The following is a 95,177-nucleotide window of genomic DNA, read 5'->3' on the forward strand; positions in this document are numbered from 1 at the left end:
GGCACCTCCAACGTGCCGAGCGGAGCCGGGCTTTCGCGTTCCCGTGCGCGGGGTGGAGGAGGGCGAGCCGGGAGCGGCAGCGGGAGCGGGAGCCGGGGCCGGGCCGGGAGCGGGAGGGCCGCACCGCCGGATCGCGAAACTCGCGATACATCGCACTTGTCGGATGCTGACAGTCGCGATATATTCGTACCCGGATATACGGCGACGAGTGAGGAGGTGGGTACCGGTGGCGCGGCGCCGCAAGCTGACGAATCCGCTGGCCCTCGCGGTGATGGTGACCCTCGCCGAGCGCCCGATGCACCCGTACGAGATCGCGCGGCTGCTGCGTCAACGCGGCAAGGAAAACAGCATCAAGATCAACTTCGGTTCGCTCTACACCGTGGTGCAGAACCTCGAAAAGCACGGCTTGGTCGAGGTCGCGGGCGTGCAGCGGGACGGCAACCGCCCCGAGCGGACCGTCTACGGGCTCACCGACGACGGCCGGATCGAGATGCACGACTGGCTCGCCGACCTGGTCGCCGTGCCCGCGCAGGAGTACCCGCTCTTCGAGACCGCGCTCTCGCTGATGGGCGCCCTGCACCCGGACGAGGCGACCGACCTGCTCAGGGACCGGCTGCGCGCGCTGGAGGTCCAGGCGGCCGGGCTGCGCGGGGTGCTGGACGCGCTGGACGGCGAACTCCCGCGGATGTTCCTCATCGAGACCGACTACCAACTCCACATGGTGCGGGCGCAGATCGCCTGGCTGCGCGCGACATACCAGGAGTTCGCCGACGGCACCCTCGACGGGATCGGACAGTGGCGCAGCTGGCACGAGACCGGCGAAGTGCCGGACGAGTGGTCCCGTCTGGAGGAACGGATGGAGGGCTTCGACCCCGCCGAGGCGGCCGGGGCGGCCCAGGCGGCCGACCCGCCCGGGGAGCACGAGGAGAGCGGGTGACCCCGAACCCGACCTGACCTGACTCGACTTGGCTCTCTGACCCGACGCTCTGATCCGACCCACCCCCTGGCCCGCGGCGCTGTCCGCGGGTCGGAGCCGGCCACCCCGTCCGTACGGCACGACGGCACCGGGGGAGAGGACCCGCCGGCCACCCCTCGCGCACGATGGTGCGGGGCCCGGGGACAGGCCGGCCCGGGAGCAAGACCGGCGCCCGCTGCTGCAACAGCGGACGCCGGAACACCAACCACGACCGTCCCCAGAGCCTTCTGGGGGCACTCCGCGCATGAGCGGGTGCCAGGTGATCGAGGTGCGGCACACCCACGATAGCCCGGCTCCTCCCTCGGGAGCCGCTCATGCCTCCGCCGACCGGCGGCGCCCTCGCGCGCCCCGGGCACCCTTCCCACGGAGGAACCCTCATGAGCACGCATCCGCCCGCCGTGGCGGCCACCGACCTGGTCAAGACCTACCCGGGTGACGTCCGGGCCCTGGACGGCATGTCCGTCACCGTCGCGCCCGGCACCGTCTTCGGCCTGCTCGGCCCGAACGGCGCCGGAAAGTCCACCACCGTCCGGGTCCTGACCACCCTCGCCCGCCCCGACTCCGGCGCCGTCCTGGTCGCCGGGCACGACGCGCTGCGCCACCCGGAGCGGGTACGGCGCGCCATCGGCGTCGTCGCCCAGCGCTCCGGCGCCGACCCGGTCGCCACCGGCCGGGAGAACCTGCTGCTGCAAGGCCGGCTGTACGGGCTGCGCGGCGCCGCGCTGGCGCGGCGAGCCGACGAACTGCTGGACCGGTTCGACCTGGCCGGCGCCGGGCGCCGCAAGGTCAACACCTACTCCGGCGGTATGCAGCGCCGGCTCGATGTCGCGCTCGGCCTGGTGCACCGCCCCGAGGTGCTCTTCCTGGACGAGCCCACCACCGGGCTCGACCCGGAGGCGCGCACCGCGATGTGGGCCGAGATCGCCCGGCTGGCCGGCGACGACGGCCTGACCATCCTGCTCACCACCCACTACCTCGACGAGGCAGACCGGCTCGCCGAGCGGATCGCCATCGTGGACCGCGGCCGGGTCGTCGCCGAGGGCACCCCGGACGCCCTCAAGGGCGAACTGCGCGGCGACGCGGTCCATGTGGAGCTGCGCGACGCGCCCGGCCCGGTCGACGCCGGGCTGCTGCGGACCGCGCTCGACACCTTCGCCGGGGTGCGGGAGGTGGACGTCGACGGCCGCCGGATCAGTGCCCGCGCCGACGACGGGCCCGCCGCCGTACCGCACGTGCTGGCCGCGCTGGAGCGGCAGGGCGCGGCGGTCGCGGCCGTCACGGTCGCCCGGCCGTCGCTGGACGACGTGTATCTGCGGTACGCCGGGCGGCGGTTCGCCGAGGCCGGCGCCGACGCGGGCGCGGGCCCCGGCGGTACCGGAGCCCTCCCCGACGCCCGTACCACCGCCACGACTTCCGGAGACGCCCGATGAGCACCGCGACCCCGCACACCTCGGCGCCCGGCGGGTCTGCCGCCTCATCCGCCGCCTCCGCCGCGACCGACGCAGGAAGGGTCCGGCGCGGAGGTGAAGTCCTCGCCCAGACCTGGTACATGACGCAGCGTCAGATCGTCGCGATCGTGCGCCAGCCGGTCGTGGTCGTCATCACGCTGGTCCAACCCGTCATCTGGCTCTTCCTGTTCGGCTCGCTCTTCCGCAAGGTCGTCGAACTGCCGGGCTTCGGCGCCGGTTCCTACCTGGACTACCTCGTGCCCGGGGTGGTGGTGATGAGCGCGGTGTCCTCCAACATGTGGGCGGGCATGGGCATGTTGGAGGAGATCGAGCGCGGCACCCTCAACCGCTTCCTGATCACCCCGGTCAGCCGGGCCGCCCTGATGAACGCCGGCGTGGTCCAGCAGGGTCTGATCACCGCGCTCCAGTCGGTGGTGATCATCCTGCTCGGCAAGGCGGGCGGGGCGCACTACCCGGGCGGCGTCGGCGGGTTGGCGCTGCTCGTCGTGGCGTCCGTCCTGCTCGGCACGGTCTTCGGCGCGTTCTCCAACGCGCTGGGCATGCTGGTCAGGCAGCGCGAGAGCATCATCGGCATCAACACCTTCCTGCTGCTGCCGCTGACCTTCCTCTCCTCGGCCTTCATGGCCCCCGGTCTGATGCCCGCCTGGATGCGGCACGTCGCTGCCGTCAACCCCGTCAACTGGGCGCTGGTCGCCGGGCGTTCGGCCATGGCCGCGCACCCGGACGGTTCGCTGGTGCTCACCCGCGGCGGCGCCCTGGTCGCGCTCGCCCTGGCCGCGGTCTGGCTCTCCACCCGCACCCTGCGGTCGTACCAGAAGGCCGTCTGATCCTCCGGGGCCTCCGGGGCCTCCGGGGCATCCGGGGCATCCGGGACCGGGCGGGACCGGGTGGGACCGGGCGGGAGGCGGCACCCTTCGGCGGGTGCCGCCTCCCGTACGCCCTGCCGCTACGAGGCGGCCGGTGCGCCCTCCTGCTCGCGCTCGACCTCCGCGTTCCACTCCCGCTTGGAGGACTGCCAGCCGTCCTCGTCCTTGCCGCGGCGCCAGTAACCCGAGATGGACAGGTCCTCGCGCGGGATGCCGCGGTCCAGGCGCAGGTGGCGGCGCAGGTCGCGGACGAACGTGGCCTCGCCGTGCACGAAGACGTGCACGCGCCCGGCCGGGAAGTCGAGCGCGGTGACCGCTTCGACGAGCGCGGCGCCGACCTGGCCGGTGCCGCGGTGCAGCCACACCACCTCGGTGCCCGGGCCGACGTCGAACTTCTGCTCCTCCTCGGGCCCGGAGACCTCGATGAAGACCTTCGCGGTCGCGTCGGCCGGCAGCCGGTCGAGCGCGGCGCCGATCGCGGGCAGCGCGCTCTCGTCGCCGGCGAGCAGATGCCAGTCGGCGGCCGGGTCGGGGGTGTACCCGCCGCCCGGACCACTGAAGTACAGCACCTCGCCGGCCTGCGCCCGGGCCGCCCAGGGACCGGCGACGCCCTCGTCGCCGTGGACCACGAAGTCCACCGCCATCTCGCGGGTGCCCGGGTCGTAGGACCGGACGGTGTAGGTGCGGGTCCGGGGCCAGCGCTCCCGGGGCTGGTCGCGGCGGATCGCCTCGATGTCCAGCGGCTCGGGGAAGGTCTCGCCCTCGGCGGGGAAGAGCAGTTTGACGTAGTGGTCGGTGTACTCCCCGATGTCCAGGGTGGCGGCCGGGTCCACGGCCAGCACCACCCGGACCATGTGCGGGGTGATCCTCTCGCCGCGCAGTACGGTCGCGCGCTTCGGGGTGGGGGTCCTGCGTTGCGGTCGTTCCGCCATCGATGCGCCCGCTTCCTCGCGCTGTCTCGCGCGCTCGGCTGTCCGTGTGCCTCGTGCATGCCGTGCGCACGCTCCGGGCGGCCTCCGCGTTGCACGCCCGGGCCGCCAGGCACTTAGGTAAGCCTAACCGACGACCCTGTGCGGTCGGGTGGCGAACGGTGCCGGGGCGGCCCGGATTTCGTGCGGGGCGGGATTCACCTTCTCCTTGCTCACGCCGGCCCGGATCGATCCGGTTCCGACCCGCCGTCCGGTGCGCCGTCCGGTTGCCGGGCCGTGGCTGTGCGCCGTGGCTGCGCGGGGGTCAGCAGCGCGGCGAGCCGGTGGGTGTCGGCGAGGTAGCGCTCGTAGGGGAAGCCGGCCTGGATGAGGGCGGTGCGGAGTTCCTCCTCCAGGGGCTTGCCCTCGGCCAGGAAGGTGTCCTGGCCGTTCGGGGTGAGGGCGACCAGGCGCCGGCGCCGGTGGGCTGGGTCGACGGTGATGGTCACGTACCCCCGCTCCTCCAGCGGGCGCAGGGCGCGGCTGATGGCGGGGTCGGACAGGGCCAGGGCCTCGGCGAGCTGGTGCTGGGTGGCGGGTTGGATCTCCTCAAGGGTGCCCAGCAGCCGCAGTTGGCTGTGGGAGAGGTGCTGGTTCGGGCCGGAGCGGCGCCGGGCCGCCTCGCCCATCAGCATGACCACGCGGTACAGGAGCTCTGCCAGTCCTTCGTCCATGCGTCCACTCTACCTGACTGTTGCGTCGTTAATATTAACCATGCAACACTCAAGTCATGGACAACCTCCCGTACGCCGTTCAGACCACGTTTCCGCTCCTCTTCATGCTGGTGCCCGCGCTCGGGGCGCTGCTGAGCTGCCGTCGCCGCGGCCCGGACCGGCCGGCGGCGGAGATCTGGCAGCGCTGGTGGGCCGTCGGCGCACTCGGCATCGGCAGCGTGTGGATCACGATCTCGTTCCTGGCGGTCCCGAAGGGCATGGCCGACACCATCGGCTTCGCCCACTCGCCGTTCCAGTTCGAGATCGCCTTCGCCAACCTCGGCCTCGCCGTACTGGGCTTCCGCGCCGCCTCCGCGTCGCCCCGCGAGCGCCTCACCAGCGGGCTGGCGGCCGCGGCGTTTCTCTGGGGAGCCACGATCGGCCACGTCTACCAGTGGTTCGCCAACGGCGACCACGCCGCCGGAAACACGGGCGGCATCCTCGCCAACGACATCCTCATTCCCGCCGTCATGATCGCCCTGGCCGCCCGGGACGTCCGCCGAGCCGGCTCGGGCCGCGGCCGCACCGCCCGCCCGGCCGCCTGACCACGGCGCCGGCAGCCGGGTCGCCGGACCGGCCATGGTCGTCAAGCCGATCGAGTCCGCCCGGGCCCGACGGCGGGCCGTGGTCGCACCCCGTCCCGTCGCGCTGGTTCGCGCCGGAGCCCGCTTCGAACGAGGCCGCCTCGTCGAACGCCCCGAAGAACCCGCGGCATGACAGCCCCGCCGACCGCGGGTCTCCTGCCCGCAGGCTACCGATCCGGATTCACGCGTATCGGTCGAAAAGCGCCTGGAGGTATCCCTCCAGCCGCCTGGTCAGCACGGTGGGGGTCAGATCGGTACGCCCCACCTCGCGCCAGGGGACGGCGACCTTCTCGGCGTCCGGAGCGAAGGCCAACGCGTCCAGCAGACGCCAGTAGAGATGAGCGGCGCGGTCTTCGGCCGGCGTCCCGCCCGCCGCAAGGTAATGGTCGGCGAAGCGCATGCCCGCGGGAACCCCGTGCAGCAGGGCCAGGGCCGTCGAGCAGTGGGCCACGTCCAGGTCGGCCGGCCCCCAGGAGGTCTCCACCCAGTCGACGACGCCGCTGATCCGCAGACCGTCGCCGCCGCCGCCGACGCCGTCGCCCGTGAAGAGGACATTGCCGGGGTGGAAGTCCCGGTGCAGGAAGCAGGCCCGGTACTCCGGGGGCTCGCGGCGGATCACGTCCACGGCCCGTCGCCACAGCTCAGGCCGCTCGGTGTCTTCGGGTGGGCTCACCCGCTCGGGAGAGGTCCACGCCTGATAGGTGCGAGGCCGGGCCTCCGCGGTCACCGGCAGCCGGTGGACGCGCAGCAATTGACGGGCCAGCAGTTCGGCACGCCGATAGGCCCCTTCATCGCCCAGGCGCACGGTCCCGGGCAGCAGGGACATCAGCAAGGAGGGGTGGTCGCAGTACTGCGCCGTCGCGTCCACCGCCACGAGCGAGGCCGCGGGCACGTCCGAGTCGCCGAGCAGGCGCAGCACGGCTGCCTCCCGGGTCAGCAGGCCCTCCGCGTGCCGAACGAAGAAGGGCTTGGCAAAGGACCGCAGGACCAGCGAGCGTCGACCGCCCGGCCCGCGGATGTCCAGACGGCGTATCTCCGACGTCCAGCCGCCACGCAACCGCACGACTTCCTCGATGCGCTCCGCCTCGCCCAGCCCCTTCTCCACCCAGGCGCGCGTCGCACCCCAGCCCTGACCCTCAAGATTGGTACCGATGTGTTCGGCCCCCTCGCCCGCAACCATGAAGGCAGGCTACCTACCTCACCAACGGACGCACCCGACAAGCACTTGTCTCGGCTCCAGTGCGCGGAGTTGTGTGGGCCCCGCTTCGGGCCTGAAGGGCCTGAAGGGCCTCAAGAGCATCAAGGGCCTCAAGTGCCTGAGGACGTTGGTGGATTGCTCGGGTTGAAGATGTGCTCGTCTCGGGCTTGCGGCCAGTCGTCGACGCCGCCAGGATCGGCTGCATGATCAAGGGCGTGATGTTCGACTTCTCCGGGACCCTCTTCCGGATCGAATCTGCCGCGCAGTGGCTGCGCGCGGTGACAACGAAGGCCGGTCTGGACGTGTCCGAGGGTGAACTCGACGCGTGCGTCGGCCGGTTGGAAGAGTTCGGGGCTCAACCCGGAGGGGTTCCTCCGCGCACGGTGCCGCCCCGTCTGGAGGCACTGTGGCGGGAGCGCGATCTGACCGCCGAACGACACCGGGCTGCCTTCACGGCCCTTGCCCGGGAATCGGATCTGCCCGCCGCCGACCTGGCCGAGGCCCTGTACGAACGTTCCCAAGTGTCCGGGGCGTGGCTGCCTTACCCCGACACCGAGGAAACCCTCCGCGCCCTGCGCGGGCGAGGCATCCCGGTCGCTGTCGTCAGCAACATCGGCTGGGACATGCGCCCTGTCTTCCGCGACCACGGTGTCGATGACCTCGTGGACGCCTACTTCCTCTCCTTCGAGTGCGGGGTGAAGAAGCCCGATCCCCGGATCTTCCAGATGGCGTGTGACAAGCTCGGCGTGGCGCCCGGCGATGCGCTCATGGTGGGAGACGAGCCTGTCGCGGACACCGGCGCTGCCACGCTGGGGTGCCGGGTCCACCTGGTCGATCCGTTGCCCGTCGACCAGCGTCCCGGTGCGCTGGCCGAGGTGCTCCAGCTGCTCTGACGTGCCCGATCGTGGCTCTCGGCGGGATGTTGCGGGCCCGGCGACCGAACACCGTCCAGTCCTCGGGCTCGATACCGCGCAAACGTGCCCGCTTACCGGTCCGGAACGAAGTCATCCGATGTCCGATCACGCCACAAGCGGCGATGCGCAGGCCCTCCTGACCCGGGCGTGGACTGTCGCGGCGTACCGGTGGAGCCGGATCGGCTTGGTACGGCAGTGGAGCCCCGAAACGCCGGCGTGCTGGCGCCCAAAGGAAGTGCTGACAAACACTCGTGTCGCTGCCCTGCGGCACGCTGATCGGCGTGAACACCGAGGTGCTGACAGACGACTGGCAGCGGTTCTCGCCGTCGGCGCCGCACCCTCAGTGGGGCCTGCTTGGCGGAAGGTCGGTGTCGTCCAAGGCGGTGCGAGCAGCCGACGTGAAGCTGCTGAGGCGCTCGGAGACCATGGTCACCTCGACGGCGTGACGCTCGACGAAGTTGACGTTGCGATCCGGGGCGCCCGAGGAGTCGCGCCAGGCGAGAAGAGTCGTATGCATCGAGTGGAGGCCCAGGTGGACGCTGTGGGCCGCCTGCTCCACCGACTCGGGCCCCTCGACCGCGAGGCCGGCCCAAGTCGCCTGCACCAGAGTCAACTGATCTTGCCCGATCCTGAGTTGCCGATCGGCTTCCGCCATATCCGGGGCATCGCCGACCAGCGCTCGTGCGGCCATCTTCAGAGCAGTGCGCGCCTCGTTGGCCGGGGCCAGGAAGGCGCTGTACGCCTCTCGCCGCAGTTGCCTGCGCCAGTGCGAGTGCTCGACCTTGGCTTGCCCCTCCAGCTGCCGCCGCGTCGCCCCACTGGAGATCGCCGACGCCGCGACCGTCCCGACGACACCTACCGTCGCACCCAGTAACGCAGCAAGTCCCTGGTCCATGCGGGGCATTATTCACCCCGGCGAACACGCACGGTCACAGGTAGGGGGCGGTGGCGCGGAGACGGACGCGGGTGCGGCCGGTCGCACCCGCGCAGCCGGGCCCACGCGTTCGCCCCACCCACTCGGCCCGGCCCGGGTATTCGCCAACTCCCCTCTCCGCTTCACCTCTTGAACCCTGCGCGGCCCCTTGACGGCCGAAGCCCAACCTCGCTTCCATACAGGGTGGCGCGGCTTGGGAGCGCTCCCACAGCTCACCGCTCCTCCGTCGCGCCCTCCCCCCACCGAGAGGAATCACCACCGTGGTCCCCTACCCGGGCTCCCCGAGCCCCGAGACCTCCCCGAGCCCCACGAGAACGCGCGTGACGCCCGCCCGGCTGCGAGCCGTGCTCGCCGGCCTCGTCGCGGCCGCGCTGATGGCGCTGTTCGCGGTGGCCGGCCAGCCGTCCGCGACGGCCGCCGCCGACCCCGCCGCGGCCGGCGGGCGCGCCACGACCGCCGACGCCGGCACCGGCTACTGGCACACCAGCGGCCGGCAGATCCTCGACGCGAACGACCAGCCGGTCCGGATCGCGGGCGTCAACTGGTTCGGCTTCGAGACCGACAACCATGTGGCGCACGGCCTTTGGGCGCGCGACTACAAGAGCATGATCGACCAGATGAAGTCGCTCGGCTACAACACCATCCGGCTGCCGTACAGCGATGACATCTTCAAGCCGGGCACGATGCCGGACAGCATCAACTTCTACAACATGAACGCCGACCTCCAGGGCCTGGACTCGCTCCAGGTGATGGACAAGATCATCGACTACGCCGGGTCGATCGGCCTGCGGGTGATCCTGGACCGGCACCGTCCGGACGCGAGCGGGCAGTCCGCGCTCTGGTACACCGCGTCGGTCCCGGAGAGCACCTGGATCACCGACCTCAAGGCGCTCGCCACCCGCTACCAGGGCAACCCGGCGGTGATCGGCATCGACCTCCACAACGAGCCGCACGATCCGGCCTGTTGGGGCTGCGGTGACACCAGTATCGACTGGCGGCTGGCCGCCGAGCGCGCGGGCGACGCGGTCCTCGGCGTCAACCCGGACCTGCTGATCTTCGTCGAGGGCATCCAGACCTACAACGGCACCTCGGGGTGGTGGGGCGGCAACCTGATGGGCGCCGGCCAGTACCCGGTCGAACTCGACGTGCCGAACCGGGTGGTGTACTCCGCGCACGACTACGCCACCAGCGTCGCGCAGCAGAGCTGGTTCGACGACCCGACCTTCCCGGCCAACATGCCCGGGATCTGGTCGAAGTACTGGGGCTACCTCTTCGAGCAGAACATCGCCCCGGTGTGGGTCGGCGAGTTCGGCACCACGCTCCAGTCGACCACCGACCAGCAGTGGCTCAAGGCGCTGGTGACGTACCTGCGTCCGACGTCCACGTACGGCGGGGACAGCTTCAACTGGACCTTCTGGTCGTGGAATCCGGACTCCGGTGACACCGGCGGCATCCTGGAGGGCGACTGGCAGACCGTGGACACGGTCAAGGACGGGTATCTCGCGAGCATCAAGGCACCCGCATTCGACGGCGGCGGTACGTCCGGCGGCGGGTCGTCGGGCACGTCGTCGGGTACCTCCTCGGGCACGTCTTCGGGTACGTCGAGCGGCACCAGCGCGGGGACGTCGTCGGGCACCTCCTCGGGCACCTCGTCCGGCACGTCCGCGGGCTCGACCGGCGGGGCCGGGAGCGGCGGGTGTACCGCCGCCCTGCACGTGGACAACCAGTGGGACGCCGGCTTCACCGCGACCGTGACCGTCACCGCGGGTGCGGCGGCGGTGAACGGGTGGACGGTGAAGTGGAGTTGGCCCGGTGGCCAGCAGGAGACCAGCGGCTGGGGCGCGGACCTCGCGCAGTCCGGCAGCGCCGTGACGGCGACGAACCTGTCGTACAACGGCGCGTTGCCGGCGGCGGGTTCGACCACGTTCGGCCTGCAGGGCAGCGCCACCGGCGCGTTCACGGTGCCCGCGCTCAGCTGCACCGCCTCGTGACGGGCGCGGGCAGCCGCTGAGCTTGATCCGTACGGTGGTTCACACGGCGCCGAGCGTCGGGAGCCGGCGGACGGGCCGGCCGGTCCTCGGATCGGCCGGCCCGGGTGTGTGCCGTCAGGGGCCGCGGGTCAGGCGGACGCTGGGGGAGAGGACCACCGGCCGAACCACTGTGCGGCGCCCCACTCCTCGAACCGTTGCACTTCGACGAACCCCAGCTTCACCGCGAGGCGCATCGAGCGGTCGTTGGCGGTCTGGGTGACGAGCGTCACCGGTTCGCCGGGAAGCGCGGATGAGAACCAGTCGAGTGCCGCCGCGCACGCTTCGGCGGCGTACCCGTGCCCCCACGCCCGCGGCAGGAAGAGGTAGCCGAGTTCGGCCTCGCCGTCATCCGGGCGGACCTGGCTGCGATGGTCCGCGTCACGGTGGTTGAGTTCGATGATGCCGATCATCGCTCCATCGAGGTCGACCACGAAGAGCCCGGGGCGCCGCCTCGGCACCTCGGGCACCGCGCGCTCGAGTTCCTCGCGAGGCCGGGCGCCACCGGTGTAGGTGCCCACCTCCGGTGAGGAGAACAACTCCACGATCGCCGGACGGTCCCGGGCCTCGGGTTCGCGGAGCACGAGCCGCTCGGTCCTGATCGGGGCGGGCGGCCAGACATCTGGTCCTAGCTCGGTCATGGCGGGGAACATAGCGCAGGCGCCGTGACGAGGCCGATTCGAGGTAGCGGCTCGCGGAGTCCGAGCCGGTGCCGGGCACGGCTCGGGGGCGTTTCATCGGGGGCGTTTCAACAGTCTCCCGCGGCTTGGTGCAGCGGCCGCTTGTAGTAGCGCCAGGGGAACCAGCCCGCGCCGACCGGCACCCACCCCTCGGCCTCCATGCGCCGGCGCCGGGCGGCGGCCGCGATCGTGACCCGACAGTGCTCCCAGCGGCGGTCGGATGCCTCGACCTCGTGGTACAGGGCTCCGTAGCCGACCAACTGCCAACCGTCCGCGCCGGCTTGGGCGAGCGCCGCCATTTCGTTGAACGCGGTCAGCGGGGTCAGCACGCGTCGCTCCGGACCGTCGGGGCCCTGGGCGCCGGGGCCCTGGGTGCCGGGGCCGGCGGAGACGGCGTCGGCTGCCTTGCCGGCGAACCTCTGCTGGGCGGCCTGCCGGCTCACGCCCAGCACCCGGCCCACGGTGTCCCAACTGTGGCCCGCGGCCCGGGCGCCCTGGACCGCCTCGCGCAGCAGCCGGTTCGTCTCCTCGGCGCCGATCCGGGTGGCGTCCACCAGGCGCAGGAAGCCCGTCGCGTCGTCTTCCAGGGACTCGGCCAGCCCTTCGGGGGCCCGCAGGACGGCCTCCGCGACTCCCTCACGGACCCGAGCGGCCTCCTGGGCGTCGAGCAGTTCCTCGCTGTTCATCGCTGTCCGCCTTCGTGGGTGTCGTGCCGCGGCGGTCCGCGGCGGTCCGAGGCCGCCCGGCGCCCGTCGGCGGGAAGCGGCAGGGCCGGCGCCGTGTCAAGGAGACCTTGACGCGCCCACGTTGTCAAGGTTTCCTTGACATCTGGTGGGGCGGGGCCTCTTGGGGGCTTCGCGGAGCTGTGCGGGGATCAGCGCCCTGGGATCGCTGCCGGGTCAGCCCTTGCCGGCGTAGCTCCAGAGCTGCGAGGAGGACGAGGCGTTACAGGCGGTCACCTTCGCCTCGGTGTCCAGATTCATGCACTGCCAGGAGCTGGTGTTCTCCAGGGTGCTGCCGGCGGACTTCGCGCTGCCGATCCGCCAGTACTGGCCGGTCGAACCGCACGGCGCCGCGCTCACCCAGTTGTCCGACAGGAAGCCGGTGAGGCAGTAGCCGTTGCCCTTGTTGATCACCTCGAACGTGCCGCTCGAAGCGGGCTTGAAGGTCCACTCGTAGTAAGGGCTGTTCTCCGGGGAGCAGGTACCGGTCTGCGCGAACATGCTTCCGTTGCCGGTGCTGGTGTCCAGCTCCAGGCAGCGGCCGTTGGACGCGTTCTTGATGCGGTAGGTCCCGGCGGAGCCGATCTTCGTCGTGCCCCCGCCCCCTCCGCTTCCCCCGCTCGACCCGCCGGAGGACGATCCCCCCGACGAGGACGACCCGCCCCCGGACGTGCCCCCGCTTCCCCCGCTGGTGCCGCTGCCGCCGCTGTGCGAGCCGCCGGTTCCGCCCGCCGACCCCGTTCCCGACTTCTTCGCGCCCGCGCCCGACGTCGCGCCCGACTTCGCGCCCGCGCCGGAGGAGTGCCCCGAGGCCGACGCGGACGCCGACGTCGAGTGGCCGGGGCGCGCCGAGGACGACGGCCCGCCGCGGTCGGCGGACGACGACACGGACGGCCCCGACGAGGGAGCGGCGGACGGCTTCCCGTCGGTGTGCGAGAACGCGTACGGCAGGAGGGTGACGGCGGAGACCCCGCCCGCCGCCAGGACGACCGGGATGATCAGGACGAGCTTGCGGGAGCGCCGCTTGGGCGTTTCGGGCGGGCGTACGCGCTTCTCGGGGTCGCCGCCGGCTTCCGGAGGGCCGGCGGGTGGCTGCTCCGCCGACGTGCCTTCCTGCCCGGTCGCCGCGGCCCCCGCGATCGCCGCGGCCGGCGCGGCAGGAGGCGCCGGTTTCAAGTCCACCGTGGCGGAGGTGAGTTCATCAAGTGCCGGCACGGCGGCGGCGAACGCGGCGCGGCGCTCCAGTTGTTCGGCGACCGCGGCCGGCCAGTCGGCGGCGGCGGGAGCGGCGCCTTCCGCGACGCGGTCGAGCAGGTCCGCCGCGGTGGGCCGGGCGGCGGGGGACTTGTCGAGGCACGCGGCGACCAGGTCGGCGAGTTCGCGGTCCAGGCCGCGCAGCGCGGACAGGTCCGGCTCGGTGTGCACGATGCGGTAGAGCACTTCGAGGCCGGAGCCCGGGCCGAAGGGCGAGGCGCCGGTCGCCGCGAAGAAGAGCAGGCTGCCGAGCGCGAACACGTCGGCGGCCGCGGTCAACGGGCGTACGGCTTGGGCCTGTTCGGGTGCCATGTACTCGGGAGTGCCGAGCACCATCCCGGTCTTGGTCAGCCGGCTCTGGTCGGCGGCCCGCGCGATGCCGAAGTCGATGAGGGCGAGCCCGTCGAGCGTCAGCATCACGTTGGACGGCTTGACGTCCCGGTGCAGCATGTCCAGGGCGTGCAACGCCTTGAGCCGGGCGGCCAGTTCGCGCAGCAGGTACCACAGCGCCGCCCGGGGCAGCGGTCCGCCGTGCAGGTGTACCGCCTCGGTGAGGGTGACCCCGGGGATGTACTCGGTGGCGAACCACGGCGGGTTCGCGGTGCGGTCGGTGGCCAGCAGCGGGACGCTGACGCCCGCGGGAAGCCTGGCCAGGTTGTCGAGTTCGTGCTTGAAGTGGCGCAGGAAGTCCGGGTCCTGGGCCAGCACCGGATGGACCCGCTTGACCGCGGTGTAGCGGTCCTCCGTGACCGCGAGGTACACCCGGCCCATCCCGCCGACGCCGAGCAGCCCGACCACCGGGAACGGTCCGATCCGGCGCGGGTCCTCCGAGGTCAGCGGTGTCGCGCCGCTCCCGTCGAGGTCGAAGCTCCGGCCCTCGTCCTGCCCCCCGTGCGCAACCATGCCGGCACCGTATCCGAGATCTGTCGGCGCCGGCCATCGTGAACCAGCAGTCCCACAGGGCTTGTTACGACCCTTCCACAAAGTCCGTAGGCGGTCACGGGCGCGCGGTCCGGAGCGGCGCGCTTTCCCCCCGTTCCGGATGCGCGCACCCCCTAGGCATACCGACTGGTCGGTACTACCCTCACCGCAACCTCGGCCGTGGTCCCGCGGCACGTGTGCCCGGGGTCCAGCACTCCAGGAGGAGCCGTATGTCCGCCACCCCGACCTCGTTCGAAGCCGACAGACCCGGCCCCGGCGCACCCGGCGCCGGACCCCGCGGCGCACTCACCCGGCTCTACCGGCGCGACCTGGTCGGCTACCCGCCCACCGCGCGCCGGATCGGCTGCCTGGCGATCGTGGTGCTCACCACGATCGTGCTCTACTACATGCTCTACGTGCAGTACGCCGTGGCGACGTCGATCATCACGCACTTCGGGATGACGTACCGCTACTTCGTGTGGGTGTCGGTGATCGGCAACGCGGTCGGCGCGTTCGCGTCGCTGCTGGCCGGGCTCGCCGACCGGTGGGGCCGGGCGAACATGGTGGTCTACGGGCTGCTGGTCGCGTCGGGGCTGGTCTTCTTCGGGCTGCCGCACGCGGGCGGCAAGGCCACCTACCTGGTGCTCTTCGCGCTGGTCAGCTTTGTCGAGGGCATCGTGCTGGTGGCCACGCCCGCGCTGATCAGGGACTTCTCGCCGCAGCTCGGGCGGGCCACGGCGATGGGGTACTGGACGATGGGGCCGGTGATCGGCAGCCTCGTGGTCACCATGGTCACCAGCCACACGCTGGACAGCGCGAGCTGGCAGGACGAGCTGCGCTACTCGGGGATCGCGGGCTTCGCGGTGTTCGTGGTCGCGCTCGTGGCGCTGCGCGAGCTGGCGCCGGCGGTCCGCGACCAGATCATGGTCAGCCTGCGGGACCGGGCGCTGGTCGAGGCGCGCGCCAAGGGCATCGAGCCCGCCGCGTCCCGGCGCGGCGAGTGGCGCGGGATGCTGCGGCTGGACGTGGCGGGCTCGGCACTGGCCATCGCGCTGTTCCTGCTGCTGTACTACGCGGCCGTCGGCAACTTCGTGGTCTACTTCGCGACCACCTTCGGCTACAGCGAGCAGCGCGCCAACGCCCTCGCCAACTGGTACTGGGCGGCGAACGCGATCGCCCTGGTCGCGGTCGGGCTGCTCTCGGACCGGCTGAAGGTCCGCAAGCCGTTCATGGTGGTCGGCGCGGTCGGATCGATCGCGGTCACCGCGGTGTTCGCCTCCCGGGCCACCCATCAGAGCACCGGCTACTACACCTTCGCCTGGCTCTTCATCGGCATCGGGGTCTTCAGCGGCATCGCCTACGGGCCGTGGATGGCGGGCTTCACCGAGACCGTGGAGAAGCGCAACCCGGCGGCGACCGCGACCGGACTGGCGGTGTGGGGCTGGACGGTACGGATCGTGGTCGCCGTGTCGGCCGCGTTCATCCCGGTGCTGGTCACCTCGGTCACGCCGCTGGTCGACCACGGCGCGCAGGTCACCGCGGCCTCGCAGGCGGCAGGGCCCGCGCTGGCGATCGTCAAGCAGCACCCGCAACTGTTCGCGGAACTCGGCAAGTACCCGCCCGGCAAGGCCCCGGCGGCCCTGACCGCGCAGGCCGTTCAGCAGGTCGGGCCGGACGGCCTGGCCGTGGTGGCGAAGGCGCAGCCGCAGCTCGCGGTGCTCGACTCCTATGGTGCGAAGGTGCAGAAGGCGTCCGCGGACGGGCCCGGGCAGTGGCGTGACTGGTGGTGGATCTGCGTCGGTGGCCAGGTGCTGTTCGTGCCGTTCGTGTTCGTGATGGCCGGGCGGTGGAGCCCGAAGCGGGCCCGCGAGGACGCCGAGGCGCACGAGCGGGCGGTGGAACGGGAGCTGGCGGCACTGTCGGCCGAGCGCGATTGAGCCGAGCGCGATTGAGCCGAGCGGGATTGAGCCGAGCGGGAGTGAACGTCCCGGCCGCGGCGGGCCCTTGGGTCCGCCGCGGCCGGGCGGACACGGTCGGTGACCCGTCGGTCACGTATCGGTCGTGTATGGGCTCCCTTGCGTAGCTGACCCCTTGTGCGCGGATCGCCCGCGTACGGTCGGGGGTGCGACGGGATCGGCAAAGTCCGACATTCGGCCGGGGGCCGGGGACTACAGTTCACGATCATGACCGAACGCCCGTTTGAAGCACTCGGGTTGAGTGCCCACGCGGACCGGGCCTATCCGCTGCTGGTGGCGACCAGGGGAGTGGCGGTCGCCGAACTGGCCCGGCAGGCGGGGCTGTCCGAGGAGGCCGCGCGGGCCGCATGCGTGGAACTGGCCGCACGCGGCCTGGCCCGGCTGGGCCTGGACGACCGCTGGTACCCGCTGCCGCCGCATGAGGGGCTGCTCCCGCTGCTGTCCCGCGTACAGGAGCAACTGGTGCGCGGCCGGGCGCTGTTCGACCGGCTCGCGGTGGAGTACCAGCGGGTGCACGAGGGCCACCGGGCCGAGGAGGTGGTCCAGGCCGTAGCGGGCGCCGAGGCGGTACGGGTCCGGCTGGACGCCGTACTGCGGCAGGCCCGGGGGGAGTTGCTGGTCTTCGCACCCGGGGGCACGGAGGTGGTGGAGCCGGAGTTGCCCGGGGGGCGGGGCGATCCGGGTGATCCCGGTGATCCGGATGAGCTGGGCACGTCGGGTGGGCCGGGTGAGCTGGGCGCTGCGGGTGGCCCTGGCGCGTCGGGCGGCCCGGACCGGGCGGACGGGCAGGCGGGCTCGGCGGATTTCGCCACAGCGGGCGGGCCGGCCGGGTTCCTCCAGGCCATCGGATCGGGGGTGTCCACGGTCCGCCGCCGGGTTGTCGTCGAGCGCGCCGCGGTGCAGAAGGAGCCCGACGGCGTGGACAGCGCCCTCGACGTCCTGCCACCGGGCGCGGACGTCCGCGTGGTCGACCGGCTGCCGATCCGGATGTGCGTCGCGGACCGCTCGGTGGCCCTCGTCCTGCTCGGCGCCGACACCCTGCCGCCCGAACCGGTCATGCTGGTGATCGGTGCGAGCGGCCTGCTCGACGCCCTGGTGATGCTCTTCGAGAGCGTCTGGTCCGGCGGGGTGCCGCTGGCCCGCCCCGGCACGGGCGACAGCACCCTCCAGCAGCGCATCCTCGCGATGCTCGTGATGGGCAGCACCGACGCCGCCATGGCCCGCTCGCTCGGCGTCGCGATCCGCACCGTCCAGCGCCGGATCGCGGCGATGCAGCGTACGGCGGGTGTCGACAACCGCATCCAGCTCGTCTGGCACGCGGCCCGCAACGGCTGGCTGGACTGACCGGAACGGCCGCCGGGTCCGGGTCGGGGGGCCGGGTCCGGGCGTACGCGACCTCGCGGCCGGAACTCGACTGCGACGTCCTGGCCGCCCACCGGGGCGACGCGCGGATCGTGGCCCGCACGACCGCGCCCGGCGGCGAGGCGGAGAGCGGGCTCGCCCTGCTCGCGGGGGTGGACACGCGGGAACCGGGCTGATCCGAGGGCGGGTGCACCGCCGGTCGGCGGCCTGCGTCAAGAGGCGTGTGGTGTGGGTGCGGTGGCGATCCGCTGCGGGTGTGGTGAGGGTGCCGTGTGGGCGCGGTGAGCCGGGTGGCGTAAACGTGACGGTCCGATGCGTGGCAACGATGTCAGGTATCCGTCAATGCGTAAAGGATTCCCATGGGGTCGGTGATGCACAGGTATACGCCAGCGGTTCGATCGGGCCGCAGCCGGCGAACACCCGGCATCAGGTCACGCCCAAGGGAGACCCACCTTGCGCATACCCTTCCTCAGACGCGGCGTGGTCGCCGCGCTCACGACTGCCGCGCTCGCCGCGCTGGGGCTGCAAGTGCCCCTGGCGGCAACGGCATCGGCCGCGCCCGCGGCCACCAAGTCCCATACCAGCGCGGTGCGTGCGTGCGGCACCCCCAAGCCCGGCCAGTTCTCCTGCTTCGCGCTGCGGCGTACCGACGTGCCCGCCAAGAAGGGGGTCCAGCCGCACGCCGCCACCCCGGCCGGCTTCGGCGCCGGCGACCTGCAGAGCGCGTACGCGCTTCCCGCGGACGGCGGTGCGGGCCAGACCGTCGCCATCGTCGACGCGTACGACGACCCGAACGCGGCGGCCGACCTGGCCGTCTACCGCGACCAGTTCGGGCTGCCCGCGTGCACCGTGGACAGCGGCTGCTTCACCAAGGTGAGCCAGCGCGGCGGCACCGACGACCTGCCCTCGCCCGACCCCGACTGGTCCGGCGAGATCTCCCTCGACATCGACATGGTCTCCGCGGCCGCCCCGAACGCCCACATCCTGCTGGTCGAGGCGGACACGGCGAACTTCGAGGACCTCGGCGCCGCGGTGGACGAGGCGGTCGCGCTCGGCGCGAAGTACGTCTCCAACTCCTACGGCACCGGCTACGACTCCACCCCCGGCAGCGGCGAGGACCCCTCCGAGGCGACCTCGATGGACCCGTACTACAACCACCCGGGCGTGGCGGTCGTGGCCTCCTCCGGTGACGGCGCCTACGGGGTGAGCTACCCGGCCGCCTCGCAGTACGTCACCTCCGTCGGCGGCACCGCGCTCACCAAGGACGCCGGCACCAGCCGCGGTTGGTCCGAGTCGGTGTGGAACAACGCCTACGGCGGCCCCGGTTCCGGCTGCTCGCTCTACGAGCCCAAGCCGGCCTTCCAGACCGACACCGCCTGCGACAACCGCACGGTCGCCGACGTCTCCGCGGTCGCCGACCCCGAGACCGGCGTCTCGGTCTACCAGACCTACGGTGGCGGCGGCTGGTCGGTGTACGGCGGCACCAGCGCGTCGTCCCCGATCATCGCGGGCGTCTACGCGTCGGCCGGCACCCCCGGCGACGGCACGTACCCGAACGCGTACCCCTACGCCCAGGCCGGCGCGCTCAACGACGTGACCACCGGCAACAACGGCAGCTGCACCCCGGCCGCCCTGTGCACCGCCGGTCCCGGCTACGACGGCCCGACCGGGCTCGGCACGCCCAACGGCCTGGCCGCGTTCCGCAGCGGCCCGCACGGCGTGATCACCGGCAAGGTCACCGACCACGCCACCGGCGACCCGATCTCCGGCGCGACCGTCAAGGCCGGTGACCACAGCGCCACTTCGGGCGCCGACGGCAGCTACAAGCTGGACATCCCGCCGGGCGCCTACGACCTGACCGCCTCCGCGTACGGCTACGCGGACGGCTCGGCCACCGGCGTGCAGCTCGACGACGGGGCCACCGTCACCGAGTCGTTCGCGCTGGACTCGGTGCCGCAGCAGACCGTCTCCGGCAAGGTCACCGACGGCTCCGGCCACGGCTGGCCGCTGTACGCGAAGATCACCGCGGCCGGCGTGCCCGGCGGTCCGGTCTTCACCGACCCGACCACCGGCGACTTCTCCCTGAAGCTGCCCCAGGGCAGCTCGTACACGCTGCACGTGACCGCGGACTACCCCGGCTACCAGGCCGTGGACAAGACGGTCACCGTGGGCACCGCCGACCAGACCGCCAACGTCTCGGTGCCGGTCGACCCGGCCTCCACCGACGCTCCCGGCTACTCGGTCTCGCTGAGCGGACCGACCGAGCCGTTCACCTCCACCACCGGCCCGCCGGACGGCTGGACCGTCTCCAACGCCGATGGCAGCAACGGCGGTTGGACCTTCGACGACCCGGGCTCCCGCGGCAACCTCACCGGCGGCGACGGCGGCTTCGCCATCGTCGACAGCGACCACATCGGGCAGGGCGCGAGCCAGGACACCTCGCTGGTGTCGCCGTCCTTCGACCTCAGTTCCGCCACCGGCCCGCTGCTGAGCTTCGACACCGACTACAAGTCGTACACCGGCTCCGTCGCCGACGTCGACGTCTCCACCGACGGCGGCAGCACCTGGTCCACGGTGTGGAACAAGACCACCACGGCCGTGAACGGCCACGTCGAGGTGCCGCTGACCGACTACGCGGGCAAGAGCGACGTCAAGGTGCGCTTCCACTACACCGGCGACTGGGCCTACTGGTGGGAGCTGGACAACGTCTTCGTCGGCCAGCGCAGTTACAACCCGGTGGCCGGCGGCATCGTGGTCGGCAACGTCACCGACGCCAACACCGGTGACGGCGTCAACGGCGCCACCGTCACCAGCGGCGACGCGCCCGACGACCACACCACCACCGTGGCCACGCCGGACGACCCCAACGTGGGCGACGGCTTCTACTGGCTCTTCTCGCACAAGACCGGCAAGCACCCGCTGACGGCGGCGGCCTCGCACTACACCTCCGCCACCGCCACCTCCAACGTGCCGTCCGACGGCGTCGTGGACACCGATCTCACCCTCAAGGCCGGGCAGTTGAGCGTGACGCCGGCCTCGATCGACAAGACCGTCGCCTGGGGCAAGAGCGCCACGCAGAAGGTCACCGTGAAGAACACCGGCACCGCGCCGGCCACCGTCACGGTGGGCGAGAACCCCGGCGGGGTCACGGTGCAGGCCAAGGGCGCGCCGCTCAACCTCGTCAAGGGCGACTACTCGCCGCTGGCCCTCGCCAAGCACGGCAGTGCCGGCGCCAAGCCCGGTGCGGGCAAGGCGGGTTCGGGCAAGGCCGGTGCCACGCCCCAGGCCGCGACCGCGGCGCAGGGCGCGGCCGGTGACGCCTGGCAGACCGTCCCCGACCTGCCGGTCGCGACCGGTGACAACACGGTCGACACCTGGCAGGGCACCGTCTACTCGGCGTTCGGCTTCACCGGCGCCACCGACACCAGCGACCTGTACGCGTACAGCGCGGACACCGGCGCGTGGACGAAGCTGGCCTCGGCCGCCGACACCCGCGAGTCGCCCGCGCACGGGATCATCGACGGCAAGCTCTACGCCGCCGGTGGCTGGGGCCCCGACGGCTCGCCCGACGCCAAGCTGGAGATCTACGACATCGCCGGCAACACCTGGTCGACGGGTGCGAACTCGCCCAAGCCGTACGCCGGTTCGGGCACGGCCGTACTCGACGGCAAGCTGTACTCGGTCGGTGGCTGCACCGCCACCGCCTGCGGCACCACCGACGTGACCGTGTACGACCCGGCCAGCGACTCCTGGTCGACGGCCGCGGCCTACCCGGAGTCGGTGGCGTGGGAGTCCTGCGGCGCGGTCGCGGGCAAGCTCTACTGCGCGGGCGGCACCACCGACGCCGGCAGCATCACCCACGGCTACGTCTACGACCCCGCCGCGGACTCCTGGTCGCCGATCGCCGACCAGCCCACCGACGCGTGGGGTTCCGCGTACACCGCCGCGAACGGCCTGCTGCTGGTCGAGGGCGGCGCCGTCAACAACGCCGCCGCGCTGACCAACCAGACCTGGGCGTACGACCCGACCGCCAACTCCTGGAGCGCGCTGCCCAACGCGAACTCCTCGCTCTACCGGGGCGGCGGCTCGGCCGGCTTCTACGCCGTCGGCGGTCTGGTCGGCAGCACGCCGGACGGCAGCGCCGAGGTGCTGCCCGGCTACGACCAGGTCGGCTCCACCGACGTCACGTGGCTGTCGGAGAGCACGGACACGGTGACGGTGCAGCCCGGCAAGAGCGCGAGCTTCACGGTCACGCTCGCCGCGTCGGTGCCCGAGATCACCCAACCCGGCACCTACACCGCGTCGTTGAACCTCGCCAGCGACACGCCGTACCGGGTCGCCCCGGTCGGCGTCTCGTTCACCGTCAAGCCCCCGGCCACCTGGGGGAAGATCACCGGAGTCGTCTCCGCCTCCGGGGGCGCGCCGCTCGCCGGGGCGACGGTCCAGATCGACACCTGGGCCACGCACTACACCCTGAAGACGGCCACCGACGGGAGTTACGCGCTCTGGCTCGACACGCGTAACAACCCGCTCCAGCTCATCGTGGCGAAGGACGGCTACCAGCCGACCGTGGCCACGGTGAAGATCAAGAAGGGGGCCACCACGACGACGAACTTCGCGCTGCTGAAGGACTAGCCGCTGAAGGACTTGCGGCCTCCCGCGGCCCCCGTCGCCCGCCTTGCTGGTGGGCGACGGGGGCTCGCGCCGTTCCCCGGGGCAGCTGGGTCACCCGGGGAGACCGGTGACCCGCAGTGTCAGGTTCAATCGTCCTGAGGCGAGACCCGTTGCCGGATCTCCGGTGTGGGGGCGGACCTTGGGGACGCCGTGGTAGGCGTAGCGCGAGGCGCCGCCGAAGACGAAGAGGTCCCCGGACTCCAACTCGACGTCGGTGTAGGGCTTCGTGCGGGTGCGGGTGTTGCCGAAGCGGAAGACGCAGGTGTCGCCGATGCTGAGGGAGACCACGGGGGCGTCGGAGCGCTCGTCCTTGTCCTGGTGCATCCCCATCGTGGCGGCGCCGTCGTAGAAGTTGACCAGCGCCGTGTCGGGTGCGTACCCGGCGCCCGCCGCCGGGTCCTGGTAGGCGTCGGCCACCGCCGCACGTCCCAACTCCGCCAGCCAGGAGGGGAATGCGGCCACCCGGGCACCGTTCACGTCGGGCGCGGTGCGGGAGTAGGCATAAGGGCGCCAGTGCCAGCCGACGCAGACGGTCTGTACGGACATCACCCCGCCGCGCGGCAGGCGGGTGTGCCGCATCGGTACCGGCCCGCTCGCCCATTCCCGGCAGGCGGCGACCAGTTCGCGCTGACGGTCCGGGGCGAGCCAGCCGGGCACGTGGACCGCGCCCGGCGCCGGGCTGCTGCGTGGCCGTGGCAGCAACGCGGTCACGACGGGTCGTCCTCGCCGTGCGGGTGACGGTCCCTCAGGTGGGCCTGGGTGGTGGAGAGTTCGTCACGCAGCACGCGCGCCGCGAGATCGGGTTCGCCCGCGGCGATCGCCTCCACCAGCGCCGCGTGTGCGGCCTCTCCGTGCTCCTCGTCGTGGGTGCGCACGTCCATCAGGTCGAGCAGCGCCAGCATGTTCTCCCGCAGCACGGGCGCGAACTCGGCGAACAGGTCGGTGAGCACGGGGTTGTACGCGGCGGCGACCACGGCGGTGTGCAGCGCGATGTCCGCGTCGATGAAGGCCGCGCCCGGCCCACCGGCCGCCCCGCCGCCGCTTCCGTTTCCGCTGCCGTCCCCGTCCCCGCCGTCGCCGTCGCCGTCGCCGTCGTCCGTACGGTCCGTACGGTCCGTGCCGTCCGAGCCGTAGACGTCGTCGGCCGCCGCCGTCCGCACCGCGAGGGCCGTCCGCAGCGCCGCCACGTCCTCCGGTCTGCGCCGGACCGCCGCCAGCCGCGCGGCCTGGACCTCCAGCATCGCGCGCACCTCGTAGACGTCGGCCAGGGCGGCGCGCCGCAGCCGGGCCGGCCAGTCCTGGACCGGGCGGTCGGCGATGACGAAGACCCCCGCGCCCTGCCGGGTCCGCACCATCCCCGCGCCCGCCAGCGCCCGCAGCGCCTCGCGCACGGTGGAGCGGCCCACCCCCAGCAGGGTGGCGAGCGTGGTCTCACCGGGCAGCTTCGTGCCGACCGGCCACTGCCCGCCGGTGATCTGCTCCCGCAGCCGCTCCGCCGCCTGCTCGACCAGCGGGCTGGGCCGCAGCGAACCGAGCGCCATTGCCGTCTCCACCTCTCCGTCCACCCCTCGGGGCCCCGACTCTATCGGCTGGGATGACCACTCAGCTTGTCTGAGGACCTGAGATGTGGCTAAGGTATCCGCCATGACGCAGCGGAGCCTTCTTCTCGGCCGCCGCGGCGGGGCCTGAGGAGACCGGCACCCCGCCGCGGGGTTTCGTGCTGCCGGTCGACCAACCGGCGACCACGAACGGATCGGCCCCACCATGACCACGCACCCCGCACACCACCCGGCCGGCGGCGCCCGCCCGGGCGACCCGCACCCCGCCCAGCCACCGGCCGGCGCCGTACCCGCCGCCCGCCCCGACGCCTCCACCGGCAGCGCCCCCGGCGACGCCGCGGCGCCCGCGCTGCGCACCCCGGCCGGCCCGGTGCCCGCCGGAGCCCCCTGGTGGAACCCGCAGCGCGGCAGCGCGATGCCGTACCACCGCTACCGCCCCGCGCGGGAGCGCGTCGAGGTGCGGACCACCGGCGGACGGTACTGGCCCTCCCAGCGGATCGAGCACGCGCCGCTGTGGGTCCCGGTGGACCTGCGGGACGGCAACCAGGCGCTCGCCGAGCCGATGGACCCGGCCCGCAAGCGCCGGATGTTCGACGTCCAGGTCGCGATGGGCTTCAAGGAGATCGAGGTCGGCTACCCCTCGGCGAGCCGCGCCGACTTCGAATTCGTCCGCCACCTCGCCACCTCAGGCGCGGTACCCGACGACGTGACCGTGGTCGTGTTCACCGCGGCCCGGGCCGACCTGATCGAGCGGACCTTCGCCTCGATCGCCGGCCTGCCGCGCGCGGTGGTGCACCTGTACACCGCGACCGCGCCGGTCTGGCGCGAGGTCGTCATCGGCCGGGAACGGGCCGAACTGCGCGCGCTCATCGAGGAGTCGGCCACCTTGATGGCCCGGCTCGGGGACGGGCGGCCCGGCGTGCGCTTCCAGTTCTCGCCCGAGGTCTTCAACCTCACCGAGCCCGACTACGTCCTGGAGGTCTGCAACGGCCTGACCGCGCTGTGGGACGCCGCCCCGGACCGCCCGGTGATCCACAACCTCCCGGCCACCGTGGAGATCGCCACACCCAACATCTACGCAGACCAGATCGAGTACATGCACCGCCACCTCGACCGCAGGGACGCGGTGATCCTGTCGGTGCACCCGCACAACGACCGCGGCACCGGCGTGGCCTGCGCCGAACTCGCCCTGCTCGCCGGGGCGCAGCGCGTCGAGGGCTGCCTGTTCGGCAACGGCGAGCGCACCGGCAACGTGGACCTGGTCACCCTCGCGCTGAACCTGCACACCCAAGGCGTCGACCCCATGCTGGACTTCTCCGACATCGACGCGATCCGCGCCACCGTCGAGTACTGCAACCGCCTGCCGGTGCCCGGCCGCCACCCCTACGTCGGGGACCTGGTGCACACCGCCTTCTCCGGCACCCACCAGGACGCCATCAAGAAGGGCTTCGAGCACCACGCCCGCCGCGCCGCCGAGTTGGGCCTGCCGCCGGCCCAGGCGCCCTGGGACGTGCCCTACCTGCCGATCGACCCCGCCGACCTCGGGCGCGACTACGAAGCGGTGATCCGCGTCAACAGCCAGTCCGGCAAGGGCGGTATCGCCTACCTGCTCAAGGACCGGTACGGCCTGGACCTGCCGCCGGCCCTGCGCGCCGACTTCTCCCGGATCGTGCAGGCCGCCGCCGACGACAGCGGTGAGGAGGTCACCGCGAAGGCCCTGTGGGACCTCTTCCAGAGCGCCTACCTCATGCCCGCCGACCGCGGCCCGCTCACCCTGACCGGCTGGCACGCCGCCGAAGTCGCCCCGGGACGCCACGAGTTCACCGGCACCCTGGACGACGCCACTGCCGAGGACACGGCGGACCCGGCGAACCAGGCGGCCCCGGACCGCGGCCGTACGGTCACGGGCGCCGGCAACGGGCCGCTGTCCGCGCTCGCCGACGCGCTGGCGACCGCGGGCGTCCCCGTGCACATCGAGCACTACGCCGAACACGCCACCGGCCCCGGCCCCGACAGCGCGGCGGTCGCGTACGTCCGGATCAGGTCGGGCGAGGACACCTGGTGGGGCGCGGGACAGGACACCTCGGTGCTCACCGCCTCGGTCCGCTCGGTGCTCGCCGCCGTCAACCGGTCGCGCGGGAAAGCGTCCTGACCGTCGTCGACTCGACCTCCGACAAGGAGAAGTGACGCTGCGTCACGTCGTTCGGCCCCGCCGCGCACACCGCGTGGCGGGGCCGAACGTGCTGCCGGGAACGCGGACTTCGGGGTTCCTGGTGACGCGGATCGCGGTCGGCGGGAGCATGGCGCCATGCAGTACGTGGGATCGTCGAGCCGGCTGATGAGAATCGACACGCCTGTCGGCCTCCTGATGGGGTTGTACCTCCGTGACGCCGCCGGTCTGGAGCCGGTCGTGGCGGTCGAGGTGCCGGCCGTGGTGCCTGCCGTCGAGATCCGGGCGGACCTCGCTCCGCTCGCCGTACCGGCGGCGTCGGTGCAGTGGGCGCGCTGGTGGGACCAGGAGTTGGCGAGGCAGGACGGACCCGGGCGAGGTTTCCACCGGCCGGACCGTGGGTTCAAGGGCGCGGAACTCGGCGCGCTGGTGGACGCGTGCCATGACGACGCCGCACGGTGGAGCGCCGACCGGCACCACGAAGCCTCGCCGCTCAGGACACCCGGCAGCGAGAACGGCCTTGTGGCCGCGGTGGAGGCGGAGATCGGCCGCAGGGCCCGCCCGTTCGAGCTGACGATCACCGTGCTGCCGGTCGCGGGATCGGCCGGCTGGAGGGTGTCCGCCGGCCATGTCGTGGTCAGCCGCGCCTTCCGCGCGGACAAGGCGGCCTACCGCCAGTGGCTCAGACAGGTCATCCGCGAGTCGGCCTGAGCGCCGGGGCGCGCGCTGCTGCGCCCCTCGGGTGAGCGCCGGGGCGGTGACCCGGCGGCTCAGGTCGTGCCGCTCCCGGTGGGGCCGACCGGCGGCTCAGCCCAGTGCCGCGAGCAGGCGGGAGAGCGGGTTGGCCAGTCCCCAGCGCTCGGTGAGGGCCGCGAGAGCGGCCGGGTCCGCGGGCCGGGACGGAAGCGTGGCGTCGAACGCGGGAAGCGGAACGTCGGTGGCGACGCGCACCACCTTGGGGGCCACGTCGAGATACCCGGAGGCCGCGAGGATGTTCCGGCGGCGGGCCGGGGTGAGCTTGGAGAACGGCTCGTCGGCGGCGGAGCGGACACCGGCCAGGTCGCCGTAGAGGGTGACCAGTTCGGCCGCGGTCTTCTCGCCGATGCCCTTGACCCCCGGCAGTCCGTCGCTCGGGTCACCGCGCAGCGCGGCGAAGTCGGCGTACTGGTCCGCCCGGACCCCGTAGCGGGTCGCGATGGCCTCCGCGTCGATCACGTCGCAGTCGCCGACGCCCTTGCGCGGGTAGAGCACGCGCACCCCGCGGTCGTCGTCGACGAGCTGGAAGAGGTCGCGGTCGCCGGTGACGATGGCCACGGGCCCGGTGGAGGCGGTGGCGAGGGTGCCGATCACGTCGTCCGCCTCGTAGTCCGGCACGCCGACCCGGGCGATGCCGACCGCGTCGAGCACCGCCTCGATCACCGGGACCTGCGGGGAGAGCGTGTCGGGCACCTCCTCGCTGCCCGCCTCGGGGTCGGCGACGCGGTGCGCCTTGTAGGAGGGGATGAGGTCGACCCGCCACTGGGGCCGCCAGTCCGCGTCCATGCACGCCACCAGCGCGGTGGGGGAGTGGTCGGTGACGAGCCGCGCGATGAAGTCGATCAGGCCGCGCACCGCGTTGACCGGGGTGCCGTCGGGCGCCCGCACCGACTCCGGCACCCCGAAGTACGCGCGGAAGTAGAGGCTGGCGGTGTCGAGCAGCAGCAGCTCCCCGCCGGTGCGGTCGCCGCCGCCTGGCTTCTCGTTCGTCACGCGGCCAGCATCGCACGCCCCACCGACAGGCCGCCGTACCGTGGGGTGATGACCGAACAGGAGCCCGTCCGGCCGGCGGTACGGCGGGTGGTGTCCCTGGTGCCGTCGCTGACCGAGGCGGTCGCCGCGACCGCGCCCGGTCTGCTCGTCGGCGCCACCGACTGGTGCACCCATCCGGCCGACCTGGACGTGGTGCGGATCGGCGGCACCAAGAACCCCGACACGGCCGCGGTCGCCGCCCTCGCCCCCGACCTGGTGATCGCCAACGAGGAGGAGAACCGCGCGCCGGACCTGGCCGACCTGCGGGCGGCCGGGCTGCGGGTGCTGGTCACCGAGGTCCGCTCGCTGCCGCAGGCGTTCGCCGAGCTCCACCGGGTGCTGGTCGACGGCTGCGGTCTGCGCCGGCCCGGCTGGCTGGACGCCGCCGAGTCCGCGTGGCGCGACCTGCCGCCCGTGCGGACGGACGAGCAGGACGGCCCGCGGCCGGACGGGCACGACAACGTACGCGCGCCCGCGTCCCGCGACGTACCGGACGACGTGCCCGCCGACGGGCCGCAGCACGTACACCCCGGCGGGTCCGCTCCGGCGGCGGGGCTGCGGCTGCGCGCGGTCGTCCCGATCTGGCGGCGCCCCTGGATGGCGCTCGGCCGCGAGACCTTCGCCGGCGACCTGCTCGCCCGCCTCGGTATCGACCACGTCCTCGCCGGCCACGACGAGCGCTACCCGCGCTTCGACCCGGCCGGCCTGCCCGCCCCCGACCTCGTCGTGCTGCCCGACGAGCCCTACCGCTTCACCGCGGACGACGGCCCCGAGTCGTTCCCGGGGCTGCCCGCCGCGCTGGTCAGCGGACGGCACCTGACCTGGTACGGACCCTCGCTGGTGGAGGCGCCCGCGGTCCTCGGGGCGGCGCTGCGCGGCGCTCGGACGTACCCCGCGCCACCGGCCGGCGGCAGGCGCCCGCGGCGCACGCGCGGCCCCGGCGGCACCGGACCCGGGGCGTGACCGGGATGTGACCCCCGTCCTTACAGGATTCTCATGCTGGGGCCATAAGGTGACGCCGTGACGACGACGACCCCGCCCGGCTGGTACCCAGAGCCCGGGCACACAGGCAACGGCCCGGCCATGGAACGCTGGTGGGACGGGACCACGTGGACGGAGTACACCAGGACGGCGCCCGTGCCGACCGGTGCCCCCGCGAACGGGCAGCAGCCCTACGGCGGCCAGCCCTCGTACGCGCCGTACCCCTCGGGTGACGTCATAGGCTCGCCGGGCGGCGGCAACCGGCGCCCGCGCACCGTGGCGATCGCCATCGTGGTCGCGCTCGTCGTCATCGGCGGCATCGTCGCCGCGGTCGTCGCGGTGGGCAACAACGGCAGCGACAGCGCCGACAAGAAGAGCAGCCCGACGCCGAGCGCCACCCTGCCGCAGCGCACCGGCGGGCCGCAGGACCCGCAGTCGCAGAACCCGGACGACCCGAGCAACCCCGACGACCCCGGCGCCCCCTCCGACGGCGGCCCGGCCGTGGACCTCCTCGACGGCATCAGCCTGCCCGTCCTCGACGGCTGGACCGGCGGCACCTCCCAGGACGGCAGCGCCAGCGTCTCCACCGGCAGCTACGACTGCCCCAACGACACCACCGGCCAGCAGTCCTGCTCGCTCGGCGGCGCCTACTCGGAACCCGCGAAGTCGCTGAAGATCACCGCGACCACGGCCGAGGCCGCCGCCAAGCAGGACATCGCGGGCAACGCGTCCTCGTCCTACAACTCCGACACCTACGGCGCGACGACCTCGCACCAGCAGCTCCAGTCCAAGGCGGTCACCGTCGCCGGGCAGCAGGGCTACCTGGTCCGCTGGAAGATCAGCACCAAGTCGGGCACCGGCGGCTACGTCGAGTCGCTCGCGTTCCCGTCACCGAGCCACAGCAGCCAGATCGTCATCGTCCGCTTCGGCTTCGACATCACCGCCAAGGCGCCCGGTCAGGACGTCATCGACCAGATCACCCAGGGCATCAAGGCCGACAGCAGCGCCGGCTCCGGCGGGAGCACGGGCGGCACCGGCGTCTGACGGGCGGCACCGGCGTCTGACCGGCGGCCCGGGCGCCTGACAGCCCCGGCCGCCGCCGATCCGGCAACGAGGTGGCGGCTCCCCGACCGTTCGGGAGCCGCCACTCGCCGCTCACAGGAACGTTTTGCCCTCGCCCCGGTACGTCGGCACCTCCGCCACCACCCGGTCGCCCTCGATCAGCCGCAACCGGTCGAAGCGCTCGCACAGTTCGCCCGCCTTCGCGTGCCGGAACCACACCTTGTCGCCGATCAGCAGGTCGTCGGCGGCCGAGCCGAGCAGCGGGGTCTGCACCTCGCCCGGACCCTCCTGCGCGTCGTAGCGCAGCCCCTCCGGCAGGAACGGCACCGGCAGCCGGTCCGGGCCGGCCGCGCCCGAGGCCGGATAGCCGCCGCCGAGCACCGTGACCACGCCGACGCCGGGGCGGCGCACCACGGGCAGGCCGAACAGCGCGGCCGGGCGGCCCCGGAAGGACGTGTAGTTGTCGAACAGCCGCGGCACGTAGAGGCCGGAGCCGGCCGCGATCTCGGTGACCGCGTTCTCGGCCGCGGTGGACTGCACGCTGCCGGTGCCGCCGCCGTTGACGAACTCCAGGTCCGGCACGACCGCGCGGACCGCCCGCACCGCCTCCGCGCGCCGCGCCGCCAGTTCCCGGCGTGCCGCGGACTGCATCAGCCGGATCGCCAACGACCGTGCGGGGCGGCCCTTCAGCGTGTCACCGACCCCCGCGATGTGCCCTTCGTAGGCCATGATGCCGACCACCCGGAACCCCGGCCGGGCACCGATCGCGCGGGCCGTGTCGGCTATGCGCTCCGGCGAGTGCAGCGGCGAGCGCAGCGCGCCGATCCGCAACCGGCCGCCCAACTTCCGCAGACTGGTGTCGAGTTCGAGACAAACGCGGACCGTCTCGGTGCCGCCCGCACCGCGCGCCGCGTCGATCAGGTCGAGCTGCGCGAGGTCGTCGACCATCACCGTGACCGTACGGGCCAGCTTCGGGTCGGCGGTCAGCTCGGCGAAGCCGTCCCGGTCGGCGGACGGGTAGGCCAGCAGCACGTCGGTGAAACCGGTGCGGGCCAGCCACAGCGACTCGGCGAGGGTGAAGGACATGATGCCCTCGAAACCCTCACGGGCCAGGGCGCGTTCGAGCAGCGCGCGGCAGCGCACCGACTTCGAGGCGATCCTGATCGGCTTCCCGCCCGCCCGCCGGACCAGGTCCGCGGCGTTCGCGTCGAAGGCATCGAGATCGACGATCGCCAGCGGCGCGTCGAGGTGCGCGGTGGCCCGGTCGTACCGGACCCGGTCGGCAGTGCGGTGGGCCATGGACGCAGCCTGCCAGACACACCTACCGAGCGGTAGACCCCTCGGCTCCGCCCAGTGGCAACCGCACCCCGCGGCAACCCCGTAGAGTGACGCGCACATCGACGGGAACGGTCACGAGGGAGCGCCGGGTGAGCACCGGAGTGGACAACGGAAGCACCCCGCCTGCTTCCTTCCCCACCCTCCATCCCACCGCCGGCCGACCGCCGGCCGGGCCGCCCCCGCCGCCACCCGGCCCACCTGGCTCACCTGGCCCACCCGGCCCACCGGAACGGGAGCGCTCAACTCCCGTGCCCCCGCCGCCTTCCGTGCCGCCCCGGCCCGCCGCGCAACCGCTGCCGGCGGAGCAGCCGCACCAGGCGCCGCCGTCCGCGGTCCCGCCCTCGGCGTTTCCGCCCCCGCCGGCCGGACCACCGGCCACGGCGACCCCGCGCACCTCTCCCACGACGCCCCCGGCGCCGCCGTCCCGCCCCCCGGCGACCGCGGCGGCCCCCGTCATACCGCCGCCCCCGGCATCCCCGCCGCCCGCACCGGCCGTTCCCCCGGCGCCCGTTGAGCCGCCTGCCGCAGCCGCAGCCGCAGCCGAGTCCGTGCCGCCGCCGGCGCAGCCCGCGCCTGCGTACACGCACCCGGCCGTCCCCGCGCCGCCGGCCAGGGCCGCGTCCACCCGGAGCCGGCGGGTGCTCGCCGCCGCGTGCCTGGTGGTCGGGCTCGGCCTGGTCGGCGGGGCCGTCGCGGGCGCCGTGATCACGCACAGTCCGCACCCGCCCGCGCCGGTCGCGGACGGCAGCCCGCAGGCGTTCGCGCAGGCCCGCGACGTGTGGCGCAACACCCCGGTGGACAAGCTGTTCCCGCCCTCCGTCGACGGCAAGGACGGCGGGCCCGGCGGCGCCGACCGCTCCTGGACCCGGATCGGCGTGGCCGCGCCCGCGAGTTGCACCGGTGCCTTCGACCCGCTGCTCCAGCAGGTGCTGGCACCGGCCGGCTGCACACGCCTGCTGCGCGCCACGTACGTCGACAGCACCTCGACCACCGTCACCACGGTCGGCCTGCTCGTCGGCTCCGGCCAGGCCCCGGCGATGAACGCGCTCGCCAAGCGGTGGACCGACCAGCACCTCGGCGAGCGGATCGACCTGCTGCCGAAGCCCGTCGCGTTCCCCGGCACCCCCGCCGCCCGCTTCGGGGACCGCCAGCGCGGGAGTTGGGACGTCCAGGTCTCCGCCGACCTGCCGTTCGTCGTCTACGCCGTCAGCGGTTTCGCCGACGGCCGCACCGTCCCCCAGCCGCAGCCCGCGGACAAGGCCGACGCGCAAGGCGCCACCACCCCGCCCGCGCAGGCCGGACTCGGCTTCGACGCCACCGGGCTCGCCTCCGCCGTCGACGACCACCTGCAGACGGCCGTCGCCGCGCTGCGCCACCCGCCGACCACCGGCCCGGAGCACCACGGATGACCCCCGCCCAGCGCGCACGCGGCGCCGCGACTCCGGCCGCCACGACTCCGGTCGCCACCACGGCCGCCGCCACTCCCGCTCGTCGCCCGGCGCGCGCCACCAGCGCCGCCGTCCGCGCCCTCGCCGCGCTGGTGGCGGCCGGTGCGACGGTCGCGCTCGCCGCCGCTCCCGCCGCCGCCGACAGCGCACGCGCCTCCGACTGGGCGCTGTCCGCGCTGCACGCGCAAGCCGCGTGGCGGACCACCAAGGGCGCCGGCGTCACCGTGGCGGTGCTGGACACCGGAGTCGACCCGACCCACCCCGACCTCACCGGCCAGGTGCTCCAGGGCAAGGACGAGGTCGGGTTCGGCGCGAAACCCGGTGACAAGGCGTGGGCCAAGCACGGCACCGGGATGGCGGCGATCATCGCCGGACACGGCCACGGCCCGGGGAACGGCGACGGCGTGCTCGGCATCGCCCCGCAGGCCCGCATCCTGCCGGTCCGGGTGATCCTGGAGGACAAGGACCCGCAGCGGCAGAAGGCCAGGACCGACCGCGGCGACGCCCTGCCCGCCGGCATCCGCTGGGCCGTCGACCACGGCGCCGACGTCATCAACCTCTCGCTCGGCGACGACAGCGCCACCGCGGCGCCGGTCGCCGCCGAGGACGACGCGATCCGCTACGCGCTGGGCAAGGGCGTCGTGGTCGTCGCGTCCGCGGGCAACGGCGGCGACGCCGCCGACCGCTCGTCCTACCCCGCCGCCTATCCCGGGGTGATCGCCGTGGCGGCGGTCGACCGGCACGGCGAGCACGCCTCCTTCTCCACCCACCGGTGGTACGCGTCCGTCTCCGCGCCCGGCGTCGAGGTCGTCATCGCCGACCCCGACCGGACCTACTACAACGGATGGGGCACCAGCGCGGCCTCCGCGTACGCCTCGGGGGCCGCCGCGCTGATCCGCTCCGCGAACCCGAAGCTCAGCCCGGCGCAGGTCAAGCAGGTGCTGGAGGACACCACGCGGGACAAGCCCGCGGGCGGGCGGAACGACGAGGTCGGCACCGGGCTGATCGACCCCGCGGCCGCGCTCGCCGCGGCGAAGAAGCTCAAGCCGGCCCCGGTGCTGCCCACGCCCGCGGCCTACCCGCACGCGTACTTCGCGCCCGGCCCGACCGCCCCGCCCGCGGCGGCCTCCTCGTCCCAGCTCCTCGCCAACGGCGCGGCCACCGCCTTCGCCGCGGTCGGCGCCGCCCTCATCGCCGTGGCGGGCCTGCTCTACTTCCGGGTCCGCCGGCGGACCTGAGAGCGGGTTCGCACCGCGCGGCACGGCGGAAGGCGCGGGGCGTCGGTGGGCGGCCAGGGCCGTGGTGTGGCGGTGCCGGCGGCACCGCGCCGGGGCGCGCCCGGCCCGGCGGATAGGGTGCCTTCGTGGCGTTGAAGAATATTCCGGACTCCGGGTTCGCGGAGGACGACGGGTCGGCGGACGTGGCGCTGGCCGAAGCACTCGCGGCCTACGCGGCGGGGCGGGCCTCGGACGCGGACGTGGTGGCGGCGCTGCACGGGGCACGGCTGCTCGTCCCGGTCGTGGCGGTGCTCGGCGAGGCGGAGACCGGACCCGACGGGCTGACCCGGGAGAAGAGCAGTGACATGGCGGTGCCGACCATCCAGGCGCCGGACGGGCGGCGCGCGCTGCCCGCCTTCACCTCGACCCGGTCGCTGGCGAGCTGGCGCGCGGACGCCCGCCCGGTGGCCGTGCCGCTGCACCAGGCCCTCCAGGCGCTCGCCCACGAGCACGCGGACACGCTGCTGATCGACCTGGCCGGACCGGTGACGTACGAACTGACCGGTGCCGCGCTGCGCGCCGCCGCGGCCGGACCGGCCCGTACCGACCCGCTGACCGACCCCGAGGTGCGGTCCGCGCTGCGCGCCGCCGTCGCCGCGGAGCCGGGCATCGCCCGCGCCCACCTCACCCCCGGCGGCCCGGGCACCGACGGCACCTTGACCCTGGTGCTCGCCGACGGCGCCGACGTGACCGCCGCCGCGAACCGGCTGGCCGGGGCGCTGGCCGGCGACGAGACGCTGCGCGCCGCACTGGTCCAGGGCCTGGACCTGGCCCTCCTCCCGCCGACGGCGAGCCTCCCGGGAGAGCCGCTCTTCACCCGCTGAGCGCCTGCGGGCGCCGCCGCTCCGCCGCGCCCGCGTTCCCAGTCGGACCCGTCCGCAGCCCCGCGCCCACCGCCCTCGCGCCGGGGCCCGGCGCCGGTCAGCCGCGCACCGGCCCCGAACCGGGGCCCCGCGCCGATCACGCGTCCGTTGCCCACGCCGGACAGGCGCCGCATATGCCCCGAGATGTGTGATTCACCCGTTGTGCCGACAATGCAGAGGCAGGGACTGATCATTTCGAGGAGGCGCGATGGATCGGCCAACCTTCACCGCCGCGGACGTGATGAACTACCGCCCCACCGACACCCGCGCTGTCATCTGCGAATTCGTGGGCACGCTCGCGCTCGTCTTCTTCGCGGTCGGCGCCGCGGTGCTGTCCGGCTCGTACATCGGCACCCTCGGCATCGCGCTGGCCTTCGGTTTCGTGCTGCTGGCCATCGCCTACGCGATCGGGCCCATCTCCGGCAGCCACGTCAACCCGGCGGTCACGCTCGGCATGCTGCTGGCCGGTCGGATCGAGCTGCGCCGGGCGGTCGAGTACTGGGTCGCCCAGTTCGTCGGCGCGATCGTGGGCGCCGCGCTCCTGCTGCTGGTCGCCGAGCAGGTGCCCGGCTTCAGGCGGTACGGCGCGTTCGGCACCAACGGCTACGGCACGCGCTCGGCGGTCGGCATCAACATCTTCGGCGCGTTCGTCGCCGAGGTGATCCTGACCTTCCTGCTGGTCTTCGTGGTGCTCGCGGTGACGCACAAGATCGCCGTGGTCGGCTTCGACGGCCTGCCGATCGGTATCGCGCTGGCGGTGATCCACCTGGTCGGCATCCCGCTCACCGGTACCGGCGTCAACCCGGCCCGCAGCCTCGCCCCGGCGCTGTTCGCCGGCAGCCCCGCGCTCACCCAGGTGTGGCTCTTCCTGGTCGCCCCGCTGGTCGGCGCCGTGATCGCCGCGCTCGTGCACCAGACCACCCACCCGGCGATGGCCGCCGCGAAGGCCGCCCGCGCCGCCGCCGTCGAGGCGGAGAGCGCCGCCCGCACCCAGGAGGGCGGGGCGGCGTAGGAGGGCGGCGGTCAGCCGTAGACCGGTCCGGTGAACTTCTCGCCCGGGCCCTGGCCGGGCTCGTCGGGTACCACCGACGCCTCGCGGAAGGCGAGCTGGAGCGACTTCAGCCCGTCCCGCAGCGGGGCGGCGTGGAAGGAGCTGATCTCGGTGGCGCTGGCGCTGACCAGCCCGGCGAGCGCCTGGATGAGCTTGCGGGCCTCGTCGAGGTCCTTGTGCTGCTCGCCCTCCTCGGCCAGCCCCAGGTTCACCGCGGCGGCGCTCATCAGGTGGACCGCTACCGTGGTGATCACCTCCACCGCCGGGACGTCCGCGATGTCGCGGGTCAGGTCGTCGAAGTCGGGTGCCGCGGCGGGGGCCGAGGCGTCAGTGGGGGCCGGTGCGTCGCTCATGGCCGCCACGATATGCCCCGTCCGGCCGATTACTGCCTTGGGGTCCGCGCTGCTATGCTTGGTGAACGACCGGTCGGACATCATCGTGTCCGGCCACCAAGTGGAGGCTCCGATCTCCCACCTGTTCGGCCCGTCGGCCGACGGGTCCCCGGTCAGACGGCTTCGGTCGGCGTGTCGCGCGCCCGGCTCCCGCCGTCCGATGCGCCCCGCGGAATAACGCGGCGGTGCTCCCGGTTGTGAGGAGCCCGCCTGTGTGCCGTACGGGGCGTTTTTGACGTTCGGGACCGACGCACAGGGTAGTAGCAGAAGACGACCCAAAGCGCGGCTGTCGGCCAGTCAGTCGCGTCGTGCAACCGAGGAGGCCCCATCAGCGCCGAGCCCCGCATCAACGACCGGATTCGCGTTCCCGAGGTGCGACTTGTCGGTCCCAGTGGCGAGCAGGTAGGCATCGTGCCGCTTGCCAAGGCACTGGAGCTTGCGCAGGAGTACGACCTCGACCTGGTCGAGGTCGCGGCGAACGCCCGTCCGCCCGTGTGCAAGCTCATGGACTACGGGAAGTTCAAGTACGAGTCGGCCATGAAGGCCCGTGAGGCGCGCAAGAACCAGGCGCACACGGTCATCAAGGAGATGAAGCTCCGGCCGAAGATCGACCCGCACGACTATGACACCAAGAAGGGTCACGTCGTCCGGTTCCTCAAGCAGGGCGACAAGGTCAAGATCACGATCATGTTCCGTGGCCGTGAGCAGTCCCGCCCGGAGCTGGGCTACCGCCTGCTCCAGCGGCTCGCGGAGGACGTCCAGGACCTCGGGTTCATCGAGTCGAACCCGAAGCAGGACGGCCGCAACATGATCATGGTCCTCGGTCCGCACAAGAAGAAGACCGAGGCCATGGCCGAGGCCCGCGAGGCCCAGGCAGCCCGCAAGGCGGAGCGCCAGGGCGACGCCGGCCACGACGGTGACGACGGCGAGATCGCCGAGGCGGAGGAGCAGGTCGAGGCTCCGGCCGACGCCGGCTGACACCGCGGCTCGAGTAGTACCCCGCAAGCACCGCCCGCAGGAAGCGGGCGGCTTCGGGTGGTAATAGCAGGACTGACGCTCCCCGTACGCCCTTGACCGGGCGCCCGGGAGGGCCAGCGACGAGGAGACCACGGCGCCATGCCGAAGAACAAGACCCACAGTGGTGCGAGCAAGCGCTTCAAGATCACCGGTTCCGGCAAGGTGGTCCGTGAGCGCGCCGGCGTTCGCCACTACCTGGAGCACAAGCCGTCCAGCAAGACGCGCGCCCTGAGCGGCACCGTCGAGGTGGCCCCGGCCGACGCCAAGAAGATCAAGAAGCTTCTCGGCAAGTGACCAGCGCGCCCCCGAGCGGGGCGCGCGGTCCGATCCGGGACCCCCATCGCTTTCGGACCGCGTGACCAGGTACCGCGGTCCCCTAGAAGGAGTTATCAAGTGGCACGCGTCAAGCGGGCAGTCAACGCCCAGAAGAAGCGCCGGGCGATTCTTGAGCAGGCCAGCGGCTACCGCGGTCAGCGTTCGCGCCTGTACCGCAAGGCCAAGGAGCAGGTCACCCACTCCCTGGTCTACAACTACAACGACCGCAAGAAGCGCAAGGGCGACTTCCGCCAGCTCTGGATTCAGCGGATCAACGCCGCGGCCCGTGCGAACGGCATCACCTACAACCGCTTCATCCAGGGTCTGAAGGCCGCCAACGTCGAGGTGGACCGCAAGATCCTCGCGGAGCTGGCCGTCACCGACGCGCCCGCGTTCGCCGCGCTCGTCGAGGTCGCCCAGAAGGCGCTGCCCTCCGACGTCAACGCGCCGAAGGCCGCGTGACGCTGCGCTGGGCTCAGCCGGTGTGACGGTGCTTGACGGGGTGCCCCGGTTCCTCTGGGGTGCCCCGTTCTGTCGGTTCAGGGACCACTCACCGGTCGGCACCCGGCAGCGAACACGGCCCTCCACGTCGCAGGGCCGAACCCCCGCACGACGACCGCACGACGACCGCACCACGAAGAGAAAGCCAAGCCCGTGACCAGCCCACCCGCGGATCTGACCTCGTTGCGCTCGGCGCGGGTGACCGCCGCGCGGAAGCTGGCCAAGCGGTCGTTCCGGGCGAAGGAGCGCCGGTTCCTGGCGGAGGGCCCGCAGGCGGTACGCGAAGCCGTCGCACACCAGGGTGGCCCGGAAGGGCGGACGCTCGTCGAGCTGTACGTCACGCCGGAGGCGGAGGAGCGGCACGCCGAACTGGTCGCGGCCGCCCGCGCGGCAGGCGCGTCCCTGCTGCGAGCCACACCGCAGGTGATCGCGGAGATGTCGGACACCGTCACCCCGCAAGGGCTGATCGGGGTCTGCCGGTTCCTGGACACGCCGTTCGAGCAGGTGCTGGCCGCGCGGCCGCGGCTGGTCGCGGTCCTGGCGCACGTCCGCGACCCCGGCAACGCCGGCACGGTGCTGCGCTGCGCCGACGCGGCCGGCGCGGACGCCGTGGTGCTCACCGACGCCTCCGTGGACCTGTACAACCCCAAGGCGGTACGCGCCTCCGCCGGCAGCCTCTTCCACCTGCCGGTCGCGGTGGGCGTGCCGGTGGAGACCGCCGTCGCTCGCCTGCGGGCCCAGGGCGTCCGGGTGCTGGCCGCCGACGGCGCGGGGGAGCACGACCTGGACGCGGAACTCGACGAGGGCCGGATGCTCGGCCCGACCGCCTGGGTGTTCGGCAACGAGGCGTGGGGACTTCCCGAGGAGACCAGGGCGCTCACCGACGCGGTGGTGCGGGTGCCGATCCACGGCCGGGCCGAGAGCCTGAACCTCGCGACGGCCGCCGCGGTGTGCCTGTACGCCTCCGCCCGGGCGCAGCGCTCGCCCGCGGGGTGCCGCAGCGTCACTTGAAGCTAGTAGGGTGGCCGCCCGGGGGCCCTGAGAGGGGGGTGGCGGGGTTGGACGTAATGCCGCAGAACGGCATGCGCGGTGTGCCGGCGGGATGGGCCGCCGCCGTACCCGCGCCCGGTCAGGAGCCGCCCGCGGTACCTGCGGCCGGATCGGCCACCGACCCGTACCAGCTGGGCATCGACCCCGACGACCTGCCCGACGGCCTGGTGGTCGCCGACGAACACGGCCGGGTGATCTGCTTCAACGCCGCGGCCGCCCGGATCACCGCGCTGCGCCCCGCCGACGCGCTCGGCCGCCCGATGGAGCAGGCGCTCCCGCTGGAGGACCTGGACGGGCGCCGCTGGTGGCAGCTCACCGACCCGTACGGGGGACTCGCCATCCGTGTCGCGCAGCCCGAGCGGAACCTGCTGCTGCCCGGCGGACGCGAGGTGCTGGTCTCGGCGCGGTACGTCCGGCAGCGGCCGCGCGGGCCGGTGCGGCGGCTGGTGGTCACGCTGCGCGGCACCGAGGCGCGGCGCCGTACCGAGCGCTCGCACGCCGAGCTGATCGCGACCGTCGCCCACGAACTGCGCTCCCCGCTCACCTCGGTCAAGGGCTTCACCGCCACGCTGCTGGCGAAGTGGGAGCGGTTCACCGAGGACCAGAAGAAGCTGATGCTGGAGACCGTGGACGCCGACGCCAACCGGGTCACCCGGTTGATCGCCGAACTCCTCGACATCTCCCGGATCGACTCCGGCCGGCTGGAGGTGCGCCGCCAGCCGGTGGACATCGCCGCGGCCGTCCGGCACCACGTCGAGGCGCACGTCGCGGCCGGGCAGAGCGCCGAGCGGTTCGCGGTGCGGGTGCCCGGGCCGCTGCCGGCGCTGTGGGCCGACCCGGACAAGATCGACCAGATCCTCGGCAACCTGCTGGAAAACGCGGTGCGGCACGGCGACGGGACTGTCACCATCGAGGTGACCCGCGCCGCCGGCATCGGCGGCGACGACCGTACGACGGAGGGCACGGCAGTCACCGTGAGCGACGAAGGGCCCGGCATCCCCGAGGAGTCGATGGGCCGCGTCTTCACCCGCTTCTGGCGGGGGAGCAAGCGCGGCGGCACCGGCCTGGGGCTGTACATCGTCAAGGGCATCGTCGAGGCGCACGGCGGCACCATCAGCGTCGGGCGCGCGCCCGGCGGCGGCGCCGAGTTCCGATTTATCCTGCCCGTCGGGGCCCCCGCGTACCTGTCCTAGCCGCACCGGTGAGTCCACCGGCCCGGGCGGACCGCGGAGCAGCCGTCCCGACGGGCGCCACCGCCGGTAGCCGAGCGGAACCGCCATGGCCGATAGACTCGGCCTTTGGCATGGGTCCGGTCGGGCAGATCCTCCCCCGGAGGCACCGCCTCGGGGTCACCGCCAAGAGCATCCGAATTCGGAACGGGAAGAGATGTCGGCACCGAACAAGTCGTACGACCCAGTCGAGGTCGAGGCGTTGCAGCCGGAGCAGATCGAGCGGATGCGCGACGACGCGCTCGCCGCGATCGCGGCCGCCGCCGATCTGGACGCGCTCACCCACGTCAAGACCGCGCACGCCGGCGGCGGTTCGCCGCTCGCGCTGGCCAACCGCGAGATCGGCGCGCTGCCTCCGCAGGCCAAGGCCGAGGCGGGCAAGCGGGTCGGCCAGGCCCGCGGCCAGGTGAACAAGGCGCTCGCCGCCCGTCAGACCGAGCTGGAAGCCGAGCGCGACGCGCGGGTGCTGGTCGAGGAGGCGGTCGATGTCACGCTGCCCTACGGCCGGGTCCCGGCGGGCGCCCGCCACCCGCTGACCACCCTGGGCGACCGCATCGAGGACATCTTCGTCGCCATGGGCTACGAGGTCGCCGAGGGCCCCGAGGTCGAGTCCGAATGGCTCAACTTCGACGCGCTGAACTTCCCGCCGGACCACCCGGCCCGCGACGCCCAGGACACCTTCTTCGTGGCCGGCCCCGACGGCGCCCAGCCGTCCGGGATGGTGCTGCGCACGCACACCTCGCCGGTGCAGATCCGCGCCCTGCTGGCGCGCGAGCTGCCCGTGTACGTGATCGCGCCCGGCCGGGTCTACCGCTCCGACGAGCTGGACGCCACCCACACCCCGGTGTTCGCCCAGGTCGAGCTGCTGGCCGTGGACGAGGGCCTGACCATGGCGGACCTCAAGGGCACGCTGGACCACATGGTGGTCGCGCTCTTCGGCGAGGGGATGACGACCCGGCTGCGGCCGAACTTCTTCCCGTTCACCGAGCCGTCCGCCGAGATGGACATGCTCTGCTACGTCTGCCGCGGCGCGTCCGTCGGCAACCCCGACCGCCCCTGCCGCACCTGCTCCTCCGAGGGCTGGATCGAGCTGGGCGGCTGCGGCATGGTCAACCCCAAGGTGCTCATCGCCTGCGGTGTCGACCCCCAGAAGTACAGCGGCTTCGCGTTCGGCTTCGGCATCGAGCGGATGATGATGTTCCGCCACAACGTCGAGGACATGCGAGACATCGTCGAGGGTGACGTGCGTTTCACCCTTCCGTTCGGGATGGAGATCTGATGCGGGTCCCGCTTTCTTGGCTGCGGGAGTACGTCGACCTGCCGGCCGGCACCACCGGCCGCGACGTCCAGGCCAAGCTCATTTCCGCCGGTCTTGAGGTCGAGACCGTCGAGCACGTGGGCGCCGGGCTGCAAGGGCCGCTGATCGTCGGCCAGGTGCTGACCATCGAGGAACTGGAGGGCTTCAAGAAGCCGATCCGGTTCTGCACCGTGGACGTCGGCAAGGCCAACGGGTCCGGCGAGCCGCAGGAGATCGTCTGCGGCGCGCGGAACTTCGCGGTCGGCGACAAGGTCGTGGTGATCCTGCCCGGCGGGGTGCTGCCCGGCGACTTCCGGATCTCCGCCCGCAAGACGTACGGCAAGACCTCGCACGGCATGATCTGCTCGGCCCGCGAGCTCGGCATGGGCGACGACCACGACGGCATCGTGGTCCTCCCGCCCGAGCACGAGGTCGGCACCGACGCGATCGGCCTGCTCGAACTCGTCGACGACGTCCTGGACATCGCGGTCACCCCCGACCGCGGCTACTGCCTGTCGCTGCGCGGCGTGGCCCGCGAGGCCGCGACCGCGTTCGGGCTGCCGCTGAGCGACCCCGCGCTGATCGACGTGCCCGGGCCCAAGGAGGGCGGCTACCCGGTGCAGGTCTCCGACCCGGCCGGCTGCGACCGCTTCACCGCCCGCACCGTCACCGGCGTCAACCACGAGGCCCGCTCGCCGATCTGGCTCCAGCGCCGGCTGCAGAAGGTCGGCATGCGGCCGATCTCGCTCGCCGTGGACATCACCAACTACGTGATGTTCGAGGTCGGGCAGCCGCTGCACGCCTACGACCGGACCCGGCTGACCGGCCCGATCGGGGTGCGCCGCGCCGAGGCCGGCGAGAAGCTGACCACCCTCGACGGCGTCGAGCGGGTGCTGGACGCCGAGGATCTGGTGATCACCGACGAGACCGGGCCGATCGGCCTGGCCGGCGTGATGGGTGGCGCGCACACCGAGATCGCCGACTCCGGGGTCGACTCCGGCACCAGCGAGATCGTCATCGAGGCCGCGCACTTCGACCCGGTGTCGATCGCCCGCACCGCCCGCCGGCACAAGCTGAGCTCCGAGGCGGCCCGCCGCTTCGAGCGCGGCACCGACCCGCAGGCCACCGCCGCCGCCGCGCAGCGCGCGGTGGACCTGCTGGTGCTGCTCGCCGGCGGCGCCGCGGAGCCCGGCGTCACCGACGTCGCGGTGCCCGCCGAGCCGCGCACCGTCGCGATGCCCGCCGACCACCCGGACCGGGTGGCCGGCACCGCGTACGGCCGCGAGACCGTGGTGCGCCGCCTCCAGCAGGTCGGCTGCCACGTCACCGGCTCGGACGACCTGGTCGTCAGCGTGCCGAGCTGGCGGCCCGACCTCGCCTTCCCCAACGACCTCGCGGAAGAGGTCATCCGGCTGGAGGGCTACGAGAACCTGCCCTCCACCCTGCCCAAGGTGCCCTCGCAGCGCGGCCTGACCGACTCCCAGCTGCTGCGCCGCCGGATCGGCCGCGCGCTGGCCGGCATCGGGTACGTGGAAGCGCCGACCTACCCCTTCCTCGGCGCCGAGGTCTTCGACGCGCTCGGCCTCGACGCGGACGACCCGCGCCGCCGCACCGTCCGCCTCGCCAACCCGCTGTACGACAACGAGCCGGCGCTGCGCACCACCCTGCTGCCCGGGCTGCTCGGGGCGCTGCGCCGCAACGACGGGCGCGGCACCCACGACCTCGCGCTCTTCGAGACCGGCCTGGTCTTCCACCCCAAGGACGGCGCCGGCAGCCCGCCGCGGCCGCCGGTCGACCGCCGGCCCACCGCGGAGGAGATCGCCGCGCTGGAGGCCGCGCTGCCGGACCAGCCGCGGCACGCCGCCGTCGTGCTGGCCGGGGCCCGCGAGCCCGCCGGCTGGTGGGGCCCGGGGCACCCGGCCGGCTGGGCCGACGCGATCGAGGCGGCCCGTACGGTCGCCCGCGAGGCCGGGGTCGAGCTGATCCTGCGTCAGGACCACCACGCGCCCTACCACCCCGGCCGGTGCGCCGCCTTCTACGCCGTCGCCCCCGACGGCACGGAGCTGCTCATCGGGCACGGCGGTGAACTCCACCCGCGCGTCACCAAGGCGCTCGGCGTGCCCGAGCGCACCTCGGCGATGGAGGTCGACCTCGACCTGATCGAGTTCGCCGGGGCCGGGAAACGCCCGGCGGGGCCGCGGGTGTCCACGTTCCCCGTCGCCACGCAGGACGTCGCGCTCGTCGTCGCGGCCGACGTGCCCGCCGCCGAGGTCGAGACGGCGCTGCGTGAAGGTGCCGGTGAACTCCTTGAGTCCCTGCGGCTCTTCGACGTCTTCACCGGGTCGCAGATCGGGGAGGGGCGCAAGTCCCTGGCGTATGCGCTGCGCTTCCGTGCGCACGATCGGACGCTCACCGCGGAGGAGGCGTCCGCCGCCCGCGATGCGGCGGTCGCCCGCGCGGCAGAGCGCACCGACGCGGTGCTGCGGAGCTAGCGGGACCCTCCCGGGTGCCCCCGTCCTGTGGGGTCCCGGGACCACCCGCCGGTGGGGGGCTTCGCGGCCCCCGCCGCGACGGTCCCGGTCTGATCCCGGCTTCCGCCGGTGGCGGGTTGCTCGCTCCGTCCTCCCCCCGAGTTTCGCCTGGGTGGTACCCCCACGCGCCCCTTCGGCTGTGCGCCGTTGGGGCGCGGTGCGTTCCCGGCTGCGGGTGGTGGTCTGCTGAGCGCGCAGTTCCCCGCGCCCCTTGGTAGGTGGCCCTCCTTTCGGGGAGGAGCCACGCAACTCCAGGGCGCGTGGGTGGGCTTCCGCTGGCTTCGCCGGGGGGAACGGAGCGAGCAACCCACTACTGGCGGGTGGCCCCGGGGCCGGAGCGGGGGAACCCGGGGGTCAGGGGCGCCCTGGGTCGCGGAGGTATTGGAGGACCGCCAGGACTCGGCGGTTGTCGTCGGGGGCTGTCGGCAGATCCAGCTTCGTGAAGATGTTGTTGATGTGCTTGCTGACGGCGTTCTCGGTGATGACGAGGGCGGAGCCGATCCCGGCGTTGGAACGGCCCTGCGCCATGAGGGAAAGCACCTCGCGTTCGCGGGGGGTGAGCCGGGTGAGGGGTTCGTGGCCGCCGAGGCGGGTGACCATCGCCGCCACCACCTTGGGGTCGAGCACCGTCGCTCCGCCGGCCACTTGCCGTACGGTCTCCACGAAGTCCGGGACGTTGCCCACCCGGTCCTTGAGGAGGTAGCCGATGGCGCCCTCGCCGGACCGCAGCAACTCGCGGGCGTAGAGCTGCTCGACGTACTGGCTCAGCACGACCACCGGCAGGCCGGGGCGCCGTTCACGCGCCTCCAGCGCCGCGACCAGCCCCTCGTTGGTGAAGCTCGGCGGCATCCGGACGTCGACGATCGCGACGTCGACCTTCTCGCGGGCCAGGACCTCCGCCAGTGCCTCGGGATCGCCTACGGCTCCGGCGATCTCGAAGCCGTGGGCGCCCAGCAGCCGGGTCAGGCCGTCCCGGAGGAGGGCGAGGTCTTCGGCGATGACAACGCGCAAGGTACCTCCATCGCCACCCGGGTCGGGCCACCGGGCGGGCTGTCCACTGTGACGGTGCCGTCGAAGACTTCCAGCCGGCGGGCCACCCCGCTCAGCCCCGTACCGGCGCCGGGTGCGGCGCCGCCGACCCCGTCGTCACCGACGACGACCGACAGGGTATCGGCGCGGTGGTCGAGGCGGACCCACGCGCCGGCGGCCCGGCTGTGCTTGACGACGTTGGCCAGGCATTCGGTGATCGCGAAGTAGACCGCCGACTCGACCGGCGCTTCGAGCCGCCCGGGTACGTCGGCGGTGACCTCCACCGGCAGTGCCAGGTCGAGCGCGACCGCCTCGACCGCGCCGACCAGGCCCCGGTCGGCGAGGACCGGGGGCTGGATGCCCTCCATGACGGTGCGCAACTCCTCCAGCGCGGTCAGGGTGGTGCCGCGCGCCTCGACGAGGAGTTCGGCCACGGCGTCCGGGTCGCGCGACAGCAACTCGCCGGCCAACCCCAGGTTCATCGCCAGCGACACCATCCGGGCCTGCGCCCCGTCGTGCAGGTCCCGCTCGATCCGCTTGAGTTCGGCCGCCTGCACGTCCAGCACGCCGCTGCGGGTACGGCGCAGCGCGGCGACCCGCTCGGTCAGTTCCCGCTCCCGCTCCCGGGCCAGCGGCAACCACCAGGCGTGCGCGAGCAGTGCCAGCGTCACCACCGGGATGGTGAACACGGGCCAGAAGAATCCGCGACCGGACAGCGCCCACACGGTGACGTCGAGCGCGATGTACACGGCGCTCAGCGCGGCCTGGACCGTGAACGCCCGGCTGCGGCCCGGCGGCCGGTCCAGCGCCCACCGCAGCGCGCACTGCGTCACGAGGTTCAGCCCCAGGCCGAACCACACCCAGCGCGGCCAGAAGTAGTGCGACGGGCCCGCCATCCACACGATGGTGGGGGCGAGTCCGAGGGGCACGGAGGCCGCCGCCTGCCACCACAGCAACGCACCCCAGCCGGGCCGGCGCCGCCGCTCGCCCGCCCGGAGCGCACCGGGGTCGGTGGTCACGACGCCACCGCTCCCCGCAGCACGGCGGTGGCCGGGACGCGGGTGGTACGGCGGGCGGAGCCCAGCCCGGCGGCGAGCGTCAGAACGGCGACACCGGCCACCACGGCGACGTAGATCCCCGGTGAGGTGTCGGGCACTGCCTTGTCGGTCACGGCCAGACTGTAGGGCACGATCGACAGCAGCGCGGCGAGCGAGCCGAACAGCACCCCGGTGACCAGCGTCAGCACGGTCTCCGCGCCGACCAGCCGGAGGATCTGCCGCGGTGTCGCGCCGGTCAGCCGCAGCTGTGCGAACTCCCGGTGCCGCGCGCTGGTATCGGCCACGATCAGGTTCACCAGCATCACGGCGGCGAACACCGCGAGCATGCCGACCACCACGTAGTTGAGGGTCGCGGTGCTCTTGTCGTCGGCGTTCATCACCGGGTGCGCGGAGTTCCAGATCGCCTGCATGTAGAGGGTGCCGACGGAGATCGCCGTGCACACCACGATCGGCATCATCGGGGTCGCCGCCCGCTGGAGCCGACGGCGCACCCCCAGCACGCCGAGCTGTCCGCCGGCGCCCAGGGTTTCCAGCAGCGGCCCGAGCACGGCGACCGCCGCGCGCAGGATCACCGGTGCCAGCAGTGCGAAGCCGATCGAGGAGAGGATCGCCCCCTCGCCCGCGACGGACTGGCTCTGGAGCTGCTTGCCGTCGACCACGGTCGCGGTCAGCACCGCGCAGTTCGCACCGGCCAGGACCAGCACCACTCCGGCGACCAGGCGGAATCGGCCGGTGCGCTGCCCGCCGCCGGCGGCGTCGAGCTGAGCGTCCCGCACCCGGCGGCGGGCCGTGCGGCGCGCGGTGATCCAGGCCGCGGCCAGTGCCGCCAGCAGGCAGCCGCCGGCACCGACCGCGAGCGCGGCCGTGCCGAAGCGGTAGCCGATGCCGTGGTGCACCTGGTCGGTGTCCTGGAGTATGCGCAGCAGTCCGTATCCGCCGCCGTAGCCGAACGGGATCGCGAGCAGCGCGCCGGCCGCGCCGACCAGTGCCACCTCGCCCACCACCAGCCGCACCGCCTGTCCGGGCGTGGCGCCCAGGCTGCGCAGCAGCGCCAGTTCGGCGGCGCGCTGCCGGGAGGCGACCGCCAGGGTGGTGCCGACGGCGGAGGCCACCACGATCGCGCCCCAGCCGCCGACCACCATCGCCATGATCGTCAGTGTGGTCCGGTCGGTGCCGTGCACGCCCGGGCCGCCCGCGGTGTCGAGCATCGAGGCGAACGCCATCAGGATCGCCGCGCCCAGGAAGACGGAGAGGAAGCCCGCCAGGAAGCCGCCGCGCCGGTGCCGGACGGAGGCACGCGCCAGTCCGGTCGCCATCACGCCACCGCCTTCGGGGCGAGGCCGGGCACGCGGGCCCCCGCGGCCGCGGAGTGGGGAGGGGCGCCGGTGGTCCGGGCGGCGGCGGCCGTCGCGGCCCGCGCGTCCAGGTGTGCCATCCGCCGGGCCACCTCGTCCGCGTCCGGGTTCGGCAGCTCGTCCACCAGCGCGCCGTCGGCGAGGAAGAGCACCCGGTCCGCGTACGACGCGGCGACCGGGTCGTGGGTGACCATGACCACGGTCTGCCCGAACTGCTGGACGCTCTCCCGCAGCAGCGCCAGCACCTGCCGCCCGCTCGCGGTGTCCAGGGCGCCGGTCGGCTCGTCGGCGAAGAGCACCGCCGGGCGGCTGACCAGGGCCCGGGCGATCGCGACGCGCTGCTGCTGGCCGCCGGACAGTTCGGCGGGCTGCCGATCGGCGAGGTCGGCGATGCTCAGCCGCGCGAGGACCGCCGCCACTTCGCCGCGGCGCGCCCGCCGACCCGCCAGCCGCTGCGGCAGCATCACGTTCTGCGCCACTGTCAGGTACGGGATCAGGTTGTAGTGCTGGAACACGAAGCCTATCCGGGACCTGCGGAACCTGGTCAGTTCCGCCTCGCCGCCGCCGGGCAGTTCGTCGCCGGCCACCAGGACCCGGCCCTCGGTCGGCCGGTCCAGGCCGGCCGCGCACTGGAGCAGGGTGCTCTTGCCGGAGCCCGAGGGGCCCATCACCGAGGTGAAGGTGCCGCTTGCCAGGGTGAGCGAGACGCCGTCCAGAGCGGTGACGGGGTGACCCGCGCCTTCGTAGACCTTCGTCACCGATGAGAGGCGCAGTGCCTCCCGGGTGGTTCCTCCTGTGCCCTGCGAGCTGGCTGTTTTCGACCCGACCCCGTTGCCGCGCATGGTTCCGACCTCTCCTCGCCATCCGTTTTCCCGTCGAGTTCGACGCTACGGATTGCGGGGGCCCGGCAACATGAAGTCAGCATCCCGCTTTCGTACTACAGCTAACCCCACCCCCCGGGTGCCCCCGTCCTGTCCGTCCCGGGGCCACCTGCCGGTGGGTGGTCGTTCGCGCAGTGCTCCCCCCAGAGCTTCGCCTGGGAGGTGCCCCCACGCGCCCCTGGGTCGGTGCGGCCATTCCGGGGCTGCCTGTGGTGGTTGCTCGTCGTTGTCGGGCGCGGAGCGGGGCGTGAGCGTGTGAGGGCGAGGGGTGGAGCCGGAGGGCACGGGGGTACGTAAGAGGGCGAAATGCGCGAAGGTGGTGAATGGCGGCTCACGGAGGAGTGGAAACGTGGCGGATGAGGGCGCTGGGCGTGGGGGCGGTCGCCCGGAGCAGCCGGAGCAGCCGGAGCAGCCGGAGCAGCCGGAGCGTCGGGGCGGCGGACGCGGCGCCGAGTCACCCGACGAGGTGGAGCGGATGGCGCGGATCGAGCGGATGGAGGAGTTGGAGCGGGCGGAGTCCGAAGAGGCGCGGGCGGAGATGGATGAGGCCGCGCCGACGCGGTTGGCGGCTGAGGAGGGGGCGGAGGCGGAGGCCGATGGGCCGGCCGAGGGCGCCAGGGAACGCGGGGGGCCGGTGCTTCCGCTCGTTCCGACGGTCGTGGTGGACGATTTGCACGTGGTGTACCGCATCCACACCGCGGGATCGGGCCACAGCAACGCGGCCACGGCGCTGGCCCGTATGGTGCTGCGGCGCGGCTCGCCCAACATCCACCTGGTGCACGCGGTGCGCGGCGTGTCGTTCACCGCGTACCGGGGCGAGGCCATCGGCATCATCGGGTCGAACGGCTCCGGCAAGTCCACGCTGCTCAAGGCGATCGCCGGACTGCTGCCGGCCGAGCGCGGCCGGGTCTACACCGAGGGCCAGCCGTCGCTGCTGGGGGTGAACGCCGCGCTGATGAACGACCTGACCGGGGGCACCAACGTGGTCCTCGGCGGGCTGGCGATGGGCATGACCCAGGAGGAGGTCCAGGCCCGCTACCAGCAGATCGTCGACTTCTCCGGCATCAACGACAAGGGCGACTTCATCACGCTGCCGATGCGCACGTACTCCTCCGGCATGGCGGCCCGGCTGCGCTTCTCGATCGCCGCAGCGAAGAACCACGACGTGCTGATGATCGACGAGGCACTGGCCACCGGCGACCGCGCGTTCCAGAAGCGCTCGGAGGAACGTATCCGGGAACTGCGCGAGGAGGCCGGCACCGTCTTCCTCGTGTCGCACAACAACAAGTCCATCCGCGACACCTGCGACCGGGTGTTGTGGATCGAGAAGGGCGAACTCCTCATGGACGGACCCACGGACGAGGTCGTGGACGCGTACGAGAGGAGCTGACCGGTCAAGGGAAAGGGAGCCGGCCGGGGATGAGCGGGAGGGCGGCTCAGTCCTGGAGCAGGCCGGCGAGTTCGGTCAGCGAGTCGACCCGGAAGTCCGCCGCCGCGACCACCCGCGGGTCGTCCGCCCACAGGTGTCCCCACGGGCCGCGCCTCAAGTGCGCGGTGCGCAGGCCCGCTTCCTTGGCCGGGTGGATGTCGTTGGCCGGGTGGTCGCCGACGTAGAGGGTCTCGGCGGCCGGTGTGCGGGTGGTCTCCAGCAGGCGGACGAAGAACGCCGGGTCGGGCTTGGCCACGCCCCACTCGCCCGACGTCGCGACGCCGTCCGCCGGCAGGTCGAGGTCGCGGAGCAACTGCCCTGCCCTGGCGGTCTGGTTGCCCGCCACCACCACCCGGACGCCGGCCTGCCGCAGCGCGGCGAGCGAGGGCCGTACGTCCGGGTAGAGGTCCGTCTCGTCGAGGTGCTCGCCCCGCCCGGCGGCTTCGCGGGCCGCGTAGGCGGCGTCCATGTCCAGGCCGGGGCGCAACAGCCTTATGGCGTCCGCGTTGTCGTCGCCGCGTGACACCACCGCTCCCACCAGCGCGGAGACGGTGTGCCGGGGCACGCCGAGCCAGTCGGCCCACCCGGCCCAGAAACGGCTGTCGGACACGAGGGTTTCGCCGATGTCGAGGGCGACGGCTTTGATCACGTTGCCCACATTAGGCGCATACGGTCGGTAGCCACGCAAGACCGCGCCGCCCGCGCGCCCGGGACCGGGGGAGTGCACGCAGCCACGTCACAGCCGTATCGGTCACGCCGTGTCGGTCACGCCTTGGCGGCCGGCGGGCGCCAGGCGTTCCAGGTGACGAGCCGCTGCCGGTAGGCCGCTTCGACGACGGGATGGGGGTAGGTGCCGAGGAAGAGCCGGAGTGGCGGTTCGCCGGTGTCGACGAGTTCGAGGATGACGTCGGCGGTGGCCCCCGGGTCCTGTGGCGCGCGGGCGGTGGCGCCGGCGCGCCTCGCCTCGCCTCGCCTCGCGGACCGGCTCGTAGGCGGCGATGGGTTCGGTGTGCACCGCGGACGCGCCGGACCAGTCGGTGCCGTAGGGGCCGGGTTCGATGATCGTGACGTGGATGCCGAACGGGCGGACCTCCTGGGCGAGGGCCACGCTCATTCCTTCGAGCGCCCACTTGGAGGCGTTGTACAGGCCGAGGGCGGGGAAGGCGGCGACGCCGCCGATGCTGGACACCTGGATGAAATGCCCGCCGCGCCGGGCGCGCAGGAACGGCAGCGCCGCCTGCGTCACCCACAGAGGACCGAGCAGGTCGGTGTCGAGTTGGGCGCGGGCCTGCTCCTCGGTGGTCTCCTCGACCATGCCGAAGAGGCCGTAGCCGGCGTTGTTGACGACGATGTCGAGGTGGCCGAAGGTCCCGGCGGCCCGCCCGGCGGCGGTGACGGCGCCGCGGTCGGGTGACGTCGAGCCGGAGCGGCGGCCACTCGCTGAGCGGCGGAGCGGGCGCCGCATAATCGGGCTGGCGTGCTACGGGTGAATCCCCGCCGATCTTCCTGCGCCCGCGCCCCGGGGTGGGCACTCTGCTGAGTGCCGGACCGATCGCGGTCGGGCCCTGCCGGGCCGGTCCGCGGCGGGGGGAGGGTGCGCGGACAGCGGGGGGCACATGTGACGGTCGACGAACGAGACGGTGCGGCACCGATTCCGGCCCCAGTCCCGGCACCGGGTTCGGCCCCAACTCCGGCCCGGGACCCGGTTCCGGCCCCGGACCCGGCCTCAGACCCGGCCGCCGCGTCGCCGGCGGACCCGGCCGCTTCCGCGGTCCCGGCGCGGGCCCGTCCGCATCCGTCCCGCCCGCCCCACTCTCCCCCTCCGCCCGACGAGGGGCGGCCCAGGGCCGTACCGCGGCACGTCGCCTGCGTGATGGACGGCAACGGCCGATGGGCCGAACAGCGGTCCCTGCCAAGGACGTCGGGCCACCGGGCGGCCGAGACACCGGTGATCGAGGTCATCGAGGCGGCGAGGTCGGCCGGGGTGAAGTGGCTGAGCCTGTACGCGTTCTCCACGGAGAACTGGCGCCGCCCGAGCACCGAGGTCGACTTCCTCATGCGGCTGGTGCGCCGCGTCGTGCGCAAGCACGCCGCGCTCCTGCACGCGCGCGGCATCCGCTGCCGGTTCCTGGGCGTCACGGACCCGAGGATTCCGGCGCCGCTGGCCCGCGACTTCGCCGACCTGATGACGCTGACCGCGCCGAACCGGGGCATGACGCTCACCGTGGCGTTCGACCACGGCGGCCGCCGGGACATCGTCGAGGCGGCGCGTTCCCTCATCCGCAGCGAGACCCCGGCCGAGGACGTCGACGAGCGGCACTTCGCCGCCCATCTGCCGTTTCCCGACACCCCGGACGTGGACCTCGTGATCCGTACGTCCGGTGAGCAGCGCATCTCCAACTTCATGCTCTGGCAGGTCGCCTACGCCGAGTGGATCTTCCCGCCGGTGCTCTGGCCCGACTTCCGCGCGCCGCACTTCCTGGAGTGCGTACGCGCCTACCAGCACCGCGATCGCCGCTTCGGCGGCGTGACCCCGCACCCGAACGGAGAGACCCACCTGTGACGGACGTTGGCAGCAGCAGCGGCGCGAGGCGCACCGGCCCCAGGAGCGGCGGCCCGACGAACACCGGTCCGGGCGGCGCCTCTTCGGCGCCCCGCCCCGAAGTCCCTTCGGACGACTCCCTGTTCGGCCCCGACTCGCAGTTCCACCGGTTCTTCGACGACCCGCGCTGGGCGCTGGCCGTGGTGCGGGCCACCGTGCTGGAGGCCGCCCACCCGCAGGTGGGTGCCGCCCTGATCGACAACTCGACGTTCGTCGCCCATCCGTGGCGGCGGCTGCGCAACACCCTCGTCAGCCTGCAGCGGATGTTCGGCCCCGACGAGCACATCCGGCAGCGGGAGGCCGCGCGCCTCAACCGCCTGCACGCCAGGCTGTCCGGCACCGACGCCCAGAACCGCGCCTACGACGCCATGGACCCGGAGGTCCGCGCCTGGGTGGTCGCCACGCTCTTCGAGAGCTCGGTCACCATGTGCCGGCTGAGCGGACAGCCGCTCGACCAGGCCACGATGGCGCGGCTGTACGCCGAATTCCTCGCGTACCTGGCCGCGTTGGGGGACAAGGGCGGCCATCTGCCGCCCACCCTGCCGGAGTTCTGGAAGTACTACGACCGCGTGGTCGAGGAGGAGCTGGAGAACACGGACGCGGTGCGCGTCATCCTCTACAAGCTCTTCGACCACCTCCCGGCGCCGCCTCTGCTGGACGGCCTGCCCACCGTGTGGGCCGCGGGCCGCGCGCTCGCCGGGCCGGTGATCGGCACGATCACCGTGGCGTCCCTGCCGGAGCCGTTCCGCCGCCGGGCCGGGCTGCCCGAGACGCCGGGCGCCCAGACGCTGATGCAGGGCGCGTACATGGCGGCCGGCCTGGCCCGTTTCCTGCCCGAGGGCTGGGTGCGGACCGAGAGCGTCACCAACCTCCTCTACCTCACCCCGGACAGCGACGACCCCCAGGCGGCGACGCTCAACGCGCTGCGCGACCAGGTGAAGCGGGCCGGAGCGCTGTTCCGGCTGGTCGTGCCGCTGCCCGGGCCGCGCGGCCACGAGCACGACGAGGACCTCGGTCCCGCACGGGGAAGCGAGCAGGACCGGGACCGGGAGCGCGGTCCCGTACGGGCGGAGGCCGGGACCAGGAGCGCCGCCGAGTTCTTCACCGAGGTGCTGGACCAGACCGGTGACGGCTATCTGGACTGGCCCGATCTCGCCGCGATGGCACGGGAGTTGTCCTCCCGGCTCGATCTGGACGAGCCGGAGGAGACCCGGCTCTACAACGCCTTCGCCGCCTGGTGGAAGGAACTCCAGTCCGACCTCGACATCGACGGCGACGGCCGGATCAGCGCGGAGGAGTACGCCGCCGCGGTGCCGTCCCTCGCCGGGCCCGCGCTGATCCGGGTCGCCGAGGTGCTCTTCGACGTCACCGACGCGGACGGCAACCAGGTCATCGACGCGGAGGAGTACCGGGCGCTGTTCCGTACCGGATTCCGCCGCACCATGACGGACGGTGAAGTCCGGTACTCCCGCAGCGCGTTCGTGCAGGACTTCCTCTCCTTCATGGCGGGCCGGGCCCGCTCCACCGCCTACGACCCGCTCCTCAGCGAGGCGTGAGGCGCGGGCCGGGGAGCGAACAGGGACCGGTACACCGGTACGCGGAACCGGGCAGGGACCGGTACGACGTACCGGTACGAGGGACCCGGCAGGGACCGGAAACTCCCCGGCCCGCGGCGGGTCTGCCGTTCGGTGGAAGGCGCGGCCCGCGGCGGATCTGCGGCTCGTTGCAACCACGGCTACCCGTGTGTCGTCTGGCAGAGTGAAGATCATCCCCACTCGCCACAGCCGACACACCCGTACCGACAACGCAAGCGGAGTCCCGTCGTGCCTTCTCGTTCCAGCGGTGCCAAGCGCCGCTCCCTCGTCGTGGCGGCCGCCGCGGTGGCCCTCGCCTCGACCGTGTTCGCGTCGGGCTCGGCGGGCGCCGCTCCGGCGACCGCCCTGCCCGCGCCCGACTACGCGGGCCTGCAACAGGCGTTGCAGAACGTCGTCACCGCCGGCGCGCCCGGCGCGTTCGCGCTCGTGAGCGACCGCGGGGGAGCCGGCGGCACGGCCAGTGCCGGGACCGGCGACCTCACCGCCCAGACGCCGGTCGACCCCGCGGGGGAGTTCCGTATCGGCAGCATCACCAAGAACTTCGACGCCGTGCTCACCCTGCAACTCGTCGCCGCGCACCAGGTCGACCTCGACGCCCCCGCCGCCGGATACCTGCCCAGCGGGGTGCTGCCGGCCGACTCGCCGATCACGGTGCGCGAACTGCTCGACCACACCAGCGGGTTGTACGACTACACCAACGACCTGCCGGGCATTCTCGTGGGCGACACCGTCACCGGCTTCCAGCAGTTCCGCGACGAGACCTTCGACCCGGCCGACCAGGTCGCGGACGCGCTCACCCACGGGTCGCAGTTCACCCCCGGCACCCAGTACCAGTACTCCAACACCAACTTCGTGGTGCTCGGCCTGCTGATCGAGCACGTCACCGGCAAGCCCTTCGCCGAGAACCTCCAGCAGCGGGTGCTGAAGCCGGCCGGCATGACCGGCACGCGGTACGTCGTGCCCGAAACGGGCCTCGGCGGCCCGCACGCCACCGGCTACCTCACCCAGGACGACCGCTCCAAGCCGCTCTTCGACGCGACCGAGCAGACCGCGTCGTGGATCGGGACCGCCGGCGCCGCCATCTCCGACACCGCGGACCTCAACAAGTACTGGCGGGCGCTGACCGGCGGCACCCTGCTGCCCGCGGCGCAGCTCGCACAGATGGAGACCATGCACCCGGAGAACGCCGCCGGGACCTCCTCGTACGGCCTCGGCATGCGCGAGTACACCCTGTCCTGCGGCACCCAGGTGTACGGCCACGACGGCATCGTGCAGGGCTACCAGACCTACTCCTACACCACGGTCGACGGTGCGCGGCAGGTCACCATCTCGGCGAACGCGTCCAACAACTCGACGGTCTTCGCCGCAGAACGGGCCGCCCTGGACCCGGTGTTCTGCGGCGCTCCGGCGAACTCCGCGGCGACGCGGCAGGCGTCCGCGGACTCCGCGCACGTCGCCCAGGAGGAGACCACCGGCGTCGCGCCGGAGGCGATCCGCGAGTAGCGCCGCTTCCGCGGGCCGAGCAGGAGCATCCCCGCACGTGAAGCGCCGGGCGCCGCCGCGCGTCACCGTCCGCCCCGCCGGGTCCGCCCGAGCGGGGCGGTCGCGCGTCCGAGGGGCGAGCGGGACGGCGGAACATCCCTGCGCGGAAGGTGACTTGGGCGGCCGGGACCCGCATGTCGCGGGGTACCGCAGGGGGTTGACGGTCCGACGCGGGCGCCCCTAGGGTCACCGTACACATAAGACATCAGATGTCGGTTGTCCCATCCGGTGGGTGGAAGGTGTCCCCGACGCCGCCGCCCCCGCCTCGCCTTTCGCCCGGCGCGCCGTCCCGAGGGAGCCCCCCATGAGCCGTTCCGACGCAAGCGCCCCGTCCCGCCGGCGGGCCCTGACCGGGCTCGGCCTGGCCGCGGGCGCGGCACTGACCACCACGCTGGCCACCACCCCCGCCAGAGCCACCACCCCCGCCACGCCGACCGGGGCGCTTCCCGTGCTGCAACCCGGCGACGACTGGGCGGCGGTCCTCGCCGCGACCCCGCAGGTCCAGCTCCTGCCCGGCGCGACCTACACCCTCGCCGCCGCCGTCGCGCTCCCCGACGGATGCCACATCCAGGGCAACGGCGCCACGGTCACGGTCGCCGACGACACCACCGGCGCGCTCACCGCCACCGGCAGGAGCACGATCACCGTCACCGGCGTGCGCTTCCTCGGCCGCGCCGGCAACCCCCTCGACACCGCGCCGTCCTTCCACCACGTCGCCGTCGCGCTGACCCGCAGCACCGACGTACGCATCACCGACTGCGACTTCACCAACTGGCGCGGCGCCGGCGTCACCGTCAACGGGTCGAGCGCCGACGACTACTTCGCCTACCGGGTCAAGCTCACCGGCAACGCCTTCCTCAACTGCTACTTCGGCGTGTCCGCGGCCGACCGCAGCGAGTACTCCCAGCTGACCGCGAACAGCTTCGCCTACTGCCGGCTGGCCATCTGGAACTCCTCCGGCAACTGGACCATCCACGGCAACAGCGTCGTCGGCTGCTACGGCGCCTACTACTCCATCGCCCGGACCAGCCCCTACGGCGCCCTGACCTCCGACAACTGGGCGCACGGCAGCCTGACCGGCAACACCTTCAACCACTCCAACGGCGGTGCCGGGGAACTGTGGAACGCCGGCACCGCCTTCCCGATCGGCGGCACCAGCCAGGACCCCGGCAGCGGCGTCGTCGTCAGCGGCGTGCTGCCGCCCACCTTCACCGGCAACACCCTCTGGTACAGCGACGTCTCCGCCACCGACCTCGCCGGCACCCGCTGGCTGCTGTCCGGCAACACCTTCTCCAACCTCACGATCACCTGCACCGGCACCACCCCCGTCGCGCTCGCCGGCACCCAGTCCAACGGCGCCGCCAACGCCCCCACCCTGGCCGGCAACGTCAAGGACCTCTTCGCCGCCCTCTACTGACGGCGCCGCCCCCTACTGACGGGTGGGTGGCCGGTACGTGACGGCGTGCCCCGATCGGTCACGGATGCGGCGATGAGTTTTCCCGGCCGGAGGAGTCTCATCACCGAGACCGACACCAGCAGGAGGAAAACCATGGCCCAGTTGCTTCGCGTGCAGAACTTCACCGTCTCCGCCGACGGGGTCGCCGCCGGGGAGGACCAGACCCTGGAGCGGCCGTTCGGCCATGTCGATCCCGGGAAGTTGTTCTCCTGGGCCGGCGCCACGGCGAGCTGGCCGTTGCGCACCGACTCCGCGGGCAGCCGCGGCCTGGACGACTACCTCACCAGGGACTTCAGCCACAACATCGGCGCCGAGATCATGGGCCGCAACAAGTTCGGGCCCCAGCGCGGGCCCTGGCAGGACCACGAGTGGCAGGGCTGGTGGGGCGACGAACCCCCGTTCCACACACCGGTGTTCGTCATGACCCACCACGAGCGTCCCTCGTTCACCCTCTCCGACACCACGTTCCACTTCGTCGACGGCGACCCGGCCACGGTCCTCGCGCGGGCCCGCGAGGCGGCGGGGGACAGGGACGTCCGGCTCGGCGGCGGGGTGACCACCATCCGGGAGTTCCTCGACGCCGACCTCGTCGACACCCTGCACGTCGCCGTCTCGCCGGTGAAGTACGGGTCCGGGCTGCGCCTCTGGGAGTCGCCCGACGAACTCCGCGACCGCTTCCACCTGGACGTCGTCCCCAGCCCGAGCGGGGTGACGCACCACCTCTTCTGGCACAAGTAGGCCCGTGGAGAGGCGCCCGTCGGGGCGCGCGTCGAGGGCGCCCCGAGGAGCGCCCCGAGGAGCGGCCCGAAGCGTGCCCGGACGGGGCACCCGAAGCGCGCCCGGACGTGCCCGGACGGGTCACCCGACGTGCGCCCTCGACGGCGGCCGCACGTCAGCCTGCGTGGTCCGCGGCCGCACTCCACCCGGTTTCGCGCAGCGGCGTCCAGGTCGAGCCGGCGAGGGCGGGCGTCGAGCCCGCGGGCGGGGTGACCCCCTCGATCGTGCCGTCCCAGGCGGTGACCTGGAGCGTGAGGTCGGCGAGGGCGCTGTCGTCGAGGTCCATCAGGTCGAGGGACCACGTCTCACCGTGGTAGAGGTCGTCGGCGATCGCCGTCCCTCCGGACAGGAGGGTGGCGTCGCCGCCCCGGTAGTCGAGTTCCAGGCGGGCTTCCGCCAGGCCGGCGAACGTCGAGGGGTCGGCGCTGATCCGCCACCGGCCGGTGCCCGTGGCGGTGATCCGCGGCGCGGGCGGCGCCGCGGCGAGCCGGTAGGTGAAGCGGGCGAACGGCGTGGCCTGGCCGCCGGCGCTCTCCCAGCCGGCGGCCGGCGCCAGTCCGCCGGCCGGGAAGACGTCGGCACTGATCGTCGAATCCGCGGCAGCGGCGAAGCGCACGGTAGGCTGCACGCCGGTCACCTGGCCCGCGGTGGTGATGATCAGCCGGTCGCGGCCGTTCAGCGGCGCGACGGTCGCGTCGAGCGACTCGGCCTCGGTCAGCACCACGATCCGGGCGCAGGGAGCCGCGGTCGCGGATGCCCGCACCAGCAGCGAGGTGCGCCGGCCGGCCGGGACGGTGACGACGAGTTCGGTGCCGGTGGTCTGCCGCGTCGTGGTGCCCGACTCGTCGGTGAGGGCGACGGACCGGTCGAAGGCGAGGGTGCGGTCGGTCCAGTCGGGGGCCCAGTAGACCCAGGTGGGGAGGTCGTCGCCGGCGAGCTTGGCCAGGGGTTCGACGGTGGCCCAGCGCAGGTCGACACCGCCGAGGTCGGTCATGACGGGGAAGAAGGTGCTGCGGTCGGGTGGCATGGTCAGCGGCGCGGCGGGGAGGGTGACGGTGCCGCCCGCGGTGTGGATCTGGAGCTGGACGTCGCCGCGGCTGGGCATGGTGACGTTGCGCTGGGTGTTGTTGACGAAGACGAAGCCGCGGCCGTCGGTGTCGAACCGGCCGATGTAGCGCAGCCGCCGGGTCTGCGTGGGGTCGAGGAGCTGTCCGGGGTCCCGGCTGATCCTGGTGCGCACCAGTTCGGTGGCGCAGGTGGTGACGAACGTGTGCAGCCGCCGGTAGCGGCGGTAGGACTCCCTGGTCCGGCCGAACTCGCCCAGCGGCGCCTGGAAGTCGTAGGTGAGCGGCCAGGTCCCGGACAGGCCCGCGACCTGGGTGCCGCCGTGGAACATGTAGTAGCCGAGGTAGTTGGCCCCGCGGCCGACGCTGTCGTACGCCTGTCCCACGACGTGGTCGGGCTCGACCAGGAAGCGGTCGGTGCCGCGCATCGGGCTGCCGGTGCCCAACTCGCAGAAGCCGCGCGGGTAGGCGAGCGTGTTGTAGGTGGCGCCGCCGAGGTCGGTGTCGGCGGTCCACTCGTCGGTGCCGTAGACGAAGCCGGAGACCGCCTCGGTGCCGGCGCCGGTCTCCCAGCCGCGGTAGCAGTACGAACCTTGCAGCGGGATCGCGGTGTCCGGCGCGAACACCGAGTTGGCGGTGACCGTGTAGTAGGGGACCACCATGCCGTGGTCGGCGCACATCGTGCGCAGCGTGGTGATGTGGGCGGGGTCGCCGGAGGCGTACTCGTTCTCCAGCTGGATGCCGACGATCGGGCCGCCGTCCTTCGCGAACAGTCCGTCGGCCTGCGCGGCGAGCTGGGCGAAGTACGCGTCCACCTTGGCCAGGTAGCCGGGGTCGTCGCTGCGCGCACCGGGCAGGGCGAAGTCGGGGATGCCGCCGTTGGTGGTCTCGGCGTTGATGTAGGGGCCGACGCGCAGCCAGACCAGCAGTCCCTGGCGCTGGGCGGCGGTGAGGAAGGCGCGCAGGTTCCTGCGTCCGGTCCAGTCCCAGGTTCCTTCCGGCTGCTCGTGGTGGTTCCAGAACACGTAGGTCGACACGATGCCGATGCCGGCGGCACGCAGCTTGCCCAGCTCGCGTTCCCAGCGCTGGTCGGAGCAGCGGACGTAGTGGAGTTCGCCGCTGACGGGATACCAGGCGGCCCCGTTCCTGGACCAGCCGTTGCGCGTCACGCCGTAGCTGACACCGGCGGCGACACCGCCGGCGCCGGCCAGCGGGTCGTCGGTGCGCGCTTCGGTGGTCGTGGCGTCGAGCCGGTACGGGGCCGTGGCGACGGTCCACCACTGGCCGGGGTCGTCGGCGTCCGAGCGGACCTCGACCGTGGCCCCGGGGGCGGTGGCGTCGCCCGTGACGGTCAGCAGCTTTCCGCTGGGCCTGCTGACGATCTTGAACCGCCCCTGGCCCGCGTCGTCCAGCCGCCATTCCTGGTTGGGGCCTCCGGTGGCGTGCCACTGGATGACCTGCGCGCCGTCGTCCGTCGATCCGCCGCTGACGTCGAGCCTGGTGCCCGAGTGCATCGGGCTGAGGGCGGTCCATCCGTCGCCCTGGTCGAGCAGGGCCCACTGCTGGTTGGCCGCGCCACTGGCTGTCCACTGGATGACCTGCGCGCCGTCCGCCGTCGATCCGCCGTAGACGTCGAGCAGGCAGCCGCTGCCGACGTTCGTCAGCGTCACTGGCGCGCCCACGGTGCCCGTCGCCGCCACCGCCCGGGACGGCCACAGCAGGGCCCCGGCGATCTGGGCGCTCATGACCGCCGCGGCACCGCCGCCCAGCAGTCTGATCGCGCCGCGGCGGCTCAGCCCGCCGCTTCCTGGCATTGCCGGCTGGTCCATCGCTACTCCCGCGGGTCGGAAGGTTGACCGGAGAACCAACGCAGTCAACCGAAAACACTCACAATCGAACGTGGCGGGCTCAGGGAACTGCGTCCGCGGACGCGCGTCAAGTGTTTACGCAAACTTCGCCCGCACTCTGCGACAACCCTTGACTGCTACGACGTCTCGGCGCTACCAATGGCGCACTCACAGCCCGTGTTCGGTCACGGCTTGTTGTGATCGATCTTGTTTGAAGACGAACGGGGTGCCGCCCTCGCCTGCCCGCGTGCGCCTCGTACGCCCTGTACGCCCTGTGCGCCTCGGACGTCTCGCGCGTCGCCAGGTGCTCCGCGCGGAGCGCTTCCGTCGCCGGCGGCACCACCAGGACTCGGCATTGGAGAGCCATGTCATGACCCCTCGCACGATCGTTCTCGGCACCGCGTTCGGCCTCGTCCTGGCCCTGCTGGGCGCCTTCGGACCCGCCGCGATCGCCCCCGGCCGGTCCACCGCCCACGCCGCCTCCGGTACCACCGCCTGGCAGGCCGGGCGGTTCACGGTGGACACGCCCGACGTGGTGCGCCGGTCCGATGTGGTCCTCGGGCGTCCCGACACCACCCCCGCGCAGGCGATGCCGCTCGGCAACGGCACGATGGGCGCGGCGGTCTGGGCGGCGGGCGGCTTCACCGCGCAGCTCAACCGCTCCGACACCCTCCCCGACCGCAAGTCCCCGGGCTGGGTGACCATCCCGGGCCTGTCCCGGCTGACCGACGCCGCCGACTTCTCCGCCCACCTCGACCTGTACGACGGCACCCTGGTCGAGTCCGGCGGCGGCATGACCGCCACCGTCTACACCCGCGCGGACAAGGACGAGCTCGTCGTCGAGGTGACCGGCGCCGATCCCGCGGTCGCCCAGACCGCGCGGCTGGGCCTGTGGTCGGGGCGTTCGCCCCAGGCGCAGGCGGGCGGTGGGATCGGCACGCTCGCCGAGACCTGGAAGGACACCGGCCGGCCCGGGTCGGGCGGCGCCACCTTCGGCTCGCTCGGCGGCATCACCGCCGGCGGCCAGGGCGTGAGCGCGAGCGTCGTCGACGACCGGACGGTCCAGGTCTCCTTCACACCGCACCCGGACGGCTCCTTCCGGGTGATCGCCGCCGCGCCGCACTGGGCCGGCGGCGACGCCCAGGCCACCGCCTCGGCACTCCTGGGCAGCGATGCGACCGCCGGCGCCGCCACCCTCAGCGCCGGACACCTGTCGTGGTGGCACACCTTCTGGAACGGAGTGGGCCTGACCGAGTTCTCCTCGGCGGACGGCAGCGCCGACTACATGGAGAACCTGCGCACCCTGGACCTGTACGACGCCGCCGCCGAGAGCCGGGACACCTATCCCGGCTCGCAGGCGGGCGTCGCGGACCTGTTCTCCCCGTACCAGGACTCCCACCAGTGGGACCCGAGCGCGTACTGGCAGTGGAACCTGCGGATGCAGGTCCAGGCGAACCTGTCCGCCGGGGCGTTCGCGCTCAACGACCCCTACTTCCGCCTCTACCGGGACAACCTCCCCGCCATCCAGACCTGGACCACCGCGCACATGGGCGGCCGTGCCGGCGCGTGCGTACCGGAGACGATGCGGTTCAACGGGCAGGGCTACGAGTACGAGACCTGGCTGTCCTCCCCGGGCCTGAACTGCGACGCCGGCTCGGGCCCGTACTACAACGCCCGGACGATCAGCACCGGTGCCGAGGTCGGGCTGTGGGTGTGGCAGCAGTACCGGATGACCGGCGACCGGTCGTTCCTCACCGCGAACTACCCGCTGATGGCGCAGGCGGCCCGCTTCCTGCTGGCGTACGCGACCACCGGCTCCGACGGCGACCTGCACACCTATCCGTCCAACGCCCACGAGACGCAGTGGGACGTCCACGACCCGACCACCGACATCGCCGCGATGCAGGCGCTGTTCCCCGCGACGGTGCAGGCCGCCCGGCTGCTCGGCCAGGACGCCGACCTCGTCACCCGGCTCGACGCCGCCATCCCCGAGATCCGCCCCTACGCCCGCACCGACGCCGCCACCCGGACCCAACTGCTCACCCCCGCCGACGACGCCGCCGGCGCGGATGTCATCGCCCCCTCCTACGACCCGGCCGCGAGCGCGCACAACTCCGAGAACGTCGGCCTGGAACCGGTCTGGCCCTACGGCCTGATCGGCGACGCGAGCCCGCTCACCGACCTCGCCAAGCGCACCTACACCGACCGGCCCGAGAAGCTGGCGAACGACTGGTCCAACGATCCGCTCCAGGCCGCCCGGCTCGGCCTGGGCAGCGAGGTCGCGAGCACCCTCACCGGCATCACCGAGGCGTACCAGAAGCTGCCTTCGGGGCTCGCGACCTTCGTCGGGAACGAGCCGTACGCCGAACAGCAGGGCGTGGTGGCGGCGACGCTGGACGAGGCGCTGGTCCAGGACTACGACGGCCTGGTGCGCATCGCGCCCGCGCTGCCGCCCGGCTGGGACGCCGACGGCACTGTCTTCATCCAGGGCGGCAGCAAGGTCTCCGTCCAGGCCCATGGCGGCGTCGTCACCACGGTGGGGATCAACGCCGGCTCCACCGGCGCCATCAAGGTCCGCAACCCCTGGCCGGGACACCAGATCCAGGTGGTCGACGGCACGGACGAGAAGACCGTCGTCGTCGCCTCGACCGGGAACGCGCAGATCTCCGTTCCGGCCGTCGCCGGCTCCTCCTACCTGGTCCAGCAGGTCGCCGACCCGGTCGGCGCCAGGCCCGTCGCCGCGGTCACCGGGACCCCCGCCACCCAGGCGCGCACCCTCGGCCCGGTCACCATCGGCCTGCTTCCCGGCGGCCCTGTCGTCGGCGCCGCCTCGGGCCGCTGCCTCGACGATCCGGGTGCCGTCACCACCCCCGGCACCAAGGTCGACATCTGGGACTGCGACGGCAGCGTCAACCAGACCTGGACCCGCGCGCGCAACGGCACCCTCACCGTGCAGGGCATGTGCCTCGACGCCTCCGGCGGCGGCACCGCGCCGGGCACCGCGGTCATCCTGTGGACCTGTACCGCGGGCGCCGCCGGCCAGCAGTGGACGCTCGGCGCGGACGGCACGATCCGCAACCCTGCCTCGGGCCTGTGCCTGGACGTCACCAACGCCGGCACCGCGAACGGCACGCCCGCGGAGCTGTGGACCTGCAACGGAGGTGGCAACCAGCAATGGGCCGCCGGCTGAGCCGTGTTCCGGCGGCGGCGCCGCCCGTGCGGGCCGGGCCGCGCGGCCATCCCTGACGTTCCGTCAGCGAACGAATCCCCTCACCCACCCGCGGTCCCCCCGGACCGCCGACCCTTCCCGAGGACCCCTCATGCTCCCCTTGCGACATGCCAGAACCGGACATGCCAGAACCGGACATGCCAGAACCGGACATGCCAGAACCCGACACGCCCTCACCGGCGGGCCGCGCAGAGGCCGCGCCGCGACCTTCACCGCCGCCCTTGTCACCTGGCTGGCCGCGGTGCTGGCCTTCGCGCTGCCCTCGACCGCCGCCCACGCGGCGGCGACCGCGCAGTTCAACCCCGGCCAGACGTGGCAGGACAGCGCCGGCGGGGTGCTGCAACTGCACGGACTGGGCATCGTCAAGTCCGGCTCGACCTGGTACGGCTTCGGCGAGGACAAGACCGGCGAGAACTCCGGCGACGCGTCCTTCCAGGACATCCCCTGCTACAGCAGCACCGACCTGGCGCACTGGACGAAGAAGGGCCAGGCGCTGACCCGGCAGGCCGACGGCGACCTGGGCCCGAACCGGGTCGTCGAGCGCCCCAAGGTGATCTACAACGCCTCGACCCACACCTACGTGATGTACCTGCACATCGACTCCTCCTCCTACGGCGACGCCAAGGTGGGCGTGGCCACCAGCAGCACGCCCTGCGGGCCGTACACGTACCGCGGCAGCTTCCGGCCGCTCGGCTTCGAGAGCCGTGACCTGAACCTCTTCCAGGACACCGACGGCACCGCCTACCTGCTCAGCGAGGACCGCTCCAACGGCCTGCGGATCGACAAGCTGTCGGCCGACTACCTCTCGGTGACGTCCGCGGTCGCCGTCCTGCCCGACTACGAAGCCCCCGCGATGGCCAAGGTCGGCGGCCGGTACTTCCTGCTCGGCTCGCACCTGAGCGGCTGGAGCACCAACGACAACGACTACGCCACCGCCACCTCGCTCGCCGGCCCGTGGTCCGGCTGGCGCCCCTTCGCCGCGGCCGGCACCAGCACCTACGACAGCCAGACCGCGAACATCATCCCCGTCCAGGGCTCGTCCGGGACGACGTACATCTACGCCGGCGACCGCTGGAACACCTCCGACCTGGGGTCCTCCGCGCTGGTCTGGCTGCCCATGACGATCAGCGGCAGCACCCTGTCGGTCGGCTGGCAGAACTCCTGGACGCTGGACCCCGCGGCCGGCACCTGGTCCAACGGCTCCTCCAACCCCGCCGACGGCACCAGGACCCTGGCCAACGCCAACAGTTCGCTGCTGATGGACGTCAGCGGCGGCTCCACCGCGGACGGCGCCGCCGTGATCCAGTGGGGCGCCGACGGCGGCGCCAACCAGAAGTGGACGATGTCCAGGGTGGACGGCAACGTCTACACCCTGACGAGCGCGGCCAGCGGCAAGTGCCTTGAGGTGCCGGGCAGTTCGGCCGACCAGGGCACGCAACTCGACCAGCGGACGTGCGACGGCGGCAGCAACCAGCGCTGGGCGGTGGAAGCCGCGGGGACGTACACCTCGCCCACCGACTCCTGGTTCGTGCTGGTGAACCTGGCGACCGGCTGGGCCGCCGATGTCGCCAACCAGTCGACCACGGCGGGCGACCCCGTCGTCCAGTGGGTGGGCAACGGCGGCTACAACCAGATCTGGGCGCTCGGCTGAGCACCTGACGGCGCCACCGCCGCTCCGGCCGCCACCCCGGCCACCACCCGGTCAGCCGGGCTGGTGGCCGGGGTGAGGCTCGTGCCCGAGGTGCGGTTCGTGCCCGGGGTGTGGCTCGTGTTCGGCGGACGCCTGGGACGCCGTCATGTCGAGCAGCTGCATCGCGTCGTGGTCGGGGGTGCCGGGGTCGGCGGAGTAGACGCCCATCCGGTGCCCGGGGGTGCCTTCGAGCGCCATGCCCTGGAAGGCGAGCGTGATCTCCCCGACCTGGGGGTGCAGAAAGGTCTTGGTGAGGTGCTTGCGGCCGGTGACCTCGTAGCGTTCCCACAGACCCGCGAAGTCCGGGCTCTTCAGCAGGAGTTCGCCGACGAGCTGGGCGAGGTCGGGCGCGTCGGGGTCGGTGCCGGCCAGCGCGCGCAGCCGGGCCACGCAGCCGCGGACCTGGTTGCCCCAGTCGGGGAAGAGCTCGCGCGCGGTCGGGTGGAGGAAGAGGTAGCGGGCGAGGTTGCGCTGGGTGGCGGGCCAGTCGTCCATGCCGCAGTAGAGGGCGAGCCCACCGGGGTTGTGGGCGAGCAGGTCCATGCTGCGGCTCAGGACGTAGGCGGGGTTCGGACGTACCGTCTCCAGCAGCAGCTTCACCGGGGAGCGCACGGCGCGGGTCGGGGCCGGGACGGGCTGCGGCGCGTAGCGGGCGGCACGCACCGCGAGTTCGCGCAGGTGCTGGTGCTCGGCGTCGTCCAGTTGCAGGGCGCGGGCGAGGGCGTCGACCACCGCGGGACTCGGGCGGGTCTCCTTGCCGCGTTCCAGGCGGGTGTAGTAGTCGATGCTGACACCGGCGAGCGTGGCCAGCTCCTCGCGGCGCAGGCCGGGGGTGCGGCGGATGCCGGGCCCCGGGGTCAGGCCGACGGCCTGCGGGCTGGTCTGGGTACGGCGGGCGCGCAGGAAGCGGCCCAACTGCTCGCCGCCGCTGTGGCCGCCGCCGTGCTGCTCGGGTGCCATGGCTCCAGTCTCCCGCCGCCGTCAGCCCGACACGCCCGAGGTGGGGGGCCCTGTCACACCCCCGCTGGCCGTTCCCCGGCAGATCCCGGCCTGCCGGAAGCGCCCGCGCGGGTGCAGGCTCGTAGGTGTGGAGCGATATCCGTACGGGACCGCGGCCGGCCCCGTCGTCCGTGCGCGGCGGGTTCCGCCCTCCGTGCGGGACGACCCCGCGATCCGTGCCGGACAGCCTCCGCCACCCCGGAATTTCCCGCCCGCCACCGACCGTTCGTACCACCGAGATCATCAGGAGAATCGAGAAGCGATGAAGCACATCAAGCTGCGTGACCTGGACGTCTCCCGCATCGGCCTGGGCGCGATGGGCATGTCCCACGGCTACGTCGGCGCGGGGACCGACGACGCCGGGTCGATCCGTACCATCCACCGGGCCCTGGAACTGGGCCTGACGTTCATCGACACCGCGGAGGTCTACGGCCCCTACGTCAACGAGGAACTCGTCGGGCGCGCGCTGAAGGGCCACCGGGACGAGGTGGTGCTGGCGACGAAGTTCGGGCTGATCTCGCACACCGGCCGCCAGGACGGCACCGACAGCAGCCCGGCGAGCATCCGCACCGCGGTCGAGGGCTCCCTGAAGCGGCTGGACACCGACTACATCGATCTGTACTACCAGCACCGCGTCGACCCGGGCACGCCGATCGAGGAGACGGTCGGGACGCTCGCCGAGCTGGTCACCGAGGGCAAGATCCGCGCCATCGGCCTGTCCGAGGCCGGACCCGACACGATCCGCCGCGCCCACGCCGTCCACCCGGTCACCGCGCTCCAGTCGGAGTACTCGCTGTTCACCCGTGACCCCGAGGCCCGCGTGCTGCCGGTGCTGCGCGAGCTGAACATCGGCTTCGTACCGTTCTCGCCGCTCGGCCGCGGTTTCCTGACCGGCACCATCCGCTCCACCGACCAGATCGACCCGGCGGACTTCCGCGCCGACAACCCCCGGTTCACGGAGGAGAACTTCCAGCACAACCTCCGCCTGGCCGACGCGGTCGCCGCCGTGGCCACCGAGATCGGCGCCACCCCGGCCCAGGTCGCGCTCGCCTGGCTGCTGGCCCAGGGCGACGACATCGCCCCCATCCCCGGCACCCGTCGCGTGGCCCGGGTGGAGGAGAACATCGGCGCCGACGCGGTGCGCCTCGACGAGGAGCAGCTCGCGCGGCTCAGCAGCCTCCCCCCGGCCGCGGGCGACACCCACAACGAGGCCCAGATGCGCCTGCTGGAGCGCTGACCCACCTCTCGCCCACGGGCCCGGCGGCATCCGTCGCCGGGCCCGTCCGTGCGACCGGATGCCTGGCGGGTCCGTGCGGCCCGATGGCTGGCGCGTCGGTGCGGCCTGATGCCTGGCGCGTCGGTGCGACGCAGCGGCGCGGACCACCGCGTGGTGCACCAGGTTGTTACCTCTCGGCAGCCCTCCTCGTCCAAGGAGGCGGAACGCGGCGGGCCGGGGATGTCGGACCGTCCCCGGCCCGCTACCGCCACCCGCTCAGGACCCGCTGAGGACATGTCGAGGAGAGATCACGTGAACACCGCTCTGTGGATCGTCGCCGGGCTGCTGGCCGCGGCCTTCCTGGTCGCCGGCGCCAACAAGCTGTTCATCCCCCGGGAGAAGCTGGCCAAGGCCCCCGGCGGGGGATGGGCCCTGGACTTCGACGCCGGGTTCGTCAAGGCCCTCGGCGCCGTCGAGGTCGTGGGCGCCGCCGGACTGGTCCTGCCCGGCTGGCTCGGCATCGCGCAGATCCTGGCGCCGAGCGCCGCGGTGGGCCTCGGCCTGGTCATGATCGGCGCGGCGGTCGTGGAGTCCCGCCGCCGGGAGTTCGTGCACGTCCTGGTGAACGTGGTCTACCTCGCCCTGATCCTCTTCGTGGCGGTCGGCCGCTTCGGCCCCGAGTCCTTCACCAAGTAGCGGGCCCTGAGCGCCGGTCGGGGCTCAGCGGGGCCCCTCCTCGGGGAGATCCTGCTCGACCCAGATCGTCTTCCCCTCCTCCCCGTAGCGGGTGCCCCAGCGGCTGGCCAGGGTGGCGGCGATCAGCAGGCCCCTGCCGCCCTCGTCCTGCGCCCGGGCGTGCCGCAGATGGGGGGAGGTGGTGGAGTCGTCCGAGACCTCCACGGTGAGGTGTTCGTCCCGGATGAGGCGGACCCGCGGTTTCCCGCCCGCGTGCTGGAGCACGTTGGTCACGAGTTCGCTGACCACCATCTCGGTGGCGAACACCTGGTCCTCCAGCCGCCATGCCTCCAACTGCTCGCGGGCGCGCGCCCGGCAGTCGGCGACGGCGGCGCGTTCCCGGGGCGACGTCCACGACACGTGGTCGTCCGGGGCGAGCCGTCGGACCTCCGCGGTCAGCACCGCGCCGCCGTCGCGGGCGCCGCCGACCCGGTCGCCCATGAGGGCGTAGACGATGTTGTCGCAGGCCACCTGGGCGTCTCCCGCCGACCTGCCGGCCGCGCGCCGGAGCAGCGCGAGCGCGTCGTCGTCGCCGGGCGGGTGCAGCATCGAGGCCGAGTAGAAGGTCAGCAGCGTGTCCGGCGCGAGCGTGGTGCGGGCCGTCTCGTAGCTGGAGTGGTGGCCCAGCGCGGGGCCCAGCGGCACCTCGATCGGGGTGGTGACGCCGTCCGCGGTGGTCACCAGCGGTGCGGGCCAGTCCGCGGAGGCGAGCGCGAGGCCACCCGCGATCGGGTCGTAGATCGCGTACAGGCAGCGGGTTTCCCCCGCGGCGGGGCCGGCGACGTTGCCGTTGTCCGCTCGCGCCTCGGGCGACGCCGCGTCCTCCTGCTGGATCGTGTGGGTCACGTCGTCCAGGTGCGCCAGCAGTTCGTCAGGGGCCAGGTCCATCCGGGCGAGCGTGGCGAACGCGGTCCGGAACCGCCCGATGTCCACCGAGGCGCGCAGGCCGTGCTGCGGGATCTGGCCCATGGCCAGGCCCACCCGGGCGCCGGACAGCGGGATCACGTCGAACCAGTGGGTCTGGTGTCTGCTCGGGTTCCAGAAGTACGCCGTGCGGACGGCGGGCACCTGGGGTAGGCGCTGCGGCAGCAGCCTGCGCTGCAAGGTCGTCGCCGCGTTGAGCTCGCGGGTGTACCGGCGCGCGTTCTCCATGTGGACGGCCGCCCGGGCGGTGATCTGCTCGGCCAGCGCCAGGTCATGCCGATCGAACGGCGTGGTGTCCCGCCCGGCCCGGTAGAAGCAGGCCAGCCCCAGCACGCGGCCCCGCTGCACCAGGGGCGCCAGGATCATCGAGTGCACACCCGCCGAACGCAGGATTCCCGCGCGGGCGGCGTCGTGCATGTGCCAGTCCGACGGGCTGCTGCGCGGGTCCACCAGCCGCGGCTTCGTGTCCGCCAGCGCCTGGCTGTACGGAGTGGGGAACGCGAAGCGGCTCGGCTCACCGACCGCGTACAGGCTGGTGAACTCCGTGACGGAGACGAACGCGGCCCGGCGCAGCGGCGAGGTGGCGCTCAGCGGCGGAAGCGGGGCCTCCTCGCCGTGGAAGAGGGCCTCCGCCAGGTCGACGGAGACGACGTCGGCGAACTCCTCGGTGGCCGCCGACGCCAGCTCCTGCGCGGTCTGCATCACGCCCAGTTCCGTGCCCAGCTTCTTGTGCATCGTGACGAGCAGTCGCTCCGCGTCCCGGGACCGGACGCTCTCCGTCACGTTGTGCATGATCGTCGCCGCCCCGACGACATCCGTGCCCTCGCGCAGCGGAAGAGCGAGCACGGAGTAGACCTCCGGCCCCTTCCGGACGTCCTGGACGACGACCGGGCTCGTGCCGGCGGCCCGCTCCTCCGACATGGCCCGGCCGACCAGCGGGCTCAGCGGCAGCGTGGAGTCGAGCTCCTCCACACGGTGACCGACGACGTCGTCGGCCGGCAGGCCGCGCACGGCCAGGCAGGCCGCGTTGCTGCGCACCACCGTCTGCCGGATGTCGTACAACTCCAGGCCCGCGACGGCGTTCTCGAACGCCGACGGCATGTAGGCGCTCTGCACCCGGGCCGTTCCCGGGCTGGCCGCCGATCCGACCGCGGACAGCACGGTGCCCTCGTCGCTCCGCCAGGCGTCGAACTGGACGACCGGCGTGCCGTCCGTCTCGCTCGCTTCCAGCAGGTCCCGCAGCACGTGCAGGGCGGACTCGCCGACGGCGTCGGTCAGGGCGGCCGGCGGGATCTGCGCGGAGCTGCGTACCGCCGTCACCCGCCCCCGGGCATCGAAGCTGAAGGAACCGCTGTCGGGCATCTCGGACCTTCCCTCGCGTGAGGTGCGCGGCCGATCCCCCCACCGGCTCACCACCATTGTCCGGCGCGCGTCGCGCACCTGCACCTTTCGGCCGGTTACCGGGGTTGGGGTGCGGGGTGGTGCGTCGGGACGGCCCGGCCGGGGCGTACGCGGCGGGCGGATGTCCCGGGATCTCGGTCGCCTACACCATGGTCACGATGAGGTAGGCGTTCAGGCTGATCACCAGGGCGCAGATGAGGGCACCGGCCGCCGTGGTGACCGGGCGATTGGTCAGCGGGCCCATCAGGTCCCGGCGTCGGGTGATGACCACCAGGGGGATCAGGGCGAAGGGGATGCCGAAAGCGAGCAGGACCTGGCTGAAGACGAGGGTGGCGGTGACGGGGAACCCCACGCACAGGATGAGCAGTGCGGGTGCCATCGTCAGCGCGCGCCGCGCGAACAGGGGGATGCGGCGGCGCAGGAACCCCTGCATGACGACCTGCCCCGCGCAGGTGCCGACGCTGGCGGAGGAGATGCCGGAGGCGAGCAGGGCGACGGCGAAGGTCATGGCCGCCGCGCCGCCGACGGTACGGCCCAGGTCCTGGTGGGCGGCGGTGATCGCGTCGAGGTCGCCGAGCGTGGTGTGCCGGAACAGGGCGACGGACAGGCAGAGCATGCCCAGGTTGACGGCGCCGGCGATGGTGAACCCCACGGCGCAGTCGATGCGCAGGTAGCGCAGCAGGAACCGCCGCTCGCGCACGTCGCTGGTGCGGACCCGGTGTTGGGTGAGGGAGGAGTGCAGGTAGATCGCGTGCGGCATGATGGTGGCCCCGACGATCGCCGCCGCCAGCACCCCGGTGGTCGATCCGCTCAGGTGGGGCGCCATGCCCGCGGCCGCGCCGCTCGCGGACTGGTGGCCGATGGTGAGCAGGTCGTAGGCGATGCCGGCCAGGACCAGCAACAGCAGCGCGGATATGGCGCGTTCGAAGCCGCGGCAGCCTTTGTGCTGGCAGGCGAGGACCGCGAACGACACCAGGGCCGTGATCACCGCGGCGAGCGGGATCGGCATCGCGAACAGCAGGCTCAGGCCGAGCGCGGCGCCGGCGAACTCCGCCAGGTCCGTGGCCACGGCGACCAGTTCGGCCTGCACCCACATCAGCCGGTTCAGCCACCGCGGTGACAGCTCACGGCACTGCTCGGCCAGGTTCCGGCCCGTGGCGAGCCCGAGCTTGGCCGACAGGTACTGCACGAGCAGCGCCATCACGTTGGCCAGCACGACCACCCACACCAGCATGTAGCCGGTACGGGCGCCCGCCTCGACGTTGGTCGCCACGTTGCCCGGGTCGATGTAGGCGACCGCCACCACGAAAGCGGGCCCCAGCAGCGCCAGCCGGAACCGCCACCTGCCGCGCGAGCGGATGTCGCGGAACTCGCCGAGGACCTGCGCCGGGTCCTGCGCGGCCGCCCCGCGTACCGGGCGGGTGGCGACCGGGGCGGTCACCGCAGCGGCCCTTCGTCCGTACCTCGCGGGCAGGACACCGTATATCGGCGGGACGATGGCGGGAATGCGGGGTGATGAGCGAACACGGTTTCCCCTCTCGTCCCTTTGCCGTTCCCCGACGCCGGAGTACCCGGGCCGTACGAAGAGCCTGGGACCACCGGATCACCGGCGCGTCACCGCGCCGTCACCTTCCCATCCGCCCGGCGAGGCGGGTCGCGGCAGACCGCCGCGCACACGCAGGGAATTCGGTTCCTCGCAGTGCGCGTTCGGGCCCGCGCGGGACCTTTCGGCGCGGATGTGTCGATGGACGCGCGATGTTCCAATGGGAGTGACGCGACACTCGTGCAGTGCAGCAACACCGGCCTTCCAGGCCCGAGGAGACGCAATGCATAAGCGGTCCGACGAAGCCCTTCCCGACCACTTTCCGCATCTGACGCTGATGGGCAGTTTCGATCTGCGACACGACGGGCGGTCGATAGTGATCGCCCCCGCCGGGCAGCGCCTGATGAGCCTGCTCGTGCTGAGCCGCCGGACGGTCACCCGCGAGTACGTGGCCGAGAAGCTGTGGCCGGACTCCTCCGGCGCCCAGGGGGCGCGCTGCCTGCGCTCGGCCTTGTGGCGGTTGCCCAAGCTCAGCCGCCCCCTCGTCGTCGCCACGGTCGGCACCCTCCAGGTTTCCGGCGACCTGCGAACGGACCTGGCGGTCACCGAGGAGGTCCTGCGCCGGGCGATCCGCTCGGCGGAGCCCTCGGCGCGTGAGAGGCCGGACGAGATTCCGGCGCCGGACCTCGACCCGGCGGACCAGGCGCTGCGCTGCGACCTCCTGCCGGAGGCGTGGGACGAGTGGGTCGTCATCGAGCGGGAGCGGCTGCACCAGATGCGGCTGCACGCGCTGGAGTCGCTCGCCCGCGTCCACCGGTCGGAGGGCCGCTTCGGGCAGGCGCTGGACGCCGCGCTGCGAGCGGTCGCCGGCGAGCCGCTCCGCGAGAGCGCCCACCGCCAGGTCATCGAGACCTACGTCGCGGAGGGCAACCTCAGCGAGGCCATCCGGCACTTCAAGGAGCTGCGAGACCTCCTTCGCGCCGAGCTGGGGGTGGAGCCGTCGCCGTCGCTGCGCCGCATCATGGCGAACACCGTCGGCGCGGCGCGCGCCGACCGTGACGTTTAGGTGGCGGCGGTTCGTCAGCGTGAAGTCATGGCTGTTATCGAGACCCCCACCGGAACCCTGATCCTTCGTGTGTGGCTGGAGCCAGGCCAGACGCCTCCGCTGCGCGCCCGCCTGCTGGTCGTCGACAGCGTGCAGCAGGCCCCGGTCGCGTACGCGGCTGCCGCGGGCGTGGACGAGATCTGCGCACAGGTCCGCAGATGGATGGAGAAGTGGAGCGAGAACACGGAGCGTCCGGACGGCTGACGGCTGACGCCGTTCCGGCCGGGACCGGCGTCGGACCAGGCGCGACGGTCCGAATTGGACAAGGTTGCTTCCCGGACGCAAGCTGGTTTCATCTGGATCGCAGCCGGCGGGAAACGGTCTTCATGGCCGATGTACTTCTCACCGAGCCGGAATCGCGGAATCTCGGAATCGCGGAGACGCAAAACGCGGAAGCGCGCAAACCCAGAAAGGGGACGCGCGTAAACCCGTAGACCCGGAAAACCGTCATTCCCGTGTGGTCCGGGTTCACCTACGGTGCGGAAGGTGATGACGTGGCTGACACACCCCATGGCCCCGCCGGAGAAGATCCCGAAAAACTCTTCCCGAATTCCAATCCCGCCCGCCACGAAGACGACCTGCGGTCGATGGTCCGGATCAATCTGCGGCCTCTTGCCACGCCGATGCCGGTCGGTCTGTTCACCGTCGCCATCGACTCGGTCGTGGTCTCGTCCTACCAGTACGGAATTCTTCCGCAGAGCGCCCAGACCGCGGTCGCGCTCGTCGTGTTCCCCGCTTTCGTCATCCAGGTCATCGTGGGAATCTTCGCGCTGCTCTGCCGTGACGCCACCGCCGCGACACTCATGATGAGCTTCGCCGCCAGCTGGCTCATCGAGGCGGGCATCTTCTTCTTCCACCCGGCCCAGACGAGGGAAGTGCTGGGGATCTTCCTCATCACGTTCGCCGTCTTCGTCCTGCTGATCCTGCTGACCGCCGCGGCGAAACGGGCGCTGGCCGCGGTCCTGCTGGTCGCCGCGCCCCGGTTCCTGGTCTCCGGCATCGCGGGGGTCACGGGCAACGACACCATCGGCAAGGTCGGCGCGGTCCTCGGCTTTTTGCTCGCCGGGGTCGCGATGTACACCGCCTGGGCCCTGCTCTTCGAGGAGACCCGCGGACGCGCCGTCCTGCCGGTCGGCCGTATCGGCCCCGCCCGCGCCACCAGCAGCGACCTCGCCGGCCAACTGCGGGACATCGAACGGCAGGCCGGAGTCCGCCGAACCCTGTGACCGCCGCCGTGAGGGCTGTTCATGCCATGTCAGGAGGATGCCGTGCACGACACGCTGATCGACCGCACCTACCAATGGCTCGTCCACCGCAGGCACCGCGCGCAGACCGCAAGTTCGCGGCCAGGTCCTGACGGGTTCGGGCTCGATCCGGCGCTGGTCGGTCGATTCACCGACGGCACGCTGGGGGCGCAGGACGAGGCCCGGCTCGCCCAGGAAGTGGCCGAACTCGTCCCGCATGCCGAGGACCTGCCCTTCAAGGGGGAGGAGTCCCTCAACCGGGTCATCTCGTATCTCGGCGGCGAGGTCGAGTTGATGACCTGGCTGGACCGGCACCCCGGCCGGCCACGGCTGACCGCGCGGATCTCCGCCCTGCTCGGCCTCCTCGACGAGTACGCCGCCGACCCGGGAGTCGTCGGCGCCCTCCGGGCCGCCCGGGAGCGCGAGCCGTATCCCGCCGCGCTGCGCGCCTACCTGGTGCCGCAGACCAACGAGGACACGCTGTCCGCTCTCGCCTACCGGGTGAAGGAACTCCTCTCCGACCAGCGGGAGAAGGACGCGATCGGGCTCGCCGACGCGGTCGCGGAGTGGGTGCGCCAGGCCGTGGCCGACGCGGACGACCCCGGAACGGCGGCCCGGAACCTGGCCGACCTCCTGGCCCGCGCCGAAAGCGACCTCACCGATGCCACCCCCGCCCAACCGTGAGACCGGGTACGGCGGTTCACCTCGGTTGATCGGGCGTGGCCGGGGGGCGGAGGCGGCCGTCGTGGATTTCGGCGATCCGGTCGGCCGCGGTCAGGTGGGCGTGGTCGTGGGTGACCAGGACGGTCGCGGTGGACCGGTGGCGGGTGAGGCGGGCGATCAGGTCGATGACGGCGGCGCCGCGTTCGTGGTCGAGGGCGCTGGTGGGTTCGTCGACCAGGAGCACGGTGGGGTCGTTCATCAGGGCGCGGGCGATGTTGACGCGCTGGCGCTGGCCGCCGGAGAGCTGGTGGGGGCGGCGTGCGGCCTGGTCGGCCAGACCGACGGCATCGAGCAGGTCCATGGCCCGGTTCCTGGCCGTACGGGGCCGCCGGCCATCGATCCGCGCCATGACCTGGAGCTGTTCGGCGGCGGTGAGGGCCGGCAGGAGGTTGGGCTGCTGGAAGACGATGCCGATCCTGCGGCGGCGCAGGCCGGCGAGTTCCCCGCGGCTCAGGGCCTCGGTGGGCGTGCAGTCGATCGTGACGGTGCCGGTGTCGGGGGTGACGAGGGTCGCGGCCACCGCGAGGAGGCTGGACTTCCCGCTGCCGGAGGGGCCGATGACGGCGGTCAGGGTGCCCTTGGGGACCTGAAGGGTGACCTGGTCGAGGGCGGTCAGGCGGGACCCTCCGTCGGGATAGGTGAGGGTGATGCCGGCGATGTCGAGGCTCATCGGGCGCTCCCCAGGGCGGTCAGCGGGTCGACGGAGGTGATGCGCCGGACGGACAGGGCGGCGCCGAGCGCGCCGAGCGCGATCATCACGGCGGCCGGGACCAGGACGGTGGCGGGTTCGAGGAGGAAGGGCACGGCCGAGCCGGCCACGAGGGCGCCGACGCCGGCGGCGATAGCGGTGCCTGCCAGGGTGCCGCCGACCAGCAGGACCAGGGCTTGTCCGAGGGCGTCCCCGAGCAGGCCGGCGGTGGACGCGCCCAGCGCCTTGAGGACCGCGACGTCTCCGCTGCGCTGGATGGTCCACACGGTGAAGAAGGCGCCGACGACCAGCGCGGAGATCGCGAACAGGAAGCCGCGCATCAGCTGGAGGGAGCCGTTCTCGGAGGTGTAGGAGCCGATCGCGGACAGCGAGTCGTCCTTGCCGACCGTCCTCGTGCCCGCGGCCGCGTCGGCCGCCTTCACGTCGACACCGGGAGAGGTCGTCAACGCGATGACCGTGGCGGTCGGGCCGCCGGACTTGCCCGTTGGGGGTGCGGCCTTCCGCCAGGTGTCGAGGCTGGTCCACAGGACGGGGACGTGGCTGAAGGAGGCGTTCCCGCGCACCGCCGCGACGGTGACCTGCCGGCCGGCGAGGGCGATGCTGTCGCCCGTGGAGACGTCGAGATGGTCGGCGGCGGCCGTGGACAGGACCACCGCGTGGTCGTCGATCTCGTCGCTGTCGGGGGCCAGCGGGGAGTGCGGCCGCACCCCGAAGGCCGACACCCCGGTGCTCCGGTCGCCCGCGGTCGCCCTGGTGGTGGTGATGCCCAGCGGTTCCGCGCTGCTCACGCCGGGTGTCCTGGCCCACCGCCGCCACTGCTTCTCCGTGACGGTGGAGTCGGCGTACGACAGCGCTTCGCCCGTGGCCGGCACGCCGAAGGCGATCCGGTCCGCGGGCAGGCCGGTGATCGCGGAGATGTTCTGCCGGCCCAGCCCGGCGGTCAGCCCCGACAGCAGCCCGACCAGCAGGGTGATCAGCACGATGACGGCCCCCATCAGGGCAAAGCGCCCCTTGGCGAACCTGAGGTCTCTCCAGGCGACGAACACGGCTGGGGCCTGCCTTTTCATGGGGTGGCGCGGCGGTGGAAGCGAGGTGCGTCACGTGCGCCGGGCGGGTGGACGCGGTGTGCCTCCGCCGCCGGCGGGGTGGACGCGGTGTGTGCCTCCACCGTCGCCGTCAGGACCGCACCCGGGCATCTGGCCCAGGACAGCACTTGCCGCACCGAAAGGCCGCACCCGGTCTGTAACTTTCGACGGAGGCCGGGAGCGGCCGCGTCTGCTTAGCCTGGAGGGACTGTGAACATCACCGCCCCCGCGAACGTCACCGCCTCCGCGAACGTCACCGCCCCCGCCTTGACCCCGACCACCCGCGCCCTGGCCTGGTGCCTGCATCTGCTGGTCGTCGCCCTGCTCGCCCTGGCCGCCGGCCAGGCCGTGATCGACCACCGCCCGCACGCCGGAGCGGTCATCGCGGCGGCCGCGGCGTGCGCCGTGACGTACGCGGCCGGACCCGTGCTGCCCCGGGTGCACGGCTCGCGCCGGGCCGCCGCACTGTGGCTGGCCGCGATGGGCGCTGTCTGGCTGGTGCTGCTGGCCCTGTCCTCCGACGGGGTGTGGCTGGCGTTCCCGCTCTACTTCCTCCAGCTCCACCTGCTGCCCCGCCGCGCCGGACTCGCCGCGGTCGCGGCCACCGCGGTGTCGGCCATCGCCGGCTACTCCGCACACCAGGGCTCCTTCAGCGCGGCCATGGCGATCGGACCGGCCCTCGGCGCCGCCGTGGCGGTGGCAGTGGTCTGGGGCTACCAGGCCCTGTACCGCGAGAGCGAACACCGCAGGCGCCTGGTCGAGGAGCTCACCGCCACCCGTGCCGACCTGGCCGCCGCGCAGCACGCCGCCGGTGTGCTGGCCGAACGCGAGCGCCTGGCCCGCGAGATCCACGACACCCTCGCCCAGGGCCTGTCCAGCATCCAGTTGCTGCTGCGCGCCGCCGAACGGGCCCTGCCGCACCGGCCGGACAGCGCCGCCCGCTACGTCGACCAGGCACGGAACGCCGCCGTGGACAACCTCGCCGAGGCGCGGCGTTTCGTCGTCGCCCTCGCCCCGCCCGCTCTGGAGGGCACCACCCTCGCCTGCGCCCTGGAACGCCTGTGCACCGCCACCAGCACCCGGCACCAGCTCACCGCGCGCTTCCAGGTCGTCGGCGACCCCGTAACGCTGCCGACCGCGCACGAGGTCGCCCTGCTGCGCATCGCCCAGTCCGCCCTCGCCAACACCGTCCGGCACGCCGCGGCCACCACCGCCGAGGTCACCCTCAGCTACCTGGACGACCGCATCGCCGTGGACGTCGTCGACGACGGGCACGGCTTCGACCCCGGACGGCTGCCCGTCCCGGACCCGGAGGCCGGAGGGTTCGGGCTGGCGGCGATGCGGGCCCGCGTGCACGCCCTCGGCGGCGCCCTCGCCGTCGAGTCCGCTCCCGGCCACGGCGCTTCCGTGGCCGCGCGCCTTCCGCTCGCGCCCGCAGCAGAGGCCCGCTCGTGACCGACCGCCCCATCCACCTGCTCCTGGCCGACGACCACCCCGTCGTACGGGCGGGGCTCCGCGCCGTGCTGGAGACCGAACCCGGGCTCGTCGTGGTGGCCGAAGCCGCCACCGCCGAGGAGGCCGTGACCCGCGCCGCCCGAGGAGACATCGACGTCGTCCTCATGGACCTTCAGTTCGGCAGGGGGATGAACGGCGCCGAGGCCACCGCCGCCATCACCGCCCGCCCCGGCGCGCCCCGCGTGCTGGTCGTCACCACCTACGACACGGACGCCGACACCCTGCCCGCCATCGAGGCCGGCGCGACCGGCTACCTGCTCAAGGACGCCCCGCCGGAGGAGCTGGCCGCCGCCGTACGCACCGCCGCCGCGGGCCGTACCACCCTGGCGGCCACCGTCGCGGACCGGCTGATGCACCGGCTGCGCACCCCCGGCGCCACTCTGACCCGGCGCGAGACCGAGGTCCTGGCCCTGGTCGCCAAGGGCCTGTCCAACGGGGCCGTCGGCGACCGGCTCCACCTCACGGAGGGGACGGTCAAGTCCCACCTGGCGCACATCTACGCCAAGCTCGACGTCGACTCCCGCACCGCCGCCGTCGCCACCGCGACCGAACTCGGCCTCATCCGCAGGCGGTAGCGGGCGCGGCACTCCGGCGCCTGCCTCAACTCCTCAGTGCCATAACGCGTCACCGCGTCACCGCCGCACCGCGTCAGCCGGTCCGGACAGGGAGGGACACGAGTCCGCGCATCAGGCGGGTGCGGCGCCACTCCAACCGGTCGACCGACGTGGCGAGTCCGAGCCGGGGGAAGCGGCTCAGGATCGCGCGCAGGGCGATGTCGGCTTCCGCCTTGGCCAGCGGGGCCCCGACGCAGCGGTGGATGCCGTGGCCGAAGGCCAGATGGCCGGTGGCCTCGCGGTCGAGGTCGAGCCGGTCCGGCGCGGGGAAGCGCTTCGGGTCGCGGTTGGCGGCTCCGAGGTTCACCAGCACGGGGACGTCGGCCGGGATCTCGGTGCCGCCGAGCGTGAGGGCCCGCGTGGTGAACCGGAACGTGGCCGTGCTGACCGGCGGGTCGTAGCGCAGCAGTTCGTCGAGGGCGGCGGGGATGCGTTCGGGGTCGGTGCGCAGGCGTTCCAGTGCGGAGGGGTGCTGGAGGAGCGCCAGGACGGCGTTGCCGAGGAAGTTGGTGGTGGTCTCGTGGCCGGCCACCAGCAGCAGCACCGCCAGGGAGACCAACTCGTGCTCGCTGAGGTGGTCCTGCCCGTCGCGCGCCGCGATGAGCTGGTCCAGGAGCGAGTTGCCGGGCCGGGCCCGCTTGGCGGCGACGAGACCGGTCACGTACGCGGCAAGGGAGTGCGATGCCGCGTCGATGAGATCGGGTTCCCCGGCGGCGAACAGTTCGGCGGACCAGCGTTGTACGTCGGGCCGGTCGGGCTCCGGGACACCGAGCAACTCGCAGATCACGATGACCGGCAGGGGCACCGCCAGGTCGGCGACGAGGTCGGCCTGCCCGCCGACCGGCCACCGGTCCAGCAGCGCGTCGGTGGTCCGGGCGATGAACGGGCGCAGCCGTGTGACGGCGCCGGTCGTGAACGTCCTGGTCACCAGCTTGCGGAGGCTGGTGTGCCGGGGCGGATCGGTGGCCACCATGGTCTGCGCGACCGCCGGGTGCATGCGTCGCCGCGAGTTCCGGCCGGCGAAGAAGGCGGCGGTGTCCTTGGACAGCCGGGGGTCGGCCAGCGCCTGCCGGGCTTCCTCGTAGCCGAGGACCAGGTAGCCGGCCTCCCGGTCCGAGCGGGCCTTCCCGTCCGAACCGGCTTCCCCGTCCGAACCGGTGGGCACGGCCTGGACCGGGCACGCGGAGCGCATGGCCGCGTATGTCGGGTACGGGTCGCGGGTGGGGTCGGTCATGTGATCACGCTCCAACAGGCGTCTCGCGGCCGGCAACCCCCGCACGACGGCGGCCTCGACGGTCGCGGGCTCCTCCTTCGGCTCCCCCCGTCACGGCGTCGGCGGCGCGCTGGACCGTCTCCCGGACCGGACCGGCCCGGAGCGGCAGGGGCGAAGAGCGAGACTACCGCCGCTGGTCTGGCCGACCCGGCGTTGGCGCAGGCGGGTCGAGCGTGTCGAATGCCCGTCGAGGCACCGGGATCGCCGCTCACGCGGCTACCGGGGGAGTACGACGTCCGAGCCGGCGACGCGGCCGGTACCGGCTCGCCGGTGGCGCCGGGCCGGCGGCCAGGTCGGCGGTGATGTGGCAGGTGGGGACGGATGGGCTGCTGGTGTCTTCCCACGTCGGCCGGGCCGGCATCGCCGACGATTCCCCCCGCGCGTCGCGCGCTCGGGATGGGACACTGGCGGAGCCGGACCCGGGGGGATCGCCGTGCATGGCCCAGGAGTTGAGCCATGCCGGCGACTACGGTGGCACCGGCACCGGCACCGGCATCGGCACCGGCGTCAGGATCTGGTGCCGGCGTCCTGGCCGCGCTCTCGCGTACGGGTGTCCGTGCCGCGCGGTCCGAACGGCCCAGCAGGGCGGATGGAAGGAATGGGAGGACGGCGTTGACCGATCAGGGGTTCTCCGTGGAGGAGATCGACACCGGCAGGCCCCACCCGGCCCGCATGTACGACTACTACCTCGGTGGCAAGGACAACTACGAGGTCGACCGCGAGGCCGCGCAGCGCGTGATCGACCTGTTCCCGGACATCGTGACGATGGCGCAGGGCAACCGGCAGTTCATGCACCGGGCGGTGCGGTACATGGTGGACAGCGGTATCCGGCAGATCATCGACATCGGTACCGGCATACCCACCGTGCCCAACACCCACCAGGTGGCGCACGAGGTGTCGCCCGAGGTGCGGGTCGCGTACGTGGACAACGACCCGATCGTGGCGACGTATGCGGGAGCGCATCTGCTGGGTGCGGGGAACACCGGATTCCTCCTCGGTGATCTGCGCGACCCGCAGAGCATCCTGGGCCATCCGACCATCAGGGAGCTGATCGACTTCGACCAGCCGGTCGGGCTGATGCTGGTGGCGATCCTGCACTTCATCCGGGACGACGAGGACCCCGCGGGGTTGGTGGCCGCCTACCGGGACGCGCTGCCCGCCGGCAGCCACCTGCTGCTCAGCCACACGACCGGCGACTTCCACCGGCTGGACGGCGACGCGGGGGAGGCCCGGGACGTCTACCGGGACAAGGGGGCCACCGCCACCCTCACCCTGCGCTCCCACGAGGAGGTGCTGGGCTTCTTCGACGGCTTCGAGCTGGTCGAGCCAGGGCTGGTCCAACCGCCGCTCTGGCGCCCTGACGAACCGGTGCCGACGGAGGAGGAGTTGGCGCATGTCGGCTTCTACGGCGGCGTCGGCATCAAGCGCTGACTCCCCGGCCCCACCTGGTGCGCGGCGCCGGCGGTCCGTACCCGGGCCGCCGCGCCCGCTGCCGCACCGCACCGGCGCGGCGGCGGTCCGCTCCGGCGCACCCGCCACCGCACCCGCACCGCGAGGCGCCACGCACCCGCACCGCACCGGCGTGCGCCTGCCGAGGCATGCCGCGTGCCGAGGCATGGCGCCTGCCGAGCCGTGGCGTTAGTCCAGACTATTGACGCGTGCATGTCGCCTGGTTAATTTCGGTGAGCGCTCTCCTCATGGCCCGCGTCCGCCTCCACCGTCACGGCCGCCCCGGCCGTCGCTCCGTTCCATGCGCGAACTCCCGGACTCCGGGGACGATTTGGCAACGTTGTCAGGTGTCTCGGCAACGTTGTCGGATGGTGTCCGCCCGCCCGGTCCAGCCGCGCGCCCCGCACCTCGGACGCCACCCGCGGGAGAGCGTTCCCGGCACGTCGGCGGTCCTTGCCCGTCCCCGCCGCCGTGTTGGGACCCTCGCCACCCCCACACGAGCAGGTGACAGTATGAAGAGATTGGTCCAGTGGGTGCTGACGCTGGCCGCCGCGACGGGGCTCGCCGCCGCGTCGCCGGCCGCGGCCCACGCCCTCGCTCCGGCCGGCGCGCCCGGCTCATCCGGCTCATCCGGCCAGGTGAAGACCGCACACGCGTGTTCCGCGCCGCTGCACCCCGGTGCCCCGGTCTGCTACGCGCTGGTCCGCACCGACCTGCACGCGCTCCATGACGACGCGCTGTCCCCGCGGGCGAACCCGTCCGGCTACGGCCCCTCGGACCTCCAGCAGGCGTACAACCTGGCCTCCGCCGCCGCGTCGAGCGGCGGCGGGGCGACCGTGGCCGTCACGGAACTGGCGGACAACCCGAACCTCGAGTCGGACCTGGCGACGTACCGCTCGCAGTACGGCCTGCCCGCGTGCACCACGGCCAACGGGTGCTTCCGGAAGGTCAACGGGAGCGGCCAGCAGGGCGACTACCCCGGCGGGGACCCGGGTTGGGGCACGGAGGCGTCGCTGGACGTCGACATGGTCTCCGCGGTGTGCCCGCTGTGCCACATCCTGGTGATCGAGGCCGGCGACCTGGACGCGGCGCAGAACCTGGCGGTGTCGCTCGGCGCCCACTTCATCTCCAACAGCTGGGGGACCGGCGACGGTTCGGGCGACGCCGGCGCCGACGCGGACTTCGACCACGCCGGGGTGGTGGACGTCGCCAGCTCCGGCGACGGCGGCTACGGGGTGAGCTTCCCGGCCACCTCGAAGTACGTCGTCGCGGCCGGCGGCACCAGCCTGCACCAGGACTCCGGTACCTCGCGCGGCTGGACGGAGTCGGCCTGGTCCGGCTCCGGGGCGGGCTGCTCGTCGTGGGAGTCCAAGCCGGCCTGGCAGACCGACACCGGCTGCGGCGGCAACCGGACCGTCGCCGACGTCTCGGCGGTCGCCGACCCGGGCACGGGCGTGGCCGTCTACGACACCTACGGGCAGGGCGGCTGGTTCGTGGTCGGCGGCACCAGCGCCTCCTCGCCGATCATCGCCTCGACCTTCGCGCTCGCCGGCGCCCCCGCCACGAACGCCGCGTCCGTGCTCTACGGCCACCCGTCCGCGCTCAACGACGTGACGTCGGGCTCCGACGGTTCGTGCAGCCCCTCCTACCTGTGCACCGCGACCGCCGGCTACGACGGCCCCACCGGCCTGGGCACCCCCAACGGCCTCGGCGCCTTCGACGGCAGCGGAAGCACCAGCCCGCAGGGGACCGGGCCGATCGTCTCGGGCGTCTCCTCCTCGCTGTGCGTGGACGACCGCTCCTCCGACACCACCAACCTCAACCCCGTGCAGATCTGGAACTGCAACGGCAGTTCCGCCCAGCAGTGGACCGTCGCCGCCGGCAACACCCTCCAGGCGCTGGGCAAATGCCTGGACGTGGACAACTCCGGCACCGCGGACGGCACCACCGTCGACCTCTACGACTGCAACAGCACCTCCGCCCAGGTCTGGCAGCCCCAGTCCAACGGCTCGCTGCTCAACCCCAACTCCGGCAAGTGCCTGGACGACCCGAACAGTTCGACGTCCGAGGGCACCCAACTCCAGATCTGGGACTGCAACGGCACCGGCGCGCAGCACTGGGGCCTGCCCAACTGACCGTTGACCGCTGAACTCTGAGCGCTCAGCGGGTGGCGTGCCCGACGGAGACGTCGGGCACGCCACACTCCGTCCCGGGCGGTGAACGCCTCGCGCGGTGCGGATTCCTTCGCGCGACGCGGATGCCCGGGCGCGATCCCGGTCGCAACCTTGACACCGCGTGTCGGCTGGTCAGGTCTATCTGCCGCTTTCCCGGTGACTGATCCGGCGTCGCTACGGTGTGTCACCGTCGGCGCCCTCCATGATCCCGGTGAAGGCCGCACACGGCGGCCGAGTCTGCACGGAGGAGACCGATGAAACGCGCCATGAAGACGCTGGGCACCCTCGCCGCTGCCGCGAGCATCGCGATGGCCGTCCCCGCGTTCGCCCAGGCGGCCGCGGGCACGTTGATCGTCGACGGACGCGCCTACCAGAACCCGCAGGGCTGCTACGACTCGAACCGGTGGCCGCTGACCGTGGACAACCAGACCGACCAGCCGGTGGTCGTCTACAGCGGCCCGCGCTGCTCGGGTGACCTGCTCCGCGTCGTCGGCCCGGGCGAGCGGGCCGTCAGCGAGTTCGGCCAGAGCGTCTTGGTTCCCGACTCGAACGACGACTGAGCCGACCGCCCGAGATGTGGCAACGGGGAAGCGGGGAACGGGAAACGGGAAGGACCGGATCATGATTCCGGAGCACGACGACGTCGCTCCGCTGGTTCTTCTCGCGAACTTCGCTTCCCCGGTGCCGGCGAGTCTGGACGCGAGCGAGGCGGTGCGGGGGTGGTCGGAGCAGGCGCCCCGGAAGGTCTGGCTGACCCGGCCCGGTGACGTGCTGGTCAGCCCGGTCCCGATCCCGGAGGACTTCCGGCGCTACGCCGGAGGGCTGCTCGGGTTCCCCCACGAGACGGTGGAGGTCGTCGTCGTTCCGGACCTGCCGGGAACCGGCATGCCGGAGGCCGTCCGGCGGCACGGCCTCGGCGGAACCCTCCAGGACCTGGCCCGCCGGCATCCCGGGACGCGGCTGCTTCCTCTCGTGCTGGACGGCGCGGCGGTCGCGCTGGCCGCCGAACTCGGCATCCAGGTCTTCCCGTTCGCGTCCGGCCGGCCCGGCGCCGGCGTGCTGGGCGCGGTGGACCGGCTCAACACGAAGACCGGGTTCCGCGCCGTCGCGCGGGAGCGGGGCATCCGGATGCCGGAAGGCCAGGTGTGCCAAGGCGCCGAAGTGCCGGGTGCGGTGGCGCGGATGGTGTCCAGGTTCGGGCGGGTGGTGGTCAAGGCGGACCGCTCCGCGGGCGGCGTCGGCATGCGGTTCGTCTCCCGCGGCGACCCGGCCGCCGGAGCGGAACCGGACGGGACCGGGCTGTGGGTCGTGGAGCGCTGCGTCCAGTACACGAAGGAGGTCAGCGTGCAGTGCGTCGTCGAGGCGGCCGGGCCACGGGTCGTGTTCAGCGGCGAGATGCTCACCCACGACGGCTCGTTCACCGGCTACCGCTCACCGCTTCGCGACGTACCCGCCGAGGTGATCGCGGAACTGCACGCGTGGGGCGTCGCCCTCGGACAGCACCTCGCCGACCACGGGTACGCCGGGCCGTACAGCATCGACGCCCTCCTGGACGACGACGGAACGCTCCACGCCACCGAGAGCAACGTACGGCGCACGGCCACCACCACACCGCAGGCCATGGTCACCCGCCTCGGCCACGCCGCCGGCCGCCCGGCGCCCGCCTGGCTCATCGCCAAACGGACCGCCCGCACCCCGCACACGCTCACCCAGGCCGTCCGGCGCCTGGACACCACCGGACTGGCCTACGGCTCCGCGCACGGCGAAGGCGTCGTCCTGTACGCCGGCGGCGCCGCCTGTCCCAGCGGGGCCGGGACCCACTGGCGCTACGCGGTGATGGGCCCCGACCGCCCGCGGATCGAGGAACTGGAGCGCGAACTCGCCGCGGTACTGGACCTGGTCGAGCCCTGACCGCTCCCGGCGACCCGTCGGACGTGCTGCTCCTCCGCCCCTGCCCCCTCTCCGCCCATGGACTCGGAACCGCTGCCGGGCCGACCGGCGCTCAGGTCACCAGCGCGGCTTGGCCGGGTCGAAGTCCGGGTGGAACCGCCGCATGTAGCCCGTGTCGTCGCGGCCGGTGATGCCCTGCCGCAGGTAGTTCTCGTGCAGCCGGGCGAGCGCGTCCCGGTCCAGCCGCACGCCGAGCCCCGGCGACGTCGGCACCGGCACGGCCCCGTTCACGAAGGTCAGCGGATGCTCCACCACGTCGACGCCGAGCTGCCACGGCGTGTGGGTGTCCGCGGCGTTGAGCAACGGCGGGTCGGAGAACGCGATGGGCGTGATGCGACGACGACCCGGCGTACCCGAAGGACAACACCGTCGTCACCGCCGACCCAGGGGTGGTGACGGTCACCGACGGGACGGCGCGGCTGGGCGACGACGACCGGATCGCCGCGCAACTTCCCGGCTACCACCGCATTCCCGTCGACCGCATCGGGCTGAGGTGACCACCCGGAAGGCGGCGCGACAGCCGAAAGGAGCGGGCCCGTGTCCCTGACACGGGCCCGCTCCTCCGTCTGCCTGTCCGGCTACCGCACGTCGTAGGCGCGGGTGACGGTCTGGGTGACCGCGTTGCCGTTCGCGTCGGTGAGGGAGACCTTCAGCGTGACCTGCTTGCCGGCGGCGCCGGTGTGGTCGAGGACAGCGGTCCACTTCCCGTGCTGCTGACGGGTCGGCGCCTGGGTCCAGGTGGCGCCGTCGTCGTAGGAGTAGGACAGCGCGGCCGCGGTGATCGCGCCCGGGGCGTACCCGGCGTGGCCCTCCGCCGACAGGCCGACCGTGATGCCGCTCCGCGCGGGCAGCGTGTTCGTACTGTCCACCGGCAGGTCGTACGCCGGGAACAGGATCGGCAGGCCACGGGAGGAGACGTCCGGCTCCAGGTGCGAGCGGAAGCTCCAGGTGGTGGTGACGGCGGTGGAGCGCAGCCAGTTCGGGTCCGAGGTCGGGATCTTGGACAGGTTCTGGGTGAGCTCGTAGGCGGAGTCCTCGGGCGGCACCGTGAACACGTCGTACGGATACGCGCTGGTGGCGATCTGCTCGCCGTTGCGCTTCAGCACCAGGTTGCCGAGGTCGCCGAACGACGCGCCGTCGGACCAGTGGTCACCGGAGGCGTCGAGCCACAGCGCGCTCTGGAAGCCGATCAGGTCGCCCTGCCGCTCGGCGGCCAGTTCCCACTTGCCGTCCGTGTCGCGCGGCGCCGCCGGCCGCAGGAGACCGCGGTACCACTCCTCGGTACGGCGCTCGCCGGCCCGGTAGGTGCGGTTCTGGTCGCCCATGTACGCGGCGAACGGGAAGCTGGTCATCGCGCCGTGCTGCCAGACGTCGTCGCCGGTCGTGTAGTAGGCGGTCCGCGTCCCCGGTACGTGGACCGGGTCGAACAGGCTCACCGTGATGCTGGTGCCGCTGTCCCAGGAGGGGACGAGGAACAGCCCGTCCATGTAGTCGGCTTCCTTGCCGAGGGCGTACCACTTCTCGGTGACCTGGGCCAGCTTGGTGTCCCGCGGCCGGTAGACCTGGTCGGACGTCAGCGGGCCCTGGGTCGGGAACGAGAGGTTGTAGACGTACGGCGAGCCGTTCTGCGTACCGGTCGCGCGCCAGGTGGGCCGGAACTCGAAGGTGCCCTTCTTCGCGCGCCCGTCGACGGAGGCGTAGAACTTCTGCACGTCGCTGCCGGCCATCAGCGAGCCGCTCAGCTGCCAGGTGTCGTCCCAGGTGCGGCCGTAGCTGAAGGTGGTGTGGCTCACCGTCGAGGGGCGGTCGGTGCGCACGCTCAACCGGTGCGCCGTGCGGGCGTCCAGGACGATGGTGGTGTCCCGGGTGAGGTGGACCTGCGGGCGCGCGAGGTAGCCGATGGATTCGACGGCGTTGTCCGCGTCGTAGGTGGCCACGAAGCCGGAGAGGGCGTAGTCGCCCGGCCGCACGCTGTACGTCTGGTCGCTCGCGCCGTCGTTGCTGCGGCGCTCGCCCTTGGCGGTGTCGAGGCTGACCAGGTCCACGGACGAAGCGCCGGTCGCGGGCGCGCCGTTGCGGTCGACGACCTTGACCCGCAGGGTGAGCGTCTCCGGCTGGACGTAGAGCGTGACCGGCACGGAGACGTGCGCGCCGCCGCCGGTGGCCGTGATCCGGCCGGTGACCGCTCCGTACTGGGCGGCGGTGAGACGGGCGGTCGGATCGATCCGCACCGGCACCTGGACGGTGGCCCCCGCGGGAACGCTCACCTTGCCCTGCGCCGGCTTGATGACGGGGGAGCCGACGTCGCTGCCGTCGTTGCCGTGCACGCCGCTGACCTTGAGACCCAGCGTGACCGAGGCCGTGCCGGTGTTGGTGAAGGGCACCTGCACGGTGGTGCGGTCCGAGGCGTCCTGCGGCCAGTTGTAGCTGCCGCCTTGCACGGCCGGCGCGGAGAGCACCTTCTGGTGCACCGCCGCGTACACGTCGAGGACACCGCCCCCGGTCTGGTCGGCGCCCGCGACCTTGCCGCCGGTACGGGCGGAGGAGACCAGCGCGGCCTTGATCTGCTGCGCGGTCCAGGTCGGGTGGGCCTGGCGGACGACGGCCGCCGCGCCGGCGACGTGCGGGGTGGCCATGGAGGTGCCCGACATCGTCTGGTAGGCGTAGACACCCCGTCCGCCCGCCTTGGCCGCGAGGATGTCGACGCCGGGGGCGGCGATCTCGGGCTTGAGGGTGTGGGTGACGGCCACCGGCCCGCGGCTGGAGAACGACGCGGTGGCGTCCTTCTGGTCGACGGCCCCGACGGTCAGCACGCCGGGCGCGCAACCGGGCGAGGAGACGGTCTCGGTGCCGGGACCGGAGTTGCCGGCGGCGACGACGAACAGGGTGTGCGTGTTCTGCGAGAGATCCTGCGCGGCCTGGGCCAGCGGGTCGGAGCAGTCGCCGATCTCGGGGTTGCCCAGGCTCATGGAGACGACGTCGGCCTGCTGGTCGACGGCCCACTGCATGCCCGCGATGATCCAGGAGGTGTCGCCGGAGCCGCTGTCGTCGAGGACCTTGCCGATGAGCAGGGAGGTTCCGGGGGCGACGCCCTTCTCGCGGCCGTCGCTCGCGGCTCCGGAGCCGCCGACGGTGGAGGCGGTGTGCGTGCCGTGGCCGTGCCGGTCGTCGGTGCTGTCGGAGTCCGTGAAGTTCTTCGACTCGGCGATCCGGTCGACCAGGTCCGGGTGTTCGGCGTCCACACCCGTGTCCAGCACGGCGACCTTGGTGCCCTTGCCGTCGTAGCCCTCGGCCCACGCCTGCGGCGCGTGCACCTGCTGGGTGGACTGCTCCAGCGTCGCCTTGACCTTGCTGTCCAGCCACAGCTTCTTCAGCGAGGAGGCGGAACGCGACCGGGTGCCGGTGATGTCCTGCCAGAAAGTGCCGGCGGTGGACTTGTCGGCCTTGAGCGCGACGCCGTCCACGGCCGGGAGGCTCAGGCCCTGCTCGGCGCCCCGCGGGGCCGCCGGCGCACTGGCGGCGACGTTCACCCCGTTCTGGTAGGTGGCGATGAGGGGCAGCGTGCTGCTGTGGGCGTCGTCGTACCCCTGGCGGATGAGCCCGGTGACGTTGAACAGCTGCTGGTCGACCTTGCCCTCGGCGATCGCCTGGGCGGCGTCCGCCGGGTAGACATAGAGGTCCTTGCCCGACTGGAAGGTCTCCACCAGCGGCTGGGTGCCGTCCTCGCGGGGCAGCACGGCCGCCGAGCTGTGGCCCGACGGGTCCGTGGTCACCACGACCTTGTCGCCGGTGACGAGGGTGACGGTGACCTGCCTGCCGCCCGTCGCCGCGGTTCCGCTGCCGGTGAGGGGACGTTGCCCGGAGGCACCGTCAGGGGGTGCGGTCGCTGCCCCGGACGGCGCGCCGGCGGTGACGGCCAGGACGGCGGCGATCGCCGCGCCCAGGGCCATCCGCGCTATTGGATGCATGAGTCTCCCTACTCGAAGCCGTGGACATGCCATGCTCGGCTGCATCCTGGCAGGGATACGGATCGCTGAGAGGCGCCGCGGGTGACGGGTCTCCCGCGTGACGGCATTCCGACAATCGGCCGTGTCCGCCGGGTCGTTCCGCCGCGCGGGGTCGGTTCCGCGGACGGATTCCGCGGACGGATTCCCCGTGCCCGGCCCCTACGGCGGTGATCCGTTCAGAGCCAGCCCGCGCGTGCGGCGTGCCATCCGAGTTGGAGGCGCGACCCTCCGCCGGCGAGGTCCGTCAGCCGGCGTACCCGTCGCTCCACGGTGCGGATGGAGAGGCCGAGTTGGGACGCCGCCCGGCGGTCGGAGACCCCGGCCAGCAGCAGGGCGAGGACCTCCAGCTCCTCCGCGGTCGGCTGCGGGTCGCCGGCCGTGTCCTCCAGGGTCCCCGTGCCGGTGAACACCGGCCGGGCCTGGGCCCACTCCTTCTCGAAGAGGTGCACCAGGGCCGTCAGCAGACCGCTGCGGTGAACGACGACCGCGCTCGGCACGCCGCCGGAGTCCGTCATCTCCAGCGGCACCATGGCGCGTTCCCGGTCCGAGATGACCATCTTCAGCGGCAGCGAGTCGACCAGGCGAAACGCGACGCCCGCCGTCACGGCCTCCCGCACGTCCCGCACCACGTCGTCACCGTCGAGATAGTCCTTCGCGGCCACCACCCGGAAGTCGACCCCCCGGCCCAGGGCGGAACTCTCCGACGAGTCGGCGTCCTCCCGTGCCACCGCGACGGCCTCGCCGACGAGGAAGACGAGCAGTTCCCGCTGGGCGCCGCAGTGCAGCTGGTGGAACCGGTGCGCGACCTGCTCCGCGCCGACGACCACCTCCACGACACCGCCGTCCGTGTGCGCGGCGGTGTGGCGGTACCGCTCGGTCAGCTTCGCGTACGCGGTCTCGGCCAGGTGCAGGGCGTTGCGCTGCTCGACGAGGAGGGGGGCCAGGGCCATCGACGGTGGGGTGAGCCGGTAGCGGGTGGGCCGGCGGGCCCCGGCTCCGGGCTCTTCGGGTGCGGATGCGGGTCCGGCTACGGCTACGGGTTCGGGCCGGCCTTCGAGCCCGGCCGGGCCCGATGTCCGGGTGTCGGTGGCGACGGCCACCAAGCCGCGTGCCGTGAGGTCCCGCAGTATCCGCTCGCTGGTGGCCTCCTCAAGCCCGGTCTGCCAGGCGAGGTCCTGCGCGGAGGCTGCCGGTCCGGCCAACAGCGCCATGTACACGGCCTCTTCGGGCGCGCCCAGCCCCAGAGCCTCCAGCATCGGGTCCCTCCTCGAGCGGCCACCGTGTCCGACCCCGGCACGCCTCGCCTGCGCCAAGTGGATCTTCTGGACCGAACCCTATCCCGCCGTCAGGAAGCCGCCGCTCGGGCGCTGTTGCTGCCGACATGGTCCACCGGATGGGCGTTCGCGAGCGCTCGGACGGGAGTTCCTGAGCGCTCGCCGCCGGGCATCCCTGGTGCGGTCGGCGGCTTCGCTGCCCCGCGCCGGCGTGACGAGCGAGTCCGTGCAGACGTCAAACGCCGCTGGGCGCGACCGTGCCTTCCCGTTCCAGCAGAGCGGCCGCTCCTTCTCCGTCATCCTCGACGGCAAGGTCCTCACCACCACCCCGGTCCTCACCGGGCAGTCGGCACCGGTCAGCATCGACGTCCCCGTCACCGACGGTCAGATCCTCGACCTGGACGTCGGCGACGGCGGCAACGGCAACGACCACGCCGACTGGGCCGCCCCCGTCCTCACCTGTGGTCAGGGCCGGTCCGACCGATCCCGCCCGGCCCGAGGCGATCGACAACGCGGGCCCGCACCGCCCCCCGCGAGACCCGAGTCGCGGAGCACCCCCTTGTCGAACTTGTGCGAAGAACGGACTGCCGACCGTGTACTGGGCCGACGCGGGTTGACCGGGCCGGCGGGCGCGCTGCCGTGGGCGGTGACCGGGGGAGCGGTGCTCTGTCAGGTGGCTGCCCGCGGGGTGCCCGGCTCCGGCCGGGCGGCCTCCGCCACCTTGGTGGCCGCCCGGACGAACGCGGCGACGGCCGGGCGGCGGGAGCACTCCGGCCAGACCACGGACAGGGTCGCCGGCGCATGGTCCTCGACCGGCCGGTAGGCGATCTCGGGGCGTGGATAGCGCCGGGTGAGCGAGGCGGGGAAGAAGCAGACGGCGCTGCCGAGTTCGATGAGCTTGAAGATCTGCGGCAGGTCCGAGGAGTCCTGCGCCGCCGCGGACGGCTGGTCCCGGTCCCGGCCTTGGTCCGGGTCCCGGCCTTGGTCCGGGTCCCGGCCCTGACCGGACGGGCGGGCGCGCGCCACGCCCGGCCCGCCGTGGGCAGCGTCCAGCCCCTGGTCCGCGGGGGACCCGTCGGGCAGCTCCCAGCCCGCCAGGTCGGCGAGGCGAACGGACGTACGGGCGGCCAGCGGGGCGTCGGCCGCGACGGCGATCAGGTACGGCTCGGTGACCAACTGCTCGGAGTCCAGCCCGCGCTCGTCGAAGGGGCCGAGCAGCACCGCGGCGTCCGCACGGCCGTCGCGTACCGCCTGGGCCTGCTCGCCGTAGCGGCCGAGCACCAGCGCGACCGGTAGAGCCCCCTCCTCGCGGGCGTACTCGCGGAGGATGGCAGGCAGCAGGCCGCCGTCGACGTCGGCCTTGAGCGCGAGCCGAAGCTTCTGCGTGGGTTCCCCGGCGTGCCGGGCCCGCCGGCCGGCGGCGCTGACCGCGTCGAGTGCCGTCCGTGCGTCCCCCAGCAGCACCTCGCCGGCGCGCGTCAACGTGACCTGGCGCGTGGTGCGCTGGAACAGTCGCACGCCGAGCTGACGCTCGATCTCCCGGATCGCGCGCGAGAGCGGCGGCTGCGCCATGCCGAGCCGCTCGGCCGCGCGTCCGAAGTTGAGCTCTTCCGCCACCGCGACGAAATAGCGCAGCTGCCGCGTCTCCAGCTCATTCATACCTCCAGGGTATAGCCGGGTATCGGATCGGTCCTTCAGGTCCGCCGTCGGCTCGACTTGAGTGGTGAGTGGCACGCAAGAAGAGCCGACCGAACGAGCCGACCGAACAGGAGAGATCCGCCATGCGAGCAGTCGCGGTACGGAAGACCGGTGACACGCCCGAACTGATGGACCTGGCCGTACCGAGCCCGGGGCCGGGAGAGCTTCTGGTCAGGCTGGAGGCGGCGTCGCTCAACCCGATCGACGCGGGCATCGCCGAGGGCCTGATGCCCATGCCCGCCACCTTCCCGCTCGTCCTGGGCGTGGACGGTGCGGGCCGGGTGACGGAAGCGGGCGAGGGAGTGAGCGGGCTGGCGCCCGGCGACGCCGTGCACGGACAGTTCCTGCGCGCGCCCCTGGGCAGCGGCACGTTCGCCGAATACGTGGTGGTCCCGCAGTTCCCGGAGGTCGGTGCGTTGCGGCGCGTGCCGGACGGGATGTCCGCCCAGGTCGCGGCGGCGCTGCCGACCGCCGGCATGACCGCGCTCGGCGCGCTCGACTCCATCGGGCTCAAGGCCGGGCAGTCGATCCTGATCGTGGGCGCCACCGGCGGGGTGGGGGTCTTCGCCGTCCAGTTGGCGGCCGCGCGGGGAGCGCGGGTGATCGCCACCGCCCGGGCCGACGCCGACCAGTGGCTCCGCGAACTCGGCGCCACCCGGACCATCGACTACACCGCCGTCGACGTGGTCGAGCAGCTCCGTGCGGACCACCCGGACGGGGTGGACTGCGTACTCGATCTCACGCGGGACCCGGCCCGCTTCGCGCGGTACGCGGGGCTGGTACGGGACCGGGGCGCGGCGGTGTCCGCGACGCTCATCGCGTCGCCGGAGCTGCTGGCGTCGGAGCGGATCGCCGTGAGCAACTTCATGATGCGGGACAAGCCGGACCTGCTCGCCCGGATCACCGCCGAGGTCGCGTCCGGCCGGATCACCGTCCCGATCCGGCAGGACGTCCCGCTGGAGCAGGTTCCGCGGGAGCTGGCCCGGATCATGGCCGGCGGTGCGCGCGGCAAGACGACCGTACGCATCTGAGCGCCGCGTTGGCGTTCCCCGCGAAACGCCTCGCATCCCCATCGCGCCGGGCCTGGCATTTCCCCCGGTCCCCTGGTCTCCATCGCCTACCACTCCGGCTTCGGCCACACCGACGTGCTCGCCGAGGCGGTCCGCGCCGGGGCCGTCGACACCGGCGCGGCCGTCCACCTGATCAGGGTCGACGAGATCACCGACGAGCAGTGGTCCGCGCTGGACTCCTCGGACGCGATCATCTTCGGATCACCCACCTACATGGGGACCGCCTCCGGCGCCTTCCACGTCTTCGCCGAGGCCACGTCGAAGCGTTTCGCCCTTGCGGTGTGGCGCGACAAGCTCGCCGCCGGGTTCACCAACTCCGGGGCGATGAGCGGTGACAAGCTGCACACCCTCCAGTTCTTCACGGTGCTCGCCGCCCAGCTCGGCATGCACTGGATCAACCTCGGCCTCCATCCCGGCTGGAACACCTCCCAGGCATCCGAGAACGACCTCAACCGGCTCGGCTTCCACCTCGGTGCCGCCGCCCAGACGAACGTCGACCAGGGCGCCGAGGCAGTCCACAAAGCCGACATCGCCACCGCGGCACACCTCGGCCGCCGCGTGGCCCGAACCGCCACCGTCTTCCGCGCCGGCCGGCTCCCCACCGCCTGATCCACCCCCCACGGGAGGACGTATACGCGTCCCCTGTGCCGTGCTGAGCAGGTGTCAGCGCGTCGTCCCCGGCGCGGGGGTGGGTGTCGAGGCCGTCGGGGTGACTAGTGTTCTGAGTCGGGAATTCGCTTCAGATATCCGGCGAGGCGTTCGAGGATGTCCTCTGCGGTCTTGGTCCAGATGTAGGGCTTGGGATCGG

Annotated in this window: 74 protein-coding genes and 3 pseudogenes; 48 read left to right on the forward strand and 29 right to left on the reverse strand. The window is 73.0% G+C overall.

What is annotated here, in order from left to right:
- Window positions 1-226 precede the first annotated feature (226 nt).
- The 3 genes from AB0399_RS19715 to AB0399_RS19725 all read left to right on the forward strand — a co-directional run bounded on the left by AB0399_RS19715 (window position 227) and on the right by AB0399_RS19725 (window position 3,272).
- Complete coding sequence (locus AB0399_RS19715; RefSeq protein WP_366412190.1) at window positions 227-937, forward strand: PadR family transcriptional regulator; 711 nt, start codon at window positions 227-229, stop codon at window positions 935-937.
- A 416-nt stretch (window positions 938-1,353) separates the two neighbouring features.
- Entirely contained in the window at window positions 1,354-2,406 is a 1,053-nt protein-coding gene (locus tag AB0399_RS19720) for an ATP-binding cassette domain-containing protein (RefSeq protein WP_366412191.1), read from the forward strand.
- A gap of 119 nt (window positions 2,407-2,525) precedes the next feature.
- Window positions 2,526-3,272: an ABC transporter permease gene (locus AB0399_RS19725; protein WP_329374422.1), complete on the forward strand. Its 747-nt coding sequence runs from the start codon at window positions 2,526-2,528 to the stop codon at window positions 3,270-3,272.
- 119 nt (window positions 3,273-3,391) lie between these two features.
- On the opposite strand, the gene AB0399_RS19730 is transcribed toward AB0399_RS19725, so the two are convergent.
- Both AB0399_RS19730 and AB0399_RS19735 read right to left on the reverse strand, forming a co-directional pair.
- Window positions 3,392-4,243 carry a siderophore-interacting protein gene (locus tag AB0399_RS19730; protein WP_329371301.1) on the reverse strand — a complete coding sequence of 284 codons (852 nt, stop codon included), beginning with the start codon at window positions 4,241-4,243 and terminating at the stop codon, window positions 3,392-3,394.
- Between the two features lie 209 nt (window positions 4,244-4,452).
- Window positions 4,453-4,953, reverse strand: a complete 501-nt coding sequence (locus AB0399_RS19735; protein WP_366412192.1) for a MarR family transcriptional regulator — start codon at window positions 4,951-4,953, stop codon at window positions 4,453-4,455.
- 56 nt (window positions 4,954-5,009) lie between these two features.
- Here AB0399_RS19735 and AB0399_RS19740 point away from each other — a divergent pair, with 56 nt between their 5' ends.
- Window positions 5,010-5,537: a DUF6790 family protein gene (locus AB0399_RS19740; RefSeq protein WP_366412193.1), complete on the forward strand. Its 528-nt coding sequence runs from the start codon at window positions 5,010-5,012 to the stop codon at window positions 5,535-5,537.
- 4 nt (window positions 5,538-5,541) lie between these two features.
- Window positions 5,542-5,709 (forward strand): annotated as a pseudogene (locus AB0399_RS19745) (IS256 family transposase); the annotation flags it as partial.
- A 48-nt stretch (window positions 5,710-5,757) separates the two neighbouring features.
- Here AB0399_RS19745 and AB0399_RS19750 read toward each other — a convergent pair.
- A complete protein-coding gene (locus AB0399_RS19750) occupies window positions 5,758-6,756 on the reverse strand; it encodes an aminoglycoside phosphotransferase family protein (protein ID WP_366412194.1) in 999 nt (332 codons plus the stop codon).
- Window positions 6,757-6,977: 221 nt separating this feature from the next.
- Here AB0399_RS19750 and AB0399_RS19755 point away from each other — a divergent pair, with 221 nt between their 5' ends.
- Window positions 6,978-7,667: an HAD-IA family hydrolase gene (locus AB0399_RS19755; RefSeq protein ID WP_366412195.1), complete on the forward strand. Its 690-nt coding sequence runs from the start codon at window positions 6,978-6,980 to the stop codon at window positions 7,665-7,667.
- 361 nt (window positions 7,668-8,028) lie between these two features.
- Here the strand turns inward: AB0399_RS19755 and AB0399_RS19760 are convergent, their stop codons facing one another.
- Window positions 8,029-8,583 (reverse strand): hypothetical protein, encoded by a 555-nt coding sequence (locus AB0399_RS19760; protein WP_366412196.1) that lies wholly within the window; start codon window positions 8,581-8,583, stop codon window positions 8,029-8,031.
- Window positions 8,584-8,996: 413 nt separating this feature from the next.
- Between AB0399_RS19760 and AB0399_RS19765 the strand changes: the two genes are divergently transcribed.
- Entirely contained in the window at window positions 8,997-10,613 is a 1,617-nt protein-coding gene (locus AB0399_RS19765; RefSeq protein ID WP_366412242.1) for a cellulase family glycosylhydrolase, read from the forward strand.
- A gap of 128 nt (window positions 10,614-10,741) precedes the next feature.
- On the opposite strand, the gene AB0399_RS19770 is transcribed toward AB0399_RS19765, so the two are convergent.
- The 3 genes from AB0399_RS19770 to AB0399_RS19780 form a co-directional block, all read right to left on the reverse strand.
- Complete coding sequence (locus tag AB0399_RS19770) at window positions 10,742-11,290, reverse strand: GNAT family N-acetyltransferase (RefSeq protein ID WP_366412197.1); 549 nt, start codon at window positions 11,288-11,290, stop codon at window positions 10,742-10,744.
- A 107-nt stretch (window positions 11,291-11,397) separates the two neighbouring features.
- Window positions 11,398-12,015 carry a hypothetical protein gene (locus tag AB0399_RS19775; RefSeq protein WP_366412198.1) on the reverse strand — a complete coding sequence of 206 codons (618 nt, stop codon included), beginning with the start codon at window positions 12,013-12,015 and terminating at the stop codon, window positions 11,398-11,400.
- A 213-nt stretch (window positions 12,016-12,228) separates the two neighbouring features.
- Entirely contained in the window at window positions 12,229-14,208 is a 1,980-nt protein-coding gene (locus AB0399_RS19780) for a protein kinase (protein WP_366412199.1), read from the reverse strand.
- A 248-nt stretch (window positions 14,209-14,456) separates the two neighbouring features.
- Between AB0399_RS19780 and AB0399_RS19785 the strand changes: the two genes are divergently transcribed.
- The 3 genes from AB0399_RS19785 (at window position 14,457) to AB0399_RS19795 (ending at window position 22,199) form a co-directional block, all read left to right on the forward strand.
- Window positions 14,457-16,163 carry an MFS transporter gene (locus tag AB0399_RS19785; protein ID WP_366412200.1) on the forward strand — a complete coding sequence of 569 codons (1,707 nt, stop codon included), beginning with the start codon at window positions 14,457-14,459 and terminating at the stop codon, window positions 16,161-16,163.
- A 246-nt stretch (window positions 16,164-16,409) separates the two neighbouring features.
- Entirely contained in the window at window positions 16,410-17,546 is a 1,137-nt protein-coding gene (locus AB0399_RS19790) for a hypothetical protein (protein WP_366412201.1), read from the forward strand.
- A 471-nt stretch (window positions 17,547-18,017) separates the two neighbouring features.
- Window positions 18,018-22,199 carry a carboxypeptidase regulatory-like domain-containing protein gene (locus AB0399_RS19795; protein WP_366412202.1) on the forward strand — a complete coding sequence of 1,394 codons (4,182 nt, stop codon included), beginning with the start codon at window positions 18,018-18,020 and terminating at the stop codon, window positions 22,197-22,199.
- A 90-nt stretch (window positions 22,200-22,289) separates the two neighbouring features.
- Here the strand turns inward: AB0399_RS19795 and AB0399_RS19800 are convergent, their stop codons facing one another.
- Together AB0399_RS19800 and AB0399_RS19805 are read right to left on the reverse strand one after the other, a co-directional pair.
- Window positions 22,290-22,949, reverse strand: coding sequence for an alpha-ketoglutarate-dependent dioxygenase AlkB (locus tag AB0399_RS19800; RefSeq protein ID WP_366412203.1), 660 nt, complete (start codon window positions 22,947-22,949; stop codon window positions 22,290-22,292).
- Complete coding sequence (locus tag AB0399_RS19805; RefSeq protein ID WP_366412204.1) at window positions 22,946-23,779, reverse strand: GntR family transcriptional regulator; 834 nt, start codon at window positions 23,777-23,779, stop codon at window positions 22,946-22,948. Before AB0399_RS19805 ends, AB0399_RS19800 begins: the two co-directional genes overlap by 4 nt.
- Before the next feature lie 433 nt (window positions 23,780-24,212).
- Here AB0399_RS19805 and AB0399_RS19810 point away from each other — a divergent pair, with 433 nt between their 5' ends.
- Both AB0399_RS19810 and AB0399_RS19815 read left to right on the forward strand, forming a co-directional pair.
- Window positions 24,213-25,949 carry a 2-isopropylmalate synthase gene (locus AB0399_RS19810; RefSeq protein WP_366412243.1) on the forward strand — a complete coding sequence of 579 codons (1,737 nt, stop codon included), beginning with the start codon at window positions 24,213-24,215 and terminating at the stop codon, window positions 25,947-25,949.
- A gap of 156 nt (window positions 25,950-26,105) precedes the next feature.
- Entirely contained in the window at window positions 26,106-26,678 is a 573-nt protein-coding gene (locus AB0399_RS19815) for a hypothetical protein (RefSeq protein WP_366412205.1), read from the forward strand.
- A 96-nt stretch (window positions 26,679-26,774) separates the two neighbouring features.
- Here AB0399_RS19815 and AB0399_RS19820 read toward each other — a convergent pair whose 3' ends face one another.
- Window positions 26,775-27,668 carry a 5'-3' exonuclease gene (locus tag AB0399_RS19820; protein WP_328473873.1) on the reverse strand — a complete coding sequence of 298 codons (894 nt, stop codon included), beginning with the start codon at window positions 27,666-27,668 and terminating at the stop codon, window positions 26,775-26,777.
- A gap of 96 nt (window positions 27,669-27,764) precedes the next feature.
- Here AB0399_RS19820 and AB0399_RS19825 point away from each other — a divergent pair, with 96 nt between their 5' ends.
- Both AB0399_RS19825 and AB0399_RS19830 read left to right on the forward strand, forming a co-directional pair.
- Window positions 27,765-28,718: a helical backbone metal receptor gene (locus tag AB0399_RS19825; protein WP_366412206.1), complete on the forward strand. Its 954-nt coding sequence runs from the start codon at window positions 27,765-27,767 to the stop codon at window positions 28,716-28,718.
- A 57-nt stretch (window positions 28,719-28,775) separates the two neighbouring features.
- Window positions 28,776-29,780 carry a DUF2510 domain-containing protein gene (locus AB0399_RS19830; RefSeq protein WP_366412207.1) on the forward strand — a complete coding sequence of 335 codons (1,005 nt, stop codon included), beginning with the start codon at window positions 28,776-28,778 and terminating at the stop codon, window positions 29,778-29,780.
- 111 nt (window positions 29,781-29,891) lie between these two features.
- Here AB0399_RS19830 and AB0399_RS19835 read toward each other — a convergent pair whose 3' ends face one another.
- On the reverse strand, window positions 29,892-31,097 hold the full coding sequence (locus tag AB0399_RS19835; protein WP_366412208.1) for an amino acid deaminase/aldolase: 1,206 nt from the start codon (window positions 31,095-31,097) through the stop codon (window positions 29,892-29,894).
- A 677-nt stretch (window positions 31,098-31,774) separates the two neighbouring features.
- Here AB0399_RS19835 and AB0399_RS19840 point away from each other — a divergent pair.
- The 4 genes from AB0399_RS19840 to AB0399_RS19855 all read left to right on the forward strand — a co-directional run bounded on the left by AB0399_RS19840 (window position 31,775) and on the right by AB0399_RS19855 (window position 35,736).
- The gene (locus AB0399_RS19840) at window positions 31,775-32,545 is read left to right on the forward strand and encodes a hypothetical protein (protein ID WP_366412209.1); all 771 of its coding nucleotides are present in this window, start codon (window positions 31,775-31,777) and stop codon (window positions 32,543-32,545) included.
- On the forward strand, window positions 32,542-33,822 hold the full coding sequence (mycP, locus tag AB0399_RS19845) for a type VII secretion-associated serine protease mycosin (protein ID WP_366412210.1): 1,281 nt from the start codon (window positions 32,542-32,544) through the stop codon (window positions 33,820-33,822). The genes AB0399_RS19840 and mycP overlap by 4 nt, the downstream gene beginning before the upstream one ends.
- Before the next feature lie 125 nt (window positions 33,823-33,947).
- Window positions 33,948-34,685: an SseB family protein gene (locus tag AB0399_RS19850; protein WP_366412211.1), complete on the forward strand. Its 738-nt coding sequence runs from the start codon at window positions 33,948-33,950 to the stop codon at window positions 34,683-34,685.
- Between the two features lie 280 nt (window positions 34,686-34,965).
- Window positions 34,966-35,736, forward strand: a complete 771-nt coding sequence (locus AB0399_RS19855; RefSeq protein WP_329374430.1) for an MIP family channel protein — start codon at window positions 34,966-34,968, stop codon at window positions 35,734-35,736.
- Window positions 35,737-35,747: 11 nt separating this feature from the next.
- Here the strand turns inward: AB0399_RS19855 and AB0399_RS19860 are convergent, their stop codons facing one another.
- Window positions 35,748-36,128, reverse strand: a complete 381-nt coding sequence (locus tag AB0399_RS19860; RefSeq protein WP_329371337.1) for a DUF1844 domain-containing protein — start codon at window positions 36,126-36,128, stop codon at window positions 35,748-35,750.
- Between the two features lie 366 nt (window positions 36,129-36,494).
- Between AB0399_RS19860 and infC the strand changes: the two genes are divergently transcribed.
- From infC to pheT, 7 genes are all read left to right on the forward strand, one after another.
- Window positions 36,495-37,145 carry a translation initiation factor IF-3 gene (gene infC / locus AB0399_RS19865; protein WP_328473869.1) on the forward strand — a complete coding sequence of 217 codons (651 nt, stop codon included), beginning with the start codon at window positions 36,495-36,497 and terminating at the stop codon, window positions 37,143-37,145.
- A gap of 138 nt (window positions 37,146-37,283) precedes the next feature.
- The gene (gene rpmI / locus AB0399_RS19870) at window positions 37,284-37,478 is read left to right on the forward strand and encodes a 50S ribosomal protein L35 (protein WP_328461867.1); all 195 of its coding nucleotides are present in this window, start codon (window positions 37,284-37,286) and stop codon (window positions 37,476-37,478) included.
- A gap of 99 nt (window positions 37,479-37,577) precedes the next feature.
- Window positions 37,578-37,961 carry a 50S ribosomal protein L20 gene (gene rplT, locus AB0399_RS19875; RefSeq protein ID WP_103886373.1) on the forward strand — a complete coding sequence of 128 codons (384 nt, stop codon included), beginning with the start codon at window positions 37,578-37,580 and terminating at the stop codon, window positions 37,959-37,961.
- Between the two features lie 192 nt (window positions 37,962-38,153).
- Window positions 38,154-39,011 carry an RNA methyltransferase gene (locus AB0399_RS19880; protein WP_366412212.1) on the forward strand — a complete coding sequence of 286 codons (858 nt, stop codon included), beginning with the start codon at window positions 38,154-38,156 and terminating at the stop codon, window positions 39,009-39,011.
- Between the two features lie 47 nt (window positions 39,012-39,058).
- Complete coding sequence (locus AB0399_RS19885; protein ID WP_366412213.1) at window positions 39,059-40,243, forward strand: ATP-binding protein; 1,185 nt, start codon at window positions 39,059-39,061, stop codon at window positions 40,241-40,243.
- Between the two features lie 193 nt (window positions 40,244-40,436).
- Complete coding sequence (pheS, locus tag AB0399_RS19890; protein WP_329371345.1) at window positions 40,437-41,558, forward strand: phenylalanine--tRNA ligase subunit alpha; 1,122 nt, start codon at window positions 40,437-40,439, stop codon at window positions 41,556-41,558.
- A complete protein-coding gene (pheT, locus tag AB0399_RS19895) occupies window positions 41,558-44,068 on the forward strand; it encodes a phenylalanine--tRNA ligase subunit beta (RefSeq protein WP_329371347.1) in 2,511 nt (836 codons plus the stop codon). The genes pheS and pheT overlap by 1 nt, the downstream gene beginning before the upstream one ends.
- 393 nt (window positions 44,069-44,461) lie before the next feature.
- On the opposite strand, the gene AB0399_RS19900 is transcribed toward pheT, so the two are convergent.
- Genes AB0399_RS19900 through AB0399_RS19915 form a run of 4 tightly spaced genes read right to left on the reverse strand, consistent with a single transcriptional unit; the run spans window position 44,462 to window position 48,307 of the window.
- Entirely contained in the window at window positions 44,462-45,118 is a 657-nt protein-coding gene (locus tag AB0399_RS19900) for a response regulator transcription factor (protein ID WP_329371349.1), read from the reverse strand.
- Window positions 45,070-46,155, reverse strand: a complete 1,086-nt coding sequence (locus AB0399_RS19905; RefSeq protein WP_366412214.1) for a histidine kinase — start codon at window positions 46,153-46,155, stop codon at window positions 45,070-45,072. Before AB0399_RS19905 ends, AB0399_RS19900 begins: the two co-directional genes overlap by 49 nt.
- Window positions 46,152-47,510: an FtsX-like permease family protein gene (locus AB0399_RS19910; protein ID WP_366412215.1), complete on the reverse strand. Its 1,359-nt coding sequence runs from the start codon at window positions 47,508-47,510 to the stop codon at window positions 46,152-46,154. The genes AB0399_RS19905 and AB0399_RS19910 overlap by 4 nt, the downstream gene beginning before the upstream one ends.
- Window positions 47,510-48,307, reverse strand: coding sequence for an ABC transporter ATP-binding protein (locus tag AB0399_RS19915; protein WP_366412216.1), 798 nt, complete (start codon window positions 48,305-48,307; stop codon window positions 47,510-47,512). The genes AB0399_RS19910 and AB0399_RS19915 overlap by 1 nt, the downstream gene beginning before the upstream one ends.
- Window positions 48,308-48,968: 661 nt before the next feature.
- Between AB0399_RS19915 and AB0399_RS19920 the strand changes: the two genes are divergently transcribed.
- Window positions 48,969-49,820 carry an ABC transporter ATP-binding protein gene (locus AB0399_RS19920; RefSeq protein ID WP_329374432.1) on the forward strand — a complete coding sequence of 284 codons (852 nt, stop codon included), beginning with the start codon at window positions 48,969-48,971 and terminating at the stop codon, window positions 49,818-49,820.
- A gap of 46 nt (window positions 49,821-49,866) precedes the next feature.
- Here the strand turns inward: AB0399_RS19920 and AB0399_RS19925 are convergent, their stop codons facing one another.
- Window positions 49,867-50,508, reverse strand: a complete 642-nt coding sequence (locus AB0399_RS19925) for an HAD family hydrolase (RefSeq protein ID WP_328461845.1) — start codon at window positions 50,506-50,508, stop codon at window positions 49,867-49,869.
- 102 nt (window positions 50,509-50,610) lie between these two features.
- Window positions 50,611-51,324 (reverse strand): SDR family NAD(P)-dependent oxidoreductase, encoded by a 714-nt coding sequence (locus AB0399_RS19930; protein WP_366412217.1) that lies wholly within the window; start codon window positions 51,322-51,324, stop codon window positions 50,611-50,613.
- Between the two features lie 381 nt (window positions 51,325-51,705).
- Between AB0399_RS19930 and uppS the strand changes: the two are divergent.
- From uppS to AB0399_RS19955, 5 genes and pseudogenes are all read left to right on the forward strand, one after another.
- A pseudogene (uppS, locus tag AB0399_RS19935) lies at window positions 51,706-52,422 on the forward strand (polyprenyl diphosphate synthase); the annotation flags it as partial.
- Window positions 52,423-52,541: 119 nt separating this feature from the next.
- Window positions 52,542-54,017: an oxygenase MpaB family protein gene (locus tag AB0399_RS19940; protein WP_366412244.1), complete on the forward strand. Its 1,476-nt coding sequence runs from the start codon at window positions 52,542-52,544 to the stop codon at window positions 54,015-54,017.
- Between the two features lie 267 nt (window positions 54,018-54,284).
- Window positions 54,285-55,559: a serine hydrolase domain-containing protein gene (locus AB0399_RS19945; protein WP_366412218.1), complete on the forward strand. Its 1,275-nt coding sequence runs from the start codon at window positions 54,285-54,287 to the stop codon at window positions 55,557-55,559.
- Between the two features lie 343 nt (window positions 55,560-55,902).
- Window positions 55,903-57,015 (forward strand): right-handed parallel beta-helix repeat-containing protein, encoded by a 1,113-nt coding sequence (locus AB0399_RS19950; RefSeq protein WP_366412219.1) that lies wholly within the window; start codon window positions 55,903-55,905, stop codon window positions 57,013-57,015.
- Between the two features lie 132 nt (window positions 57,016-57,147).
- Window positions 57,148-57,792, forward strand: coding sequence for a dihydrofolate reductase family protein (locus tag AB0399_RS19955; protein ID WP_329371366.1), 645 nt, complete (start codon window positions 57,148-57,150; stop codon window positions 57,790-57,792).
- A 154-nt stretch (window positions 57,793-57,946) separates the two neighbouring features.
- Here AB0399_RS19955 and AB0399_RS19960 read toward each other — a convergent pair whose 3' ends face one another.
- Complete coding sequence (locus AB0399_RS19960; protein WP_366412220.1) at window positions 57,947-60,724, reverse strand: beta-galactosidase; 2,778 nt, start codon at window positions 60,722-60,724, stop codon at window positions 57,947-57,949.
- A 388-nt stretch (window positions 60,725-61,112) separates the two neighbouring features.
- Between AB0399_RS19960 and AB0399_RS19965 the strand changes: the two genes are divergently transcribed.
- On the forward strand, window positions 61,113-63,932 hold the full coding sequence (locus tag AB0399_RS19965; protein ID WP_366412221.1) for an RICIN domain-containing protein: 2,820 nt from the start codon (window positions 61,113-61,115) through the stop codon (window positions 63,930-63,932).
- Between the two features lie 130 nt (window positions 63,933-64,062).
- Complete coding sequence (locus tag AB0399_RS19970) at window positions 64,063-65,622, forward strand: RICIN domain-containing protein (protein WP_366412222.1); 1,560 nt, start codon at window positions 64,063-64,065, stop codon at window positions 65,620-65,622.
- Between the two features lie 51 nt (window positions 65,623-65,673).
- Here the strand turns inward: AB0399_RS19970 and AB0399_RS19975 are convergent, their stop codons facing one another.
- A complete protein-coding gene (locus AB0399_RS19975; protein ID WP_366412223.1) occupies window positions 65,674-66,621 on the reverse strand; it encodes a helix-turn-helix transcriptional regulator in 948 nt (315 codons plus the stop codon).
- Between the two features lie 301 nt (window positions 66,622-66,922).
- Between AB0399_RS19975 and AB0399_RS19980 the strand changes: the two genes are divergently transcribed.
- Together AB0399_RS19980 and AB0399_RS19985 are read left to right on the forward strand one after the other, a co-directional pair.
- Window positions 66,923-67,897 (forward strand): aldo/keto reductase, encoded by a 975-nt coding sequence (locus AB0399_RS19980; protein ID WP_329371376.1) that lies wholly within the window; start codon window positions 66,923-66,925, stop codon window positions 67,895-67,897.
- A 291-nt stretch (window positions 67,898-68,188) separates the two neighbouring features.
- Window positions 68,189-68,572 carry a DoxX family protein gene (locus AB0399_RS19985; protein ID WP_329371377.1) on the forward strand — a complete coding sequence of 128 codons (384 nt, stop codon included), beginning with the start codon at window positions 68,189-68,191 and terminating at the stop codon, window positions 68,570-68,572.
- A 24-nt stretch (window positions 68,573-68,596) separates the two neighbouring features.
- Here the strand turns inward: AB0399_RS19985 and AB0399_RS19990 are convergent, their stop codons facing one another.
- Both AB0399_RS19990 and AB0399_RS19995 read right to left on the reverse strand, forming a co-directional pair.
- Window positions 68,597-70,897 (reverse strand): SpoIIE family protein phosphatase, encoded by a 2,301-nt coding sequence (locus AB0399_RS19990; protein WP_366412224.1) that lies wholly within the window; start codon window positions 70,895-70,897, stop codon window positions 68,597-68,599.
- A 181-nt stretch (window positions 70,898-71,078) separates the two neighbouring features.
- Window positions 71,079-72,377, reverse strand: a complete 1,299-nt coding sequence (locus AB0399_RS19995) for an Nramp family divalent metal transporter (protein WP_366412225.1) — start codon at window positions 72,375-72,377, stop codon at window positions 71,079-71,081.
- Between the two features lie 385 nt (window positions 72,378-72,762).
- On the opposite strand from AB0399_RS19995, the gene AB0399_RS20000 reads away from it, so the two are divergent.
- The 4 genes from AB0399_RS20000 (at window position 72,763) to AB0399_RS20015 (ending at window position 75,512) form a co-directional block, all read left to right on the forward strand.
- Window positions 72,763-73,545: a BTAD domain-containing putative transcriptional regulator gene (locus tag AB0399_RS20000; RefSeq protein WP_366412226.1), complete on the forward strand. Its 783-nt coding sequence runs from the start codon at window positions 72,763-72,765 to the stop codon at window positions 73,543-73,545.
- A 27-nt stretch (window positions 73,546-73,572) separates the two neighbouring features.
- Entirely contained in the window at window positions 73,573-73,788 is a 216-nt protein-coding gene (locus AB0399_RS20005) for a hypothetical protein (RefSeq protein ID WP_366412227.1), read from the forward strand.
- Between the two features lie 290 nt (window positions 73,789-74,078).
- Window positions 74,079-74,810 (forward strand): GPR1/FUN34/YaaH family transporter, encoded by a 732-nt coding sequence (locus AB0399_RS20010; RefSeq protein WP_366412228.1) that lies wholly within the window; start codon window positions 74,079-74,081, stop codon window positions 74,808-74,810.
- Between the two features lie 42 nt (window positions 74,811-74,852).
- The gene (locus AB0399_RS20015) at window positions 74,853-75,512 is read left to right on the forward strand and encodes a hypothetical protein (protein ID WP_366412229.1); all 660 of its coding nucleotides are present in this window, start codon (window positions 74,853-74,855) and stop codon (window positions 75,510-75,512) included.
- Between the two features lie 16 nt (window positions 75,513-75,528).
- Here AB0399_RS20015 and AB0399_RS20020 read toward each other — a convergent pair whose 3' ends face one another.
- Together AB0399_RS20020 and AB0399_RS20025 are read right to left on the reverse strand one after the other, a co-directional pair.
- Window positions 75,529-76,221, reverse strand: a complete 693-nt coding sequence (locus AB0399_RS20020; protein ID WP_366412230.1) for an ABC transporter ATP-binding protein — start codon at window positions 76,219-76,221, stop codon at window positions 75,529-75,531.
- Window positions 76,218-77,306 carry an ABC transporter permease gene (locus AB0399_RS20025; RefSeq protein ID WP_366412231.1) on the reverse strand — a complete coding sequence of 363 codons (1,089 nt, stop codon included), beginning with the start codon at window positions 77,304-77,306 and terminating at the stop codon, window positions 76,218-76,220. Before AB0399_RS20025 ends, AB0399_RS20020 begins: the two co-directional genes overlap by 4 nt.
- A gap of 255 nt (window positions 77,307-77,561) precedes the next feature.
- Here AB0399_RS20025 and AB0399_RS20030 point away from each other — a divergent pair, with 255 nt between their 5' ends.
- The gene (locus AB0399_RS20030) at window positions 77,562-78,800 is read left to right on the forward strand and encodes a sensor histidine kinase (protein WP_366412245.1); all 1,239 of its coding nucleotides are present in this window, start codon (window positions 77,562-77,564) and stop codon (window positions 78,798-78,800) included.
- A complete protein-coding gene (locus tag AB0399_RS20035; RefSeq protein ID WP_366412232.1) occupies window positions 78,797-79,435 on the forward strand; it encodes a response regulator transcription factor in 639 nt (212 codons plus the stop codon). The genes AB0399_RS20030 and AB0399_RS20035 overlap by 4 nt, the downstream gene beginning before the upstream one ends.
- 73 nt (window positions 79,436-79,508) lie before the next feature.
- Here AB0399_RS20035 and AB0399_RS20040 read toward each other — a convergent pair whose 3' ends face one another.
- Window positions 79,509-80,708 (reverse strand): cytochrome P450, encoded by a 1,200-nt coding sequence (locus AB0399_RS20040; protein ID WP_366412233.1) that lies wholly within the window; start codon window positions 80,706-80,708, stop codon window positions 79,509-79,511.
- Window positions 80,709-81,359: 651 nt separating this feature from the next.
- Between AB0399_RS20040 and AB0399_RS20045 the strand changes: the two genes are divergently transcribed.
- From AB0399_RS20045 to AB0399_RS20060, 4 genes are all read left to right on the forward strand, one after another.
- Window positions 81,360-82,178, forward strand: a complete 819-nt coding sequence (locus AB0399_RS20045) for an SAM-dependent methyltransferase (protein WP_366412234.1) — start codon at window positions 81,360-81,362, stop codon at window positions 82,176-82,178.
- 530 nt (window positions 82,179-82,708) lie between these two features.
- Window positions 82,709-84,331 carry a ricin-type beta-trefoil lectin domain protein gene (locus tag AB0399_RS20050; RefSeq protein ID WP_366412235.1) on the forward strand — a complete coding sequence of 541 codons (1,623 nt, stop codon included), beginning with the start codon at window positions 82,709-82,711 and terminating at the stop codon, window positions 84,329-84,331.
- A gap of 293 nt (window positions 84,332-84,624) precedes the next feature.
- On the forward strand, window positions 84,625-84,930 hold the full coding sequence (locus tag AB0399_RS20055) for a hypothetical protein (RefSeq protein WP_366412236.1): 306 nt from the start codon (window positions 84,625-84,627) through the stop codon (window positions 84,928-84,930).
- 61 nt (window positions 84,931-84,991) lie between these two features.
- Window positions 84,992-86,281, forward strand: coding sequence for a peptide ligase PGM1-related protein (locus AB0399_RS20060; protein ID WP_366412237.1), 1,290 nt, complete (start codon window positions 84,992-84,994; stop codon window positions 86,279-86,281).
- 96 nt (window positions 86,282-86,377) lie between these two features.
- On the opposite strand, the gene AB0399_RS20065 is transcribed toward AB0399_RS20060, so the two are convergent.
- The 3 genes from AB0399_RS20065 to AB0399_RS20075 form a co-directional block, all read right to left on the reverse strand.
- On the reverse strand, window positions 86,378-86,653 hold the full coding sequence (locus tag AB0399_RS20065; RefSeq protein ID WP_366412246.1) for an enolase C-terminal domain-like protein: 276 nt from the start codon (window positions 86,651-86,653) through the stop codon (window positions 86,378-86,380).
- Window positions 86,654-86,898: 245 nt separating this feature from the next.
- Window positions 86,899-90,288 carry a S8 family serine peptidase gene (locus AB0399_RS20070; RefSeq protein ID WP_366412238.1) on the reverse strand — a complete coding sequence of 1,130 codons (3,390 nt, stop codon included), beginning with the start codon at window positions 90,286-90,288 and terminating at the stop codon, window positions 86,899-86,901.
- A 215-nt stretch (window positions 90,289-90,503) separates the two neighbouring features.
- The gene (locus tag AB0399_RS20075) at window positions 90,504-91,583 is read right to left on the reverse strand and encodes a helix-turn-helix domain-containing protein (RefSeq protein WP_366412239.1); all 1,080 of its coding nucleotides are present in this window, start codon (window positions 91,581-91,583) and stop codon (window positions 90,504-90,506) included.
- Here AB0399_RS20075 and AB0399_RS20080 point away from each other — a divergent pair.
- Window positions 91,537-92,001, forward strand: a pseudogene (locus AB0399_RS20080) (NPCBM/NEW2 domain-containing protein); the annotation flags it as partial. The gene AB0399_RS20075 and the pseudogene AB0399_RS20080 overlap by 47 nt on opposite strands.
- Window positions 92,002-92,270: 269 nt before the next feature.
- Here AB0399_RS20080 and AB0399_RS20085 read toward each other — a convergent pair.
- Window positions 92,271-93,260: a LysR substrate-binding domain-containing protein gene (locus AB0399_RS20085; protein ID WP_366412240.1), complete on the reverse strand. Its 990-nt coding sequence runs from the start codon at window positions 93,258-93,260 to the stop codon at window positions 92,271-92,273.
- Window positions 93,261-93,382: 122 nt separating this feature from the next.
- On the opposite strand from AB0399_RS20085, the gene AB0399_RS20090 reads away from it, so the two are divergent.
- Together AB0399_RS20090 and AB0399_RS20095 are read left to right on the forward strand one after the other, a co-directional pair.
- A complete protein-coding gene (locus tag AB0399_RS20090) occupies window positions 93,383-94,330 on the forward strand; it encodes an NADP-dependent oxidoreductase (protein WP_366412241.1) in 948 nt (315 codons plus the stop codon).
- 57 nt (window positions 94,331-94,387) lie between these two features.
- A complete protein-coding gene (locus tag AB0399_RS20095) occupies window positions 94,388-94,978 on the forward strand; it encodes a flavodoxin family protein (protein WP_366412247.1) in 591 nt (196 codons plus the stop codon).
- Window positions 94,979-95,177: the final 199 nt, after the last annotated feature.

The organism is Streptomyces sp. NPDC088194, from assembly GCF_040702025.1.
In the GTDB taxonomy this organism is placed as follows: Bacteria; Actinomycetota; Actinomycetes; order Streptomycetales; family Streptomycetaceae; genus Actinacidiphila.

Bases quoted from the DNA above. Each gene is read 5' to 3' on its own strand.
- AB0399_RS20020 (WP_366412230.1), bottom strand. From the start codon at position 76,221: ATGAGCCTCGACATCGCCGGCATCACCCTCACCTATCCCGACGGAGGG.
- AB0399_RS19755 (WP_366412195.1), top strand. From the start codon at position 6,978: ATGATCAAGGGCGTGATGTTCGACTTCTCCGGGACCCTCTTCCGGATC.
- AB0399_RS19980 (WP_329371376.1), top strand. From the start codon at position 66,923: ATGAAGCACATCAAGCTGCGTGACCTGGACGTCTCCCGCATCGGCCTG.
- AB0399_RS19815 (WP_366412205.1), top strand. From the start codon at position 26,106: ATGCAGTACGTGGGATCGTCGAGCCGGCTGATGAGAATCGACACGCCT.
- AB0399_RS19740 (WP_366412193.1), top strand. From the start codon at position 5,010: ATGGACAACCTCCCGTACGCCGTTCAGACCACGTTTCCGCTCCTCTTC.
- AB0399_RS19785 (WP_366412200.1), top strand. From the start codon at position 14,457: ATGTCCGCCACCCCGACCTCGTTCGAAGCCGACAGACCCGGCCCCGGC.
- AB0399_RS20090 (WP_366412241.1), top strand. From the start codon at position 93,383: ATGCGAGCAGTCGCGGTACGGAAGACCGGTGACACGCCCGAACTGATG.
- AB0399_RS19855 (WP_329374430.1), top strand. From the start codon at position 34,966: ATGAACTACCGCCCCACCGACACCCGCGCTGTCATCTGCGAATTCGTG.
- AB0399_RS20085 (WP_366412240.1), bottom strand. From the start codon at position 93,260: ATGAATGAGCTGGAGACGCGGCAGCTGCGCTATTTCGTCGCGGTGGCG.
- AB0399_RS19780 (WP_366412199.1), bottom strand. From the start codon at position 14,208: ATGGTTGCGCACGGGGGGCAGGACGAGGGCCGGAGCTTCGACCTCGAC.
- AB0399_RS19720 (WP_366412191.1), top strand. From the start codon at position 1,354: ATGAGCACGCATCCGCCCGCCGTGGCGGCCACCGACCTGGTCAAGACC.
- mycP (WP_366412210.1), top strand. From the start codon at position 32,542: ATGACCCCCGCCCAGCGCGCACGCGGCGCCGCGACTCCGGCCGCCACG.
- AB0399_RS19860 (WP_329371337.1), bottom strand. From the start codon at position 36,128: ATGAGCGACGCACCGGCCCCCACTGACGCCTCGGCCCCCGCCGCGGCA.
- rpmI (WP_328461867.1), top strand. From the start codon at position 37,284: ATGCCGAAGAACAAGACCCACAGTGGTGCGAGCAAGCGCTTCAAGATC.
- AB0399_RS20055 (WP_366412236.1), top strand. From the start codon at position 84,625: ATGAAACGCGCCATGAAGACGCTGGGCACCCTCGCCGCTGCCGCGAGC.
- AB0399_RS19955 (WP_329371366.1), top strand. From the start codon at position 57,148: ATGGCCCAGTTGCTTCGCGTGCAGAACTTCACCGTCTCCGCCGACGGG.
- AB0399_RS19910 (WP_366412215.1), bottom strand. From the start codon at position 47,510: ATGGCGACCGGACTGGCGCGTGCCTCCGTCCGGCACCGGCGCGGCGGC.
- AB0399_RS19970 (WP_366412222.1), top strand. From the start codon at position 64,063: ATGCTCCCCTTGCGACATGCCAGAACCGGACATGCCAGAACCGGACAT.
- AB0399_RS19835 (WP_366412208.1), bottom strand. From the start codon at position 31,097: ATGGCCCACCGCACTGCCGACCGGGTCCGGTACGACCGGGCCACCGCG.
- AB0399_RS19725 (WP_329374422.1), top strand. From the start codon at position 2,526: ATGACGCAGCGTCAGATCGTCGCGATCGTGCGCCAGCCGGTCGTGGTC.
- AB0399_RS20070 (WP_366412238.1), bottom strand. From the start codon at position 90,288: ATGCATCCAATAGCGCGGATGGCCCTGGGCGCGGCGATCGCCGCCGTC.
- pheS (WP_329371345.1), top strand. From the start codon at position 40,437: ATGTCGGCACCGAACAAGTCGTACGACCCAGTCGAGGTCGAGGCGTTG.
- AB0399_RS20005 (WP_366412227.1), top strand. From the start codon at position 73,573: ATGGCTGTTATCGAGACCCCCACCGGAACCCTGATCCTTCGTGTGTGG.
- AB0399_RS19950 (WP_366412219.1), top strand. From the start codon at position 55,903: ATGAGCCGTTCCGACGCAAGCGCCCCGTCCCGCCGGCGGGCCCTGACC.
- AB0399_RS19960 (WP_366412220.1), bottom strand. From the start codon at position 60,724: ATGGACCAGCCGGCAATGCCAGGAAGCGGCGGGCTGAGCCGCCGCGGC.
- AB0399_RS19760 (WP_366412196.1), bottom strand. From the start codon at position 8,583: ATGGACCAGGGACTTGCTGCGTTACTGGGTGCGACGGTAGGTGTCGTC.
- AB0399_RS20000 (WP_366412226.1), top strand. From the start codon at position 72,763: ATGCATAAGCGGTCCGACGAAGCCCTTCCCGACCACTTTCCGCATCTG.
- AB0399_RS19990 (WP_366412224.1), bottom strand. From the start codon at position 70,897: ATGCCCGACAGCGGTTCCTTCAGCTTCGATGCCCGGGGGCGGGTGACG.
- AB0399_RS19790 (WP_366412201.1), top strand. From the start codon at position 16,410: ATGACCGAACGCCCGTTTGAAGCACTCGGGTTGAGTGCCCACGCGGAC.
- AB0399_RS20040 (WP_366412233.1), bottom strand. From the start codon at position 80,708: ATGACCGACCCCACCCGCGACCCGTACCCGACATACGCGGCCATGCGC.
- AB0399_RS19965 (WP_366412221.1), top strand. From the start codon at position 61,113: ATGACCCCTCGCACGATCGTTCTCGGCACCGCGTTCGGCCTCGTCCTG.
- AB0399_RS19770 (WP_366412197.1), bottom strand. From the start codon at position 11,290: ATGACCGAGCTAGGACCAGATGTCTGGCCGCCCGCCCCGATCAGGACC.
- AB0399_RS19825 (WP_366412206.1), top strand. From the start codon at position 27,765: ATGACCGAACAGGAGCCCGTCCGGCCGGCGGTACGGCGGGTGGTGTCC.
- AB0399_RS20075 (WP_366412239.1), bottom strand. From the start codon at position 91,583: ATGCTGGAGGCTCTGGGGCTGGGCGCGCCCGAAGAGGCCGTGTACATG.
- AB0399_RS20060 (WP_366412237.1), top strand. From the start codon at position 84,992: ATGATTCCGGAGCACGACGACGTCGCTCCGCTGGTTCTTCTCGCGAAC.
- AB0399_RS19805 (WP_366412204.1), bottom strand. From the start codon at position 23,779: ATGGCGCTCGGTTCGCTGCGGCCCAGCCCGCTGGTCGAGCAGGCGGCG.
- AB0399_RS19975 (WP_366412223.1), bottom strand. From the start codon at position 66,621: ATGGCACCCGAGCAGCACGGCGGCGGCCACAGCGGCGGCGAGCAGTTG.
- AB0399_RS19930 (WP_366412217.1), bottom strand. From the start codon at position 51,324: ATGCGGCGCCCGCTCCGCCGCTCAGCGAGTGGCCGCCGCTCCGGCTCG.
- AB0399_RS19735 (WP_366412192.1), bottom strand. From the start codon at position 4,953: ATGGACGAAGGACTGGCAGAGCTCCTGTACCGCGTGGTCATGCTGATG.
- pheT (WP_329371347.1), top strand. From the start codon at position 41,558: ATGCGGGTCCCGCTTTCTTGGCTGCGGGAGTACGTCGACCTGCCGGCC.
- AB0399_RS19775 (WP_366412198.1), bottom strand. From the start codon at position 12,015: ATGAACAGCGAGGAACTGCTCGACGCCCAGGAGGCCGCTCGGGTCCGT.
- AB0399_RS19810 (WP_366412243.1), top strand. From the start codon at position 24,213: ATGCCGTACCACCGCTACCGCCCCGCGCGGGAGCGCGTCGAGGTGCGG.
- AB0399_RS20050 (WP_366412235.1), top strand. From the start codon at position 82,709: ATGAAGAGATTGGTCCAGTGGGTGCTGACGCTGGCCGCCGCGACGGGG.
- AB0399_RS19765 (WP_366412242.1), top strand. From the start codon at position 8,997: ATGGCGCTGTTCGCGGTGGCCGGCCAGCCGTCCGCGACGGCCGCCGCC.
- AB0399_RS19730 (WP_329371301.1), bottom strand. From the start codon at position 4,243: ATGGCGGAACGACCGCAACGCAGGACCCCCACCCCGAAGCGCGCGACC.
- AB0399_RS19920 (WP_329374432.1), top strand. From the start codon at position 48,969: ATGGATGAGGCCGCGCCGACGCGGTTGGCGGCTGAGGAGGGGGCGGAG.
- AB0399_RS19750 (WP_366412194.1), bottom strand. From the start codon at position 6,756: ATGGTTGCGGGCGAGGGGGCCGAACACATCGGTACCAATCTTGAGGGT.